The organism is Sinomicrobium soli, from assembly GCF_003285545.1.
GTDB lineage: Bacteria > Bacteroidota > Bacteroidia > Flavobacteriales > Flavobacteriaceae > Sinomicrobium.
Map to the genome: position 1 here is coordinate 115,344 of NZ_QLNV01000003.1, position 115,343 is coordinate 230,686.

Genomic DNA, 115,343 nt, shown 5'->3' on the forward strand with positions numbered 1-115,343 from the left:
CACAAGCATTAAAAGACAGGATAAATACCCTTTTTAAGGAAAAATACAACGGCTCCCCCTTGTTGATACAATCTCCGGGGCGCATTAATATTATAGGAGAACACACCGATTACAACGACGGTTTTGTACTCCCGGGTGCCATCGACCGCTATATTATTTCGGCTATGGCCCGGAACGGCAGTCCGGACGAATGCAGGGTATTCGCAGCAGACATGGACGAGGAGATCCGTTTCAGTCTTGATGACGTCAAACCATCGGAAAAGGGGAGCTGGCAGAATTATGTACTGGGAGTCGTTTCCGAAATAGGAAAACGCGGCGTTCAGCTTCAGGGATTTGATATTGTCTTCGGGGGAAATATCCCCAAGGGCTCCGGTTTGTCTTCTTCTGCCGCCCTGGAAAACGCCATTACTTTCGGGCTCAATGAGCTCTTCGGTATCGGGATGAGCAGAACGGAAATGATGCTCCTCTCCCAGAAGGCTGAGCACAATTTCGTAGGGGTACAATGCGGGATCATGGATCAGTTTGCCAGTATGCAGGGCAAGGGCGAACACGTTCTCCTGCTCGACTGCCGGTCACTCGATTTCTCTCCGGTAGCTATAGATTTCAGCGATTATGAGATACTGCTGATCAACTCCAATGTAAAACACAGCCTGGCAGATTCTGCCTATAACGACCGGCGCGAATCCTGTGAATCCGGTGTCCGTATCCTGCAATCGGCATTTCCGGAAATAAAGGCCCTGAGGGATGCCAGCGAAACCCAGCTCTCGGAAGTAAAAGACCGGCTGGACCCGGACACCTACGAAAAATGCCTCTATGTCATCCAGGAGAACGACAGGGTGCAGGAAGCCGTCAAGGCCATAAAGAACAACGATATCCCGCTTCTGGGCTCCCTGCTCTTCCAGTCGCATGCCGGACTGGAACATCAATACGAAGTAAGCTGCCCGGAACTGGATTTCCTGGTCGAAAAAGCGCGGGAAAACAATGATATCCTCGGGAGCCGCATGATGGGAGGAGGCTTCGGTGGCTGCACTATAAACATCATCCGGAAAGGTGCTGCCGAAGCATTTGTAGCATCGGTAGAGGAAGAATACACACGTAAATTTGACAAGAAACCGAGCATATACAACGTAGCTCTTACCGATGGCACAGGTATATCGGAAACGGTTTTCTATAAAAACTGAAAGCACAATAACACCATGATCCAAAAAGAAGTATTACAGAACCAGTCGCACAAGAGATTTAATATCCTGACGGGAGAATGGATCCTCGTCTCTCCCCACAGGACCAAACGCCCCTGGCAGGGGCAACAGGAGAAAACAGCTGCCGATGTCAGGCCCTCCTACGACAAGGACTGTTATCTCTGCCCGGGAAACACCAGGGCGAACGGCGAGGTAAACCCGGAATATACGGACACCTATTCCTTTACCAATGACTTTGCCGCATTACAGACCGATAATGCTCCCTTCGCCATCAACGACGGACTGTTGCGGGCAGAGAGCGAACAGGGAACCTGCCGGGTCATCTGCTTTTCTCCCGATCATTCCAAAAGCCTGGCAGACATGGATACGGAAGCCATTGTAAAGGTAGTATCCCTCTGGCAGGAAGAATACCATTCGCTCGGCCATAAAAAAGATATCAATTATGTGCAGATCTTTGAAAACAAGGGAGCCGTAATGGGATGCAGCAATCCCCATCCTCACGGACAGATATGGGCCCAAAGCTCTATCCCCAACGAAGTCGGGAAGAAAGACGAGCGTCAGAAAGCCTATTATACGGCCAACGGGAAAAGCCTGCTCGGGGAATATGTCAGACAGGAAAGCAGCAATAAGGAAAGAATAGTATATGAGAATGACGATATGGTGGTCCTGGTACCCTTCTGGGCGGTATGGCCTTTCGAAACCATGATCGTTCCCAAAAAACAACAGGCCCACATCGGGCAGCTATCGGAAACAGAGAGGATATCTTTCGCCGATGCCCTGCATTTTATAACCGCTACCTATGACAAGGTCTTCGACTGCTCCTTTCCCTATTCGGCCGGGATACACCAGGCGCCTACCGACGGAAAGGATTACGATCACTGGCACTGGCACATGAGTTTCTACCCGCCCCTGCTCCGGTCGGCCACAGTCAAGAAATTCATGGTGGGCTACGAGATGTTTGCCATGCCGCAACGGGATATTACGGCCGAAACTGCCGCACAACGACTACGCGAACTCGCATAACCAGATAAAGAAGGCCGGGAAACGGGAAAATCCCGTCCCGGCCTTTTCGTTTCCGGACGCTTGTACCATCGGGACCGTTCAAAGGTCCCGTCACCCCAGCCATTCCTTAAAGTTTTTCACCCGGTCACGACTTACAATAACCTGAAAATCATCAAAGTTGTAAAGATATATCTGTAGTCTCGCATTGGTATAGGCTATAATATCCCTGATCGCTTTTATATGAACGATACACTTCCTGTTGATCCTGAAAAAGGTATCGGGACAAAGCGCTGTTTCAAGAGCGTCCAGGGTGGTGTCCAGCAAATAATTCCTGCTTTCGGCGGTGTAGAGATAAGTACCCTTGTTCTCACTGTAAAAACATTCTATCTCTTCTACAGGTATCATTTTCAGCCGTTGTCCCAGTTTTACCGTAAAGCGCTTTTTATACGAACGCTCCAACGGGTTTACCAGCATGTTCCGGATCGCTTCGAAATCAATACCCGCCTGCGAAAAAGATATACGCTCCCGGTATTTTGCAATAGCCCCGGCCAGTTCTTCGTCATCGATAGGTTTGAGCAGGTAATCGATACTGTTCAGCTTAAAGGCCCTCAGCGCATATTCATCGTATGCCGTGGTAAAAATAACGGGGCAGCTGATCTCTGCCGATTCAAAGATCTCAAAAGACAAGCCGTCTGACAACTGTATATCGAGCAGTATCAGGTCGGGGGAAGGATGGCGGTGAAACCAGTCTACGGCCTCCTCCACACCATGCAACAGGCATTCCACATCTATCCCGAGTTTTTCTACCATGCGCCGCAACCTTCTCGCAGCCGGTTTTTCATCTTCTATAATAACGACCCTCATAAGCCTGTATCCCTGTTAAAAACACTGATATTTTTTCATTCATTGGAAAACACCTGTTCTCAATACCTCACTCCCACCGTTCCTCCCGGTCCTTCTCCATATATTTCCTTATCTGCCGTTCTTCCCATTCCTTTCCCAGGAAAACACGGGGCATAAACACGGACACCCCGTGAACGACCAGGCCTATTCCCCAGTAAAAGGCCGTTGAAAAGGTCCAGAAATTCCAGAAAGCCTCTCCTTTCATTCCCGAGGGCACGGCTATGGATACCAGAATGATCAGGTTGATAATGACATACCACATCAGGTGCCTGTAAAATCCTTTTTCCTTCCGGATACGTTTTCTCGCTCTCTGGTATAATGCCTCTTCAGAATTATGTATATCTTTCATTTTGTCCGCGATTAGATTTTATTCCCACTGGCTTCTTCTCTTTTCCTCCTCCATGTATTCCCTGATCTTCCGCTCTTCCCACCGGCGTCCCAGGAACCCCTTGTCCATAAAGACGCTGATCGCGTGAAAGGTAAGACCTACTCCCCATCCCACAGCGGGAAACCAGAACCATTGGTATTCCCAGGATGTCCTGTAATTTATAAAAACAAGGAACGGGATGATAATACAGTACGAAGCGAGGTTCCAGTAAAACTCCTTTAAGGCTGCCACATGGCGCTTGGCCTCCAGGTATTTCTGATTCATGTTCTGGTCCGGTGTTTCCACAATTGTTATCTGTTTGGTTAATATCGGTATGCTCACCCTGAAACAGGTGTCGTCCTCTTCTACAGACACTTTTCGCCTGGTCAGCAGCTTATACCTTTGACTGATATTGGCCAGCCCTACTCCACTTCCCTTTTTAAGGGTCTGTTTCGGCTGTTTGTTATTCCTGGTCACAAGGCATCCGCCTTCTTCGTATATCTCTATTTTCAGGGGATGCTTTTCGGAAACCCTGTTGTGTTTCACCGCATTTTCCAGTAAGAGCTGAAGCGATAACGGTACTACCTTCGCTTCAGGGTCTGCAGCATATTCCGGCATATCAAAAGAGATACTGTTTTCAAAACGCATTTTCAGCAGCGCCGCATACGTACGGGCAAATCCCAGTTCTTCATTTACAGTAACCAGCTCCTTGTTTTTCTGTTCCAGTACATAGCGGTATATCTTTGACAACGACGTCGTAAACTTCTGTGCGGCTTCCGGTTTTTCATCGATCAGGCTGGTCAGTACGTTAAGGCTGTTGAACAAAAAATGGGGGTCGAGCTGGTTTTTAAGAGCATCGAACCTGGCCGATGCCGTTCCCGCGATTATTTTCTGCTCCTTTACCCTGTTTTCCTGAAAGTTACGATAAAAATAAAACAAATGAAACAACAGGGATATCAGCAGGGATATGATAACTATGGCCGTATAGAACCTCAACTGTTGCAATGCCCACGGATCATAACCGGTATTGTCTTCCATATACCCCTTATGCACCCATCTCAATAAGATGACCACCGGCAGGGTAACCAGGATACTCCCTGCAATACCACCCAGCAGGTGATATCCTTTTCGTTTTCCCCTGTAATATCTCCTGATATGATTTATCCAGAAAAAATTGACCAGGGTAAGCGGAATACCGTATAAGGCGTAATAAAGATAGGATTCGAAAGCATGCCCCGGTAAGGTCACCGCCTGCCCGGACAACCACCTGTAGGCCTGATCTGCCACAAAGATTCCGGCCGTTATCAGCGCCCCTGTTCCTGTTGTTCTTAAAATATGCTTCACTGTTGAGAATTCAGATCTTCCGTCCGTTCCGGACCGCTACTCTAAAAATACGTTTTTCCGGCCAGTCCCGGAATAACACAGTCAAATATCCGAAGGCGGCTGCTCTCTTCATAAAGTATTGTTCCGAATCGTAGAAAAAAAGGGATGATCTGCATTTTACATACCAGACAGACAACGGCAATAGTCTGCCTCCCTAACGATCGTGATCCTTGTCGTTCTCTCCCGACCGCTCCTTGCGCTTCCGGTCGTAGTACTGATCGCGAAAACTCTTGCGCTTGCGATCCTTCCACCTGCGCGAATTACGTCGGCTGTTCCACAACACCAGTAAAAAAAGCACCGCTATGACAACGATATATACGATACTGCTTTGATCTCCGAAATCCATCATCCTGTTTTTTTAATTAAACCACTATCAACCTGAAAAACCAGGAATACAAGATAATGGTGTTATACCCTGGTCAGTGTGTTACCGGATTATCCGGGCAATTCCCGCAATCTTTTCGATAACGTTACCGGGGCCTCATGGCCTTATTACAAAATGTTCCCTGGCCTGCCCGGTCCGGAAAAAAACGACCCCCAGCCAGAAAAGGTCTACCGTTACCCGTGCCCGGGGATGCCCGCAGATGCTGTTCCAGGCATCTTCGGTCCCGCGGCTTTCATATATTCCGTCCAGCACCAGAATATCCTCCGCCCCGAAATCTTCCCTTGAAAAAAGGGTTTCAGGATCTGTTTCAGCGGTAATCCGGTGGTACACCAGCCTTTTTTCACCTTTCGCCCGGTCTGCCAACCCGGGGAAACAGGTATGAAGCAGGGTTTGCAGCTCACGGCTTTCGCCGGTGAGGATTACTTCCCCTATCCTGAAATACTTTATCATCCGGAACAGTATCCGGTGCGTTTTTTTTCCCCTGAATTTCCCTCTTTTATACAATCCCCCGGTAACAAACCCGTAAATAAACGGGGAATGTACCCCGTACTGGTTGGTAGACCTCAGCAAGAATCTCAGGTATTTTCCGATATGCATTTCCTATTCCTTATACGACAGTTCCAGCCATCTGTCGGTCTTTTCCTCTATCCCGGCAATGACCTGTTCGAGCTTTATCGAAAGTTCATCGATCTGCTCTCCTTCCAGGGAGCCTTCCGCAAAAAGCTTCTCGATCCCGGCCTTCTCCTCTTCCAGCCTTCGGATCTCCCTTTCCAGGCGGCCGTATTCCTTTTGTTCGTGATAAGAAAGCCCTTTATTCACATCTTTGCGCCAGGAGGCTTTCTGTTTCTGTTCCCCTTCTGCAGCAATGGTTTCTTCTGCCGGGGGAGTACTGTCTTCATACGCACGGTAATCCGAATAATTCCCCGGAAAGTCTTCGACTTCCCCGTCTCCCCGGAACACGAAAAGGTGGTCGACGATCTTATCCATAAAATACCTGTCGTGGGAAACCACGATGAGACAGCCCGGAAAATCGAGCAGGAACTCCTCCAGTACATTCAGGGTTACGATATCCAGGTCATTGGTAGGCTCGTCCAGGATAAGGAAATTGGGGTTCCGGATCAGTACGGTACACAAATAGAGACGTTTTAATTCGCCTCCGCTCAGTTTTTCCACAAAATCGTATTGTTTCTTACGGTCGAAAAGAAAGCGTTCCAGCAACTGGGCCGCCGAGATCTGCCTTCCCCTGGCCAGCGGAATGTAATCGCCATAGGCACGGATGATATCGATGACCTTCTGCCCGGGTTTTATCTCAATCCCGGCCTGGGTATAGTATCCGAATTTTACCGTTTCCCCGATCACTATCTTTCCTGCATCGGGTGTCACAGCTCCCGTAAGCAGGTTGAGGAAGGTTGACTTTCCGGTACCGTTCCTGCCGATGATCCCCACGCGTTCTCCCTTTTTAAAAACATACTGGAATTTATCGAGAATACGCTTTTCCCCGTATGATTTCCCCACATTGTGAAGTTCCACAATCTTGCTTCCCAGGCGCTCCATATTGATCTCGAGCTGTATGTTGTGCTCCTTACGCCTCTGGTGGGCCTTTTCCCTGATCACATAAAAATCGTCGATACGCGATTTCGATTTGGAGGTTCTGGCCTTGGGTTGTCTCCGCATCCAGTCGAGTTCCTTGACATACAGGTTACGGGCCTTTTCCACCGAAGCTTTTTCCGCCGTTATCCTCGACTCCTTTTTTTCGAGGTAATAGGAATAATTCCCCTTGTACGAATACAATTTACCGTCTTCGAGCTCAATGATCTCGTTGCACACCCGTTCCAGGAAATAGCGGTCGTGCGTCACCATGAAAAGGGTGATGTTCTCACGGGCAAAATAGGCTTCCAGCCACTCTATCATTTCCAGGTCAAGATGATTGGTGGGTTCGTCAAGTATCAGCAGGTCCGGCTCATTGAGCAATACCGTTGCCAGGGCGAGGCGTTTTTTCTGCCCCCCGGAAAGCGAGGATACCTTCTGCGAGAGGTCGTCCAGTTTCAGCCGGGAAAGGATCTGTTTATACCTGGTTTCGAAATCCCAGGCCTGGTGGAGTTCCATCTGCTCGAATGCTTTCTGATAGCCTTCCGTATCTTCGGGATGCTGCAAGGCCTCCTCATAACGCCGTATGACCCGGAGTACCTTGTTTTCGGAAGCAAAAATGGTCTCCTCCACCGTAAGTCCGGTATCCAGGTCGGGTTCCTGGGAGAGAAACCCGGTATATATCCCGTTCCTGGAAATGACCTGCCCGGTATCCGGTTCGTCTTTTCCCGTGATAATATTCAGCAGGGACGTCTTACCCGTACCGTTCTTCGCGATAAAGGCTATTTTCTGATCCTTGTTTATCCCGAAGGAGATACCGGTAAACAATACCCGTTCTCCGAAAGATTTGGAAATATTTTCAACAGATAGATAATTCATTACAGCTCATTAATCGTCCGGAGAAAAGACATCGGAAAAACATTCCCCGGTCTCCTCCCGTCTCAAGTCCTATATTCTGTGTTTTTTAATCTGTCCCCGGGGATTATTGTTCTTCCAGTATCTGGGCCGCATGGTCCTTGGTTTTTACCTTGTCGATCACGCGCTCCACCTTCCCTTCTTCGTCAATGATAAAACTCTTCCGGTGTATCCCGTCGTAGGTCCGCCCCATAAACTTCTTGGGGCCCCACACTCCGAAGGCATTGATCACTTCCCTGTCCTCATCGGCCAGCAACGGAAAGGGAAAATTGTACTTGTTCCTGAAATTGGACTGCCTCCTGGCCGAATCGGCACTTACCCCGAGCAGTTCATATCCCTTTTCCCGCAGTGTCTTATAATGATCCCTCAGGTTACAGGCTTCTGCCGTGCATCCCGGGGTACTGGCCTTGGGATAGAAAAAAACGATCCATTTCTTTCCTTTGTAATCCGAAGGTGATATTGTGTTTCCGTCCTGGTCCTTAACGGCAAAGTCAGGTACCTGGTCTCCTGGTTCCAGTGTTTTCATTTATTAGTTCTTAGTTCTTAGTTGTTAGTTTGGGCATAAATAAATAATGTATTTTAGTTGCCCAAAACTAAGTAAAAATGACCAAAAGCCAAAAAGTGGTATTCGCCATGGAAACGCTTGAGGAAATTTATCCTCAGATCCCCATTCCCCTCGACCATAAAGACCCTTATACCCTGCTCATCGCCGTACTGCTATCGGCCCAGAGCACCGACGTCAGGGTAAACCAGATTACACCGCTGCTCTTCGAAAAAGCAGACAATCCTTATGCCATGGTAAGGCTGAGCCGGGAAGAAATTCAGGACATCATACGCCCTGTAGGCCTGTCTCCCATGAAATCCAGGGGAATCTATGAATTGTCGCAGATCCTTATCGACAAGTACGGGGGTGAAGTCCCCGCCGACATGGCCGCTCTTGAGGCCCTCCCCGCCGTGGGGCACAAGACTGCCAGTGTTGTGGTCTCACAGGCCTTCGGTATCCCGGCTTTTCCGGTAGATACGCATATCCATCGCCTGATGTACCGCTGGGGTTTCAGCAACGGTAAAAACGTAGTACAGACCGAAAGGGATGCGAAAAGACTGTTTCCGGAAAAATGCTGGAACAAACTGCATCTCCAGATCATATGGTACGGAAGGGAATATTCGCCGGCAAGGGGCTGGAACCTGGAAAAAGACATCATAACCAGAACTATAGGCCGGAAATCGGTAATCAGGGACTATTACCGGTCAAAAGAAAAACCGTCTTCAAGGAAATGACACGCGAACATGCCTGTCCTTAAAAACGGTTCGAGGGACTTTTTTATCAGAGCTCATTTAAACTGATCTCAGTTCAGTATGGTGTCGAAATGAATCTCTTCATAATCGACCACCTTCAGGGCCCTGGAATAATTGAGGAGAAAATCGATGGTCTCCTTCCTGGGCTTCATGTTTTTCTGTTCTGCTGCTGAAGACTTTCTGGTGTAAAGGTGTGCCATATTATTACGTTTGATTTTGCGATGTGTAATACAAACGTGGCAAACCCCGGCATATTGCATTAATATGTTGTTAAAACTATGTTATTTTTCTCTACCAGCTTTCGCAGATTGATAATTGCATAACGCATTCTTCCCAATGCCGTATTGATACTGACCCCGGTGATCTCCGAGATCTCCTTAAAACTCATATCCTTATACATCCTCATCACCAGTACTTCCTGCTGGTCTTTCGGCAATTCCAGGATGAGTTTTCGCACATCATCCTCTACCTGGTCCTTAATGATCTGTCCTTCGACATTCAGTGAACCATCCCCTATCACCGAAAAAATATTGAAATCCTCGTTACCTTCAAATTTAGGCATGCGGGTTCCTTTCCTGAAATGATCTATAATAAGGTTGTGCGCGATACGCATTACCCAGGGCAGGAATTTCCCCTCCTCGTTATAGGCTCCTCTTTTAAGGGTACGGATAACCTTAATAAAAGTATCCTGAAAAATGTCTTCCGTGATATCCTTGTCAAAAACCTTGGAAAAAATAAAACTGTAAACTCTTTGGGAATGACGGTTGATAAGTACTTCCAGCGCACTTTCATCGCCGTTAATATAATCTTCTACTAAAACAGAATCCTGAAGAAGTTGCTCCATAATAATCACTTTTTTTATACAATTCAGGCCTTCCGTCAGATGGAAAGCACTTAAATTCTCTTTTTAAACTTAAAATTTAAAAACTCAAAAAGTAATTTTATGGTATACGCGCTACTGTTTTAACGTTTTGCTGGCCAAATATAATAACATTCCTTAAATATATGCAAATATTATATGGTAATTTAATGTTTCAACACGAATAAGCTTAATATAAATAACTAAAATACAGTTAATTACACCCTATATTGTTTAAGCGTCTTTTTTGTGCGAAGCACAAAGAAGGATTCTTCTGACTTCGATTGCAGGTTGCAGGTTTCAAATCATAGTTCATAACTCCGAACTCATAGCATAGCTGTAATTTATAGCTTTAATGACACTGCGTACAAACCATAATACCCTGATCGCAATGATTTTAATGACGCTTCAGGCTAAAATCAAACACAGTACTTTTAAATTCCTCTCATTATCCCTTATCTTTGTATTTTTCCTTATTTCGCTATGACAGACATATTGGCACTCGATCCCAGGCATCACATACTCATAAAGGGGGCAAAACTCCACAATCTCAGGAACATTAATGTCGCCATACCCCGTAACAGGCTGGTTGTCATTACCGGACTTTCCGGTTCGGGAAAATCCAGCCTGGCCTTCGATACCCTGTATGCCGAAGGGCAGCGCAGGTATGTGGAGAGCCTTTCTTCCTATGCACGGCAGTTTCTCGGGAGGCTGGACAAACCCAAGGTAGATTACATCCGGGGGATCGCCCCGGCCATAGCCATAGAACAAAAGGTCAATTCTACCAATCCCCGGTCTACCGTAGGCACAACCACCGAAATATACGATTACCTGAAACTGTTATATGCCCGGATCGGGCACACCTATTCGCCCGTATCGGGGGAAGAGGTAAAAAAGCATACGGTGACCGATGTGGTAGATGCCGTAAACCGGTATGAACCCCGTACCCGGCTGTTGTTGATGGCCCCCGTACACCTTCCGGAAGACCGGACTGCAAAACAGAGCCTGCAGTTACTCGCACAACAGGGATATGCCCGTATCAAATACGGAGACCGGGTACTGCGTATCGACGAGATCGGGGAAGAGATCACCTCCGATTTTTATCTGGTCGTAGACCGCGTGATCACGCAACCGGATGACGAAGATTTTATCAATCGCCTTTCGGATGCCGTAGAAACAGCCTTCTTCGAAGGCAAGGGAAGCTGTATCCTCGAAGAAATGCAAACGGGAACACAGACCGTATTCAGCAACAGGTTCGAGAAAGACGGCCTGCAGTTCATAGAGCCCAATATTCACCTTTTCAGTTTTAACAATCCTTTCGGGGCATGCCCGAAATGTGAGGGATACGGAGATATTATAGGTATAGACGAAGACCTGGTTATTCCCAATTCGGGACTCTCTGTGTATGACAATGCCATTTTTCCCTGGAGGGGGGAAAGCATGGGGTGGTATCGCGACCAGCTGGTCAATAATGCCTACAAGTTCAACTTTCCGATACACAAACCCTGGTTCGAGCTCTCCGATGCCCAGAAGCAACTGGTGTGGGACGGCAACAAATACTTTACGGGGCTCCACGATTTCTTTGCCGAACTGGAAGAAAAGAATTATAAGATACAGAACCGCGTGATGCTGTCCCGCTACCGGGGAAAGACCCGCTGTTCCGAATGTGGCGGAAGGCGGTTGCGCAAAGAGGCCGATTATGTCAGGATCGGGGGAAAGAGTATCTCCGACCTCGTGGATATGCCGTTGCACCACCTCGCCGACTTCTTCCGGGAGCTTTCCCTTACGGATTACGAGCAGAAAGTGGCCGGGCGGCTCCTTAAAGAGATCAATAACCGGCTGGCCTTCCTGGCCAATGTGGGACTGGAATACCTGACACTCAACCGAAAGTCCAATTCGCTTTCCGGAGGGGAATCACAGCGCATCAACCTCGCTACCTCCCTCGGGAGCAGCCTGGTCGGTTCTATGTATATCCTGGACGAGCCCAGTATCGGACTGCATCCGAAGGATACCGAAAAACTGATCTCCGTACTGCAATCGCTCCGGGACCTCGGCAATACGGTTATTGTAGTGGAACACGACGAAGACATCATGAAAGCTGCGGATAACATTATCGATATAGGCCCCGAAGCGGGTACCCTTGGCGGGGAAGTCGTCGCCTGCGGGGATTTTGACGATATCCTGAAAGCACATACCCTTACCGGTGATTATCTGAGCGGGAGGAAAAGTATTGAAGTTCCGTCAAAACGGCGCACTTCCGAAAATTACATTACCATCAGGGGGGCACGGGAGAACAACCTCAAAAACATCGATGTCACCTTTCCCCTCGGTATGCTCACTGTTGTGACCGGGGTATCCGGGAGCGGAAAGAGTTCCCTGGTAAGAAAAATACTGTACCCTGTAGTGCTTAAGGAAACCGGCGGCTACGGTGAAAAGTCCGGAAAGTACACCAGCGTGGAAGGCCGTTACGGCAATCTTAAAGCAGTGGAATTCATAAACCAGAATCCCATTGGCCGGTCGTCCAGATCGAACCCGGTGACCTATATCAAGGCTTATGATGATATCAGGGCGCTTTTTACAGCACAGAAACTGGCCAAAATGAGGGGATACCAGCCCAAACACTTTTCATTTAATGTAGACGGCGGAAGATGTGAGACCTGTAAGGGCGAAGGAGAGGTTACCATAGAAATGCAGTTTATGGCCGATGTGGTCCTGCCCTGTGAGACCTGTAAGGGAAAACGCTTTAAAAAGGAAATTCTCGAAGTGACCTTCGAGGGGAAGAACATCAGCGATGTCCTGAACCTCACCATAGACGATGCCATTGCATTCTTCGGAAAACACAAACAGAAAAAAATCATCAATAAATTGCAGCCCTTACAGGATGTAGGCCTGGGATATGTGGCCCTGGGGCAGTCTTCCTCTACCCTGTCCGGCGGGGAAGCACAGCGCATCAAACTCGCCTCTTTTCTCTCCAAGGGCAATACGGACGAAAAAACGCTGTTTATTTTTGACGAGCCCACCACCGGGCTTCACTTCCACGATATCAGTAAACTGCTGGCCTCTTTTAATGCCCTGATCGCAAAGGGACATTCGGTGGTTGTCGTGGAACACAACCCCGAGCTTATCAAATGTGCCGACTATATCATAGACCTCGGCCCCGGGGGAGGGGAAAAAGGAGGTACTGTGGTGGCAGAGGGAACACCTGAGGAAATCAGTACACAGTCCGGGTCATATACGGGACAGTTTTTAAGAGATAAATTATAGGGGGCAGCCCCGCTATCCCGGCCCAAAGGAACTTCAACAACACAACAGAAAGCCCGGAGATACTTCCCTGCCTGGCAGGCAGAGACTGCGCTCAGGAAGACCTTTAATAATGGGGCATAACCATGTTATTTAACAAGTATTTAACTACTCCTGCCCCATGTCAGGATATTTTTTGGCACGTTCTTTGAACTGTACTTTACCGTTAAACGGTTAGTTAGTTTTTTTCATATTTTGGTTGGTTAGTTAGTTGTAAAACCCTGTACAGATAGCTGTGCGGGGTTTTATTTTTGGTACATCCCCGCCCGGCGAGGGGTTTCCCGGCGACTTTTCAACGGCTTCCCGGCTACCAGCAATAACAGCAGAAACGACACGAGAGACATCAGAAAGATCAGTACCACCATGGGCATGGCCGTTGCGTTGAACAGGATACCCATCAGGGCAGATATCCCTGCCCCTGCTCCCATCCTGAAACTGCCGTTCATTGCGGAGGCAGACCCGATATTACTGGAAAAAGGGTGTAAAGACATGGCCGTAGCATTGGGATTGATAAACCCGAGCAGGAACAATATCAGGAACAGAAGCACGGCAAAAACAGGAAGGGAAAGGTCGAATTTCCACATTCCCACAAGCAGCACCACAGTGACCAGCAGTTGCAGCAGGGAGGTTTTCCGGGTAAGATCTGAGATCTCAAAACGGTTGAGCAACCACCGGTTGCACTGGCTCCCGGCTATAAAACCAAAAGCATTGATCCCGAACATCCAGCCGAAGGTGGTTTCGGATACGCCGTATAATTTCATCAGGATAAACGGGATCCCGGATATATAGGCAAACATGATGGCCATGGCTATACTTCCCGACAGGCCGTATACCACAAAATCGCGGTTCTGCAATACACTCAGGTAATTTCCCGCTATTTTCTGCGGATGCAACGAAACGGTCCTGTCCTGCCCCCTGCTTTCCTTCAGGAAAAAATGAATGACCAGCATAAGCAGCACGGCTACGACAAACAGGAACACGAAAATGGACTGCCACCCGAAATTCCCCGTAAAGAGCCCGCCCAGTGTTGGCGCTATGACAGGAGCTACCCCCATAACAAGAAGGATCGAGGAAAAAGCCTTGGCCACATCTTCACCCGAAAAGTAATCACGGATAATGGCACTGTAAGCCACCATTCCCACACAGCCCCCGAGAGCGAGTACAAGCCGCATTCCCACAAGCCACCATATATTCGGCGAAACCGCACATCCTATCGCCGCAACGGCATAAATGGCCAGTCCGGCCAGTAACGGCTTCTTACGGCCGTAACGATCCAGCAACGGTCCGTAGATAAGCTGCCCGAAAGATATCCCAGCGAAATAAGTGGTCAGTGTCAGGGAAACATGAGCATCATCGGTATTGAGATCTTCCGCTATGGCCGGAAATCCCGGGAGATACATATCTATCGAGAACGGCCCCAAAGCGGCAATAAAGCCCAGTATAACAATCAGAATACGCTGCTGTCGTTTCGTCATAAGCCTCGCAAAAATTAATGTGAATAAAAAAGGAAACGGCAAAAGTAGCGATAATCCCATGCACCGGACTTTCCACACAGCTTTTTAACATCCCTGTTGCAGAAGCGTAAAAAAGAAGGAATGATTTATAGAAAAACAGGACCGTTACTGCCTGCAGGGTTATAAGTTGAAGGTTACATTATAAAATAACATTCGGGAAAGCCCGGAACTTCTTCCCCGCTTGTCCGGCCGGCAGGTTCATCTGAAGAGGGGAGTTTTAAAATGGAGCAACTTACCATAGATACGTCATGGGTAGCGAAGCCCCGTCCCGACCCTTGGTCGGGGGAAGAATCTCCCCCCCGGCCCAAAGGAACTTCAACAGTCGACGACAAACGGACCAATAAAAAAGAGGCCCGTTAAGGCCTCCGTTGCGTTTGTTACGCTTGCATTTTTTTAGCTTTCCGGGCTTCGCGTTTTTCCTTGATCATTTCCATGATAGCCCCGGTAACCCAATACGGTATCGCGAAAGCAGTCAGGAAAACCATCAACCAGAACCCCATAAGGGCTATACCTGCGAATGCCAAAAAGCCTAAATACTGGTCAAATTCAAACATAATTTCCGGAAATTTTCGAATTCAGTACAAAAATACCGTTTTTAATCGAAACGGCGAAAGCTTTTTTACGCAACCACATATAAATCGGCAAAATCATTACCCGGTACGGGGCAAAATACTAACTTTGTAAACAGTGTAAACATTAATATATTTCCATGAAATACAGAATAGAAAAAGATACGATGGGCGAGGTAAAAGTGCCCGCCGATAAATTATGGGGGGCACAGACCGAACGTTCCAGGAACAATTTCAAAATAGGCCCTTCTGCCTCCATGCCCCTGGAGATCATATACGGATTTGCCTATCTTAAAAAGGCAGCGGCATACACCAACTGCGAGCTCGGGGTGCTCCCCGAAGAAAAAAGGGACCTCATTGCCCGGGTATGCGACGAGATCCTGGAGGGCAGGCACGACGGGCAGTTTCCCCTGGTCATCTGGCAGACCGGATCGGGAACCCAGAGCAACATGAATGTCAACGAGGTAATTGCCAACCGGGCACACCAGCTGGCCGGAAAGACCATAGGCGAAGGGGAAAAAACATTGCAGCCGAATGACGATGTAAACAAGTCACAATCTTCCAACGACACCTTTCCCACGGGGATGCATATTGCCATTTACAAAAGGGTCGTGGAAACGACCATTCCGGGGGTTACCCGGTTAAGGGATACCTTGCAACAGAAATCGGAAACTTTCAGAAACGTAGTAAAAATAGGGCGTACCCACCTTATGGATGCCACCCCCCTGACACTCGGGCAGGAATTCTCCGGGTATGTATCACAGCTCGATCACGGGCTTAAAGCGCTCAACAACACCCTCGACCACCTGTCCGAACTCGCGCTCGGGGGTACTGCCGTAGGTACCGGGATCAATACCCCGCAGGGATATGCCGGAAAAGTAGCCGCATACATCGCAAAATTTACCGAACTTCCCTTTAAGTCGGCAGAGAATAAATTTGAGGCCCTGGCCGCTCACGATGCCCTGGTGGAAACTCACGGAGCCCTGAAACAACTGGCAGTGTCCCTGAATAAAATAGCCAATGATATCCGTCTTATGGCTTCCGGGCCCCGTTCGGGTATAGGTGAGATCGTTATCCCGGCCAACGAACCGGGAAGTTCCATCATGCCGGGAAAGGTAAACCCCACCCAGTGCGAAGCCCTCACCATGGTCTGTGCACAGGTTATCGGAAATGACGTTGCCGTTTCGGTAGGAGGTACACAGGGGCATTACGAACTCAATGTCTTTAAACCCGTTATGGCAGCCAGCCTGCTGCAATCGGCCCGGCTCATCGGCGATGCCTGTGTCAGCTTTGAAGAACACTGCGCTTCGGGCATAGAACCCAATCACAACAGGATTACGGAACTGCTGAACAATTCCCTGATGCTGGTCACCGCCCTCAATACCCGAATAGGATATTACAAGGCCGCCGAGATTGCCAATACGGCCCATAAAAACGGTACCACCCTTAAGGAAGAAGCCATTAACCTCGGCTACCTTACCGCTGAAGAATTCGACGAATGGGTAAAACCGGAGGATATGGTAGGGGCCATGAAATGATGTACACCATGTAAAATTTAAATAAGGTGCCTTTGAAAACGCTGATTACCAATATCAGGCAACTGGTACAGGTGCGGGATACCCCTGCCCCGATGATCGCTGGAGCAGCCATGAAAACGCTGCCTGTAATCGAAAATGCCTTTCTCCTTATCGAGGACGACCGCATTGCCGGTTATGGTAGCATGGATGACCTGGACACCCATCGGGCGGACAACATCATCGATGCTTCGGGAAGGGTGGTTCTCCCCAGCTGGTGCGACAGCCATACCCATATCGTATATGCCGGGAACAGAGAACAGGAATTTGCCGATCGCATTAACGGGCTCTCCTACGGGGAAATTGCAGCACGGGGAGGCGGAATCCTGAATTCCGCAAAAAAACTACAGGACACTCCCGGCGATGAATTGTACAAACAGTCGGCCACAAGGCTGGAAGAGGTGATCTCCATGGGTACCGGGGCTGTGGAGATCAAGAGTGGTTACGGACTGGACACGGATGCGGAACTGAAAATGTTACGGGTTGTCAGCAAGCTGGCACAAAACTATGATCTCCCGGTAAAAGCGACTTTTCTGGGAGCCCATGCCATTCCCGCCCGGTATAAAAACGACCGGAAAGCATATCTCGATATCCTCATGGATGAAATGATCCCGGCGGTAGGAGAAAAAAAACTCGCTTCCTATATCGATGTGTTCTGTGAACAGGGATATTTCACCGTGGAAGAAACCGAAAGCATACTCGAAGCCGGGCGGGCTTTCGGGCTGATCCCGAAAATCCATGTCAACCAGTTTCACGCCATCGGGGGGGTACAGGCCGGGATAAAACACCACGCCCTGTCTGTAGACCACCTGGAGGTCATGCGGGATGAAGACATCGAAGCCCTGAAAGGAACGAAGACCATGCCCGTAGCCTTGCCTTCGTGCTCATTTTTCCTGGGTATCCCTTACGCCCCGGCCCGGAAAATGATCGACAGCGGACTCCCCCTGGCACTGGCCACGGATTACAACCCGGGGTCTGCTCCCAGCGGGAATATGAATTTTGTAGTGGCCACCGCCTGTATAAAGATGAGAATGACCCCCGAGGAAGCCATAAATGCCGCCACGGTCAACGGGGCCTATGCTATGGGATTACAGGAAACACACGGAAGTATTTCGATAGGTAAAAAAGCCAATATCATTATCACTAAAAAGATTCCCGGCTACACCTATATCCCTTATGCTTTCGGAAGCCAGCTGATAGATTCGGTACTGATAAACGGAAGTAAATTCGTTCCCTAAGGTTTCGCCCATCGGGACCCAAAAACCAGAAACCGCCGGAAACCAATGATGTGTTTCCGGCGGTTTTTTACTGTTTTATGGTATAAGGGAAGCCTTATTTCAGTTCAAAACTGGACGAGCCAAGCTCCCTGAGTTTGCTGTCAAATACCTTTACCTCATAATTTCCCTGCTGAAAATCTTCACCTTCCTTGTCTACGTAATCACAGACATCCAGGGAGGCATTCTCATAATAAAAGGTAGAAACCTTGCTATAGGTCACACTCACCGCGGCCGGATTTTCCTCTTCAACCACTTCTTCCACCGTATTGTCGACCATATCATCCACTTCAACGGAATCCTGGTTGACAAGCTCATCCTTGGCTTCTGCGATCTTCCTCACAACGGGAGGGGCATAACTGGCCTCCTGCCTGTCTCCCATAACATTACCGTCAGGGCCGGTAACCTGGACATAGAACATCGTATCTCCCGAAGGAGCTATCCGGTTGGCTGCAACGGTATAACACACCTTGAGCTTATCTGCTCTCCTGTGGCGGTTTACAGACACCAGTTTTCCGCTGTTACGCTCCCTGACCGCCTCTACGGAAAATTTTGACAGGCTCAGTGCCGAACCGGCATCCACAACCTTGGCCAGCTGAACGTTCTGGGTGAGTATGGAATCGGCATATTCAGACTGGCGCTGCAGGGTCATCTGCGTGCTGTCGCGCTGCAGGGTCAGCTCCGCATTCGAACGTCGCAGCGAGTCGTTCTGTGCCAGCAGGAACTCTCTCTCCTTGGTAAGCACATTTACCTGTCTCCTGTAGCGGTAGAGCGCCGCGATATCGGCCTTCATGCTTTTTACGGAATCTATATACTGTGCAATCCGATCCCGGGCAGACAGGAGTTCCTGGCTGGTCGAATCACCTTCGGCAATGGCCCGGTCATAATCAGCCTTCAGATTATTGAGGTCCTCCACCACCATGTTCTTCTGGTTGGTAAGGTCGGCCGTTGTCTTTTTCTTATCACTGTACAGGCTCGAAGTATAGATCAAAGTCCCCACCAGGGCTACTCCGAGCAGTGCAGCAAGAACTTTCAAACCGTTATTACTCTTTGATTCAGTCATAATGATTTCGTTTTTAACTGTTAACGCTCAATTTCGGTTTTTGTTATACATTCCCGTAAATATATATACGAATAAATTTAACAATTAGATTTTTATTTTCATATTTGTTTTACCTTTTTAAACCTTATCCATGCAGAATTTTTTAAGCTTGTACACCCTGAAGGACATCGAAAAGATCATTTCGAGAAGAAAGGGAGAAACCAGGTTCGGCGAACGTATCCAATTGCCCAATGAAGGGCAGGACCTGGAAGAACAGCTCAACGAATCTGAGGCCAGGTATGTGCTTTTCGGTATCCCGGAAGACATCGGTATTACCGGGAATTACGGAAGAAAAGGAGCGCGGCACGCCTGGCAGGCTACCCTGTCGCAGCTGCTGAATACCCAGCACAATACGGAAAACAAGGCAAAAAAGGTCCTGTTACTGGGGCAGCTGGATTTTTCTGAGGAAATGAAGTTACTGGACACTGCCGGGACTTCCGGAAATGACCGGATCAAAAAGGCACGTGAGCTCACGGCACTTATAGACACCGAGGTCACCGACCTGGTCTGTAAAATTGTAAGGGCGGGCAAAAAACCGGTGGTTATAGGTGGCGGGCACAATAACTGCTACGGGATCATGAAAGGTTGTGCCCTGGCCCTGGGCCAGCCCGTAAACTGCATCAATATCGACGCACATACCGATCTGCGCAAGCCTGAAGGCCGGCATAGCGGCAACGGCTTTTCCTATGCCTGGCGCGAAGGCCTCCTGCAACGCTATTTCATATTCGGCCTTCATAAGAACTACACCCCGAAAAATATCTTCAGGAAGTTTTTAAAAACGGAAGAAAATATAAAGTACCTGAGTTTCGAAGAGCTGCTGCTGGCTCCCGAAAGTTCATTCGAATACCACATGGAACAGGCTCACCAGTTTGTGCGGAAAGCTCCGTACGGCATAGAGATAGATTGTGATGCCATAAAGAACGTTCCGAGCAGTGCCGCAACTCCTACCGGTTTCACGCCCGAACAGGTCAGGAAGCTCGTCTATTCCTGGAAAAACCATAAAAATGCGCTGTACCTGCATATCTGCGAAGCCGCCCCCCATCCTGAAAATGAAGAAGAAACACGGCTTACGGGCAAACTTATCTCATATCTCATCACCGATTTTATCAGGAAATAATATCCCATAAAAAATCCACCCCGGAAAACGAGGTGGATTTTTCCATACCGGAAACTACCGTTATTATTTACTCAGGTACATCTTTCTGCGCGTATACAGATCGTAGAACTGGTCGTCCTTGAGACTGTCTATAAACAATATGCCCTCCCCGGTACTCTTCATTTCGGGGCCGAGGTTCTTGTTTACATTGGGGAACTTGTTGAAGGAGAATACCGGCTGCTTGATCGCAAACCCTTCCAGTTTGGGATTAAAGTCAAAGTCAGTTACCTTTTTCTCTCCCAGCATGACCTTGGTCGCATAATTCACATAAGGTTCTCCGTACGCTTTTGCAATAAAAGGTACTGTTCTCGAAGCCCTCGGGTTTGCCTCTATGATGTATACCACGTCATTCTTGATGGCAAACTGTATGTTGATCAATCCTACGGTATTCAGCGCCAGGGCGATCTTTTTCGTATGGTCCTTGATCTGTTGCAGGACAAATTCCCCCAGGTTAAACGGCGGCAGGGTCGCATTGGAATCGCCGGAATGTATCCCGCACGGTTCTATGTGCTCCATAATACCGATAATATACACGTTCTCCCCGTCACATATGGCATCGGCCTCGGCCTCTATGGCCCCGTCGAGATAATGGTCGAGCAGGAGCTTGTTATTGGGTATCTTGCGAAGCAGGTCTACCACGTGCTCTTCCAGTTCTTCCCTGTTGATCACGATCTTCATTCCCTGGCCGCCCAGCACGTATGAGGGGCGTACCAGTATCGGGAAGTTCAGCTCATCTGAAAGTTTAAGGGCCTGTTCGGCAGTTTCGGCCACCCCGAATTCCGGGTAGGGAATATTGTTTTCCTTTAACAAGGTGGAGAAACTTCCCCGGTCTTCGGCAAGGTCGAGGGCCTCAAAACTGGTCCCTATGATCCTGATACCGTACTTGTCCAGCTTTTCAGCGAGTTTAAGCGCCGTTTGTCCGCCCAGCTGCACGATGACCCCTTCGGGTTTTTCATGCTGTATAATGTCGTAAATATGTTCCCAGAACACCGGTTCGAAGTACAATTTATCCGCAGTGTCAAAATCGGTAGACACGGTTTCCGGGTTACAGTTGATCATGATGGTCTCATAACCGCATTCCGCAGCGGCCAGTACCCCGTGTACACAGCAGTAATCAAATTCGATCCCCTGCCCTATCCTGTTCGGGCCGGAACCGAGGACCACTATTTTCTTCTTGTCGGTCACCACACTTTCGTTATCCACGTACCGCGTGCCGTCTGCCGTTTCTATTTCGTCTTCGAAAGTGGAATAGTAATACGGGGTTTGTGCCCGGAACTCGGCAGCGCAGGTATCTACCAGCTTGTACACCCGGTTTACCCCCATCTCTTCCCGCTTCTTGTGTACCTCACTTTCCCAGCACTTCAGCATATGGGCTATCTGCCTGTCTGCAAAGCCTTTCTGCTTGGCCTCGAGAAGCAGGTCTTTGGGAAGCGATTCTACAGTGTAGGTAGAAATCTCCTTTTCGAGGAAATACAGTTCTTCATACTGTTTCAGGAACCACATGTCTATCTTGGTGATCTCGTGTATCCTGCTCAGGGGGATGCCCATCTGTATGGCATCGTAGATCACAAATACCCGGTCCCAGCTCGCATAGGTCAGTTTTTCAATGATCTGGTCGTAATTCGTATATCCCTTTCCGTCTGCCCCGAGACCGTTTCTCTTGATCTCGAGGGACTGGGCGGCCTTGTGCAGCGCTTCCTGGAACGAGCGTCCGATCCCCATGACCTCTCCCACAGATTTCATCTGCAGACCCAGTGTCCTGTCGGCTCCTTCGAACTTGTCGAAGTTCCACCTCGGGATCTTCACAATAACATAATCCAGGGTAGGCTCAAACAGTGCCGACGTGGATTTGGTGATCTGGTTGTCCAGTTCGTCCAGGGTATACCCTATAGCCAGTTTAGACGCTATTTTTGCAATGGGATATCCCGTAGCCTTGGAGGCCAGGGCCGACGAGCGCGATACCCTCGGGTTGATCTCGATGGCAATAATATCTTCTTTTTCATCCGGGCTTACTGCAAACTGAACGTTACACCCGCCCGCGAAATCACCGATACTGCGCATCATATGGATCGCCATATCGCGCATCCTCTGAAATGTTCTGTCGGATAAGGTCATTGCCGGGGCCACCGTAATGGAATCTCCCGTATGGATCCCCATAGGGTCCATATTCTCGATGGTACAGATGATAACCACATTGTCATTCTTATCACGCAACAGCTCCAGCTCGTATTCCTTCCAGCCCAGCAATGCCTTGTCGATCATTACCTCGTGGATCGGAGAGACCTCCAGCCCCCTGGTGAGCATTTCGTCAAACTCCTCCTTGTGGTGTACGAAAGAAGCTCCCGCCCCACCCAGCGTAAAAGACGCCCTGATCACCAGCGGAAAACCGAATTCCTGTGCGATCTCCTTTCCTTGCAGGTATGAAGTGGCCGTAGCCTGGGGCGCCATCGGAACACCGATCTTCAACATCAACTCCCTGAATTTCTCACGGTCTTCGGTAATGTTGATGGCATCGATATCCACCCCGATAATTTCAACACCAAAATCTTTCCATATCCCTTTCTCATCCGCTTCTATACACAGGTTCAGTGCAGTTTGCCCGCCCATTGTCGGCAACACCGCATCTATATTCGGATGTGCCCGGAGTATTTCCACGATCGATTTGGTGGTTAGCGGCTTCAGGTATACGTGATCTGCCATGGAAGGGTCGGTCATAATGGTAGCCGGGTTGCTGTTGATCAGCACAGTTTCTATCCCGTCTTCCCTGAGCGACCTGAGTGATTGCGAACCGGAATAGTCAAATTCACACGCCTGGCCTATGATTATAGGTCCCGAACCGATAATAAGGATACATTTGAGATCTTTTCTTTTTGGCATTTCTTTGGTATTGTGTTATTTAAATGAATAAATCCTGATCAGGTATAAAAAAAGGTGTTACTTCTAAAAGCAACACCTTTATATGAATAGCATTTCAACAGCATTATTTTTTATGCCTTGGTTCAGAAGATACCGTCAGTTTCTTTCTTCCTTTTGCCCTTCTCCTGGCAAGCACTTTCCTGCCGTTGGCACTCGCCATTCGCTCTCTAAAACCGTGCTTGTTCCTTCTTTTTCTCTTTGAGGGTTGAAATGTTCTTTTCATTGTTTAATATCTTAAATCTGCTTAAAAATACCTAATTGAATGTGCACGAGATTCCTCCACAAAAGTGCGGCGCAAATATACGAAGAGTTTTTATTTAGACAAACCATTTAAAAAATATTTTTCGGCTGTTTTCAGGATGGTTTCACGTAGCCTGTTACCGGTTTTTCCGGGAAAACATTTTCGGGATCCCGCCCAGGTTACACACCGTCACTACACGTATTTATTTTTTAACGCCTATGTAACCGGGATTTTGTGTCACGGGTAGGTCTGCCGCAAGTTTTTTGCTAACTTTGCAACCTTGTTTATACGGTGCATTAAAAAAATACTATATGTTCAATAAAAACCTAAAATTAGTTATTGCCGCATTTATCATCGCTTATGCTGTATACCAGTTTATCGACGGAAATATCGGAAACGGTATTTTCCTCATCCTGCTATCCGGTATATTCATTTTCCTGTATTTCAGGAACGAGATGATCCTTATGGCCTTCCTGCGCATGCGTAAACAGGATTTTGAAGGAACGGCCAAATGGCTGGGCAGGATCAGAAATCCCGAGGCTGCCCTTACCAGGAAACAACAGGGGTACTACAATTACCTGCATGGTATCATGGCCTCCCAGACCAACCTTACACAGGCGGAGAAATACTTTAAAAAAGCACTTAAACTGGGGCTTTCCATGAGTTATGATATCGCTATGGCAAAACTGAGCCTGGCCGGTATAGCCATGCAGAAACGCAGAAAGCGAGAGGCGACCATTCTTCTGAACGAGGCCAAAAAACTGGACAAACAGAACATGCTGGGCGAACAGATCAAAATGATGCAACAACAGATGAAACGGATATAAAACCACACCACAACCTGCCGGTTTCAATATCATTCCGTCATTCATCGAATCCGTTAATCACCGTACCGAATAATATCCCTTTTCCGGGATTTCGATATAATACTGCTTTCTCGATTTATTGTTCAGTTTTGCTTCCCGGAGCCAGGGATTATGGATTTTCAATATCTTGTAATTTATTCCCTGCTCCCTGGCAAAGGCTGCCAGGTTGTCTATCTCGTAATCCACCGCTACCTTTTTTGTGGGTACCAGCGTATACATATGCTTCGGCTCTATATTAAACCCGTATTTTGCCGGGTCGGACAGGATCTCCTTCAATGCCAGTATCCTGAATATATAACGACTGGTTTCATCTCCGAGCAGAATATCGTAGTAGTCATTGATCTCCTGCCTCTCCTGCTGCCGTGATATCCCGGCCTGCCCGGCATTATAGGCCGCAGCGGCGAGGGTCCAGCTGCCAAACCTGGCCTTTGCCTTTTTGAGATATTCACAGGCTACTTCCGTAGATTTCTCCAGGTGATAGCGTTCGTCCACATTCTGGTTGACCTCCAGCCCGTATTCCTTTCCCGTACCGCTCATGATCTGCCAGAATCCCGTGGCCCTCGCCGGAGACACCACATTCTGCAATCCGCTCTCTATGACGGCCAGGTACTTGAAATCGTCCGGCACCCCGTGTTTTTTCAGTATGGGCTCTATTACCGGAAAATACTTATGCGCCCTTTTTATAAGCAGTAACCCGTTAGACTGCCAATAGGTATTCACCAGGAGTTCCCTGTCCATACGCTCCATGATATCCGGTTCGTCCAGTGGCACGGGCTCCCCGGCAAAACTCACATTTTCCATAAAATCTATGGCATATACATTGTAGTCGTGTACTACCTTGTCACTGGCCTCTTCTTTTCCTTCAACCAGGCCGTCCTTTCCTTCTCCCTGTACCGATCCCAGGAAAATTCCTGCCAGAGCTACAACCCCGACCCCCATTAAACCTTTTTTTATCCATTCCATAACATTACGCTTTAGTCATTAGCAGCCAACCCTTCCTGACTTTCCCCGATACCGGGATGGGAATGAGTTCCATGTTTTAAATATTAACGCATCTTTTACCCGATTCTTGCCTGCCTCCGGGCAGGAGGAAGTAAAAATACGCATTTCAAATGTACAAAATAAGAAGAAAACCGGAATTCAGTTCTCGATAAGCGACGGAAGATGTTCATTGAACCACCTGGAACGGTTAATAATCATGATATGCGTACCGCCTTTCACCCGGATACACTCTTTTATACAACTAATGGGAAATACGGGATCCTTGTCTCCGTGGATGTGGATAATCCCCGGAACGGGAGTAGTCCTTTTCCAGTGCACGATCTCATTAATGGCCCAGTCCACATAATCCTTGTCTTTTACGGCGAGGTATTTTTCATAGCGTTTCAGCCTTTTACTTATCCCTTTCCCGAAAGCATACCTCGCTATAAACTCTACATTGGTCACCAGGGAAGTGGGCAGGAGTTTATGAACTCCCGTATAGTGTGCAAATTTCATTTTTCCCGGAAGTTCGTCCCTGGTCTTGACACTTGATATGATAATAAGCTTTCGCGGATTCACAAAAGGCGCCATTTCCTGGACCAGCATCCCTCCGAACGAAACCCCGATCAGTACGGGGTCCGGGTGACGGATGTTCCTGCTCATGCGCCTTGCGTAATCTTTCAGGCTTTCTCCTTTGAGCGGAGGTATCCATTCCAGCCTGAACACCTCAAAACAGGCGGTCGGAAGCTCTATATGTTCAAATATAAGCGGGCTTGCCGCCATTCCCGGCATAAAATACACTGGTATCTTAACGCGATTCGTCAAAAAGCTTATATAATTGGGTTATAGAATTTTATATATTTTTCGTATCTTTGTAGGCGCAAATCCGGCTCCGCAGGTTTTTTACTTCTGAAAAGAATGCAACAGGGCTGCGATATTTCCTGAATTTGTACCTGATCGGTCTTTACAAATTTAGGCTTTACAAAAGAAATCAATGGTATTTCTTCATCAATTCTTACGCGAGGAAATTAAAACATGAAATGGACATGGATAAACGATAATGATTTGTTCATGTGAGAGCGCAACGGTTCCTGAATGTGCGGATTTTTTTTGCGCATTCCGGTTTATGCGAAAAATTTTAAATATGAAAAATGAGCGGTACATATCTAATGTCCGATCCGGCGTTGCCCCTGTCTTACAGTATCTTTTCCTGCCGCTCTACGGTAGTTCCCAACCCGGAACCCTTAATCTCTCTAATTTAAAAACAACAAAAGATGAGTAATGATGTAGCTGTCAAGGACAATGATTTTTTGCGTCAGTTTGAAATCCGTATCGACGGTAAACTGGCGAAAATTGAGTACTCTTCACAGGAAAAAAAGATCTTCCTGACCAAACTGGTGGTTCCCGAGAACTTCGGCGAACACTTCAAAGACGATTTTATCGCCTCCGTATTACAACTCGTAGAACAAAGGAACCTTCGGGTAGTCCCGACAAGCCCCGAAATAGCGCGGTTTCTCAGAAAACACAAGGAATATAAAGACCTGCTTCCGGTAGGGATAAGGATATAAGTCCCCGTTTTCCCGGATCAGGAAGCGAAGACCACGGCTTCTACGAATTCGAAACGCACCAGGCCGTCTTCATCGATATCTTTCAGGATTACCCGGTGCAGGGTATTTACCAGTTCCGGGTTCCACGGGGCTTTTACCTTAATGTAATTTTCGGTAAAACCGTGAATATACCCGGCCTTGTTCTCCCCTTCGAAAAGCACGGTGCGGGTGGTTCCCAGCTGGCTTTCATAAAAGGCGCGTCGTTTCTTTACCGAAAGTCCGCGAAGCATCTTACTCCGTTTGGCCCGCACTTTGGAGGGCACTACCCCGTCCATTCCGGCAGCAAGGGTATTATCCCGCTCCGAATAGGTAAAGACGTGCAGATAGGAAATATCGAGTTCGCTGAGAAAACGGTATGTTTCCAGGAAGTGTTCGTCGGTTTCTCCCGGAAATCCCACAATAACATCAACCCCGATACAGGCATGCGGCATGACCTTCCTGATCCTTTGCACCCGGTCGGTATATAGTTCACGCAGGTACCGGCGTCTCATCCGCTTCAGTATCTCATTACTTCCCGATTGTAGCGGAATGTGAAAATGAGGGACGAAAGTCCGGCTCCGGGACACAAAATCAATCGTCTCGTTTTTAAGGAGATTGGGCTCGATAGACGATATTCTCAGGCGTTCGATGCCTTCCACCTCATCCAGGGCCTTTACCAGGTCAAGGAAGGTGTGTTCGTGCTTTTTATTCCCGAACTCCCCTTTTCCGTAATCCCCGATATTCACCCCGGTAAGTACTATTTCCCGGATATGCTTACGGGAAATTTCACGGGCGTTGTTCAGCACATTTTCCAGGGTATCGCTACGGGAAATGCCCCGTGCCAGCGGAATGGTACAATAGGTGCACTTATAGTCGCAACCGTCCTGTACCTTGAGAAAGGCCCGGGTCCGGTCGCCTATGGAATAACTGCCCACATAAAAATCGGCTTCCTCGATCTCGCAGGAGTGCACTTCCCCGAAATCATTCTTTGCCAGGTCATTGATATAATCCGTGATCTTGAATTTTTCCGTGGCTCCCAGCACAAGGTCCACACCGTCTACGGCGGCGAGCTCCTCGGGTTTTAACTGGGCATAACAGCCGACAGCGGCGACAAAGGCTTTTTCATTCTTCTTCAATGCCTTCCGCACTACCTGTTTAAACTGCCGGTCGGCATTCTCGGTCACCGAGCAGGTATTGATCACGTAGATATCTGCCGTAGTATCAAAACCGACCCGGTCGAATCCCTTGTCCTGAAAATCTCTTGCGATCGTCGAAGTCTCTGAAAAATTCAGCTTGCATCCCAATGTGTAAAAAGCGACCTTTTTTCTCTGATCCATATTCCTTACCGGTTACCATTCGTCAACGTCCCCGAAGAGACTCATTATTAATACCTTGACATAATTTCGGGAGTGCAAAGTTACTCAAAGTATTTAGAACCAGGTTAAAAAAAATCAGTAGATTCGTAGCTTGTGTTTTAAATCCATCTCCCATGTTAAAAAAAACTACCTTTCTGCTTTTTCTTACCGGTATCTCCCTCCAGGCCCAGCAACAACTGACCGTGGAAAAGATCATGCAGGACCCCCGGTGGATGGGGACCTTTCCCTCCGATGTCCGGTGGGACGATCACGGGGAGGTCCTGTATTTCAAATACAACAGGGACAACGACCCCTCCGATTCGCTCTACCGCATTAATATAAAATCGCCCGGAACCATCGAAAAGGTACATGCCCGTGAAGCCGTGGCCCTGGTCCCGGAAACGGGCAGTTACAATAAAGACCGGACAAAAAAACTTTTTACCGAAGGGAAAAGTCTTTTTATCTACGATCTGCGGAAACGGAAAAGGACGGAACTCATACAAACGGACGAGCATATCGGCAACCCGCAGTTCCTCGCCGATGAAAACAGGATTGTCTTTCAGACAGGGGCCAACCTTTTCACCTACTCCCTCTCCGACGGGCATATAAGGCAGGTAACCCGTATCCGCAAGGGGGAAGCTCCCGGAAAAAAGGACAAAAAAGAGTCGCCCAAAGCACAATGGCTCCGGGAAGAAAACCTGGGGCTGCTCCGGGTGGTCAACGAACGGGAAGAAAAAAAGGAACAAAGCAGGGAATATGCGGAAATGATCGCCGAAAAACCGCCGTATACCTTCTATCCGGGAGACAGGCAGATTACGAACCTGCAACTGTCCCCCGACGAAAAATTTGCCGTTTTTAATCTCCGGACACCCGGTGACTCCCGGAAAACCGTTGTACCCGATTACATCGATACCTCCGGGTATACCACCGACCTCCGTACCCGAGCCAAGGTGGGCGAAGAGACTACAAAAACGGAGATGGCCGTATACAACCTGGAAAAAGACACCGTGTATCCCGTTAAGACAGGGGCATTACCGGGACTGGACGACCTCCCCGACTACACCCGTGACTATCCCGGCAAGGACTGGGGCTCCGCGGAGAGAGCATTAATGATATCGGGGGCCTCTTTTTCCCCGGACGGAAAACACATGGTAGTCAACGTGCGTTCCAAAGACAATAAGGATCGCTGGATCGCCCTGCTGGACCCGGAAAACGGCAACCTGAAAAACCTGGACCGCCAGCGGGACGAGGCCTGGATCGCCGGGCCGGGGATCGGCTGGAGCACGGGAGGCGGCATCCTCGGATGGTTGCCCGACAATAAACATATCTATTTCCAGTCGGAAGAAAGCGGGTATTCCCACCTCTACCTCCTCGATGTGACCACCGGGAGAAAAAAGGCCCTGACATCCGGCGCGTTCGAAGTTTTCGACCCGTTTTTATCGGCCGACGGTACGCACTGGTACCTGACGACCTCGGAGGTAAACCCCGGGGAACGCCATTTCTACAAAATGCCCGTATACGGCGGGCCCATGGAACAACTGACTTCCATGACCGGCAACAACGAAGTAAGCCTTTCCCCCGATGAAAAACACCTGGCCATACGACACTCCTACAGCAACAGGCCCTGGGAATTATACCTGAAAAAAAACAGTGTCCGGGCAAAGGAAACCCGACTCACCTCCGGCCGGTCGGAAGCCTTTGCCGCATATCCCTGGCGCGACCCGGAACTCATACACTTCACTGCCGCCGACGGCACCAAAGTCCCGGCGCGGCTGTACCTTCCCGAAAAAGGGGTAAAGAACAACGCCGCAGTACTGTTCGTTCACGGAGCGGGTTACCTGCAGAACGCCCATAAATGGTGGTCTCTTTACTTCAGGGAATACATGTTTCACAACCTGCTCACCGATCTGGGCTACACTGTCCTGGATATCGACTATCGTGGCAGTGCGGGATACGGACGGGACTGGCGTACCGCCATCTACCGCCACATGGGCGGGAAAGATCTTTCAGACCAGGTAGACGGTGCGCGGTTTCTCATAGCCGAACACGGCATAGACCCCCAGAAAATAGGTATCTACGGCGGCAGCTATGGCGGGTTTATCACCCTGATGGCCATGTTTAAGGAAGGTGACACCTTTACTTCCGGGGCCGCCCTCCGGTCGGTTACCGACTGGGCACACTACAACCACGGATATACTTCAAATATCCTGAACGAGCCTTACAACGATCCCGAAGCATACCGGAGGTCTTCGCCGGTCTACTTTGCAGAAGGGCTGAAAGGACATTTACTGATCGCACACGGCATGGTCGATGTCAATGTACATTTTCAGGATGTCGTACGCCTTACACAGCGTCTTATCGAACTCGGAAAAGACCATTGGGAAATGGCCGTATATCCCGCCGAAGACCACGGGTTCACCGAACCGAGCAGCTGGACCGACGAATACAAACGGATACTGAAAATATTCAACACCACCCTGTTAAAAGAGGAATAGCAGGATTACCCTTCCCGCCATTTCCCGGTTTCCTTGTATACATGTTCCAGGATGCGGGCATCTTCTTCGGTAAAAGCCGCCTCCCGCCTTGCGGCTGCCCTTTGTGCAGAGGCTATGGCTTTTGGCAATACGTATTCCGCAAAACCACCGGCCCCTCCCCAGGAAAAGTCGGGCACAAAATTGGGTGGAAGGCCGCTGCCGTAGATATTGGTGTTGACACCGACAACAGTCCCGGTATTGAACATGGTATTGATACCGCATTTGCTGTGATCTCCCATCATCAACCCGCAAAACTGCAATCCCGTCTTTTTAAATTCCCCCGCAGCATAATCCCACAGCTTAACTTCATCATAATTATTCTTCATGTTGGAGTTATTGGTATCGGCCCCCATATTGCACCATTCTCCCAGAACGGAATTCCCCAGGAACCCGTCGTGCCCCTTGTTGGAGTATGAGAAGAGCACCGAATTGTTGATCTCTCCTCCTACCTTACAGTAAGGCCCTACCGTGGTAGCCCCGTAAATCCTGGCTCCCATCTTGACGATACTGTGGTCGCAAAGCGCAAAACCACCGCGGATATGACACCCTTCCATGACCAGCGTATCCTTCCCTATATAAATGGGGCCGTCGGAAGCATTAAGCGTGGAGAAATACAACTGCGCCCCTTCTTCTATAAAAATATTTTCAGGCGCTATGACCTGCACCCCTTCCGGAACGGGCCTGCTTTTTCTTCCGGCCGTAAGCAGGTCAAAATCTTTGCGAAGGGCCTCCCCGTTCCCGGAAAATATGTCCCAGGTATTTTCCAAATGTATCAGCGCTCCGGTATATTCCTTTTTCCGGTAAGCGGAAAAATCCGGTTCTGGTTTCCTGTCAGAAAAATAGGCTACCGTATGCTGTCTGTAGGTGATCATCTCCCCGGGTTTCAACTGTTTTACGGCATCGGCCAATGCAGGTTCCGGCAAAAAGGAAGCATCTATGCATACATTTTCATCTGCTGCAACCTCCGGAAATTTAACCGACAGATATTCTTCGGTCCGCACCGAAACAGGGCCGTCCAGCAACCTGTCCCATTTTTCCCTTATAGTAAGTATGCCCACCCGTATCTCCGCCACCGGCCTGGTATAGGTAAAAGGCAGCAGCGCATTGCGGGCAGGGCCGTCAAACAAAATATAGTTCATAGTATGTGTGTGAGTTTTGGGTAAAAATAAAAAAACCCCTGATTTCTCAGAGGTCTTGTAAGCTATAAATTTGCGAAATTTATTTTTTGAATTTCGCGTATTTGCTCTTGAACTTGTCGATACGTCCGGCGGTATCCACCAGTTTGGATTTACCGGTATAGTACGGATGAGAGGTTCTTGATATCTCCAGTTTGATCAGGGGATATTCAACACCTTCCACTTCTATGGTCTCTTTTGTGTTTGCGGTAGACTTGGTAATAAAAATATCGTCGTTAGACATATCCTTGAATGCAACCAATCTATAATTTTCCGGGTGTGTACCTTTTTTCATCGCCGTTATATTTATTTCTTTCTCCTAAAATTCGAGGTGCAAATTTAATGATTTTTTGTATATACACAATACTACGATCAAAAATTGTGGTGTAAAAAATTTATTGTCCGGGAAAGATGTAACAAAATACCTTCTTTTTACGACAAACTGATTACTTTTAACCAAAAATAGAACTCATGACAGAAAACGCAGCACCTACCGGAAAATTCGCTCTGAATTACGGGCTTCTCCTCGGGGGAATAAGTATCGTATTCGGGTTGATCCTTTACAGCATGGACCTTCATTACCAGGGAGGATACAGTGTATTGTTAGTCTCTGTAGTGATCATGCTCGGATGCATTATTACAGGGCTCATACAATACAGGAACGCCAACGGCGGATATATGTCTTTTGCACAGGGATTAAAAGTCGGGGTGGGAATCTGCCTGATAGGAGGGGTTATTTCCATGCTCTTTCAGCTTGTACTCAGCAATGTCATAGATCCTGAAATGACCGCCAAACAACTGGAAATGGCACGGGTCCAGATGGAAGAACAGGGCATTGCCTCCGAGCAGATAGACGCCCAGATGGAGATGGCCAAAAAGTTTACCGGACCATTTATTCAGGCTGCTTTCGGCCTGATCGGCAGCATCTTTTTCGGTTTTGTGCTTTCCATGATCCCTGTCCTTGTTCTTAAAAAGAATAAGCCCGAACATATGTAACTGTTGTAATAAAATCACAAAAATCCGTAAGGGTATGGATGGCCGGTTTACCTATAGAAACATTTTTACGTAAATTTGGGGAGTATTTTAATCGTCATTCATGGATATATCCATTGTAATACCCTTACTGAACGAACGGGAATCCTTACGGGAATTACACGACTGGATTGCAGCGGTCATGCAGTCCGGTCGTTTTTCCTATGAAATACTGTTTATCGATGACGGCAGCACTGACGGCTCCTGGGATATTATCTCGGAGCTGTCTGCGGGAAACGATGCGGTAAGGGGTATCCGGTTTTTCCGCAATTACGGCAAGTCCCAGGCCCTGCACGCAGGATTCCGGGTCGCCCGCGGGGCGGTGGTCATCACCATGGATGCCGATTTGCAGGACAACCCGGAGGAGATCCCCGAACTCTACCGCCTGGTCACCGAAGAGGGTTATGACCTTGTTTCGGGCTGGAAGAAAAAAAGGTACGATGATATCCTGACCAAGAACATTCCTTCCAAACTGTTTAACTGGGCCGCCAGAAAGACCTCCGGCGTCAAGCTTCACGATTTCAATTGCGGTCTCAAGGCTTACAGGAACACCGTGATCAAGAATATCGAAGTCTACGGGGAAATGCACCGGTATATTCCGGTACTTGCAAAAAACGCCGGGTTTTCCAGGATAGAAGAAAAAATAGTGCGTCACCAGGCCAGGAAATACGGCCGGACCAAGTTCGGGATAGAGCGGTTTATCAACGGCTTTCTCGACCTGATCACCATCTGGTTCCTCTCCCGCTTCGGCAAGCGCCCCATGCACCTGTTCGGGGCTTTGGGGGTACTGATGTTCCTCATCGGGTTTTTATCCGCCGGCTTTATCGGGGCCGACAAGCTCTACAAACTTTACAGCGGCCAGCCCGCAATACTGGTCACCCAGAACCCGTGGTTCTTTATCGCCCTAGCCACCATGATCATAGGTTCACAGCTATTTCTTGCAGGATTCCTGGGAGAAATCATCCTGCGCACCAAAACAAAGAACGACAGGTATAAAATATTTGACACGATCAACGTTACTACAGGAGAAGAACCTGAAAAAGAAACAGTACGACACCTTTAACCGAATTAACTGAGATAAACGATTTACAAGAAATGCAGATAGAAGAACACATCCTCAGGAAAGCCAATCAATGGCTCACCCCTGCCTTTGACGATGCTACCCGGCAGCACATAAAAGAAATGATCGAAAACAATCCCGAAGAACTCACGGATTCCTTTTACCGCGACCTGGAATTCGGCACCGGGGGAATGCGGGGTATTATGGGCGTGGGCAGCAACCGCATCAACCGGTATACACTCGGAAAAAACACCCAGGGACTGAGCAATTACCTCAGGGAAACATATCCCGGACAACAACTGAAAGTAGCCATAGCCTACGATTGCCGCCACAACAGCGATACCCTTGCCGGGGTGGTGGCCGAGGTTTTTTCGGCCAATGGTGTGCAGGTATACCTCTTTTCTGCCCTGCGCCCTACCCCGGAGCTCTCTTTTGCCGTCAGGCACCTGGAATGTCACTGCGGTATTGTACTGACCGCCTCACACAACCCGCCCGAATACAATGGTTACAAGGTATACTGGACCGACGGAGGACAGATAGTACCCCCGCAGGACGGAGCGATTATCGAAGAGATCAACCGGTTGTCATTTGGCGATATCCGGTTTTCCCCGGATGAAAAACTCATTTCGTATATCGATAAGGAGGTAGATGAAGCCTTTATCGCCGCATCAGTAAAAAACGGAAGCTTCAACGCCAAGGATAAAGATAATTTCAGCATCGTTTTCACTTCCCTGCACGGTACTTCCATTACCATCCTTCCCGAGGTGCTCAAAAGGGCGGGCTACGAAAACGTGTATATTGTTGAAGAACAGGCTGAACCGGACGGAAATTTTCCCACGGTAAAATCGCCCAACCCGGAAGAACCCGAAGCCCTCGCGATAGCGCTGCAAAAAGCGGAAGAAACCGGGGCCGACATGGTTATCGGTACCGATCCCGACAGTGACCGCCTGGGCATAGCGGTAAGGGATACCGGGGGCAAACTCGTATTGCTCAACGGTAACCAGACCATGGTGCTGATGACACGTTTTCTGCTGGAACAGTGGAGAAAGGAAGGTAAACTGACAGATCACACCTTTATAGCATCCACCATAGTGTCTACCCCCATGATGTCGGCCATTGCAGAAGACTACGGCGTAGAGTACAAAATAGGGCTTACCGGGTTCAAATGGATCGCCAAAATGATCAAGGCCCATCCGCAACAGCCGTTTGTAGGGGGCGGAGAAGAAAGCTTCGGGTTTATGGTCGGTGATTTTGTACGGGATAAAGACGCCATAACCTCTTCCCTGCTCGCCTGTGAAATTGCAGCTGCCGCCAAGGCAGAAGGCAGCTCGTTCTACGAGCAGCTCATACAGATGTACGTGGAATACGGTTTCTATAAGGAACACCTGGTCTCCCTGGTTAAAAAAGGAATGAAAGGGGCCGAAGAGATCAAACAGATCATGACCGGGCTGCGCAACAACCCCCTGAAGGAAATCAACGGTTCGCGGGTAATCCGTATCGAGGATTACCAGGGCTCCGTAGCCAAAGACATGCTCAGCGGCGAAGAAGAATCCATAACACTCCCGAAATCCAACGTACTGATCTACCATACCGAAGACGGGAGCAAAATAGCGGCAAGGCCCAGCGGTACCGAACCCAAGATCAAATTCTACATCAGTGTACACACCCGACTGCCATCGGCCGACCTTCTCGACGAAACGGCACGGAAATTGCAGAAACGGATAGATCATATCGTAGCAGAACTCGGTATCAACGGCTAACCGCCGGGGTACCCGGATCATTTTTCCGGCACTTTCCCGGTGCCGGAACATCATATATTAATATTCGAAACCGAATGAATTATTTCAAAAAGATCTTTCGCTTTGCCCGGCCGTACCGCAAATATGCCGTGCTCAATATTATCTGTAATATACTGTACGCCCTGTTTGCCACGCTGTCTATGGTATCGCTGATACCCATGCTTACCGTACTGTTCGGTGAAGAGGAAAAAATAACCGTCCCGCCGGTATACGACGGTATCGGGCATTTAAAATCTTTTCTGGAAGATTATCTCAATTATTACATCACCACCACACAGCAATCCCACGGGGCCGAATATACGCTCGGTATCATGGTCGCGATCATCATCTCCCTGTTCCTCCTTAAAAACCTGTTCAATTACCTGGCCATGTTTTTTATCACTTTTCTTCGGAACGGTGTTTTGAAAGATATCCGAAATGCCATGTATAAGAAGGTAGTGGAACTGCCCGTAGCCTATTTTTCGGAAAAGCGGAAAGGAGATGTCATAGCCCGTATTTCTTCCGATGTACTGGAAATACAGCACTCATTCCTGTCCATACTCGAACTCATAGTGCGGGAACCCCTTACCATTCTGTTTACCATCGTCACCATGTTCTCCCTGAGCACCAAACTCACCTTGTTTGTGTTTATCTTCATTCCCATCTCCGGCGTCATTATTTCCATGATCGGGAAGCGGCTGAAAAAACAATCGGACAAGGCGCAACTGGAACAGGGATATTTCCTTTCCATCATCGAGGAAACCCTGGGCGGACTGAAAGTGATCAAAGGCTTTAACTCGGAAAATTATTTTAACAGGCGGTTCCGGTCTTCCACCAACAGGTTCTACCAGTTGTCCAACAAGATCCTGAACCGGCAAAACCTGGCTTCCCCTGCAAGTGAATTTCTCGGGATTATCGTTATAGCCATCCTGCTGTGGTACGGCGGGCACATGGTCCTGGTGGAGGAAAGCCTGAATGGCCCTGTCTTTATTGCCTATATGGCCCTGGCCTACAATATCCTCACCCCTGCAAAAGCCATTTCCAAAGCCTCTTACGGGGTTAAAAAGGGCAATGCCGCAGCCGAGCGGGTACTGGCTGTCCTGGAAGAAGACAATCCCATAGCCGACGGCCAGGGGGCAGCGGAGAAAAACAGTTTTGACCGGGAGATCCGCATCGACCATATCGATTTTCAATACGAGGAGGAAAAGGTACTCCACGATTTTTCCCTCCACATCCCCAAGGGCAGGACTGTTGCACTGGTGGGACAATCCGGAAGCGGGAAGAGTACCATTGCCAACCTGCTCACCCGTTTTTACGATGTACAGAAAGGGAGTATTACCATAGACGGAACGGATATCAGGGACCTGAAACTACACTCGCTTCGGGGGTTAATGGGGCTGGTAACCCAGGACTCCATCCTGTTCAACGATACCGTAAGGGCCAATGTAGTCATGGGCAAGGAAGATGCCACCGATGCCGAAGTTGAAGCAGCCCTGAAAATAGCCAATGCCCATGAATTCGTTTCCAACCTGCCTAAGGGCATCCATACCAACATAGGGGACAGCGGGAACAAACTGTCGGGCGGACAGAAACAGCGGTTGAGCATTGCCCGTGCGGTACTGAAAAACCCCCCGATCATGATACTGGACGAGGCTACTTCCGCACTCGATACGGAGAGTGAGAAACTCGTTCAGAAAGCCCTGGAAAACATGATGAAAAACAGGACTTCGGTGGTCATCGCACACCGTCTTTCCACCATCCAGAATTCAGATCACATCGTAGTCATGCAACAGGGCAGGATCGTGGAACAGGGCACCCATACCGAGCTGATGCTGAAAGACGGTACATACAGGAAGCTCGTGGAAATGCAATCATTCGAATGACGGATACAAAAAAACATCCGCCTCACGGGGAGACGGATGCAGTTTCATAGTAAGACCCGGACTTTTTTCACTATATATAAGCAAAAAAAGCATTGGTTGGTCAAAAGGTTGCCCCGAATATAGGTATATTTTTTTATGATTTATTAATAATGGTAATAAAAAAATAACTAAAAATTAACTCAGGCCACTCTTTTTGTTAATACGACATTTTAAAGTGTAATCATAATTTCACCGTTTTCTATTTTATCAACCCGAATGTCCGAATCAGAACTATTACAGCAACTCAAAAGCCAGGACACCCGTGAGCGGGCGTTCCGGGAACTGGTGTCCCGGTATTCGGAGCGTTTGTACTGGCATATCAGGCGTACCGTGATCAATCACGACGATACCGACGATGTCTTACAGAATACCTTTATCAAAATATACCGGAATATCGAAGGATTCAAGGGAGAGAGCAGTCTCTTTTCATGGATGTACCGCATTGCGATCAACGAATCCATTTCCTTTCTGAACAGCAAATCCAGGCGGCAGGGCCTGAACAATACCGAATTACAACAGTCGCTGGTAGCCAACCTCCATGCTGATCCTTATTTTAACGGGGACGAGGCCGCGTTAAAGTTACAACACGCCATTGCCACACTGCCCGAAAAGCAGAAAACGGTCTTTAATATGAAATATTTCGAAGCCCTGTCTTATGAAGAGATTTCGGAAATACTGGAGACCTCTGTCGGGGCATTAAAAGCATCGTATCATCATGCCGTAAAAAAAATTGAGCAGTTTTTAAGTGAGGATTAAACCTTCTACGATAAAAACAGTCAAACAGTTATCGTTCCAAGAAACGGCGGAACAGCCGGAAGTCGGAAGCCCGGAGCCGGAAGTAAAAGTACTGCGGGCTCCGGCCCCAGAAACAAACAATATGAATATGGGAAATACAAATAACAATAATGGCTTTAAGGTTCCGGAAGGCTATTTCGGGCAACTGGAAGATCGCCTGTTGGCATCGGTCTCCGGAAGCCGCCGTATCTCCCGGGAAGAAGGCTTCTCCGTTCCGGACCATTACCTGGAGAGCCTGGAAAAACGTATTGCGGAACGGGTCAGTACCGATACTGCCACTACCCCGATGCACCGGAACCCGGTAGTGCGGCTGATCTATACCGTTTCGTCGGTAGCGGCACTCGTTGCCATATTGCTTTCTGTGGTATTCGGCACGATCTCCCGGACCGGAAGCGGTCCCGACACTGCGTTTACCGGCATACTCCCTGAGGAGATCGAATATTATATTCAAAACGGTTTTTTATCTGTTGACATCCAGGACATAGGAGACCTCTATGACAGCAGTGAGCTGGAAACCGTAAGCTTTTCCTCCCTGGATGAGGCATTTATCATGGAATACCTGGAAGAGCATGCGGATATGGATATTTATATGGGTCTTGAGGATGAATAACAATGGATTTTTATATCACATACACACTATAATTACACGAATATGAACACATTCAGGAACCTGGCACTCACTATCCTTCTTCTCTTTTGCATTGCAGGTATGGCCCAGGAAAAAAGCAAGAAAGAGCGTTTCATGGCACTCAAGGTAGCCTATATTACGGAAAAGCTTTCGCTGACTTCGGAAGAAGCTGAAAAATTCTGGCCTGTTTACAATAACTATTACGAAAAGATATTGGATCTCAGGTACAGGGAATACAAGGATGTCAGGAAAAAAATAAAGGACAATGACATAGGGAATATGTCTGAACAGGAAGCTAACAAGCTGCTGTCTGCACTGGAAGCCATAGAGTATGAGAATTACCAGGAAGATATAAAGCTCACCAAAAAACTCAAGGGCATTATCCCGGCAGGTAAAATACTCCTGCTCAAAAAAGCCGAAAAAGATTTCAGCAGGGAACTGCTCCACAAGCTTAAACGGGATAAGTCAAAATAACGTCCGGACCTGAAAAAGCCCTCACGAAAACGAAAGGGCTTTTTTTTGATATTCTCATTTCACTGTTATCCGCTGTTTACCGCTGCGCACTATAGGTCGTAAAATGCCATATAAACTGGTACTCCTTTCCGTTAAATGTTCCGGGCACCTGTTCCTTATACGACGTTTCCACTACATAGGTCTCTTTCCAGGGTGTTGTAAAGGATACCTTCCCTTCCTTGTCGGTATGAAGGGTTTTCTCCCATCCTCCGGGTAAAAATACCTTGAGTTCATTTTCAGCCAGGGGCTTGCCGTCATACATGAGCCGGAGTACTATTTCTCCCTCCTCTTTTTCCGGAATGATCTCCAGTTTGGACAGGGAAGCCGCCCCGGGAACATTTTCTGCCTGTTTTCCCACATGTACAGAGGCTACGGAGGCGTACTCCGTTTTGAAAATTCCCAGGTCATACTCGGTATAATCGACCACGTCTACCTTGTCATTGGTGAGCACCACACGATAAATCCCGGCTGTTCCGGGAACAAAAGAGGCCGTATAATGATTATCTGCCGCTTTTTTCTCCAGTTCTGTCGTGCTTCCGTCGGGGGCTACCAGATGCAGGACAAAATCGGCAGCAAAAGAAAAATGTCCGTCCACATCTTCGCGCTGCCCGTAGGCATATTCACCGAAAAACACTTTTACCTCATGAGAGGTACCCGGTGTTCCCTCCGGTTTTGTTTCGAGCCACAGGAAATGTGCATTTGCCTGCTGAAGGCCCAGGATGGCTATGAGAGCCAGGATAGTTTTTTTCATTTTTCAAGGTTTAAAAGATTAAAATATTTCCGGGAAATACCGGAAATAACACAAGAGCCTTTCTGCTTTTCCGGACTCCGAACAAGGTTTTTTACCATTCGTCATACTACCGGTGCCTTATCTTTCGGCACTGCCCTCCCCTGCTTTACGGGACGGCCGGGCACTTTCTGTTTTTTCAGTTTCAGGGCTATAATAAGGGTAGTTACCGAGAGCAGTATCCAGAACACATCCACAAAGAATATGTCATAATGCCCCGCCCTGAGGGTCACCCATATCCAGTTGCCCGATACCAGTCCGTTAGCCACCGGCACCAGGAACCCTATCAGCGATCCGCTGATAAGGGTGTATTTATTGGTAAAATAATTATCCCTCTTTACCGTAAACAACACCGTCAATACGAGCCAGCTATAGAAAAATATCCGGTATATCTGTGTTACCCTCGAAGGATCAAAATCATGTACCAGCACCTTCACGGCTACAAAAGTAAACGCTGTTGCGGGGTACATGCTCAGGCATACGGCGATATATATCCACACCAACCACGCATTAAAGCGCCGCTTGCTTTCGGAAACACTCTTTCTGTCACGGGCCACCAGCCAGATCATGACCCCGGAGATAATCACAAAACAGGACACAATACCCAACACGAAATAAACAATGCGCAATCCCCGTCCGCCAAAATCCCCGAAATGCAACTTGTTGAGTACATTCGTTGCCGCATCCACATAGTTAAAATCCTTAAACGGATCCTTCGTATATACCACCTCCCCGGTACCTGCCCTGAAGACCATCTTTCCCTTTCCGGTAAAACTGCTCGTATTCCGGGCCAGTCCCTCTACAGCGATATGCATATTGGTATCGCCGTAATTCATTACAGTCACCCATCTTATATCAAAATCGGGCCATGTCTCGTGAACCTTATCCACATAAGCATCCACATCCGGGACCCCGTTCCCTGCCCTGCCCTGCAACTCATACCCGGAGGCTCCATAGCCAAAATCCTCATACATTTTTGCCGTATCATTATTATACACCAGGGAAACCACCGGGGGAGCCATGACACTGGCCCCTATCATGAGATAGGTTCCGGTAAGTGCAAAGACAAACTGGTAAGGCAATCCCAGTATTCCCAGTGCGGTATGTGCATCGGTCCACATCGCTTTCAGTTTGGCCCGTGGCCTGAACAGGTAAAAATTGGAAACGATCTTGTTCCAGTGTACCAGCACCCCGGTAATTACGGCAAACAAAAAGAAAAAAGCGACCAGGCCGGCCAGCAGATATCCGGAAGTACCGTAAAAGTTGAGCTGGGCAAAAAAGTGAAGCCGGTACAGCAGTTCTCCTATGGAATAGGAACTGTAATAATCATAGCTTTCGGCATTCTCCTTGTCCATATAGAAGAACGTCCCGGCCCTGGCCTCTTCAGGAGCCAGCGTATCCTTACTTGCCGTGATATTCACCGATACCCTTTTCTCCTCGTAGTACTGGTTAAAGCTTATATCTCTTCCGTAGAGGGGGGTTCTCTCCCTTATACTGTCGAGCAGGACATTGAGACCGGCATCGTTCAATGCTGCACTGCTTACGGTTTCATTGCGCTCCCAACTGATGATCTCATCCCGGAAAAAGGAAAAAGAACCTGCAAAAAAAATAACGTACAATGCGGCACTTATAACGATGCCACTAATGGTATGGGTGTTGAAAAGAACATTGTATATTCTGTTATCCATCAGGATCGGTCTTGGTTTTTACTCACTAAGTGAGATTTAAAATGCTCCGACGCTTGCGTCGAAATGTTTTTTCGGGACTTCCGGTTTATGCCTCGCGAACCTGCTCCGAGGTCATGGACTATTTTCGGATCAGGACAGGTCCGGTTTCCTCTTACACAAGAGGATTATACGTTTTTCCGAGGTAGATGAACACCGCGAAAAAGAGGGTCAGCAAAAGATATATTCCCCATACCTTCCATCCGTTCTTCGCCAGGAACGCCAATATTAAAAGTGCTCCCCACAACAAGAACCCGGCATAGCGCAGTGTCATGATCACATTGACGTGATCCAGCCAGAACGCCAGTGCTATATGTACCGAGGTCGTTACCATATATCCTCCTATAAAACCAGCAGTAATTTTCGCAAAACGCTGCCAGGGCGACCGCGTCAGGTATTTTTTATTGGCCGGCATAAGGCAGGATTAATTCGACGACAAAAGAAAGAATCGCAATAACCAGGACTCCCCGGTAATTTATAAACTTCAGGGGAGATACTATAACAACAAGGCTTCCCAGGGTCATCAGTATAACAAAAAAAGCAAATATCCCCGCCCCGGTACCATAATACAGGACAGAGAGCGACAGCCCTGCAAAAAGCATACACGATCCGGCTATTTTACTTTCCGCGGTATGCACCTGCAGCCACTTCTCTATTCGCAGGGACTTGCTCAACACTGCCCGCCTCGAAGTATTGTAAAATGCATAAAACCCTAAAAAAGTAATGACGACAATCAGGGTAGTCATATTCTGATACATTTTATTTTGACTAATTCTAAACAGCGACAAATATAATAACGGAATACGGATCAACCAATTTTATTTAAATTAAATTTAAATACAGATGTCTGAGCTATGATTTTATTGAAATTCTCCCAGGCCCTGTAGCAAAGTCTTACCTGTTATCCGATCGGGGAAATTGCTTTAACTGTTAGACGTTGAAATATCACCTCTCCGGTTACGATTAAAACGGCGGGTATCAGATTTACCTACAGGCTGTGATTTCAGAAACGTTCACAGAGCTGGGTGTCTTTGTATGTCCTTGTAAAATAATCCGTAAGACGGTTTTGGAATCATGAGCTCAACCTGTAACTCGTAACCTGCTACCAGCAACCAAAGAGATAGTCCCCCTCAAAAAAAATTAAAAAAATCGTCTGAACTGTAACAATCATTCCCGACCTTCATCTTTATATTGAAAAACAAATCCTTTTTGAGCCTACAGGATAAACATACGGAACAGTTACTCGAGCAGTGCAAACACGGAAATACCAAGGCACAGATCGCCATTTACAACCGCTATTACAGGGCCATGTACAATACTGCCCTCAGGATCGTAAAAGACGAGGCGGAAGCCGAAGATATCATGCAGGAGTCTTTCCTGAAGGCATTTACCAAACTGGACACCTTCCGGGGCGAGGTGACTTTCGGGGCCTGGCTGAAGCGGATCGTGGTCAATGACAGTATTTACAGCTTCCGGAAACAACAGCAAAACCGGAAGGTCCCGATGAATGAAGCATTGCATAAGGTCGAAGATAACGACGGTATTGCTCCCGACCATGAGTTTACAGATATCAAGGCTCAAAAAGTTCTGGAAACCATGAAGACATTAAAGGACAATTACAGAGTTTCTTTGACCTTATATTTAATCGAAGGGTATGACTATGACGAAATAAGCGATATCATGCAGATCAGTTATGCCAACTGCAGGACAACGATCAGCAGGGCCAGGGAAAGCCTGAGAAAAAAACTGGTTTCCGTGATGGAAACGGAATAAAACGAACACGATGAAAAAAGATCCGATAGACGAACTATTCGATAAACCCGAGGGGCATTTCGATACCGAAGCCCCCCGTGCAGACCACCGCGATCGCTTCCTGGAAAAACTTTCGGCCTGCGCAGGCACGAAAACCAGGACGGGACCTCCGAAAAATTTATGGAGGACCTTATCGGTTGCAGCGTCTCTTGTCGTATTGCTCGGGCTGGGCTGGATCGTATTCCGGATCCCGCCGCCTTCCCCGGTCGATATGGCCCCCGAAACGGAAGAAATACAAACCAATCCGGAACTGAAAAGAACACAGTATTATTTCTCCTCTCTTATCCGGGAAGAGCTGCAGAAAATAAGGGAAAATGCAGATACCGAAGAAACGAGGACCATCATGGAGGATGCCCTGGAACGACTGGCCCTCATGGAGAATGACTACAACAAACTGGAACAAGAATTACAGCGCAACGGATACAGTAAAAAACTGCTCCATGCCATGATCACCAATTTTCAGACGAGGATCACCCTCTTGCAAAACGTCATGGAGCAGATCGAGGAAACAAAAGCATTAAAACAAGTAACACAGGAAAGTCATGAAGAAAACAGGATATAGGATCGGGACCCTTATGCTCGCTATTGCCTTCCCGGTAATAGCACTCGCCCACGGGCCGGGAACAAAGTGGAACGGACGTTACAGCAAGGAAAAGAAAATCGAGAAATCGTTTGATGTGAATGCCAGTGCGCTGTTAAAGGTAAATAATTCCTACGGGAATATTTATATCACCTCCTGGGAACAAAACCGTATAGAGATCGAAGTTCATATCAGGACCAACGGGAACAACGAGGAAAAGGTACAGCAAAAACTCGACGAGATCGACGTGGAGTTCGAAGCCGGCAAAAGCATGGTTTCCGCCAGAACCGTATTTGGCAGTAAAAAATGGAGATGGAGCTCGGGCGGCAATGTCAGCATGGAAATAAACTACACCGTCAAACTCCCTGCGACCAATAATGTAGACCTGAGCAATGATTACGGAAGCATCCGCCTCGACCGCCTGAAAGGCAAGGCCAGAATAAGCTGTGACTACGGGAAACTGGACCTGGGCGAACTGTATGCGGACAACAATGAATTGTCTTTCGATTACACCACCAAGTCCACCATCTCTTATATGAAAGGGGGGACCATCAGTGCCGACTATTCCGGTTTTATCCTCGAAAAAACGGAACACCTCAACCTGAGTGCGGACTATACCTCATCGGAGATCCATGAGATCGGCAAGCTCGAATACTCCTGTGATTACGGCAGCCTGAACGTGGAAAAGGCAAAAAGCATCCGGGGAAGCGGGGACTACCTGTCTACCAGGATCGGGACGGTACACGGGGACCTCGGAATTACTTCTGATTACGGTTCCATAAAAATATCGGAACTGGCTGCGGATGCCGGCAATGTCAATATCCGGTCCGATTATACCGGGATCAGGATAGGATTTGATCAGAATTACAGTTTTGACTTCGAAATAAAACTGGATTATGCCGGGTTTAAAGGAGAAGACAGTTTCGAATACGACATAAAACGGGAAACAGGCACGGAGAAGTACTACAAGGGTTCTTACGGTAATTCCCCGGCCAGAACATTAACCATCACTTCAGATTACGGGGGAGTTACCCTATACCGGAACTAAACCGTGACCTGCATTAAATCACAGATCAAAAATGAAAAAAATCATCACACTTTGCATCGCCATGTCATTTGTGTCAGCTACAAATGCACAATGGTTTGGGAACAAGAAAATAACCGGGAACGGAAAGGTTGTCAAAACCGACCGGGAAACGGCAAATTACGACGAAATAGGTGTTGCCGGCATGTTTGACGTTGTCCTGGTATCCGGCGGGGAAGGCCATATTACCATAGAAGCCGAAGAAAACCTCCTGGAATACATAGAAACCGAGGTAAAGGGAAGTACCCTGAAGATCAAAACCACCAGGGGTATCAACCTGAGGCCGCGAAAAAAGATACTGGTCACCATTCCGTTCGAAGAAATTTCAGCAGTATCGCTGGCCGGCTCCGGAAGCATTACCGGGAAATCCCCGGTCAGGGCTTCCGGTTTCAGTACCAGCCTGGCAGGATCGGGCGACATAGACCTCACCGTGGAAGCCGACAGGGTCGAGAGCAATATCGCGGGTTCGGGAGATATAAAGCTCAGGGGAAAAGCAAAAAATTACAAGGGTCAGGTTTCCGGTTCCGGGGATATTCACGCCTTTGAACTCACCACCGACGAAGCCGACCTGTCGGTATCGGGCTCCGGCGATATCCGGGTGTACTGCGCACAGCAACTCACCGCAAGGATATCCGGTTCGGGAAGCGTGCTGTACAAGGGCAACCCTAAAGAAGATTCGAAGGTATCCGGTTCCGGAAAAATAAAAAAAGAAGGGTGAAATCCGACGCGTTACAGGTCCCCGATATTGCGGGGACTTGTATTATAACACACCCCCCGGGGGTCATATCCCGCGGTATTCCGGCAGCTTCCTGTAGATCATCCAGGAGATCAATCCGACCACTATCCCTACAGAGAGCGTTATCCACAACGCTTTATGATCTGTCATCAGGGCCAGGATTATAAATATGATCGCAGTTACGGCCATAGTCCTGGCCAGCACGCGGAGTCCGAAACTGTTCTGTGCCTCACTGCTCTTTAAATCTTCGGCAGCCTGCTTTTCATCTGCGGTTTTACGGTGAACGGACTTGTAACGGAGGTAATCATCCGATACTTTTCCCCTGCTCCCCGCCCAGATCTCATAGGCTCCGAGAAGTATCACCGGAATAAGGGCCCCTGCCAGCATTTCTTCGGCCCGGCTCAACGAAATACCGGTAAAGAGGGGATGAAAAAATTTAAGATAAACATTCAGGGAAAGCCCTAAGATCGTGCACCACAAAACGGACTTTCCCGTATGATGTTTCGAAAACAAGGCCCAGACAGGCGGGCCGTAGAGCGAACACCCGGTAACGGCGCCCACACTCAGTACAATCTCCACAATTCCCCCGGCAGAAGGCACCAGCAAGGCTACACCGATCGTCATGAGCCCGAAAACAACAACGGCCAGTTTCGCGATCACCATCAGGTGCGCGGGCCTGGTATCCGGGCGTACCGACCGGTACAGGTCGTTGGTAAATACTGCGGCGGCCAGGTTCAGGGTCGTATTGACAGAACTCGCCGTGGCAAAGACCATCCCTCCCAGCATCAGGCCGATCAGCCCCCGGGGAAGCACTTCCTTGCACATCATCAGGTAGGCCCCTTCACTTTCCAGTCCCGACAAACCCGGGTTTACCAGGCGGTATATCACGGGAGGTAACATCCAGATCAGGGGACTGACCAGGTATAGTGCGGCAAAGAGATATCCTACCTTTTTTGCCGATGCAGGGCTGTCTACACTGGTATAGCGCTGTACATAAGCCCAGTTCCCGCCTATAAATATGCCGTTATAGACTCCGAAGGCCAGTAAGAACAGCCAGGAATATTCTTCATTCACCGGCATAAAGAAACCTTCCGGTGCATCCCGGAACAGGGTATCTATCCCCCCTATACTGTCAAAAGCCAGGGGTACCACAATAAGTACGGCCCCCGTAAGTACGATAAACTGTACCACATCAGTGATCATGACCCCCCATAAGCCCCCTACCACCGTATAGATAATGATCAGGGCCCCCAATGCCAGAATACAGGCTTCTATCGGAAACCCGGTAGACACATTGATGATCTTGGCTACCGGGTACAGAAAGGCCCCGGTATACATTAAAGAGATCAGCAGGATAAGGTAACTGTAGAATTTCTGTATGGTGATCCCCAGCCTTTCAGATACGAATTGAGCTGCTGTCAGGGCCCGCGACCGCTGCCAGGCAGGAGCGATAAACATCCCGACAAAAAATCCGCCCAGGCACATGGTGAGCTGAATGGCTACCGATACAAAACCGTACTCATAGGCTATGGAGCCCCATACGACAAAGGTCCCTGCAGAAAAAAAGCTCATAAACAAGGACAGCGAACTGATCTGCCACGGTACGGCGCCCCCGGCGGCAAAATACGACTTCATCGAATTGCCCGTTTTTCCGAAAGACAGCCCTGCCGCTACTATAATACCTGTAAAGACAAGCATTACGATATAATCCAGAATTCCCATAGCTATCTCTTTAACGGTAACAACGAACCCCGAACAGTGCAGCGGGAACATTGGCCGAAGGATGTTCCAGCACGATAGTCAGCTCCCCCGTCGTTACCGGATCTTCCAAAAATACATTATTTATCGTCTGGTAATTCCCCTCTTTTTTATACAATACATTCCCCCGGTCGTCAAGGATATGGTAATTCCTGACACAAAACGGCATCACATCTTCCGGGTGCCCCATCAGGACGCTTTCCATGGGATGATCGTAATCGGTATCGAAAAACAGGTCGATCCTGCTTATCCTTTCAGGGTTCTCCCAGCGGATACGGACGGTCGGGCGCTTATCGTTCAGATCGGCCACCCAGGCATTGGGTGACGTAGTAGGCCTGTAAACCCCGTTCCGGATATTCTCCTTATCAAAAGGCTGCAGCGGCGGATCGATGCTCAGGGCTAAATTGTGCCCTTCCGGGCGCCGCTGGGGGCACCAGAACTCAAAAGTATCCATCCCTATGTCTTCCGGAGGGGTCTGTTTCCCGAAGTTCGACACCGCCTTATTCACCAGGTTAAATGCAGATAACACCCCGGTAAGCCTGAGGGAGGAACGGAACAGTTTGATATCCGGGTTTTCACGCAGGATCAGAAAGGCATAGGCTTCCTCTTCCATCACTGCAGAAAATTCAAGCTTAAGCGTTCTCCGCCCCTGCTTTGTTTCCACCGATTTCTTTTCCAGGATGACATCGGGGGTAAAATTACCTGTCCTGGAACTGGTCCTCAACTCGACCTCCACGGTAGTGTTTTTCAGAACGGCCAGGTCAAAAGTCAGGGAAGGTACTCTTCCCTGTTTCAGGGGAAGCAGCTGGGCCACGGAAATATCCAGGGGCAGTACAAGATCTGCATTCAGGGTATCCAGGCAAAAGGTACCGGAGACCTCCAGGGTAGCCTGCCGTACCAGGTCGAGCTCATCATGCAGGGCAAGCCCGGGAATATGCTGCCCGCTTTTCAGCAATTCCTGCTGCAGATCACCGATAAAGCCCTTGCTTATAATATCCCGGGGATCCAGATATCTTTTCGCAGTACAGATGTCATTTCCGGCCGCTTTATGTACAGGCCCCTCTCCTCCTCCGGGATAATATCGGTGCTGTTCCATTTCCGCAAATTCTACTTCTGCCGGTGCCTTTTCCCGGGCAATATAGGCCGCCATGCCTATGGCCTGCCCGATATAGGCTGCCGTGGCCATGACCCGGGTAGAAGCAAAAGCCACATGGGTGGTACTGATAATGCGCCCTGCCAGGAAAAGATTTTTAATATTTCTGCTGTACAGGCAGCGGTAAGGTATCTGGTATATCCCTTTGGAATGCCACTGGTTGCAGCCCGGTTTTTCGCTGAACACACCGTCTGCAGGGTGCAGGTCGATAGACCATCCGCCATAGGCCACGGCATCATCGTGCGCCTTTTGCTCCACAATATCCTGCTGGCGTAATATATAATCCCCTTCAAACCTGCGGCTCTCCCGCTTTCCCGGGATCATCCCCACCCATTCCAGGGTCATGGTCTCCGCTTCCGGGTACTCCCCCGAATTCTTGATATAATCCCACGCGCCGTACACGATCTTCCACAGTTCCCACTTGATCTTTTCGGTATCGTGTATCGTATCCATCCGCCCCCCGTATTCCAGCCACCAGAGTTTACATCCGTACTCTTTGGCATTAAAACTCCTGAACCGGGGGATTTCCCTGCGTACATCCATTGCAAAATCCGGGGCTTTATACTTTACCGGCCTTCCGGTATCCTTGCTGTAAAAATACAGGCTGTGCCCCAGCAATTCCCCGTATTCCTCGGTAGGGGCAAATTTCTCTCCGAATTCCTCCTGCCTTTCCGCTCCCATCCGGAATGCCGATCCGGAAAGAAAACCCACAATACCGTCGCCCGAAGCATCACAGAACAGCGGAGCATGGACCACATATTCGGTAGAATTCTGGCTGCAGAACCCTTTTACCGACCCGATCCTGTCTGCTTCCGGTTTATACACTTCATAAACAGCAGTGTTTAACAGCAGCGTTATGTTGGGTTCACTCTTTACCTTATCGAGGAGGATCATATCCAGGATCAGGGGGTTCCCTTCCCTGTTCCGGTACATGTTTTCCACCAGGATCTCATCGATAACCCCGCCCTCACGGCTCCACCTGTTGTTATTGCCGAGATGGGAAGTGGCCCCGAGGATCCACAGGCGCACTTCACTGGATGAATTTCCCCCCAGTACCGGCCTGTCCTGGATCAATACTACCCTGATCCCCTTTCGCGCCGCCGTAATGGCCGTACACACCCCGGAAAGTCCCCCACCTATAACCGCCAGCTCCGTATGATGAATTTCGCTCTTTAACGCTCTCTTTAATTCATAACCTTTTTTTATCATAATCCTGTCTTCTTTACCTTTTTTCCCGATATTAAACATTGACCTTTTTAACTCAAACCGACAAAACTATACTGGTCTGGTCTGGTTTAAAATCAAAGAAAAGAAAAACCATTAGCATAAACAAATATTTTTTCTTGTTATCTATTCTCAATCATTATTTCACAGAAAAGAGATCAGTATATCTCAATGTTTTTTAGATATTTTACAACATAATCAGGTATTTTCTTACATAAATTTGAAACACTGCGAAAGTAATCAGTGCAGAAAGAGACTACCCCAAAGCCTTTCTTATCCTAAAAAACAGACCCGTGGTTGATTACCTAATAAGACATGACGTGATTCAAAAAAGAGAATTCTGTCACGCTAACCTTTATCTTTAATTATCTATAACTATTTATCTGCTATAGAAGATTTATCAGTTTCTACAGCTTCATGAAACATTAATTGCATTTCCCATGATAAATACTATCTGGATATATTTAACTGCACGAGCCCTTATCTTCTTAATATTTTACAAGCCAATACTTCTTTAATCACTCCGGACAAATTCTAAAATAGAAAGAACATAAAAAACCCTCGATAAAACCCTGAAATTTTGCTTTCCCTTAAACTTCATATACTTCTATTTCGTTCTTCATAGAGTCTGATATAGTAATTGTCCAATTCTACAGAATCATTATACTTCTTACGTATTGCTTTTAATTTTTCTTTCATCCTTTTAACCACGTCTAAATATTCGGGATCCTCAAATACATTATACATTTCCTCCGGATCTCTTTTCCTATCATATAATTCCCATTCATCAATATCATAATAAAAATGGATGAGTTTATAATTCTTGGTGGCAATACCATAATGCCTTTTCACTGCATGAGTTGTAGGATATTGATAATAATGGTAGTAAACTGCATCACGATCCCATTTTTCTTTTTCCCCTTTCAGTAATGGCAACAAACTCTTTCCCTGCATATCTTCAGGGGCCTTGATTCCTGATATTTCCAAAAAAGTTTGAGCAAAATCGAGATTTTGTACCATTTCATCTTCGGTAATACCAGGTGTAATTTTATTAGGCCATTTGATTAATAAAGGTGTTTTAAACGATTCCTCATACATAAACCTTTTATCGAACCAACCATGCTCCCCAAGATAGAATCCTTGATCCGAAGTATAAACTATTATAGTATTTTTATCCAATTTATTTTTCTCGATATAATCCAGTAAACGCCCTACATTTTCATCAATTCCTGCTATAGTTCCCAGATAATCTTGCATATAACGTTGATATTTCCATTTTAGCAAATCCTCATCATCCATTGTAGAATATAATTTCTCAAACTCCTCTGAAACAGGATAGTAAACACTATCCCAGCTCATTTTTTGAATTTGATCCATTCTGGATAAACCTGAATTTATTTTTCTTTCCTTAATTCCCAGTTTTTTGATGATCTTCAGATCAACTTTATTATCATAATTAAGATTCATATCCTTCAGAATACTCATTTTTGCAGTTTTAGCAGCAGTTCCCCTATTACTGTAATGGTCCAAGAGGGTTTGGGGTAAGGAAAATTTCTTCTTAGCATACTCCTTATAATGTCTTTTAGAAGGTAACCATGGCCTATGTGGAGCTTTTTGCAAACACATTAAGAAAAATGGTCTGTCAGCTTTTCGTCGATTATTGAGCCAATCAATGGTAAGATCCGTTATAATATCAGTTACGTAGCCGTGAATAATGGTGTCTCCTTTATTAGTAATAAATTCAGGATTGTAATAACTCCCTTGCCCAGGTAAAATTTTAAACTCGTCAAAACCTTTAGGGTTATTTCCAAAATGTAGTTTTCCAAACATAGCGGTTTGATACCCCTTTTTCTGTAATAGTTGGGGAAAAGTAATGTTCGTTGTATCAAACTTACTGATATTATCTATTTTTCCATTAATGTGACTATGTTTTCCGGTTAAAATCACTGCACGGGAAGGCGCACATATCGAATTGGTAACTGTTGCATTGGTGAATAAAATCCCTTCTTTAGCAATACGATCAATATTCGGAGTTTGGATCAGTTTACTACCATAAGCACTGATAGCCTGATATGCATGGTCATCGGACATTATAAAGATAATGTTGGGCTTTTTAGGGGGTTGTTCAATAGTCTTACTTTTTTCCATGTTATCACATCCGATAATTATCGACGTAATTAGAAAAAAAAGAAGTATACTGACGCATGGGTGATTTTTGACTTTCATCTTATTTTTTTTCAATGAACTATTCATTCAACCAATAATTCCGGATAATCCGTAATAATACCATCCACCCCCATCAATTTCAGCATATCAATTTCTTCTTTGGTATTAGGAGTCCAGGCCACTACCTTCATTCCTCTTTCATGACATTTATCTACTTCTTCCCGGGTCAGATATTTAAAATTCGGACTGTAGATATCAGGTTCAAATCCCAATAATTCCAGATTATCCTCCAGTGTGAAGTCTTTCCTTCTGCTTCCCACCAGATATGAAGTTCTTATATAGGGATAATTCTCTTTTAGCACCTGCAAGGTCCGGACATCGGCAGACTGTATAATAACGTAAGGCATGATTCCCTTTCTTGTGATTACATCCATTAACAATTGTACAAATACCTCCGGAGTCGGGTTTAAAGTATTATCTCCGCTTACTGAAGATTTAGTTTCAATATTGTAAAAAACCTGCGCTCTACCCTTTTTTTCAATGAAACACTGTACCGAATCGATTACGTCTTCCAATAACGGTATGGAAACTGCCATTTTACGTTGGCTCGGAAAAAGATGATGGGCTTTCAATCCTACATCATATTGCTTCAATTCATCATACGTCATTTGCATGATGGGATAATTCTCTTTTTCTTCTTCTCTTAGATCTTCTCCATTTGGTTTCCGCGTAAACCACGGATTCAAATAATCATCATGACTCAATACAAGTTTTCCATCTGCTGTCACTTTTACATCCATCTCCAGCGTTGTTATTCCATCTATCGAAAGACTATAAAGCATGGAAGGAATTGTATTTTCCGGCATCACCCCTCGGCCTCCACGATGACTTTCTCGATCAAAGGCTGGAAATTCTGCTGGTTTCGGGTTCATAGAACATGACACCAATGATATTATGATTCCACAAAAAAGGAAAGTTTTCTGAAAATTGATCTTATTATTTTCCCTCATGATAGTTAAACTGTTTCCTGGTTTATCATATTTGCTGGGTCCCTACTAAATATCCATCTCAATGACCCGAAGGCCATAGGCTGGCAATTCCACCTTAAAATTCCCCCCATTATCCATAAACTTTTTTATTCGATTTCCTTCTTCGTCATAAAGTATGGTGTCTCCTTTATTTGATTCCTTATAAGGTGTGATCTTTTCCCGTTCCACAAGAATATCCGTAACCTGTTTTCCGGTACTGTTATTAAGCAATATAACATACAGCTTCTTTGACCTGGAGTTGATCGCTCCTACAAAATCAATACGGGAGTTGCTCATGGTGATCATTTTTTGCTTCAAGAACAATTCGGCCGGCTTTCCGAAAATATTCCCCATTTCAAAACCATAAGTTTTATGGGGTCCTACTTTAGGAGTAATAAACCCAGCGGGGAAATCGATTTTCCCTTTAGAACGCAATTTTACTTCCGATAATAAATAATCGGTTATCCAGCCAATCTGCCACCATGCATGATGAGGATAACGTCCGACACCTGCATCCATTGATTTCCAGTAATAGGATTGTACTCTCGTTTCGGGATTGACAAAAGCATCCCGTCCCCAGACAGCAGCCCGGGCCATATTAATAAACAGTGAGTCCCGGGTAAGTTGATATAGCCTGACAAACATTCCGGCGTGACTTGCCAATAAGATAGGGCCATTATCATTGGCAGATCCCAATAGCCCATTTTGTTCTACTCTCAATCCTGCCTGGCTGATCTCCCAGTCCTCCCTCTCAATACCATTGACATTTTTTTCAGTCCGATCAGGGACAGGATGTGTGTAAATATAAGTCGTATAAAAACGGGCAGCTTTTATAGCTGCATCCCTATAACGTTCATCTTCCGTCAATTCATAAAGATCGAGAAGCGCCTGTACACTTTGGGCAGTGGCAAAATCAGGAGCAAACCTGAAATCTCCACACACTCCTAAAAAATGACCTTTGTCAACAGCATTTCTGATAAACCAGTCCGCTCCGTTTCGGGCTGCCCGAAGATACTTTTCATCACCCAATATTCTGCTCGCCACCACCAGTCCGTAAAAAGTAGGTCTTAAATCCTTTACATCAGTAAAAACCGGATTTTCTGTCTCCCGGTCATATGCTACTTCCCAACGCCCGTCAGGATGCTGCCAATCCAGCAACTTATCCGCCCCAAGGCGTAATTGTTGCCTTAACAAGGTGTCTTCCGGATTAAAAAGAAGCATATTACCTATATCGAGCATAACGTAATATGTAAGACCTATGGGTTCTACATAGTTGCCCCATTCTTCTACAAAACGTTTGCTTTTCCATAAATAATACTGCCCTTTGGCTGCTCCCTGAAAAAAACCGGATTCGTCTTCCTGCTGAGCAATCTTAAAGTTTCTTGCATAGGGCAGACGCCCTTTCTTAAGTGAGCTGTCGGTCATATTCGACAACATCCACATCGCCCCATAATCCGAATTCTTCATGGCATCATCGTCCTTATCATAAACACTGCTCAAATAATCCTGTGCTCCTATTTTCAGGTTTTGATAAGATTGGATATTCCACATAGATATGGAATCATCCTTCACATATCGGGATAGGGCCAAAAGCCTGTCAGACAGGGACTCTTCAGTATCCTTCAATTTCAGGAAATCCGGAAAACGATAAATATCATTGATTGCATGCTTGTAAACAGGGTACCAATCTGTTGCCTGAAGTGTATACCGAAAATGGAAGGAAAGGGTATCTCCTTCTTTGAGGTATGACCCCTGTTCTCCCAAAACCGGGTGATATACTACCGGGGTCAACTCCCTGTCCCGGTTCATGATCGACAATCCAAGGTTCCAATCGTTGTGTGTCCTGTAATCGTATTTCCAAGGATTACGCCCCTGTCCCGGTTCCGGGATTACAGATATGGTATATCCCTCGTTCGAACTGATCAGGGGAGAAAGGGTACTTGCTGCACGCTCTCTTAAAAGTACAGGTAACTCGGGTATACCCTGTCCATATCCGTAAGAAAGGACAAGATCAGGTTCCAGGGTATTTCCCTGAAAATAACCGGGAACCATTCCCCAACTCAGGTTATCTTCAGAAATTGTAGTCAGAGTGGGGCTTGCTATCGAAAAATAACCGTCTTTTTTTGCGGTTAACTGATAATGTACCAGAATATCATTCTTATGACGAGGATCAAGTTCCCAGATTGCTTTTATAAAAGCCCGGTCGGTATCATGAGAGAACATTATCTTATTATTTCTCTGCTCCGAAAGGGATGGGAAAAATGCTGTTGCCGTACCCTCCTTATTTAAGGGAACAGCGGACAAGCTGTTTTTCCAGCGATCAAAAAAATGCCCGTATATACTATCAGGGAACGTCCGTGCCCTTTCGTTAACTTCCGTTAATAAAGGGTCTCCTTCGGGTCGGTCTTTGGCGTACAGATAAAGATATTCACCTGAAGGATGTTCCAGCACAATATCATTTTCATCCTCTTTTACCCGAATGGCATGTAACGTAAATCCCGCCGGGGTTTTCTTCCACTGCAAATTCAAATTTTCATTGTAAAGAAAGAGATCCTGAGTAAAAGATTTTTGAATACTTATTATCCCTATAATGACAAGACAAAGCGTTAAGTTTTTTTGCATATCCCTATTTAAGTTTTCAATACAGGTAAATTAAAATAAATATGTTTTACTTTATTTTAATACACCGTATGCACTGACCTTCTGTCGCAGGCCTGTTTGACCTGTTTATACCAGGATTATTATATAAAACAAGACGCCTGATTCCCCTGTCCCCCTGTGTTCCACTGGGTGTTGAAGTCCAGAAATAAGCATGGCTTTTTTCTCTGTTATAACTTCCATCAGGATATCTGGCACCATTAGGCAACGCCCGGAATCCAAATTGATCTTTGGCCTCATTACCACCTTCCAACCACCCGTCAGTACTCATCAAAAGCGGCGCCACATTTCCTCTCCAACCAGCTTCATCCAGTTCATCCTGGTTCATTCCAATGGTTTCCTCTAATATTTTCCAATCATCGTCAGTCGGCACTTTCCACCCTTCCGGGCAAATTCCTTTCGGATTGTCTACAACCTTCCAGTTGTAAAGCAGCCCGTACCTGTCAATAACATCCTGCTCCGAATCCATTCCCTCGATATTTTCATACGGGTAAACAGTATATGCTCCTTCCGTTGCATCAGACCATTCACTATTATTTAATCCGGTAACAATAGGATCTCCATTATTGTAATGGGTAACTTTCAAATTTTCGGCAAACCACTCCTGATCCCCGATAACAACGGTTTCATACTCATTACCATCGTAATCTTTGACTTTTTCGATTACGATCTCTTCAACTTTATGGTTTAATGTCAACGCTACGGATTCTTCGTCTGCTATATTATATAGCGTTCCTACACCGGATTCTATATCCTGGAGAGATTTGTCATTATAAAAAACAGCAAGATCGCCAAAATTTATTCTCCCGTCCCGGTCAGTATCCAGGTGGGCCCCTAAATATATTTGATCCTTTTTCTCAAAGAATTTAAAGGGAATATCCATCCCCTTATCAATATTCTCCTTTGTCAATTCATAACGAAATGAAAAATCAGGGTTCAGACCAACTCTGTTTTTGCCACTTATTTCGGAATAATACAAATCTATATTCAGCATGTCATCGATGTCGGGCTGATTTAACGAATCAAAACTCACGATAACATTAAACGATTGCTTTACTTCATGGCCGGTATAGCCTCTGTCATTATCTTCTTCACTACATGCGCTTATGAGCAAAGCCGAAAACAAGAATAGTGTTAATCGGTAAAATATGGTTTTGGTGGTCCTTCTCATATTAGTTCATTTTATATTTATATTTAAAAAGTACGAGTAGCTGGTTAAGGATTAAAAGACACTTACTTTCCTGGTCTTCTTTATCGGATATTCAAGAGAGTACGACATCATGATTCCCGATACCCAATCCTTTTCCTTAATAAAAATGATAAATCTTCCGATCCTTAGATACCATCAACCCGGTGTCGTTATATCAATCGTATGAAAAATACAAAACAGATTTTACGGGATGATGATCTGAAGGTACAGGTTCCTGTAACCGTGTGGAAGATCCTTCACTAAAATTAATAATAATACTATAATCCCCTATAGACACCTGTTCCCCGGGATATACAAAAATATAATCCAACCGTCGTGAGCCATTTTCACCCGGTTTTACCGAAGAAGTCGCCCTGTTTACAGTGGTACTATAATCTTCATTTGTGCGTGTTGGTGCTTCCTGAAACGTATCTGCAAAACCATTTTCACTCAATACCTTGGGAGCCGATTTAATTCCTTCCACTACCGTATCAAAATAATTATTGAGGTCGCCCAGTACGACTGCGGGTAATCCGGACTCCTTAACTTCTTGTTTCACATATTCGGCCAAATTACGCGCCCCTATCTGGCGGATTCTCTGTCCGTCTTTCTTAGGCAGGTTGGTGGAGGCAGGTACATGTACATTGTATACTAATATCTCCTTTCCGGTTTCAATTTCCCGGAGTCTTACATGTGCGATATAACGCGCCGTATTACGTCCTGTGACTTCCGATCCGAAAATATCAATATCATCGTTGTAGCTGACCAATTCAAACTTACCGGGTTTCCAGCTTATCAGCCTTGCTGACACCTCTCTTTCTGAAATATGGCTATCATAATTTTCACCGATCATCTCCTTTATCTCAGGTGCTACCGTAGTCGTCTCCTGAAAAGCAATAATATCCGGATTATTATTCGCCTGCAATATCATCGCCTTAAGCGCTTCCTTGCGCAGGTGCCAGGCGTATTCCGGTTCTACATTCGGGTCAGCTTCTACACCGAGGACATTATAAGTGGTAATAGAAGCCTCAAAGGAGGCAGTATTAATTTGATTGATCGCTGACCAATCTGTCCAACCCGATTTCAACTGTGCCCTCACCTGGAAAAAATAACTACTCCCTTTTTCCAGGTTTTCGATATCGACGAAGGTTTTCCCGGTTTTTATTAACTCTGCATCTGTCATATTTTCCGCATCGGAATATCGAACCTCATATTCGGTTGCACCGGACAAGGTTTCCCAATTCAAAACCAACCTGTCCATATAACTGTTCTGGGCAGTAAAATCCGGAGCTGCCATTTTAGCCGTTCCTTCTTCGTCTTCACTTTTCGAACTGCACGCTAAAATCATAACAAACAACAGCGAACAGATCAACAGGTATATTTTTTTCATTTTATTCATATTCAGTAATTAATTTTAATTCATCAAGTTTCAATCGAAAATACTGCAGGGCAAAGCCCCGCTGCCGGCTATCAATACCCTTCATTTTGCGTCAGATTCGGATTCAGACGTCGTTCATCTGCCGGAATCGGCCATAAATACTGACGTTGAGGAAAAGACGTACTCGTCAATTGCTGACAAAGTCCCGCTGCCCTCAACGGTTCAAAATCAGCGCTGCCATTTTCATCCAGTTGCGGGGTCATTCCCCAGAACCACAATTCCGATTCTATCACGTTTTTCACCAGAGGGGAATTATTATCCACTATATCCGGATTATTGTTCGCTGTAATGGCCGCCAGACCGTAGGCCGCTCCTCCATCCATTATTTTATCCGCAATCTTCCAGCGAATCAGATCCATATACCGCAGTGACTCATCTGCCAATTCGGCACGTCTTTCATTTCGTATAATATATCGCAACCTGTCCTGGTCAGTTGTAGTTACCACAGGGTTTGAAAAAGTTGAATTCGCATAGGCCCTGTCCCTCACCTCATTGATGGCTTCCAAAACACTGGCGTCAATTTCATTTAATTCAATTTTAGCTTCTGCATACATCAGCAACACATCGGCATAACGCATTGTTATTATGTTATTATCTGCCTGTAGATCATCCCAATCAGAATCGACTCCCTTTTTCCAGACAAGTCCGTTAAAGCTACAGTAGTTTTGATTGGATTTAGTATCATTATTCGTTTGTTCTTTACCACTCGCATAGTTAAAAATCCTGGTGGCATAAGGATGCGGATTATATTCCAGATCCATAAACCTGCTACCGTCATCCGGAGAGTTACCATCCCCATCCTCTAAGGAGCCGATAGGAACTATAGTAGCCAACAATCTGGGATCCCTGTTTTTAAAAGGATTCCGGGGATCAAATAAGGGAGATTGGTCAATGGGTAGTCCGTCAATACATTCAAACGAAGCCAATAGGTCCCACGACGGAACCGCACTCCCGTATCCTCCGTTATTTCTCGGTATTTTGTAACGCACTTCCCGGGTCGGGATCGTTTGTTGAAATTCTACACCTCTCGGAAGCTGAAAAATGATCTCGGGCGATGCTTTTGTTTTCGATAAAAAAAGTTCCCCGAAATCCGGGTGTAAGCTATAGGTCCCCAGATCGATACACAAAGCTGCAGCTGCAGCTGCCGTGGAGAAATCTCCCATATACAAAGCAGCTCTCGCTTTATAGGCCAAAGCAGCACCCTTAGTCGCATATTCCAGATTTGAATGATCCTCCGGAAGGTGCTGAGCCGCAAAATCAAAATACTCATAGATTTTTTCCAGGATTTCATATTTATCTGTTCTGGCAATCTCGAAAGACTCGTCTACCGTAATTAAATCTTCATAAAACGGAACATCTCCGAAATGGGTAATCAAATACGTCCAATACACCCCCAGTAAAAATTTCGCTTCTCCTTCATAGTGTCCGGACTGTACTTCAGACAGAACCCCATCCTGCTCCTGGACTTCTTTTACTACTGTCAGCATTCTTATAATACCTTTGTACAAATTATTCCAGTCGTCTTTACCCCTTGTAAATTCGGAGCTCACCGTACCAGATTTTATAACGGACAGGGATGTTCTCATCATGGTATCGTCATCCCATCCTCCTTCGGAGCCTCCGTCTCTTCCGTCTCGCGGAAAGAATACCGGCCGGTAACCTTCATTCAGGGATTGCCTGAAATGTTCTTCTGTTTGATACCACGACCCGGTGCTTGCAGCATCTTCAGGAACCAGGTCCAGTTCATTACAGGATATTGAAAGTGTTAATATCCCAAAACAGACTATCAATTTATCTATTATTCTTCTCATAATTATCATTCTTTTCAAATGCTCAGTTGCAAACCAATTAAAAAAGATTTTGTAATAAGGTAGCTGTTTCCACCCCCTTGTTCGGGATCTATTCCATCGGGTAAGCTATCGAAAGTGAACAAATCATTTCCCGACAAATAGATACGTAACTTTCTTATATTAATTTTTGAAGTTACATTTTCAGGAATGGTATATCCTAAAGTGAGATTCTTTATCCTCAAATAGGAACCGTCTCTTAACCAGAAATCTGAAAAGGCATTGTTGTTGTCCCGATTGTTATTTCCAATACGGGGATACCGGGCCGACAGGTTTTCTTCGGGTGTATTGTAAAAACTCCAGTAATTTCCGTCTATAAGTTCAGGAGGAGACTTCCAGTTACCCTGAAATGCCGTGGCATACGTTGACGGGTTGAGGTAAAAGCTATGTTTGGCAACCCCTTGAAAAACCAGTCCGAAATCAAAACCTTTATAACCTAAACTGATATTACCTCCATACTGATACCTCGGCAGGGAACCGTCGAGAACGGTTTGATCCAATTCGTTAATTTCACCGTCAGGAACTCCGTCAGGGCCACTTATATCCTTATACCTCACATCTCCGGGGGCAACCACACTACTGGTCACCGCAGAGTTATCCACCTCTTCCTGGGTCTGGTAAATACCATCTGACTGATAACCGTACCAGGATTGGAATTCGATCCCCTCTTCTGACAAGGTGTTTCCACTAAACAAACGTTTACCTGCAACATCTCCAACGACTGATTTGGCATCAAAAACGTTTGCCGATACAGAATAACTTAAATCGCCTATTTTATCACTCCATGATGCGGCCAGTTCCCAACCCCTGGTATTCATACCACCAACATTTACAGTCGGATCTTCGAAGCCGCTTAAGGCAGGAATACTTAATCCCAATAACATATCCCTGGTTTCCTTATCAAAATAATCCGCTTTAAACGACAGCCTGTTGTCCAGGGTCGTGAAGTCTACTCCTATATTAAATGAGGTCGTAGTTTCCCAGGTAATATCTGATACTGCCAGATAACGTTGTGCGGCCCGCCTCACAGATAAAACATCTTCTCCATTGGCAATTAAAACATTGCCGAACTGCAGGGTTGAAAGATATAAATAGTTTCCCAGCCGGTCATTTCCCAAGCTACCGTAGGAAGCTCTGATCTTTAAGAAATCAATAAAAGAAGCGGATTCCATAAATTTTTCTTCAGAAAGTACCCATCCCAATGCTATGGAAGGAAATGTTCCCCATCTGTAATCGGCACCAAATCTCGAAGATGCGTCCCGGCGTACCGTTCCCTGCAGGTAATATTTTTTATCAAAATCATACGATATCCTGCCAAAATAGGATCGGTAGGCCAATTCCGAGATTCCCGAGCCATTATCGAAAACCTTATCTATCGGAGCCTGACTCAAAAAAGGATAATCATTACTGATAAACTCTTCTCCTGTTACCCGGATAGCTTCTACCTTATTGGTGTATTCCTCAAATCCGAATACAGAGTTGATACTGTGATCTCCAAAAGTCTTCTTATAATCCAGTACTGCCTGTGTGGTCAGTGATTTTTCAATAACCCTGTTCTCATCCAGACTTCGGTTTGTCGGGCTATGACTTGTCAGATAGTTCGGCTCCTGTGTCATCTCCTTATCATCCGCCCCCCAGTAGGGTATTGAATTGACAAACCTCTTATAATTTCTAAATTCATAGTTTGGTGAAGCATTAATAGAAATCTTCATACCCTCCAAAGGTTTCACATACAGTTCAAACTTTCCACTAACTATGGTATTGGAATTTTCCCGTGAACCGCCATAAAGTAATTTGGCGTAAGGATTAGTCCCTGTTTTTCCATCCGCGACCCTTCCATCTGCCCATACAGCCGGATAAATTGTACCCGCAGTAATTGCCGGTTCAGTAGGATCAAAAACGGGTTCGTCTGCATCAACCTGGCTGAATGCCATATTTAAAACTGCTCCGAACTTATCGGTAATCTTCAGATCGTTATTCAACCGGCCAGTATACCGCTTCCAGTCCCTGTTTTTATATAGTGCATCCTGACTTTCGTAACCGAAACTGGCATTGGTTTTCAATCTCTCCGTCCCCCCGGATAAAGTCAGGACATGACGCTGGGTATGAGACTGTTTTCTCAAAATAAGGGACCTCCAATCAGTATCCGGGTAATTGTCTGGGTTTTGTTTATGAAGTTCCGCATAATTTGCTATAACTTCCGGATCATAAGTGCTGAACTCATTCTGCTCATTATTATTGTCGTTCCAGATAGCTTCATTAAACATTTCCATATATCGTACGGCTCCTACATTTCTCCTTATTTCCGTAGGCTTGTTAATGGCATATTCGGAATTATAATTTGCACTGAAAACTCCTGTTTTGGCTCTTTTTGTCGTAATTATTATAACCCCTGCTGCTGCCCGGGAACCGTATATAGCTGCAGAAGCTGCATCTTTGAGCACAGAAATGGACTCTACATCTTTTGGGTTTACCACATTGATATCCTTGACCGGAACATCGTCTACCAAAATTAACGGACTACTATCTCCCTGTAAGGTAGTAATCCCCCGAATCCTGATGCTATTGCCGGATCCTGGTTCAGAATTACTCCGGGTGACACTTACTCCCGCAGCTGCACCTTGTAAGGCATTCGAGATGTTAGTGACGCTCCTCGAGGCAATATCTTCTCCACCAATCACGGAAACAGAGCCGGTCAGATCCCTTTTAGCCTGGGTTCCATAACCGACAACAACAACCTCATCAAGATTCTCCAGGTCTCTTTCCATTTTAATATTTATGACACTCTGGTTATCTACCGGTATTTCTTTTGTCTTATACCCCATATAACTGAAGACCAGGGTTGAATTTACCGGAACATCCAAAACATAATTCCCATCAAAGTCCGTTATGGTCCCCACTTTTTCATTACCTAAAATAATCACATTTACCCCGGGGATGGGAATATCATCAGAATCTGTCACGGTACCTCTTACCTGTCGTTGATCCTGCTTATTCTCTCCGAAGGAATTATAACTTTCAAGTGTTGTTTCCAGGTATTTCCCGTTGTAACTAAATGAATAAGCTACAAATGGAAATACCATTAAAGTACAGACCAGATATCTCACTTTAATTAAAAAAGGTTTGGTTTTTAGTTTTTTCATAAACGATCAGGTTTTAAAGTTGTTCCATCAATCAAAAACAAAACAGTATTGAAAACAAACAATTAGTCTGGTTTGGTTTGGTTGTAAATATACTATTTTTTAATTAAAATCCTAATGACAGACTCAACACTTCATCTAAACTTAACACTTGCGCCCTTGAAATAATATCACGAAATAAAAGAATAACACAATCTTAAAACATTCTTCATACGACTGGCGGGAAGGGGACTTTAAAAAGGATTACAGATTTATTTCTAAGAGATCAAGTATCTGAAACAACTCGGGATAAATTGCCATTACTCTTTTGTGTCATCAATCAACAAACAAGAAATTATCATTGAAAAAGCTACACAACACTCTTTCATAATATTAGTCTGGTTTGGGTTGGTCTATTTTCATTGCAATTATAAATGAATAAATTGTAATTGCCAAATTATTACCCGTAAAAATTGTGATATTGTTAATTATTCTGGTTTGGTCTGATCATTTTCTTGTTTGGAACACTCAAAAACAATAGATTTGCAAATCATTGACTAATCCATAAATCTTACTCATTTGAAAGAAGTGCCGGACTCCATATCGAATAATACGGGCAATCTTCACCGCCTGAAGTACATGCAGCTGGTCGACTATATCATGACATTGATCGAGGAGGAAAAGCTGAATATCAACGACCGCCTGCCCTCGCTCAACCAGCTCACCCATACCCTGAAGATCAGTAAGGAGACGGCGCTCAAGGGGCTTAACTACCTCTCCGAAAAGGGAATCATAGAGTCGGAATACCGCAAGGGTTACTACCTCAAACGCATAAAACAGCACCTGCCTTACCGGGTATGCCTTATCCTGGATAAAATGAATATCCTCCGTGACAGGGTATACCAGTCCTTTCTGGAGACGATAAAGGACCATGCCGATGTAGAGGTCTTCTTTCACCACCACAATTTCAGGGTATTCGAAAAGCTTATCGAGGAGAACCTGAACAATTATACGCATTTTGTTATCGTTACCTTTTTCAGGGAAAACCCTGCGGATGTACTCAACAAAATCCCTCCGCATAAAAGGATTGTCATCGACCACCTGGAGAGAGGGCTGGAAGGGGAATACAGCTGTATATACCAGGATCACCGGTCAGACATCAGCGACGCGCTCTCGGAATTACTGCCCCAGCTGGAAAAGTATAAACGGCTGGTACTGGTAGCCCCCCCGGAGGCTTTCCATGCAAAAGATCTTATCGAAGGTTTCGAATCCTTTGCGACACGGTACGATAAAGAGCATACGGTTATTCACGGGGTGGACGAAAAGCTTGTGAAAAAGGGCGATGCCTTTATTACCTTCGACCGCTACGACAAGGATGATGTGGATATTATCAGGATGGTGAGAAAAAAGAACTGGCAGCTCGGTAAAGACATCGGTCTTATTTCCTATAATGACACCGCAGTCAAGGAAGTGCTGGAAAACGGCATTACCGTGATCAGTTCCGATTTTCACAAAATGGGCAGGGAAGCAGCCAATGCCATCCTCAATCGCACCGCCGTTACCCTCCGGGACCCGGCCAGGGTTATTGTACGGAATTCCCTGTAATATCTGTTCTTACTTTACCAGCCTTTTTTCCAGGTCTTCCAGTGAAACTCCCTTGGTTTCGGGCATCAGGAAAATACTAAACAACAACTGCAATACCATCATAAAGGCAAAAAAGGCAAATATCGGCCAGGGATTGTCCCTGAACATATCGATAAACACCGGTCCCAGTAATGTGATCAATGCCGCAAAGACCCAGTGCACCCCACTGCCGAAGGCCTGCCCGTATGCCCGTACCCTGTTGGGAAAGATCTCGGAGATAAACACCCAGATCACGGCCCCCTGCCCTATGGCGTGTGACGCTATGAACAGCAATATGAAAATGAGCAGGACCACGGAGCTCGCCGCACTGTAAAACGACCATGCTACCATCACCAGGCTCACAATATATCCCAGCGAGCCTATGATCAGGAGTTGCCGGCGGCCCAGCTGATCTATGAGGCGTACCCCGATCAGGGTAAATACCAGGTTTACCACCCCTATGGAAATCGCATTCATCAGGGAATCCCTGGAAGCCAGGCCGGCCATTTCCAGGATTTCGGGCGCGTAGTAAAGAATAAAATTGATCCCTGATAACTGGTTAAAAAAGGCGATAAGAAATGCCAGCAATAACGGCAGGGAGAATTTCCGGGAAAATACATTTCCCCCTTTTTCCGGCGCCATATCATTGCGGATGTCGGCCAGGGCCCTCTCTGCTCCCGCCCGGTCGTAAATTTTCTGAAGTATGGTTCTTGCGCCCTCTTCATCCTTTTTATGCAGCATTAACCACCTCGGGCTGTTGGGCACCCGGATTACCATGATACTGTACAATGCGGCGGGTATGGCCTCCACGCCAAGCATGAACCGCCAGTCATTATCCCCTCCTACTCCCCCGAGCAGATAGTTGGAGATATAGGCGATCAGTATTCCCAGTACCAGGTTAAACTGGTATAAAGCCACGAGTTTACCCCTGTTCCGGGCATTGGAGATTTCGGAGATATAGGTGGGCGCCGCCACTGAGGAAGCCCCTACCCCGAGTCCGCCGATAAACCGGAAAAAGGAAAACGAATACGGGTCGGGAGCCAGTCCCGAACCCAGGGCAGATACCAGGTAGAGCACCCCGATCCAGAACAGGGTTTTCTTCCGTCCGTAGCGGTCACAGGGAATCCCCCCGAAAAGGGCACCGATAACCGTACCCCACAGGGCCATACTCATGATAAAGGTACCGTGGAACCAGGCCGAAGTATTCCAGAGTTCCTTTATGGGGAGATTGGCCCCTGATATGACAACGGTATCAAAACCGAACAGGAAACCGGACAGGGCTACCGTCACCGACCAGTTGCGTATATTATTCATATCGATGGATTATGGTTTTTAATAGCAGGAAAATGCTCAGAGCTCCTTCAGTTCTTCCAGGCTGAGGTCTTTAACGGAATTGATGATCTTATTGGGCTGAAAGGCATAGTGTTTCAGGTCTGTTTTTTTCGAGACTCCCGAAAGTGTCAGTATGGTCTTATACCCCAGCTGTACCCCGCCGAGGATATCCGTATCCATAGTATCCCCTATGATAATGGTTTCCTGGGCGGTGAGACCGAGTGTTTTCCTGGCGGCACGCATCATGACGGGGCTGGGTTTCCCGACAGAAAACGCCTTTTTCCCCGTAGCTTCCTCGATCATGGCCACAACGGCCTTTATCCCGAGATTATTCCACCCCTCCTTTTTAGGTGAAGGATCGAGGTTGGTGGCTATGAATTTGGCCCCGGAAAGGATCATGTCTACGGCATTATTGACCATTTCCAGCGTAAAATTCCTCCCCTCGCCTACAACCACATAATCGGGATTCTGGTTTACCATGACATATCCCTGCTGGTGCAGGCTGGTAATCAGTCCGCCCTCTCCCAGTACATAGACCGTACCGTTGGGTTTCATAAAAGACAGGAACCAGGCTGTTGCCATGGCACTGGTGTACACATTCTCTTCCTTGATCCTGATCCCCATCTTGGCCACCTTGTTTACGGTATCCAGCGGAGAACGCTGACTGTTATTGGTCATAAACAGAAACGGTATCTTCTGTTCCTGCAAGGCAGCTATAAATGTATCGGCGCCTTCTATCATGGTGTCTCCACTGTATATGACACCATCCATATCTATTAAAAATCCTTTTTTCATTTCTTTCTTTTTTATTTCTTTATTCAGACCGGTCAAGAGCTAAGATAGGAAAAACCCCTGCCACCGGCATGACGCATCCTGTTGCTATTGTTATATTTTTAACTTTTCCCGGTTTTATTTACCCGCACCAGCAATACGATGCCCACGATAAACAGTCCGCCGAGAAAAAGCACCGAATTCCTCATGCTTCCCGTAAGCTGGGCGATAAATCCGTACAGGAACATCCCTATAACGATCCCTATCTTTTCGGCCACATCGTAAAAGCTGAAAAACGAGGCCGTATCTCTGGTCTCCGGAAGGAACCTGGAATAGGTAGAGCGCGACAGGCTCTGTATCCCTCCCATGACCAGCCCTACAAATGACGCAGCGATATAAAACTGCACGGGAGAAACGACAAAATAGGCATAAATACAGATCAGGCTCCACAGCACGTTTATAATTGTAAGGGTCTTTATGTTCCCCAGCCGTACGGTAACCTTCGAGGTAGCCCAGGCCCCGGCCGCGGCCACAATCTGAATAAGCAGGATACTGACGATAAGCCCCACTGTCCTTTCATCGGCCCCTCCCCACTCCAGTTCTTCTTCCCCGAAATACGTAGCAGCCAGCATTACGGTCTGTACGGCCATACTGTACACAAAAAAGGCCAGCAGGTATCGTTTGAGTTTCGGCGAATCTCCCAGGCGCCGCCATACCTGCCGCAATTCCCGGAATCCGTTGAACAATACATCTTTCCTGAGCTTCCCGTTGGAATCGTTGCCCCTCGGAAGGTAATAAAAGGAGTACTGGCTAAAGCCCATCCACCAGATACCGGTAAGCACAAACGACCACCGGGTAGGAGCTGCCGCAGTGTCAAACCCGAACCATTCGTGTTTCATGATCATGGCCAGGCACAGCAATAACAGCAGTACACTACCTATATACCCCATAGAATACCCCCGGGCACTTATCGCGTCCTGCTGCTCCGGAAAAGCAATATCCGGCAGATATGAATTATAGAATACCAGGCTCGCCCAGAACCCGATCAATGCCAGGAAGTAACAGCTCAACCCTATATAAATATGTTCCAGGGAAAACCAGTACAGTCCTATGCAGGAAAAAGCCCCGAGATAGCAGAAGAATTTGAGAAAAGCCTTCTTGTTGCCCGTGTAATCGGCAATACCCGAAAGAAACGGGGAGATCACGGAAACCACCAGGAATGCAGCTGCCGTAACATAACTGATAAGGGGTGCCCGGGCAATGCTTCCCCCGAAAACACTTATTTTTTCTATATCTGCCTCCCTGAAAAGCGCCCCGTAAAATATGGGAAATACGGCCGATGCAATAACCAGGCTATATACAGAATTGGCCCAATCGTAAAAGGCCCAGGCATGAAGCAGTTTCCTGCTGCCTTTGGCAAGTGTTTTTGTCATTCCTTTGGTTGATATAAATATGATGGCCCGCACAAGGTAACACCCCATACGGGAAACAGCCCGAAGATAAAAATTAATTCCGAACCGGGTGTTATATCTGTATTAAAGTGAATATAACAGGTCCGAAACTTCCATCTATAAATAATGTCACTTTTCAACAAAACGATTCAAAAACTACCGTTATAGCATCAAATAAATGATAATGAACAGTTTTGAATAAAAATTGAGATGTTTTAAACATCTTTTTACAGAATAAAATATGCTACTTTGACCGGGAAAATATGATAACAAACCGGTATTATTTAATGTAAAACCACAAAAATATACCGGAAATATTACGCAATAAACAAAACTGTATATGGTAGAAAACTAAATCCCGTGAAACCAGTCATTGACGAACCGAGCTCAGAAAAGTACAGAGACACCACTCTCTTTCACTTTTTTTTATCAAATCTTTACGCAATCGATTGCGTAAAAATCAACCTGAAAAAGCTGAAAAACCGGATCCGGGTAAAGCCGTGAGGAAACAGGATCATGACAGCTTTTCATACCGACCACTTAAAAAAAATGAAAACAACATGAAAAAAAACCGAGGTAATCTTCTGCGATTACTTAAAGAGTTACCGGACCATATCCCCTTCACCCTGACGACAGGTACACCTGGTGTAAATCAATATCTTCTTGTAGATAATCCCGGTAACGATAACGGAACCCGGGCCCGGGTGACATCGATCGTGAATACCAGATCCCGACCTCGACGAACAGAAGTCGTTCCGGTATTTCAGGATTGTCCCTACATCCGGCCATGATGCGCAGCAACAGCCCGGACTGGCTGAAGCCGGTACATATTTTTGCTAAATCCTTTTAACCCAACTCTTAAAAATCGATCTATTAAATCAAAACTGACATGAAGAAAAACGAAGGTAATCTTTTACGATTATTAAAAGGCTTGCCAAAAAATGCAGTTATTATCACCTTGTTCTGCATGATGGCAAATTACGGTTTTGGCCAGGAAGGAACCATAAATGGTACTGTCCTGGATGCCGAAGGAGTTCCCCTTATCGGGGTCAACGTCCTGGAAAAAGGGACCCAAACGGGTACTACCACAGACTTTGATGGCAATTTTAGTCTGAAAGTGAGTAAAACGCCCACAGTACTTGTATTCAGCTATATCGGTTTCTCTACGACGGAAAGGGAGGTCACCAACAACCAGCAGTCCGTATCGGTCACCATGCAGGAAGATGTAGGCAGGCTCGATGAAGTTGTAGTCATCGGTTATGGTACAATGAAGAAAAAAGACCTTACCGGTTCCGTAGTCCAGATCCGGCCCGACAAAATGGCCAACGAAAACCCAAAGACTGTTCAGGACATCCTGCGGGGTGCTCCGGGTTTGCGCATTGGTTACAATGCTTCGGCCAAGGGCGGGGGAAACATACAGATACGCGGGCAGCGTTCGGTATACGACGAAGGAGGGCACAATAATCCCCTTCTTATCCTCGACGGGATGATCTTTTACGGGGAACTCTCGGAGATCAACCCTGACGATATCGAACAGATAGATGTGCTCAAGGATGCTTCGGCAGCGGCCATCTACGGATCAAAGGCGGCAAGCGGGGTGATCATCATCAATACCAAAAAGGGAAAACAAGGCAAACCCGTGGTCAACATCACCACCAATATCGGTATAACGACACCGAGCACATACCGCAAACGGTTCGGTACCGATGCGTACCTGCAGCACCGCCAAGACTGGTATACCAAGAACACCTACGGGGTAAACGCCGAAACGGGAGCCTACGAAGCCTATCAGAGTGGAACATACGCCAACCGGCCCGGTTATTTTATGCAGCCGGACCAGTTACCTTCGAACATCTCCCTAGAGGCATGGAGAGGATATACCGAAAATGACAACGACGAATCCGACCTGAGCATCTGGGCCAAAAGGTTAGGCTTCCAGGGAAATGCCCTGGAAAATCTCCTTGCGGGGAAAACCGTCAACTGGGGAGACCATACCTTTCGCACGGGTATTGACCAGGATTTTAATGCCAGTGTAAGCGGTGCCAGTGAAAAGACCAACTATTACCTGTCTATGGGCTACCTGAAGAACCAGGGTGCCGTGGTCGACGACGAATACAGGGCAGTCCGGGCCAATATGAAGATCAATACCGAGGTGACCGACTGGTTCGAGATCGGAGCCAATGTCAATTTCCAGGATCGCTCCGACGGTAAAGTAGGGCTGGACATGGATTACCAGATGCGTAACAGCCCCTTTGCCGATTATGCAGATGAAGAAGGCAAGCCGGTACAATTTCCCCTGAGTTCGGAGTACAGCCAGAGAGGATATAATTACGATTTCCAAAAACAATACCTGGAGCTTGAAAAGGGGTATACCGTACTTAACAGTATAATCCAGGCCAAAATCAAACTGCCTTTTAACATTACATACTCTTTCAACGCTTCTCCCCGGTACCAGTTTTTCTACGACCGGTATTTTATGTCGGCGAAGCTACCGGGATCGGACCCCAAGACTCGTGGAGCCAACCGCGAACAATCCAAGCGTTTTGACTGGTCTTTGAACAACACCATTACCTGGGACCATACCTTCCTGGACAAACACCACGTTATCCTCACCCTGGTGCAGGAAGCAGAGGAACGCCAATTCTGGAAAGACCGCATTGAGGCACGGAATATCCAGCCTTCTGATGCGCTCGGGTTCCACAATACCAAAAACGGCAGCAAGGAAGACAGTTTCTTTGACAGTTATGATTCCAATCAGACCGCAGACGGACTGTTGGCACGGTTGTTCTATTCCTATGACGATCGCTATATGCTTACGACGTCCATACGAAGAGACGGGTATTCCGCCTTCGGGACTTCTAATCCCTATGCCACCTTTCCATCTGTGGCCACAGCCTGGACATTTACCAATGAAGAGTTCTTTAAATGGGGCCATATCATGAATTATGGAAAATTACGGGTTTCCTATGGTGAAAACGGAAATCGGTCCCTTGAGAACCCTTACCTGGCATTGGCCAATCTCTCGGAGGGTTCCGGTAATATGCAAGGATATATAGATGCCTCAGGGAAGCTTGTGCTATACCGGTATCTCATGATGGATCGTATGGCCAATCCGAACCTGCAATGGGAAAAAACGGCGTCCTGGAACGTCGGGCTCGATTTCGGGTTTCTCAACGGGCGTATATCCGGAAGTATCGAATATTACAACATGGATACCCATGATATGATCATGAATCAGCGCCTGCCGAGTTTTACAGGATTTTCAAATATCACGACCAACCTGGGAGAAGTGAATAACAGCGGGGTTGAAGTGGCCCTGAATACCAATAATATCAGCAAGGAAAATTTCGAATGGTCTACCACCTTTAGTTTTTCCTATAACAAGAACAAGATCAAGCACCTTTACTACCAGTATGAAGATGTTGTGGATAGCGAAGGAAATATTACCGGAAGAAAAGAAATGGACGATATATCGAACGGCTGGTTTATCGGAAAACCCATCAGTGCTATCTGGGACTACCGGGTTACAGGGATATGGCAGACAGATGAGATAGAGGAAGCCGCAAGATACGGTCAGCTTCCGGGTGATCCCAAAGTGGCCAACAATTACACAGCCGATGATGTCGTCAACGACGACGGTTCCGTGACCCCCGTGTATAATGACAGGGACAAGGAATTCCTCGGTGAAACCGCACCGCCGGTACATTGGTCCTTACGGAATGATTTTGTATTCTGGAAAGACCTCAGTTTTTCCTTCAATATCTATTCATATATGGGCCATAAAAGCCTGTCGGGTAATTACCTGAACAATGATGATCTCGGCGGGCGTATGGCCTATGCCCTGCAGAATGTGCGCGCAAAAGAATACTGGACCCCTGATAATCCTACCAACGAATTCGGACGTATAGAAGCCGCAGGGCCTACCGGAGCTGCCGGAGCACAGAAACTGTACGACCGCTCCTTTATCCGCCTGGAGAATATTTCGGTAGGTTATACCCTGCCGGAGGACTGGACCTCCTCCTGGGGTATCAACCGCGTGAAGGTATACGGCTCCGTTCGCAATCCGGCGGTCTGGGCCAAAGATTGGGATTATGGCGACCCCGAGACCTGGCATGGAAATGACAACCCTTCAGGCTGGGCTACCACAGTATATACTCTGGGACTGAATTTTACTTTTTAACCGCTTAAAATGAATACGATGACACAGATCACTCAAAAATTAAATTATATCTATAAAGGCCTTGCCTTATTGATAGGCGGGACCTTAATGCTCAGCAGCTGCTCAAAAGATTTTTTAGAGCCTAAACCACTATCTTTTTATGATCCCACGGCTACGTTCAATACGGAAGAAGGACTGATATCCGCTATGGCTATATGTGACCGTCACCTGAAACTGTACTGGGCCACCGATCACAACGAAATGCTTACCCTCGGTACGGAATATATCTTTTCCGAACTGATGGTAGCCTCTGCTACGGATAAACGCAACATGATGAGCGACGTAGCCCATCAGCTCACACCCACCAGTGAAACTTCATATCAGAATCTTGGAAGGACTAACAGCATCTGGTATTTATGGGAGGAGACCTATAAGGGTATTATGAACGCCAATACCATTATCCAGTTTGTAGACCAGGTAGAAGAACTGGACGAACCGACCCGGAATATGTATAAGGGCAGGGCCTATTTTCATCGTGCTTTCCGCTATATGGCACTGGTATTCCAGTTTGGTGATGTGCCACTGATAACCAAAATCCTGGATATCCCCAAACAAAATTACCGAAGTACAAAACGCGATGCCATACTGGAAATGATTACCCGGGATATGGAAAAAGCTGTGGAATGGGTACCCGATCAGCAGGATATGGGACTTACAGGTATGGTGAATAAAGGCGCCTGCCGTATGCTGCTGGCCAAATGCTACCTGGCCCTGGGCGAATATGCCAAGGCCAAGGAACAAACCGATATATTGATAGAGCAGTCCGGATATTCCCTGATGCAAGACAGTTTCGGCACTTTCAACGACGGCGGCGAACCACAGACCTGGCCTATTACGAGGAATGTGATCTGGGACCTTCACCGACCCGAGAACAAACTCAGTCCGGGTAACCAGGAGGTAATCATGGGAATGCCCAACCGGGGAGCAGGGGCAGAATCATTTACCAAGATGCTTACCATGCGAATCCTCTATCCCTTTGTTTTCGACCAACGACTGAAAACAAAAGATGGCAAGCAGGCACTGCTGAATATAAGGCGTAACCATGACGACTATAACCCGAATTACGATTATATGAGAGCTTTCGGAAGGGGTATTGCTACCTTCCGCCCTACCAGTTTCCATACCGATGGCGTCTGGAAAGTAAACGGTATCATGGATGAAACCGACCTGCGACATAATTCGGAAGTGGGCAACTGGATACGTATGGAAGATTATAAGGTGAACAACAAGGAATCGGCAGAATTCGGAAACCCTGTAACACTGTACAATCCGGATAACGGAGACCTGCTGTGCAGTGATTCCATCCGTCGCTGGTTTGATGTACCCCATTACAAACTGTTCCTCGATGATCCGGTAAACGAGGCCAATATCACCGGTTCGGACGGCCTCAGGGGAGCAACCAACGGAGGAAATGCCGACTGGTATCTCTATCGCGTAGCAGAAGCCTATCTCCTCCGGGCGGAAGCCAAATACTATATAAACCCGGGCGATGGTACTATTGCCGACGACCTGAATGCCTTGAGACGCCGTGCACAGTGCAGCGAACTGTACCAGGGCGCCGTTACCATAGGCGATATCATGAACGAACGTGCCCGCGAATTGTACTGGGAAGAATGGCGCAACGTGGAACTCACCCGCGTATCTCTCTGCCTGGCCCGTAGCGGGGCGCCCGATGAATGGGGCAATGTGTACAATCTGAATGATTTCGACAAGCAGAGCGGTACGGATTCACAGGGTGGCAGTTACTGGTACCAGCGTATCATACATTACAGCATGTATAACAAAGGCCCCATACAGATCGATGCCACCGGGATCAGCAACATCAACTATACCATGGATAAAAAGAACATCTACTGGCCTATTCCCTATGCGGCAATTACAGCCAACAATAAGGGTAACCTAAGCCAGAATTTCGGTTACGACGGCTATGATCCGGCTACACCGAAATGGGATAACTGGGAAGATGCTGTTGAGGATGAAGATAAAATATCAGAATAAATTTCATATTGAATAACTAAAAATAGCATTATGTACAAAAAAATATTGATTATATTCCTATGTTTTCCTCTCCGGTTTTTGTCCGCCCAGACAGATACACTGGAAGACTTTCCGGAAGGATACACTCCCGAAGAAGTAGGAAAACTCGTTGCATACCGTTTCGTATATGCCAAACATGCCCTCCACGCAGGAAAATGGATCAGCTACCCGGAGACATTTTACTGGAACGGCGCCCTGAGGTTTGCTCAACTTACGGATGACCGGGCACTTCTCCGGTCCATGCAAGACCGGTTTGAACTCTTGCTGACGACAGAAAAAGAACTGTTACCCATCAGGAACCACGTAGACCTGAATATGTTTGGCAGCCTGCCCTTAACACTTTACCAGATTACCGGGGACCAGCGTTACAAAGAACTGGGCCTGCCGTATGCAGATACACAATGGGAGGTTCCGGAAAATGCGAAACCAGGCGAAAAAGAATGGGCTGAAAAAGGATATACCTGGCAGACGCGGCTATGGATCGACGACATGTATATGATTACCATCGTACAGGCCAATGCCTATAAAGTGACCGGTGATCTGAAATACATCGACCGGGCAGCGAAAGAAATGGTCTTGTACCTGGATGAGCTTCAGCGGCCGAACGGGCTCTTCTATCACGCCCCCGATGTGCCCTACTACTGGGCACGGGGCAATGGCTGGATGGCTGCCGGGGTCACAGAACTGCTCCGCTATCTCCCGGAAGACCACAAAGACCGGCCACGGATCATGGAAGGCTACCGGAAAATGATGAAAAGCCTGAAAGATTACCAGACTGCCGACGGAATGTGGAACCAGCTGATCGACGAACCGGATTACTGGGCCGAAACCTCCGGGTCGGCCATGTTTGCCTATGCCTTTATCACCGGGGTAAAACAAGGATGGCTGGACGCCGGGACCTATGCTCCCGCAGCCCGGAAAGCATGGATGGCGCTGGTATCCTATATCGATACCAAAGGAGCCGTGTCTGAAGTCTGTGTCGGGACCAATAAAAAAAATGACAAACAGTATTATTACGACCGTCCGAGAAGAACCGGCGACTATCACGGGCAGGCCCCGTACCTCTGGTGTGTAGCTGCTCTTCTGGAAAAATAATCAACTCCTGTATCAATTGACGTAATGACGTAAAAAACTCAAAAGAGAACTGTTACAAACACACCGGAAAACCAATAAGCACTCCGGACTTGCTCAATATAACATATTGCGCAAGTGCCGGAGTGTTTAAAATCCCGCTAAGTGGGCAAATTCCCGGATATAATTTATAACTTTACAAATATTTCAGATTTTTCTATTAATTTAACCAATAATATCAGATAAATTATGATCTTATCATCACTTCACCCGGTGTTTCCCGGTCTATGGCCTGCATATGAGCATACCGCTTCCTGTAAAATGCGACCTGTTAACCCTTAAATCCTTTCCGGGAATCATTATGATAAAACACAAACTGAATAGTTTAGCACCAGTCCATTTCGTTAACGTTACCGAAGTATCTTTCGAAAGGATTACAAACAAGTATTCGTCCCTGTCGGGAGAAGTGAGGAAAAAGAAAACACCGGACTATATTTTAAATTCAAATTAAATGAAACGCTTAAGCAAGAACACATCAATTATTGCACTGTGCCTGGCATCACTATCCATTACAGGCTGTGCAGACCAGAAGAAGGACGATACGCCCTGGCAACCGCTTTTTGACGGTGAAACCCTTTCGGGATGGACCCAGAAAAACGGTGAGGCCAAATACGAGGCCATCGACGGTATGATCGTGGGGACCACAAAACACGATACACCCAATTCCTTTCTCACTACGGATAAAATGTACGGAGATTTTATCCTGGAACTGGATTACAAGGTAGATCCTTCCATGAATTCCGGGATACAGATCAGGAGCAACAGTATTCCCGCATACAGGAACGGCCGGGTGCACGGCTACCAGGTGGAAATAGACCCCTCCGACCGTGCCTGGAGCGGCGGGATCTACGACGAGGCCAGAAGGGGATGGCTGTATCCGCTCAGCCTGAATACTGCCGCCCAGGGAGCTTTCAAGCAAAACGACTGGAACCACTACAGGGTAGAAGCCATAGGCGACACCATTCAGACGTGGGTAAATGGCGTGGCCGCTGCAAACCTGATAGACGGCAAGACACGGGAAGGTTTTATCGCCCTGCAGGTACACAGCATAGGAAAAAACGATGAAGCCGGTAAACAGATCATGTGGAAAAATGTCCGGATACTCACCGACGATCTCGAAAAATACAATATGGAAAGCGATGCCCCCGTATTCAATACCGGAAACCAGCTGACAGAAGCCGAAAAAGAAGATGGCTGGAAATTGCTATGGGACGGAAAAACCACCGACGGCTGGAGGGGCGCCAAACTCGACAGGTTCCCGGAAAAAGGCTGGAAAATAGAAGATGGGCTTCTTGTTGTCCTGGCTTCGGACGGAAAAGAATCTGCTGCCGGCGGAGATATCGTAACGACAGAAAATTACGGGGATTTCGAATTAAAGGTCGACTTTAAAATCACCAAAGGGGCCAACAGCGGTATTAAATATTACGTAGATGCCGGACTCAATAAAGGAGAAGGCTCTGCCATAGGGCTGGAATACCAGATCCTGGACGATGACAACCACCCCGATGCCAAACTGGGCAACCACGAAGGCAGCAGGACCGTGGCCTCATTGTACGACCTTATCAAGGCAGACCCCGAAAAACCCATACATCCCGTGGGAGAGTGGAATACCGCTCACATTATTTCCAAAGACCACCATGTGGAACACTGGCTGAACGGGGTCAAGGTACTGGAATACGAGCGGGGCAGTGAGGAATTCAGGAAACTGGTCTCGGAGAGCAAATACGAGAAATGGCCCGGTTTCGGAGAACTGGAAACAGGACAGATCCTTCTGCAGGACCACGGAAACCTGGTGTATTTCAGAAACGTAAAAATCAAACCCTTAAACTGATTGTAATGACATCGAGAAGAAGTTTTATATCCAAAACCTTACTGGGTGGTGCTGCCGTAGCCCTAAGCCACCCCCTTATGAGCATGCCTGCGGCCAGTTACCGGAGAATCATGGGCGCCAATGACCGGCTTAATATAGCTATCGCCGGCCTCGGGAGAAGGGTCGGGGCCTACTATGAGCCCATTGCCAAAAAGGAAGCCAATGTACATTTGAGGTATCTCTGCGATGTGATGAAAAGCCAGCGGGAAAAGGCGCTCCGGGAAATCTCGGAACGGATCGATTACCAGCCGGAAACGGAAAACGACATCAGGAAGGTCCTGGACGATAAAGACGTGGATATCCTGGTCAATGCAACTCCCGACCACTGGCATACCCCGGGTTCGGTAATGGCCATGAAGGCAGGAAAACACGTGTACGTAGAAAAACCCTGCAGCCATAATATGGACGAAAACGAATTGCTGGTAGAGGCAGCCGGAAAGTACGGCAAAGTGGTGCAGATGGGCAACCAGCAACGCTCTTCCCTGCATACCACCAAGGTAATTACGGATATTCATAACGGGCTGATCGGCACCCCGTACAAGGCCGTGGCCTTTTACACCAATACCAGGGGCGAGGTCCCTGTACAACAACCGGCCCCGGTACCGGAAGGGCTCGACTGGGATTTGTGGCAGGGGCCTGCCACGAGAAGGGAATACACCCATAATACCTGGGATTACAACTGGCACTGGTACGGCTGGAACTACGGGACGGCAGAAGCCGGGAACAATGCCACCCATGAACTGGACGTAGCCCGGTGGGCCTTGGGGGTAGATTACCCGGAATACGCCGAAGTGGAAGGTGCCAAACGACATTTTGAGAATGACGGATGGGAAATGTACGACACCATGCTGGCCACCTTTAAGTTCAAGGGCAATAAGATCATTCAGTGGGACGGAAAGAGCCGTAACGGTTACGACACTTACGGTGCCGGAAGGGGTACCATTATCTACGGCAGTGAGGGTTCGGTATTTATGGACCGCGGGAAATACCGGCGGTACGACCGCGTCGGGAAACTGGTGGACAGCTTTGACAGCAACAGTGACGAAGCAGGTACAGCACTCGGTGGCGGGGGCAGCCTCACCACCGCACATATGCTCAACTTCTTCGATACCATCCGTGGAAAAGCCAAACTCACCGCCCCTATTGACGATGCCAGTATCAGTATGGCCATGGTACACTATACCAATATTGCCTACCGTACCGGCAGGAGCTTTGAGATCGATCCGGAATCCGGAAAGATCAGGGACAGAAAGGCCATGAAGTTATGGGGCAGGGAATATGCCCCGGGATGGGAGGTAAAGCTCTGATCAGGTTTATCAGGATATAAAAAACAGGGGGCTATGCACGCACGCACAGCCCCCTGTTTTTTTATTATCCGTAAAAATCGCTATCTCCGGATCCTAACTAATTAAGATATCACGCCCATAAAATCGGCAAAGGTTAAAATTCTGGTATTTTTGATTTGATTTAAAACCAATAGATCACCATCTCCTGTAATAAGGTAATGAGCTTTAGAGTCTATAGCCAGATTTAGCAAAAAATTGTCCTTTTCATCCCGACATATCCGAACATCTGATTTCACTTTGATCAATTTCCCGAATTGGTCAAAACAGTCCAGAATCCTTTTCACATCATTTGTCGAAAAATACTTTCTGAATTTTGGACGAGTAATCACTTTAACAAATTCCTCGATAAGTTCATCAGAAAAAACTAAAACTATTTTTCCTTCATTCAACAAAGAATCTAAAGCATTTAATTTTTTAGAAATCAGAAAGCTAATCCACAGATTGGTATCCAGGATTACCTTTTTACTTTCCATACCTTGATTTTCGTACGGATTCCACTTCTTTTGCAATTTCATCAAGAGAAATCTCTTCTTCAGATTTGCTCCTCATTTTTTTCAAAACAGACGAAAAATCCGGACCGGTTTTCTCTTTACTGATTTTTATTAAATTCAAGTCGGCCAAATCCTTCAGAATATTTTTAGCCTTCGGGTTTAGTATGTCAATTCTTACTGTTTCCATTTTATCCGAATTTTATATAAAATTATGAATATTTTCAAACTTGCGGACATATTTACCTTTCATCTCCGGCCCCGTTTACAATAAACACTTATTTTTTCAGACCCTATAATGATTTTGGGAAAATGTACAAAACCCAAAAACTAACAGGTTCATCAGCAGACTACTGAAAACTCGTCACTCCGAACTTTCTGGCTTCTGCCCTTGCCCCGGGGACCAGCTGGGTCAGGTTTTTGATCCGGCTGTCACTGGAAGGGTGGGTGCTCAATATTTCCGGAGGTGCCTGTCCGCCCGAATTGGCTTTCATCCGCTGCCACAGTTTCGGGGCTTCTCCCGGGTCGTAGCCCGCGATGGCCATGATCTGTACACCGATAGCATCAGCCTCGGTTTCGTGTTTCCTGCTAAACGGCAGCATGACCCCTACCTGGGTGCCCAACCCGTATGCCTGTGAGATAGCCTGCTGTGCCATACTGCTTTGCCCGCTGGTGGCCACCGCCACTCCAACAGCACCTATCTGTTGCAGGGTACCGGCACTCATACGCTGTGCACCGTGATCGGCCAGGGCATGCGCTACCTCATGTCCCATTACCACCGCCAGTCCGGTTTCGGTTTGTGATATGGGTAATAAGCCCGTATATACCACGATCTTCCCTCCCGGCATACACCAGGCATTGACCTGATCGTCCCGGACCAGGTTATACTCCCACTGGTAATCCTTCAGGTACCCCTCATAACCATTGGCATTGAGCCATCGCTCGGCTGCCCTGGCAATGCGCTGCCCTACTTTTTTCACCATCTGGGCATCGGCAGTACCCGTAACAACCTTGTTCTCTTTCAGAAATTCATCATACTGCTGAAACGCTGTGGGAAACAGCGAACTGTTCGGCGTAAAATTAAGTGTACTCTTCCCCGTAAACGGGTTGGTTTTGCAGGACAAGGCAAAAAACAACAACCCCAATGATAAACCTATTTTTCTCATAACCGTTATTATATACATATTAAAAGTACAAAAATAACAGGAAACGGCTAAGCACAAAAAACAGATTCCCGATTTTATACGGCCGGGCAAGTATTTCCTCGCCCCGTACGCATATCCCGGATCAGTACGCCGCTGTAAAACGTTGTTTATGGTGTTTCGGGTGCTCCAGTTCGTCTGCAATAACGACTCCTACATCTTCTCCCGACAAAACACTTCTTCCGTCCTTGTCAAACACCGGGTTTTCCAGGCCGAGACGGTATTTACCGGTACGGCCGGCAGTTACGCCCTGATGCATTTCGAGCGCCGGGCTGAAAAAGGCCCAGTCTAAGGTATCTTCCCTTTTTATCTCTTCAAGAAACTTACGGGCCGCATCCGCTCCGGGTCTGATCTCCTCCGGAAATTCAGGAGTATCCACCACCTGTAATCCCGGTTTCAGGTACAGGCTACCTCCTCCTCCTATGACAATAAAGCGCTTTACCGCTGATTTTTTTACCGCTTCTACAACAGCTCCCGATCCCTTGAGAAAATCATCGTGCAGATTGGGGTTCGTCCAGCCCGGGTTAAAAGCACTTACCACCGCATCGTGACCGGCAAGAATTTCCGCCAGTTTGTCCGTATCGTATACATCGGCCTTTACAAGGCGGATCTTCTCTCCCACTACTTCTGATTTTTCCGGTGTCCTCGCTATGGCCGTCACCTCATGACCTCTCCGGGAGAGTTCTTTTAAAATATTGGCTCCCACAAATCCGGTTGCTCCGATCAATGCTATTTTCATTTTATATAGATTTTAAGGTTAAACTTTTTATACTGTATCATAAAGACATACAGTTTTGAGTAAATTTTTTTAATTGAACTTTTTAAAAAACTCTTCCAGGGTCATCTCCGAAAGTTTTTCTACGACATAATCATCCATATCTGTATAAAGGATCTGCAAATGCGAATTTACCTGTCTGCCTATCGGGCATTTCGGATTTGGCGTATTGGGCTTTCCCAATACCGGCACTTGCCGCACTGCTTTATACACCTCCGACAGCCATATTGCCGATGCCGGTTTTGCCAGTGTACTTCCTCCCCCTTTTCCCTCTTTACTCTCAACCAGCCCGCATGCCTTGAGGTTCCCAATCTCCTTGCGGATCATCGCAGCGTTTACATTGACACTACCGGCAATAAAATCGGATGACAAATAACTCCCCGGCATCGAAGCGAGCAGGGTTAATATATGTAAAGAAGTGGCAAAACGTACATTATTCATACTGTAACAAAAACAATTACAGTACAAAAGTATATATTTTCATTTACATACGGTACGATACTTTCATTTTTTTCAGATTTCCATACAATTGGCCGGGATGCATCGAAGGCACCGGGCAGACCGGCAACCTGTACCATCAGGATGAAGTAGCTTCGAGAAGCTGCAGTATTTTCTGCTCTACCGCTTCGCTGTCCCAGATATCCTCTATCCCTTTGGTCTTCATCACCTCGTCCATAACAGCCCTCTGCCGGTCGCCCTCGGCAAGGGCTTCGGCATAAGGCCGTTCGGAAAAAGTGACCCTGCTGTACAGGGGCAGCCACTGGTCCGGATACTTTTCAGCAAACCTGCTTTCGATCTTTTTCCGCAGGATAAAGGACGGGTCTGCGGTTTTGGTACTCATTTCCATAAAATTCCGGAAACTGAGTTCCGCTATGGCATCGGCATCGGGCTTACGGGTGGCCTGATAACTCCGGAACACCGTTGCCCAGTCGTCTCCATGCACATTCATAAGATTGTTCAGCACGCGAATGTCCTCAAACCCGGCATTCATTCCCTGTCCGTAAAACGGTACTATGGCATGTGCGGCATCGCCTATGAGGGCTACCTTGTCTTCATAAGTCCACGGAAAACACTTTACGGTAACCAGGGTACTGGTGGGATTCCTGAAAAAATCCTCTAACAGGTCCGGCATGACCTCAATAACATCCGGGAAGTAGGCCTGGAAAAATTGCCGGACCTTACTTTCGGTATTCAGCACTTCAAAGGAATTCTTTCCTTCAAAAGGCATAAAAAGCGTACAGGTAAAACTACCGTCCAGGTTGGGCAGGGCAATCAGCATAAACATTCCTCGCGGCCAGATATGCAGGGAATGTTTGTCCAGCCGGTGGCTACCATCGGCATTGGCCGGTATGGAGAGCTCCTTATATCCGGTTTGCAGGAATTCCTGGGAGTAATTGAACCTCCCCTGCCGCTGCATTTTATGTCTTACCCTCGAAAATGCCCCGTCTGCCCCGAATACCATGTCATAGGCAAGCGCCTCACGGGCCTCGTTTTCTGCCTGCCCGGTATGGATGGTTGCCGTAGGGAGGTCTACATCCCATACCTTGGATTCGAACAGGAAGCGCGTACCCGCCTCTTCGGCCAGATCGATCATTTTCTTGTTAAGCACTCCCCTGGAAATGGAATAAATGGCTTCTCCCTCCTTACCATAAGGCTGAAAATACACCGGTTTCCCTACCACGTGTATGGCTCTTTTATCCATTCTAATGGCCAGTTTCCTGACCGCCTCTGCAACACCGGCTTCTTTCAGGGCATTCCAGCCCCGTAACGACATGGCCAGATTTATCGACCTGCCTGAAAACTCAATGGTCCGTATATCCGGTCTCCGGTCATAAACATCTACTTCATGTCCCCTGTTCCTCAGGTAAATAGCCAGCAACGACCCTACCAGCCCGCTGCCTACGATAGCTATTCTTTTTGATTCCTGCATTTAATTGTTTTTTCGCGTGTTTTTTACCGGGTTCGGAAACAGCCCCCCTTAAAGTGTAGGGTATTCACCGGCCGCCAGTATTCGTTTTTTTTATCGGTTTTCCCTTGCAGACAGGTATTTTATGCCATTCGTCAAAATCTGTCCGAACTCGTACATGTCCTCAAAAGAACAGTAAAACGGAGCCGGTGCCAGTCGTATCACGTTGGGTTCCCTCCAATCGGTGACCACCCCGTTTTTCATCAGGTAATCGAACAACGGCCGGCCCTGCCCGTGCAAGAATACGGAAAGCTGGCAACCGCGTTCTTCCGGATTCCCGGGAGTTATGATCTCAAATGTGCTGTCCGGTATTGCGGCGTCTACCTGTTCCAGTATAAATTCGAGATAAGTGGTCAGCGTATCCCGCTTCGCTATAAGGGCATCCATTCCCACTTCTTCGAACATCTCTACGGAAGCCAGGTAAGGTGCCAGGGACAACACCGGCAGATTACTTACCTGCCAGCCGTCTGCCCCGCGCACCGGGTCGAACTGTGGTTCCATCAGAAAACGACGTTCCTTATTGTGCCCCCACCACCCGGCAAACCTCGGTATACCGGTATCTTCATGGTGTTTCTCATGTACAAAAACCCCCGAGGCATTCCCGGGGCCGCTGTTCATGTATTTATAACTGCACCAGGCTGCAAAATCCACATCCCAGTCGTGCAGCTCCAGTTTCACATTTCCCGCGGCATGTGCCAGGTCCCATCCCACTACGGCCCCTGCCTGATGTCCGGCACGGGTAATGTTCTTCATATCAAAAACCTGCCCGGTATAGTAATTGACCCCTCCCATAAGTACCAGGGCAAGTTCATCACCGGTTTCGTCTATTTTAGCCAGGATATCTTCAGTACGTATATTGTGCTCCCCTTCTCTCGGGGCTATTTCCACAATAGCATCGGCCGGGTCATAACCGTGAAATTTCACCTGGCTCTGCAGCATATACTGATCGCTCGGAAAGGCCTTTGCCTCACACAGTATCTTGTACCTTGCCTTATGAGGGCGATAAAATGAAACCATGAGCAGGTGCAGGTTTACGGTGAGTGTGTTCATCACCGTAACTTCCGAAGGACGCGCCCCCACTACCCGGCTCAACGGGCCGGCAAACCGCTCCTGGTAATCCCACCAGGGTTTCCCGGCATGAAAATGGCCTTCTACGGCCATCTCTCCCCAGTCGTTCATGACCTCTTCGACAAACTTCCGGGTTCTTTTGGGCTGCAACCCGAGGGAATTCCCGGTAAAATAGATCACCGGTTTTCCGTTTACGAGAGGAAAAATAAATTCTTCTTTATACTTTTTCAAAGGATCCCGAGCGTCTGTTTCCGCTGCAAACGCTCTCGTATTCTGGAAGTGCATTCTTTTTTGTTTCGGTAAAAGTACGGATTTCTTCTCAATTAAAGGAACATGAGGACTATCGGAAATAAAAACTTCTTCATCACTCCATCCCGGGTTCTGCACTATATTTGTAACAAAACAATACTTTATGCATTTTATCTCCGAAAATCTCGAACGTTACGTAGAAGACCATTCCGAACAGGAACCGGAACTGCTCCGGCAACTCAGCCGGGAAACCCACCAGAAGGTATTGCGGCCCCGTATGCTGAGCGGACATTTCCAGGGGAGGCTTTTAAGCCTGTTGTCCAAACTCGTGACACCGGAATACATTCTCGAGATAGGCACCTACACCGGGTATTCCGCACTGTGCCTCGCAGAAGGGTTGCAAAAAACGGGTACACTGCACACCATCGACATCAATGAGGAACTGTACGGATTTCAGCGGAAGTATTTCGACCTCAGCGGATACGGCGACCGGATCATACAGCATACCGGTGACGCCCTGGAGCTTATCCCCGGACTGGAAAACGGGATCGACCTCGTCTTTATCGATGCGGACAAGCCCAATTACTCCAGGTATTTCGACCTTATCGTACCGAAGATGAAAAAGGGAGGTCTTATACTGTCGGACAACGTATTGTGGAGTGGAAAAGTACTGGAAGAAGTAAGCGACAATGACATGAGCACTGTGGCTTTAATCGAATACAACAGTAAGCTCAGGGAAGATCCGCGTGTCGAAACCGTATTACTTCCGGTTCGCGACGGTCTCACGGTAAGCCGCGTAATCGACTAACTGCCGGCCCATAAAAAAGTATACGGCAAGGGCGATGCCCGTACCTGCCAGCCATCCCGTAAAAACATCCAGCGGATAGTGTACCGCAAAATAGATCCTGCTCAACCCGAAAACAAGAGGCCACAGGCATAAAATACAGACCCATTTCAGTTTTTTACGCATAAAAAGTATAAAGAGTGTGGTAATTGCGGCGGCATTGGAAGCATGTCCGGAAAAAAAGCTGTACCCCGGGGCGAGAACAACCACCCTGAGCTGCTTTAACATGACCGGGTCGTTTACAGGCCTGAGCCGCTGTACGGTTTCCTTGACGATCTCGGTCGTTAACAAGGTAAATGCCAGTGTAAACAACACAACCGCCACTACGGCCAGTCTCCTTTTCCCGGAAAAACTCCTTGCAACACCGTACAAGAGCCCGAGGTAAAGGGGAGTCCATGCCACTATACTGGTGGCCAGGGACCAGGCTCCGTCCCATTGCGGACTTCCCAGCCGGTTTACCGATACCAGAATATCCCTGTCCCACTCCGGCCACGGCATACCAATCATTAAAGCTGCCTTTTGACCGACCCGGTAAGATCGTCTATATCGTCTTTGACCTTATTGATCTCATTGTTGATATCATCGGTAAAACCGGTATCTATTCCCTGTTTTTCCGCACTTTTCTGTATCTCGCTCTTGATATCATTGGTAGCATTGCGCAGTTGCTGCATCCCCTTGCCCAGTCCCCTTGCAATTTCCGGGATCTTATCGGCACCAAAGACCATCACTACGATAAAAAGGATAAAAAGTATTTCCGGGCCGCTGATAAATAAAAACATAGGTTATAGAATAATAAATACAAATATACGGAAGTTTCCGGGTGCATGACAAGAATTCGGAGATCAATTATTTCCGGACGCCTACTTTACAGGTCACAGCCACCGGCCTGACAAACTGTAACCTGTAACAAAACTAAGAGACTACCAACTAAGAACTAACAACTACACCAGAGGTTTCCTCGACATCTCATCCGGTTGTTCCACGCCGATCAGTTTCAGAATGGTAGGGGCTATATCGCCCAGTATACCGTTTTCCACATGGGTTACGTCGTTGTCTACTACGATTACCGGAACGGGATTGGTAGTATGAGCGGTATTCGGGCTGCCATCGGGGTTGATCATGGTATCACAATTGCCGTGGTCTGCTATGATAATGGAAGCATACCCGTTTTCCAGGGCCGTACTTACCACATCCCGGGCACACTCGTCTACTGCTTCACAAGCCTTTACGGCAGCCTCCATTACCCCGGTATGCCCTACCATGTCCGGGTTGGCAAAATTGAGGCATATAAAGTCTGCCTCTCCTTTTTTCAGTTCCGGAATAATGGCGTCGCGAATATCATAGGCACTCATCTCTGGTTGCAGGTCGTATGTCGCTACTTTGGGAGAAGGGCACAGGATACGCTTTTCCCCTAAAAAAGGCTCTTCCCTTCCGCCGTTAAAGAAGAAAGTCACATGAGGATACTTTTCCGTTTCGGCAATCCTGATCTGCTTCTTGCCTGCCTGCGACAAAACCTCTCCGAGTGTCTTTTTGATATTCTCCTTGTCATAAATAATGTGAATATCCTCAAAGGTCTCGTCGTAATTGGTCATCGTCACAAAATAGAGGTCCAGTTTGTGCATATTCTGTTCGTGAAAGTCCTGCTGGCTCAGGGCCTGGGTCAGTTGTCTTCCCCTGTCGGTCCTGAAGTTAAAGAAGATCACGACATCTCCGGGCTGAATGGTAGCCACGGGCTGCCCTTCCCCGTTATCGGCGATAATGGGTTTTATAAATTCATCGGTCACTCCCTCGTCATAACTTTCCTGTACCGCTCCCACCAGGTCGGTGGTCAGGTATCCTTCACCGTTGACCAGGGCATCATAAGCGAGCTTGACCCTTTCCCAGCGCTTATCCCTGTCCATGGCATAATACCTTCCGGTTACCGAGGCCAGAACAGCATGTTTCTTCCGGCAATACTCCCCGATATCAGCCACAAAGCCCTTCCCGCTTCTGGGGTCCACATCACGGCCGTCCGTAAAGGCATGTACGTAGACCTGCTCCAGTCCGTAACTGTCTGAAGCATCCAGCAACCCCTTGAGGTGATTGATATGCGAATGTACTCCTCCATCGCTTAAAAGTCCCAGAAAGTGTACGTTTTTCCCGGTTTCCCTGGCATGCGCAAAGGCCTCCCGGAGCACCTGTTCTTCAGAAAGCGTGCCTTTTTCCACCGCCAGGTTTATCCTGGCCAGATCCTGGTATACGATCCTGCCTGCACCGAGGTTCATGTGCCCTACCTCGCTGTTTCCCATCTGCCCTTCGGGAAGGCCCACATTCATTCCGTCCGTCAGCAGATTGGCATTCGGATATTTCTTGTACAGAGAGTCTATAAAAGGAGTATTGGCATTATCTATCGCCGATATTTTAGGATCGGGAGACTTGCCCCATCCGTCGAGGATCATCAGTAAAACTTTCTTGTTCATGTCTTGAATTTCTATATATGGAATTTTGAAGTGTTTACAACGTATTTTCCGGCTCGTCTTACAAAAGTACGAATACTATTGCTAAATCAAATGCATAAGGCTATCAAGAAACGGAATAAATGATCACAGGCCCTTTTATGCAGTACAGCGCAGGACACCGGCAAAAACAAGAGACTATATTTCAAACAGTTAACCGCCCCCCTCTTGTTTCCCGCCTGACAATTGTTAATTTTTTGTTATAAAAAAATATTGCTGTAACATTCCTGCAAGGTTCCCGTCTTTATTACAAAGCGCTTTAAAAAAACGAAAAACAATCATCAGAAAATTTTTAATCCATCAAAATCAATACATCATGAAAAAGACAATTTCAATCCTCGCTGTTTTAGCCCTTACATTTTCATTTTCTCCTGCTTCGGCTTCTGACGGAACAGTACACGGAAACCATAAAACAAGTGTAAAAAAACTCCCCGATGTAAGTCCTTTTTGCCTGGCCATATCAAAGGGAGACCTGACCACTGTTAAAAAACTTATCGAACTGGGATACGATGTCAATGAAAAATCGGAGGGACTTACCCCCCTGATGTACGCCGCCCGTTACAATAAGGTAGAGATTATCAAGGTCCTGATCGCCAACGGCGCCAAACTTAAAACAAAAAACGAAAAAGGCTTTACCGCCCTTAAGTACGCAGAGCTTTCCAATGCCACGGAAGCGGTGACCTTACTGGAAGAGGCCTTAAAAAAATGAGACTCATAATCTCATGTTTTACATATTTTGATTAGTTAGAAACCCCGCCACCAGGTGGGGTTTTGTATTTTACAGGGGAATCCTCACCATAGCCTAAGGTAAAAGGACGGGGTTTATATCCAGTATGTTCTCTTCGGTATACCTGTCGATAAAACCATCGGTAAAATAAAGCGCCCCGGCCACTTTTTCACGGGTGATGATGGCTTTTACATCCAGTTCCCGGTATGCCCTGAGCATAGGTACGGACAGCGGTGCATAGCTGTAATGCCAGGGCTCGTAATAAAACCCCCTGCGCCCTGGCCTGTCGGTATAGGCCAGGTAATAACCATAGGCAGCAGCATTTTTATCCATCCAGTTTTTCAGGTCGCTGAAGGCTCCGTTCCCTTCGTAGTTTGCAGTATTCAGAAGGTCATTTCCCGAAAATGACACCCGTTCATCTATAATATCGATATCCGTTGCCCAGTGGTGCCGGGACGTTCCCGGTATGGTTGAATACTCGATGATCCTGTCTATGGCTTTTGAGGGCTCCATGCCGTTTTCCGTATAGGCCTGGTATTTTCGTTCCCAGATCGCCTTCTGTCTCCGGAACGTGCGGTAACCGGATACGATCTTTATCCCTATACCCTCACCGGCCGCGGCCTTCCTCATCTCCTCAAAAGCACGGCTTGCCTCAAGTCTGAGCTGTATCCCGTCCCCGAAAAGTCCGGGCGTGCCCTTACCGATAAGTTCTTCGTAAGAATATTCCCCGCGGCCGGCAGCCATTACTGGAAAACTCCCCGCCGCCACTGCGGCCAGGGTTACCGATTTCATAAAGTTTCTTCTTTTCATACCTTATCTCCAATATTCCGTCGCCGGATCATTACAGGAACCTGCTCATCAGGTAGTGGGGCCCCGCCGTCTCTATCAGAAACTCTTCCCCGGTTATCGCATACCCTATATGTTCGTAAAACCCTATGGCTACTTTTCTGGCATTCATCCATATAAAACTGCCCGATCTCCGCATTACTTCCTCCTCGGCAGCCCTCACCAGCCTGTATCCCAGTCTCTCCCCACGGTATTCCGGCATGACAGCCATGCCCCTCAGCTGAAACTGTCTGTGAACATCAAATACGGGATTATTCCGCTCCAGGAGGGTGACTACACCCGCCAGCCGGTCCCCGTCAAAAACACCCAGGTGGAATGTTCCGGGATCGTCATCTCCCTCGAATATACACGACGACAGCGGCAATCCCTCCCTGAGCACGGGGTGCCGTACTTCGTAGGTCCGGGCGGCATCTATGAATTTTACCTGATAATGGCTTGCGTCCTTCATGTTTCTGAAATTTCCAAAATATAAAATTAACCCATTTTTCGATCCCGGCACCTGTTTTTACCACAAATTACATAAGTTGTTGTGTACAAAAAGGATACCTGCTCACGCCCGGGACCTTCCCTCAAACCGGGCATTTTTTTAATCAAAAAAAGTTTTTTTTCTTGGAGTTAATTACTCCGATTACTTATATTTGCTCCGCATTTGACAAAACGCTCTTATCAAATACACCTACCGGTAATACGGTAAACAAGCGGGAGTAGCTCAGTTGGTAGAGCGTCAGCCTTCCAAGCTGAATGTCGCGAGTTCGAACCTCGTCTCCCGCTCTTTTTCCTTTTCTTCCCGATCACTCTTATTTTACATTATAAAACAGTCAGGGCATTTTGCCTGCTCCATTTAACATTTGGGCCCGGGAAATGCCGGAATAAAGGCGTATCTTTGTTTACAAATCTCTTCCCTATGGAAACGCTGGACGCCGCCCGCCTGCAAATGGCTGTTTCAATGATCTTTCATATCGTTTTTGCCTGTATCGGTATGGTCATGCCCTTTTTTATGGTAGTTTCGCACTACAAGTGGTTAAAGACCAGGGACAAGGCCTACCTGTCCCTGACCAAGGCGTGGCAGAAAGGGGTGGCCATCTTTTTTGTCACCGGTGCGGTATCAGGCACCATCCTTTCCTTTGAACTCGGCCTGTTATGGCCAAAATTCATGCTCTATGCCGGTCCCATTATCGGGATGCCGTTTTCGCTGGAAGGAGCCGCCTTTTTTGTGGAAGCCATTGCCCTGGGGTTTTACCTCTACGGATGGAAAAAGATAAAAAGCGAATGGTTTCACTGGTTTACAGGATTGATCATAGGAATTTCCGGGGTGGCATCGGGCATACTGGTAGTCTCTGCCAACGGGTGGATGAATGCCCCTGCCGGCTTTGAGTATATCAACGGTGAATTCACCAGCATAGACCCGGTAAAAGCACTTTTTAACGACGCCTGGTTCTCACAGGCACTTCACATGGTACTGGCGGCCTTTACGGCTACCGGGTTTGCCGTAGCAGGGATACATGCCTGGCAGGTATGGAAACGCAGAAACACGGCCATTCACCGGAAAGCCTTTACCATAGCCATTACCTTCGGGGCCGTTGCGGCTATCCTTCAGCCAGTAAGCGGCGATATTTCTGCCAAGGACATCGCCGTAAGACAGCCCGTAAAACTGGCCGCCATGGAAGCGCATTACGAAACCGCAAAGGGAGTTCCCCTGTATATCGGTGGTATAGTGAACGAGGATAAACGGGAGGTGACCCATAAAATCGAACTTCCGAAGATGCTCTCTTTCCTCGCTTTCGGAGATTTTGACGCCGAGGTCAAAGGGCTCAATGATTTCCCGGACGATCACCTGCCCCCCGTAGCCATCACTCATTACGCTTTCCAGGTTATGGTGGGGCTGGGCACACTGCTGGCCGCACTGGCCATACTGTTCTTTATAAGCCGTAAGAAGAGAGCGCTATCGGAAAAACGCTGGTTCTGGGTGCTCTTTGCCCTGGCTGCGCCGCTGGGCTTCATTGCCGTGGAAGCCGGGTGGATCGTTACCGAAGTAGGCAGGCAGCCCTGGGTGATATACAATATCATGAAAACAGCCGACTCGGTGACGCCCATGAAGGGAATAGAATTCAGCCTCTTTATCTTTATATTGCTCTACCTGGTCCTCGCCATTGCGGTAAGCTGGCTGATGGGCAGGCAGATCACCGTGTTTAACCGACAAAACCGGAACTCATGACCGCCGTAGTACTCTTTTTCCTGTTCGTATCCGTATACCTCTACCTCGTATTCGGAGGTGCCGATTACGGGGTAGGCATACTGGAACTGCTCTCCTCCCGAAAAAACAAAAAACTGACCAGGAATGTCGCCTACCAGATCATAGGCCCCGTATGGGAGGCCAACCACGTATGGCTGATCATAGTTATTGTCATCATGTGGATCGCCTTTCCCCGTTACTACTATATCATCACCACACAGTTGCACATTCCCCTCACCCTGATGCTTTTTGGTGTTGTCATACGCGGTACAGCCTTTATTTTCAGGCATTACGACGCAGTGGTAGATGGTTCTCAGAAAATATACAACAAACTGTTCCAGTATTCGAGTATCATTACGCCTTTCCTGTTAGGTATCAGTGCAGGAGCCCTGATCTCGGGACAGCTCGTTCCGGTGGAAGACCTGGAACAGCATTCTTTTGCCGAAGCCTATATCCATCCCTGGTTTAACATCACCTCATTCCTGATGGGCATCTTTGTGGTCTCGCTGGTCTCCTTTTCATCGGCGGTATTCCTCGTGGGAGAAACTTCGGGGAACGAGCAGAAACTTTTTATTGCAAGGGCCCGGAAGGCCAACCTTGCGGTGGCCCTGAGCAGTGTACTGGTATTCGGTTACGGAATATATGCCGAAGAGGTTTTTATAGATCACTTTTTCGATAATTCCCTGAGCATAGTGCTCGTATTACTCGCATCCGCACTACTGGTCCCCATCTGGATCTATCTCGGAAAGGAAAAAAAGGTAATGGTCAGGATACTGGTAGCCATCCAGGTATTGATCATACTCGGGGCCTGGGCACAATCCAATTTTCCCTACCTGGTATTTACCCGCGAAGGGGCGGTAAGCATTTATGATCATATGGCCACGGATACCGTAATTAACTCCATTGCCTATGCCTTACTCGCCGGCTCGGTACTCATTCTTCCGGGGCTGTTCCACCTGTTTAAGGCGTTCGGGCTTTTTAAGGTACTGCAACCTGCCGAAGGTGACCGGGGCAACCGGGGAAAAACCGTCTAAACGATCTCAGCACTTAATCCGGCATCCAGCAACATGGAACAACGGGGTTTAAGATCTTCATACGGACCTGTCTTTACCGTGCATTTGCCCTTGTAGTGGACAATAATGGAACACTGCTCAGCCTGCTCCGGGGTATGCTCACAGACATCGATAAGCATCTCGATAACATAATCAAAAGTATTGACATCATCGTTGTAAAGCACAATTTCGTTCTGACGCTTTACATCTTCCAGCACCAACACCTCTTCTTCGCTCTCTTCCTGGAAAGAAAACCTGAAAGGCCCCGGCTTCCGGTAATAAACAGCCGTGTTTTTTTCTGAGTCCATAGTTTCTGTAGTAGATATGGTTAACAACAAAATTACGTAAACCGCTCTTATACAAAGTTAAACAAAAATTAAATCAAAAAAGCAACCCTTCCGGCGTTTATCTTTTTCACTGCTGCGGTCAGGATAAAGACCTGTATTTAAGGGCTACCCAATGATTCCGCTCCAAAGCACGCTCCTGTTTCATGGAATATTCCCTGCACAATGCATCAATAACCGGGATATCGTCTTTATAAAAACCGCTGAGCAGGAGCACTCCCCCCGGACGCAGGCATCCGGCATACCGGGGAATATCTTCCAGAAGGATATTCCTGTTGATATTGGCAATGATCACATCATAAGCCTTCCCTCCCAGCAGGCCGGCATCTCCTTCCAGCACCGTAATTTCCCTGCTGTGGTTCCGCTCCGCATTTTCCAGTGAGTTGAGGTAACACCAGTTATCAATATCTATGGCGTCGATATTCACGGCACCGAGTTTTTCTGCCAGAATGGCCAGAACCCCCGTCCCGCATCCCATATCGAGAACTTTTTTGCCGTTCAGCTCCGTTCCCAGCAAATGTTGTATCATCATATGGGTTGTTTCGTGATGCCCTGTCCCGAAGCTCATCTTGGGTTCTATCACAATATCGTATTCGGTACCGGGTGTGTCGTGGAAAGGGGCCCTTACCGTACACCGCCCGTCGACAGTAATAGGATGAAAGTTTTTCTCCCATTCTTCATTCCAGTTGACCTGTGCGATCTCTTCGGTTTCATAGCTGATATCGAACTCCCCGCTGTGCAATACATAGATTTCGTCAAGGCATGCCGGGTCCCAGTGATCCTTGAGAATATAGGCATTAAGCCCATCCTCGTTTTCCACAAAACTCTCAAACCCGGCTGCTCCCAGTTCTGCTATGAGAATATCCGTGCCCGGCTGCAGCGGCCGCACCTTAAAATAACAGCCTACATATTGCATATTCATCTTCCCTTAACACATTAACCCATTTCCAAATTGACAAATTATCACATTGACAAATTATCACATTGACACATTATCAAATTAACCTACACCGCCTCTATAATGGCAATAAAATCCTTGGCTTTAAGCGATGCTCCGCCGATAAGCCCCCCGTCTACATCGGGTTGAGAGAATATTTCCCTGGCGTTATCCGGTTTTACACTTCCGCCATAAAGTATAGACACCTTGTCTGCCACCTTATCGCTGTACTGCTGTGCAATAGTCTTCCTGATAAAGGCGTGCATTTCCTGTGCCTGCTCCGGAGTGGCCGTTTCTCCCGTACCTATGGCCCAGACCGGTTCATATGCCAGTACAATACGTTTCCACGCCTGTGGCCCAAGGTGGAATAATGCCTTTTTCAACTGGTTTTCTACCACTTCAAAATGCTTTTCCGACTTGCGGTCTTCCAGTTCCTCGCCGAAACAGAATACGATAGTCATTTCATTCTTAAGCGCAGTATCCACTTTTTTGGCAAGTGTTTCATCGGTTTCGTTAAAATAGGCCCTTCGTTCCGAATGCCCCAGGATTACCGTATTTATTCCTACACTTTTCAGCATTTCGGCAGAAACCTCCCCCGTATAGGCGCCGTTATCCGCATAATGCATATTCTGGGCAATAACCTCTACAGGGCTCTGGCTCAAGGTATCAAATGCGACCCTGAGGCTGGTAAAGGAGGGGGCTACCATCACCTCGGCTTCGGTTTCGGGCATTTTTTTAAGCAGTTTGGACAACAATTCGTCGGTCTGCCCGAGGTCATTATTCATTTTCCAGTTTCCGGCAACAATCTTTTTTCTCATTGTATGGTTTGGTTTAAGGTATTTATTAATGATTCATCATCCGTCTCGATGGCTTTGTACAGGACTATCTTTCCTTCCGGACTTACCACCAGGTATCGCGGTATCCAGTCCAGTTCGATATCTTTACAAAAAGCACTGCCTTTCCAGCCTGCCTTGATAAAATAGTGCTCCCCGTAATCCAGCCGGTGTTTCTCCCTTCCTTTATGCCATCCCTCTACGCTCCGGTCGAGAGACAGGAACAGAAAAGTGACGTCCGTATACCGGTCTTTCAGCTTGCGAAGGCCGGGAATACTCTCCAGGCAATCCTTACACCAGGACGCCCAGACATCTATAAAGAGAGTCTTCCCCTTATGGGTTTCAAGAACTTGGGCAAAAGATATATCTTTTCCTTCGGTGGTGAGAAAGACATCGTTCAGGGCTTCTTTTGAAAATTCCTGCGACCTGACAACAGGGCACAACAGAAGAAAGGCCACGGTAAAAAAGGCCATAAATATTCTTTTCATAGCGATCAGTTTAGCATTGTGGTGACATTATGCCCCCGTATATATAAAAATGAAAACTCTACAAATTTAAAATAATATTTCAGAGCACAACGTCATTTAATCAGTTTCCAGTTCGCCGGCATCGTTATAATGCAGTTTCTGCACCACGGTACCCCGGTGCAGCCTCACCATCCCCGGGTTCGACCTGATGATGGTCTTAAGTGTCGTTTCATCGGTAAAATAAAAATCGAAATCCAGGTCGTATTTCTCCCTGACCGCCGTAGTACGGGCTTCTCCCGAAGCCGACATTCCGATAACCTTATACCCCGCCGCAATGGCCCGGTCGGTGGCCTCTTTTACTGCCGGAAACCCTTCCTCGTCAGATTTGCCCATATTGTAGGCAATGACCATGACAAGCTTGTCTTCCTCCAGCATTTCAACGGTGTGGTCTTCCCCGTCCTTCTCTATGGTAAAATCGTGAATGGGCGGCACATATCCTTCCCGGATCTCCCGGGTGTCTACCCCTATAAAATCCCCGTCCACCTCGGGATAATCGCCTTCCGTCTTTACGATCTTCTCTTCCCCGTCTGTTTCAAACTTCCAGGAATACTCATATAGCGGCTTGGGGGCATCTTCGGGTACAATCATTCCTTTGGTGATGTTGGCGCCCACCTTATAAGGCCTGAAATCGATTACGGGCAGGTGGTTCAACACATGGTGTGCAAAAAAAACACATCCCAGAAGGGCCGCTGCCATAACAAACATCCCCGTCCTTTCCGACATCAGCGGGGTAATATACCGCCTGCCTGCAAAAAGCAGCAGGATAAGCAGCAACAGCACCATATCCTTACCGAAGGATTCCCAGGGGGTAAGCTTGATGGCATCTCCGAAACACCCGCAATCGGTGACCTTGTTGAAATAGGCGGAATAAAAGGTCAGAAAGGTAAAGAACACGATCATGAGCAACAGGCTCCATACCGTAAACTTCGGTTTATATCCCACAAGCAGCATCACTCCCAGCAACACTTCCACCACAACCAGGAAAACCGCAATTCCCAGGGCGTAGGGAGCCAGAAAAGGCAGGTTGAGCACATCCGCACCGAAATACTCCTCCAGCTTAAAGGAGAACCCCATCGGATCGTTGATCTTGATTCCTCCGCTGATCACAAACAATACGCCTACGATAAAGCGGGATATATGTACTGTGTATTTCATGTCAATAAATTTATTTTAGACCGCTGTTGGTTGCAGGTTACAGGTTATAGGTTGCAGGTACAGCCGTTGGCATCGTATAACTCCAAAACTTCAAGCTTCAAGCTTCATCATCTTGATCAGGGCAAAGACCGAATAATTGATCATATCCTGGTAATTGGCTGCAACCCCTTCACTCACGGTGGTCTTCCCTTCATTGTCTTCGATCTGCTTTACCCGGAGGATCTTCTGGAGGATGAGGTCGGTCAGTGAACTTATTCTCAGGTCGCGCCAGGCTTCTCCGTAGTCGTGATTTTTGGCTTCCATCAGGTTTTTGGTCTCCGCAATTTTACTGTCATATAGTGCCGTAGCCTCCTCCGGTCCCAGGTCGGGGTGGTCGGCCACGCCTTTCTCGAGCTGTATCAGGGCCATGACCGAATAATTGACGATCCCGATAAACTCGGGGGTTTCCCCTTCGTCTACTTTTCGCATTCTTTTCTCCTGGAGACTGCGTATTCTCTGCGCTTTTATAAAGATCTGGTCGGTAAGCGACGGCAATCTCAATATCCGCCAGGCACTGCCGTAATCTTTCATCTTATGGGTAAACAGTTCCCTGCAGGTGGCGATCACCTCATCGTACTGCTCGGAAGTATGCTGCATATCGGTCTGTGTATTTGGTGTAAATTTCGATTAATTTTTTGAAATGCTCAACCTTACAGGGAAAATTTCGTGCCCCCTCCCCGGAAAGCTGGAATATTGTCCTTAATTTTACCCGAAGACAACGTATAGCCCGTTCTGCTATGAATACAACGATGACGATCAACTGCAAAGGGAAACTTATCGACCTCAGTACTCCCAGGGTCATGGGCATTCTCAATATTACTCCCGATTCGTTTTTTGACGGGGGACGGTACAAAGAGGAGACCGCCATACTGAAGCATACCGAAAGCATGTTGAAAGAAGGCGCTGATTTTATCGATGTCGGGGCATACAGTTCCCGTCCGGGAGCCGACCAGGTTGCGGAAGACGAGGAATTACGGCGTATCGTTCCGGTGGTGTCAATGCTGGTCAGGCATTTTCCGGGTATTCTCATTTCCGCAGACACCTTCAGGGCCTCCGTAGCCCGTGCCTGCATATCGGAAGGGGCTGCCATGATCAACGATATCGCTTCGGGAAACCTCGACCCGGACATGTTTGCCACCGTAGCAGCCCTGCGTGTTCCCTATATCATGATGCACATGAAGGGAAACCCGCAGAACATGCAGCAGGACCCGCAATACGATGATATCGCACGTGAAGTGCTGTACTACTTTTCCGAAAAAACCGCAAAGGCCAGGGAAGCCGGTATCAGTGATATTATTATCGACCCGGGGTTCGGTTTTGCCAAGACCCTCGGGCATAACTACGAATTGCTGGACCGTATGGAACTGCTGCAACAGACCGGACTCCCCGTACTGGCAGGGGTCAGCAGGAAATCCATGATCTACCGCCTGCTGGGCATTTCCCCGGAAGAAGCCCTGCCGGGCACTACGGTTCTGAACACCATAGCACTGCTCAAAGGAGCCGTCATCCTCAGGGTACACGATGTCAGGGAAGCCGTCCAGAGTATTAAAATAGTAACACAGTTACATTCCTGAGGGTCGCAAAACCGATCTGCATAATATCTATTATTAAGTTGAGCTTATTTTTTATAAAAAACCGTCAGAAGTCGTATCTTAGCCCCTTATGAATACAAATATACAAGAACTGGAACCTGTACTGGAAACGCCTTCCGGAGTGGTGATCATACCGCATAAAAACCCGGATGGTGATGCCATGGGGGCCTCACTGGCCATGTATCACTACCTGAAACTTCTGGGGCATAATGCTACGGTAATATCGCCCAATGAATATCCCGATTTTCTCAAATGGATGCCCGGTAATGACGAAGTGGTCAAATTCGAAACGAAAAGGAAGACGGCAAAACGCCTTATAGACCAGGCCGAACTGATCTTTACCCTCGATTTCAATGCCCTGGGACGGGTGGAAGACATGAAGCCTGTGCTGGAAAAGAGCAAGGCCACCTTTGTGATGATCGACCACCACGAACAGCCCGAAGACTACGCCACGTATATCTATTCCGATCCGCAAATGGGGTCTACCTGTGAGATGATCTATCATTTTATAGACAGCATGGGGCACAGGAACAAGATCGGCAGGGACATTGCCACCTGCCTGTATACCGGAATCATGACCGATACGGGATCCTTCCGGTTTCCGTCAACTACCAGCCTTACCCACCGGGTTATTGCCGATCTTATAGACCGGGGTGCGCGGAACTCCGATATCCACAACGCAGTATACGACACCAACGGCCTGAGCCGTCTTCACCTGCTGGGATGCGCCCTGAAAAACCTGGTGCTGCTCGAAGAGTTCAACACCGTGTATATCACCCTTTCCCGGAACGAACTGGAACAATACGGCTTCAGGAAAGGAGATACCGAAGGTTTTGTCAATTACGGACTATCGCTGAACAAGGTGCGTTTCTCGGTGATCTTCATAGAAGATACCCAGGAAGACTTTATCAAGATATCCCTGCGTTCCACAGGTGATTTCTCGGTAAACGAGTTTGCGCGGGAGCATTTTAACGGTGGCGGACATATCAATGCTGCCGGCGGAAGGAGTGATCTGCCCATGGAAAAAACCGTGGCGAGGTTCACCGGCCTGCTCGGCGATTACAAAGCAGCACTCACCTCATGAAATACATTGACATCAGGCATATCACCATCGTCAGCAATATCGTTCTCGGACTGCTCATATCCGTATGCTGCACCTCCTGTAAGGAACCGGAGCCGAGGCGCCCCGTACAGGTAAAGACCGGAGCGTTTTTCAGGAAATCGGTAGAACGCAACCAGGCCCTGCTGTCCGAAGAACAGGAATACATACGGAAACTCATGGCCGAAGATACGGTACATCAGTATATTGCCTCCTCCAACGGATACTGGTATTATTATACCCAAAAGGACAGTACGGCCACCTATACCCCGAAAACCGGCGATGTTATCGTTATCAGTTACGATATCAGGCTGCTGGACAACAGTGTGGTCTACAGCAGGGAGGAAATAGGGGATGTAACCCTGGAAGTAGACAGGGAGCACCTTTTTCCCGGCCTGAGAACGGCTGTAAAGCTGCTTAAAAAGGGAGAGACGGCAACCTTTCTGTTCCCCTCTTCCCTGGGATACGGCTACCACGGGGACGAAGAGCGTATCGGGATCAATATTCCCATAAAGAGTACGGTGACCCTGACCGATATCCTCGAAAAGGCTCCGGACAGCATACCGGCGGCACCGGCGGCGGAACATATCGAATAATCAAAACCAAAAACATACGTAAATGAAGAAAATAAACCTGACTTTTTTACTGCTGGCAGTAGTTGTGCTGGGATGTAAAAGCACCAAGCACCCGGATCTCGGTGACGGAATTTTTGCCGATATAGAGACGAACAAGGGAGAAATGGTATTACAGCTGCATTACCAGGAAACCCCGGTAACCGTAGCCAATTTCGTATCCCTGGCCGAAGGAACCAATCCCTTTGTTGCCGACAGCCTTAAAGACAAAAAGTATTATGACGGGGTGATTTTTCACCGGGTCATAAAGGATTTCATGATACAGGGAGGAGACCCTTCCGGGACCGGCATGGGAGGCCCAGGGTATAAATTCGAAGACGAGATCGTCGACAGCCTGGAGCACGATGCCAAGGGAATACTCTCCATGGCCAATGCAGGCCCCGCGACCAATGGCAGCCAGTTCTTTATCACCCACGCCCCTACTCCCCACCTCAACGGCCGCCATACCGTATTCGGGAAAATCGTAAAAGGGCTGGAGGTTGTAGACAGTATTGCCAATGTAAAAACTTCGCCGGGTGATAACAAACCTATGGAAGATGTAGTCATGGAAAAGGTGACCATCATAAGGAACGGCAAGGATGCGAAAAAATTTGACGCCGTTGAAGTGATGAACGGATACTTCGACGAGGTCAATAAAAGAGAAGAAAAAATAAAAGCGGTGGCCGATGCCATGGCTGAAGAATTCGGAACGCAAAAAAATGAAGCCGAAGAACTTCCCAGCGGCCTGAAAATACTTTTCCTGAACAAGGCCGAAAACGGCGAAAAACCGCAGGAAGGAAGTTATGTAAAGGTCAACTATGCCGGCTACCTGGATACCGGAAAGCTGTTTGACTCCAATGTAGAAGACATCGCCGAAAAATTCGGGACGGTAGATGCGGTCAGGAAACAGCGGGGCGGATATGACCCCATACCCATGCTGTATGGCCCGGATTCCCCTCTTATTGCAGGGTTCAGGGAAGGATTGCTACAGATGAATATCGGAGACAAGGTACGGCTCTTTATCCCGTCACACCTCGGCTACGGAGAGGCCGGTGCCGGTGGGGTTATCCCTCCCGATGCCGACCTCGTCTTTGACCTGGAGATCATCGGGACAGCGGAGTAGTATAGCGCGATCGATAAAAAAACCATGACCTGACAGGTTTTTGAAACCTGTCAGGTCTTTTCATTCACCAAATACCCTATTAGCTTAATAACTATTGAATTACTCTATCCTTCCGCATTCGATCACTTCCCCCCTGTCAAGGACCAGTTTTCTATCCACGCATTCCGGGATTTCATCGGTGTAATGAGAAACAAATATCATGGTCGTGCCCAGGGTTTCGCAAAGCCGGTTGAGCAGTGCCCTGAAATACGCGACCTGCTGTTCGTCCAATCCCTGCAGGGGTTCGTCGAGGATAAGGAGTGAAGGACATTTCACCAGGGCCCTGGCCAGCAATATACAACGCTGCTCTCCCAGGGAAGCATGGGCAAAATTACTCTGCTGCAAACGCTCAAGCCCGAGGACATGCATCCATTGCCGCGCCAGGCCCGACTGGTATTCCGAAGGTGTGCTCACCACCCCCACTTCGTCCCTGAACCCGGAGACAATGACATCCAGGCAACTCAGGCTGCTGTATACCTCCCGGTTACCATTATCAATCCCCGGAACGGTATTTAATATTCCCTTTCCCCTCAGAAAATACAGATGGAGCTCTGCCGAAACAAAACCTATCTTTCTTTTGATATCCCAGATACTCTCCCCCGTTCCCCTCCTGCGATCGAACAGGGTCAGCTTATTGTTGTACCCTTGCGGATTATCGGCCGTGATAAGACTTAAAAGTGTTGTTTTTCCCGCCCCGTTATGCCCTACCAGTGCCCAGCGCTCACCACTGCGCACTTGCCAGGTGATCTTTTTCAGGATATGCTGTCCTCCCAGGTAAACGTCGACATCTTCCATACCTACAACAATATCGTGCTGCCCGGTTCCGGACGGGCGTAACCGCTCAAACCACGTACTGTCTTTCAATGTTATCTGCTTTTCCGCAGGTACGGTATAGCTCTCCCTGTCGGTATATTGTTTTACGCGCCCCTTATCGAGTTCCAGCACCTTGTCCATATCGGCCGGCACCTGCCCGGCACCGCAAATAATGATAAGCACCACAGTTCCGGAAAGTTCTTCCAGCAGGGTATCGAGATGTTCCCTGGATACGGCATCCAATCCTACGAAAGGTTGATCCAGGATCAGCACATCAGGCGTTTTCAGAAGCGCGGCGGCCAGCTGGGTACGCTTCCGCTCTCCGTTACTCAGCTGGAGCAGTTTCCGCTCCAGGATATGACCTATACGTGTACTGTCAATCGCCTTGTCAAGTACCTCACCGGAAACCCCGCTTTCCCTGGCAATACGCTTCAGGTAATCGTAAACTCCCGGCATACCCGAAGTATCCCGGGCCTCGTACCGCTGACTGTAATGGGTGTGCCCGCGACCGGAAACTGCGAGGAACTGGTCCTGCTGTTCCACCATTTCCACTCTCGATGTCGCGGGGCCGAATTTTCCGGAAGAGGGCTGTACCTTACCTGCAAGTATCCTGCAAAGTGTTGTTTTCCCCGAACCCGACTCCCCTACTACAGCCAGGGAAGCGCCTTCGGGCAACCGGAAACTTATACCGTCAAGCACAGAAAAGCCCCGGCGGGTCAGGGAGACCCGGTCACAATATATCATGGCAAAATTATTTTTAAACAAGTTCTTATTACAACAGCAAATAAATAAAAAAAACCGGACACTGCTGACAAAGGGTTGTCACACACTCCCTGTTTCTTTGCATTATAAACCTTAAATATCTGATATCATGAAAGACAGCATCATCAAACAACACAATGTTATTTCTTCCGAAATGCTTTATTCCCACTGGCAGGGACACCGCAGCCTGACCAGAAGGGTCATAGAAGCCTTCCCGGAAAAGGACCTGTACCAGTTCAGTATAGGGGGTATGCGCCCCTTTTCCGAACTGGCGATGGAAATGATCAAGATTGCACTCCCGGGGATCGAAGGTATTGTTTCCGGAAAATGGGAAGACATGGAAAGCATGCCTACCCCGGAAACCAAGAAAGAGATCCTGGAATTATGGGATAAGGTTACGGAACGCATCGACGCGCTGTGGCCACAGATACCGGACGGGCGCTTCGAGGTAGTGGAAGCGGCTTTCGGCCTGTACGAATATCCTATCTATGCTTCACTGCTGTATTTTATAGATAATGAAATACACCATCGCGGACAGGGATACGTGTATCTCAGGGCCCTCGGACTGACCCCTCCTCCGTTCTGGGAGCGTGAAGAGCAGGGCGGGTTGATGTAAAACTTTTATACAAAGGGGAGAGCTGGTTTCTCAGGCTACTCCCCAAACCTTTTCACTCTTACCTGCTTTTGCCTTACTGCTATCCCGAATACGGGCAGGGAGGTAATCTCTCCGGCTTTCACCTCGAAATCGCGGACCATCTCCTCACATGAAGTATTTGCGGGAAGAGAATTTCCGATCAGTTTCACCCGGTAGTTCCCGGTAGGCAAAAAGGCCATGAAACTCCCGGATTCGTCGGTAGCCACGCGTTGTATATAACGGTCTCCCCGGTATATATCGAAGGTGATCCCCTGTCCCCTCAGCCTGAAATCCACAGCGGTCCTGGCATCGAGGTCATAACGTATTCTTCCAGCAACAGTACCGTTGCGGTGCAAAGGCACCTCCGTATAGGTATAGTGTTCATTAACCTCCACCACTTTTTGCGGGCTGAACCAGCCCTGTGATGTGACAGGGACAACGGTAATGGCCCCGTAAGGGACCTTCCTGTAATATATTCTTCCTTCCTTATCGGTCAGGAAAGAAGTTTTTCCGAGGGAGAGCATATAATTTTCGGCCACCTCGTCGCCTTCGTCAAAAACATTATTCACATTCTTGTCGTAATATACGAAGACTACAACACTGCTCTTTTTATAAGGCGAAGGCTTTCTCCTTTCAAGGTGCAGCACCACCCCTCCCTCTATGGTCAGCATATTATCATTTCCTGCCATCAGGGGCATCATCCCGGTATCGTAACGGAACCAGGACGAATTCAGGTACAGGCTGTATGCCGGACGGGGGGCGTAATTCAGGTTGAGAAAAGCCGAGGGGGTCTTCCCGGTCCTGAAGTCGTCTATATACCCCAGTCCCGACCGCAGGGAAAGCCTGTCTTCGAACAGGTTCTTCCCGGCGACGAGGGAGAGGATCATGCGGCGGAAGTTCCTGTCATCGTCATAAAATGCCGTGGAAGCGTGTTCGGAAAGAAAATACCCGCCGTACTGATAGGAAGCGTTGAAACTGACCCCCTGGTAATTATATATGCCCGAAAATTTCAGCTGGGCCTTTAACGCGTCCTTATCCGGATAGTTTGCGAGCCCCGTCTCGGCTCCCATGACCACGGAGTGTTTCCCGTTTACACTTACCCAGTTAAGACTTTCCACCAGGCGATGTACATCCATACGAAGTTTTTGATCCGGATCGCCAATACCAAACAGGGCATTATACCCGTTACTGCTTTCCGACTGGTACTGGTAACTGATCCCGAAGCCCAGGCCCTGTGTATTTGCAGGAAAGCGTATCCCGGCATCAAAACGGGCGTTATTCGAAAAGACATTCATTCCGTAAGTGTAGGATTTCGGGAAGTAATTGGAAACATAGGCATTTGCGGAAAACACCTTTTCGCCTGTGAGCCTTCCGGATATATGCTGCTGCAACATCAGCATTCCCCTCCTGTTTCCCGGAAAATAGGGAGTGCTATAGAAATAGTTCCCCGAGAGCCTTATATTGCCAATACTCCCGGTATACTGTGTTTCGACCGCTCCCGACGGTTTATCCTTATCTGCCTCGTAGTACTGGCTCATGGCCCCGAAAACCCTGAAAGTGGACGTCCATCCCTTTCCCGGTATCCTGACCATCTCCGTACCCAACACATTATGCCTGGCCTCTTCCAGGCGGTCTTCCTTGAAGATATAGGTTGCAGAAAGCCGTTTTAAAGGGCCGGAACTACCCAAAACTCCCCTGGCATACACCCCGTATCCTTCCCGTAAAAAGGCGTGCTGCTCTATAAGGTTAAAATTCTGATCTATAAAACCCGCCTGAAACACATCGTTATTACTGCTGTCTTTCAGGGAAAACTCAGCTCCTCGTCCGAACATATACAGTTCCAGGGGCCGGCTGATATTCCCCGCCTTTATTTCGCTCCTGTTCAGGCGGTACGAAACCGAGGTTCCCGTAACTACGGGATCCCGCTGGCCCCCTCCCTGATATATATTGCCCCTGAAAGACAAAAATCCCGCGGGAAGATCGACACTTCCGTTTCCCATAAGCTGGTACATCTCCCTGTTATAACCGGAATTCCTGTAACTTAATGTGAGGTTATTGTAGCCTGTGAAAGTTTCGAAATTACCGGCATCACCTGCATTATACCACCTGTTCGACGCAGTGTTCGTCACGGTAACGGAGAGATGCCCGAAAAGTTCCTTTTCACCTCCTCTCATTCCCGAAACATTAACGGTAAACCGGGGTTTGGAGAGCAAAGTTCTATCGGGAATAAAACTGAAGGAAAAGATGGTATCCCTCAACACGCCTACCACTCCAGTCTTCTCAAAAAAGTTATCTTCTCCCATAAGTTCCGGAATGCTAAAAACAACATTTACCTGCTGCCCTGTATTCCCCTGGTTACTCACCGTTACTTCTACCGACACAGAATCTCCCGGAGTATTGTTGTATATCTCCGGGGTTTGTGCCGATAATCGCAGCATATTCCGTTCTTCTACAGCCTGCTGAATATCATCTTTGGCAACAAGCTTACCATCGCTGTCCAGAAGAAAAAAAACAATTTGAACGGTTCCGGCTCTCGCAGTTCCTCCAGCATGTATCTTAACAGGAAAATACCTTTTCTCCCCTGCCTTTACGGATACATCGGGCAAGTTTCCCGAAATATTCCTGAAACCTTCGGGTACCTCGATCTTCACGGCCCCGTTGAAGTCAGAGGTGGTCGTATTATGAAGCAATACGGTCACATCGATAATATCTCCCTTCCCGGTATCAGGGGCACGCTCTGCTTCCATCAGTATTCCGTGTGCGTCCTGGGCATACGAACAGAGGCCGGAACACAAGACCCCCAAAATAAAAATCATATTTCCGGGAATTACTGAAAGCATGGTGCAAAAGCTTGGCTTGTTAAAGAGGGACTATCTCGTACTGGAGCGTTGTGGAATACGAATCCGGTCTGGCCTTTACGAGAGTCTCATCATCAGGTTTTGTGGTGTAGAGGATATCCAGGTAAACAAAATTCCGCTCCGTTGTCCCGCCCCGGGCTATGACCTGTTTTACGGCACTCAGGTGTACCGGGAAAACAGTGATATTTCCGTCGGGCGGACGCAGGGACAATGTTGTACTGTTAAGCGGAAGGCTGTTTCCCAAGGCAGATAACAGGGAAGGTTGCAGCGACTTTACGGTAACCTGGTACCCGGTATTTGCCCGGAGTACAAGCCCGTTCGGGTATTCGCTGGTCTTGCCGTTGACATAATCGGATAAGGAATTCAGATCCAGCGTGGCATTCACGGCACGGGGTGACACCTTTAGCGAAAGCTGTTGCCCATCGGGAGGGGTCCCCGAAAGTTCGCCTATCTGTATCCGGTACACGTGTTCGGTAATTCCTATTACATTGTTGTACTGGTCGTAAGCCTTAAACTCCAGGGGTACATAAAAATTCGTCCAGTTGCCCAGGCTCCCGAGATAACTTCCTCCTTCCACGACAAAATTATATCTCATTTGCAGATCGTAATAACCGTTAGGACTGGAGGGTTTATTATAGAGAGGTACCGCAGACTGTGGCACCAAAAAAACTTCCTGGCCCTGTATCAGTTTAACATCAACCGGCATACCGATCTGGGCTACAGAAGGGACCGGCCCCGGTTCCATTTGTCCCAGGGTTGCCGAGGGCTGCAGACTGAGTTTCCCTTCCGGAAACACATGAGAACCTCCTGTCACCGCCTGCTTCAGCCTTACCGAAATTTTCCAGAGCGGCTCATCCAGGGAGCCGTTGGCCTCAAAGCGAAGGGTATATGCGTCGGAAGCCGTATTACCGGCATAAGAGGTTACCTGCATGTAATTATTGCTCCACGAAGAAAACCGGAGTCGCTGGGTCATCCCGCTCCACGGGTTCAAAAGCAAAATCACCACAGGTAGTATCTTATTCATAGGTAAAGGTTAGCTCTGCCATTTCCAGCAGATTATCATCTCCGTAATCCATAATCACCGAAGCTACATACTTTCCGTCCGAAAGTCCTTCGGGTAAGGGGATCACCATTTCGCGCCTGTATCCCGGCAGGGTGTAGAATACGACATGCGGCAAGGTTTCCTTTTTCCCGTTTCCCGTATTGACCAGGTCGGTATAGGCAATGCCATCGGTCCAGATATTGCCTTTATTCTCAAAAAAGAGATGTATGTTCCTGTTCTCCTTATCGTATTGCATATCGCAGATCTCAAGCTTTCTCTCTCCGGGCACATTTTTCCTGTAATACAGCTTGACCCCCGATCGAACGCTGACTTTAATCTTCCCTCCCTTTTCGTCCACATCATCTACGGGATTCATCTGGGTAACATACAGCATTGCCGTTCGCACCGGAATACTGTCGGTAACGGATTGCGGCGGACTGATACTGACATCGATCTCCCTTTTTTCACCGGGTTCCAGGGAAAAGTATGTGTCTTCGCGACGAATACCTATCCAGCCGGCACACGACAGGGACAGGCTGTCGGCAGGATACATCATATTCTCCCCCCTGAGATCATAGTCCCAGTCGCCAAGGCTTACCGCCAGCTCCAGCCTGTTTTTCGAACTCGCATTGGTGATCACTATACTCCCCGTTTTACTCTGCCCAGGCGCACTCTCGAAATAAAGCCGCGGCGGAGATACGGATATCCCCGTCTGCCCCGTCACTGCCGAGGTTAACAGTGTAAAAAGAAGGAACTGGAAAAATATTTTTTCTTTCACGTGAATAAACTCAAATTAAACTACTTGCAGACAAATGGGTTGAAGGTTATAACTGATAAATGGCTATTTCAAAGAGATTCACAGAGAGAATTCTCTACTTTGTATTTCGGGTTTATGGCTGGCAGGCGGGTTTATAATTCAACATTCCCCCCTACAAAAACTCCCCATCTCCAAACGCCACAAAGGCTTTATCCGCATCAGGATCACAACACTGTGAAACCAAAAAAGTGAGGCTGGAAAACGGCCTCACTTGATAAAAGTACTTTTCAACACAGACCTTCTGTTATTGTGCTACGATCGTATAGGTTACCGAAGTCGTATATACCGTCGGGTTCTGTCCTGCCACGTAATAATCGAGGTAAGCATTGGAATCACCTCCACGGTAGGTAATGTTAAAGTTTTTGTCTACTCCCCCGGAATTCGAGCTTATGATCGCCTGGTTATCAGCAGACAGCTGTCGTGCCGAATACTGTGCTTCCCCGGCAGGGTTGGAGCCGGCAGCAGCCTCAATTCTTACCGTATTGGCATTGAGATTGGCTTCTCCCCCGGTCAGGTGTGAACCACTGCTCTTTACCTTTACCTGAAAACCTCCCGTACTGTAAACGGTCAGGTGATCCTGTTTGGTTTCCGCAACACCGTTCTGATAATCCTCCTTGCTGTAATACTCCAGGTTGACCTCTTTCTGGGAAGGGTTTACCACCAGCGACTGTATGGGGTGCAGCTTGACATTCAGGGTAACATTGTCAGTGCTGTTTTCCTGTGCCTGTACACCGGCACCGAACAAAACTACTACAGCAGTAAAAAAGATCTTTTTCATTGTAACGTTTTTTAATGATTGTTTGAAATGAAACATTTATATATGTTTTTAAATATTTTATTACTTTTCTTTGTCCATTAATAAAGAAAAAAATATTTTCGTGAATTATCCTTTTTCTTCAGGATTCTCAGAAAAGCGGTACAAATCTCGGTCTTTTCAGCGTAAAAAATTTGTAGTTTTTTACAATATCCTTGTGCTTTTTTACCTCCTTAAAAACCGCTAATTCATTGAAAAATAAAGCAGTATAGTCGTTCAACGGCAAAAGATGTCATTTCGTCTAAAAAATGCCTTTTTCACAGTAATAATTTTTTTTTACCATTGTGAAATGTTATTATTATTGCATGAATTTTCTTTACCCCCCTTTCGCCCTGAGAATAAATCACAAAAAGAACCCCGGCTTATGAAGGTTGCCAAAGTGACCCGACAACTTATTGAAAATGGTTTCAGTACCTGCACGCTCAAATCGATACTTAAAGAACTGGATGGTGAACTTGTGGGAAACACCTTGAAATACTTTTGTATTCTAAGGGCTACCAGGGCATTTTCGGTATATATAGACCTGAGACTCTACCATATCCCGCAGGATCATCTCGTCTTTCTCCGCCCTGGAAGAGACCTGCAGTTTATAGACCCGGAGCACCAGGATATATATGCCCTGACCTTTACCTCCGATTTTCACGAAAGAGCAGCCATTGATATTCACCTTCTCCACTCCGGTCTTTTTTTCGACAAAGAACCGCATATAGTACCGTCCATAGGTTCGGAGGCAGATTTCAACAAACTTATAGTAGACCGGATGGCCCTCTTCACCTCTAAGGAAAAAGCATTCTACAATACGGTGGTCCACAATTGTATAGAAGCACTGATACTGGACGGGCTGTTGCACATAAAAACAGATAAAGGGGCCCGAAAATCCTTTTCCGAGATCAGTACCATAGACCATTTCAAGGTATTGCTGGAAAGGCATTACAAGGAAGATCGCCGGGTCGAATTCTATTCGGAGCTCCTGGAAATATCTCCCAGGAAACTCTCGGGGATATGCGAGCGTATTCTCGGAAAAAATGCCAAAAAAATCATTACGGAACGCGTGCTTAAAGAAACTGTAAAACTCCTGAACAATTCAGATATGAATATTGCGGAAATCACTTACGACCTGGGATTCAGCGACGAAGGATACTTCAGCAATTTTGTCAAGAAGCATACCGGAAAATCGCCGAAAACAATCAGGGAAACCAACAGTAAAAGCACTTCTTCCAAGCTCATTCTCTGACTGCTCTCTACCTCCCCCGAATCACATGTGTACCAACCTCAAAATTTATTATCTTTACCCCTGGAAATACAAACACACGGCAACCCCGGGCTTTTGTGTTTTTCAAAACGCAGATCACTATGCATGCACCTTTATTTTTCCTGGGAAATATCCCCTGGTGGGGATGGATCCTGATCTTTCTCGCCCTGGTAGCCATTCGCGATATATTTATCCAGAGAGCCCATACCATAAGCCACAATTTCCCCATCGTGGGGCACCTGCGTTATTTTCTGGAAAGCATAGGCCCCGAGCTCCGGCAGTACCTGGTTGCCAACAACCGTGAAGAACTGCCCTTTAACCGTACCGAGAGAGGGTGGATATACGCTTCGGCAAAGAATGAAAACAACTATGAGGGGTTCGGTACCGACCAGGACATCTATGCCCAGCAGTACATTTTTGTGAACAATGCACTTATCCCCTATAAACTCAGGGAAGACCATCCGAATTATTCCGACAAGTACTTCCTGCCCTGCGCCAAGGTAATGGGGCAGTATCACAACAGGAAAAAATTATTTCGCCCCGGATCAGTGGTCAACATTTCGGCCATGAGTTTCGGTTCTCTCTCGGCACGTGCCGTAGAATCGCTGAACCGCGGGGCAAAAAAGACGGGGGCCTATCACAATACCGGTGAAGGCGGGCTATCTCCTTATCACGCTCACGGGGCCGATATCATTTTCCAGATCGGTACGGGATATTTCGGCGTTCGGGACGAGCACGGGAACTTTTCCATGCCAAAGCTCAAACGGCTGGTCGAGGAGAAATCTTTTGTCCGGGCTATAGAAATAAAACTGTCGCAGGGGGCAAAACCCGGAAAAGGCGGAGTTCTTCCCGCCAAAAAGATCACTTCGGAAATTTCGGAGATCAGGCATGTACCTATGGGTAAGGATGTCATTTCCCCGGCCTCGCATACCGCTTTTTCAACGATAGAGGAACTCGTAGGCTTTGTAGAAAAAATAGCCGGGGAAACCGGGCTTCCGGTAGGGATAAAGGCAGCCATAGGTAAACTGGACCAATGGCATGAACTGGCACGATTGATGAAAGAGACCGGAAAAGGTCCCGATTTTATCACCATAGACGGGGGCGAAGGCGGGACAGGCGCTGCACCTCCCAGCTTTGCAGACCATGTATCCCTGCCCTGGGTGTACGGCTTCAGTGATGTTTACAGGATATTCAAGGAAATGGATATTGCCGACAGGATAGTGTTTATCGCCAGTGGAAAACTCGGTTTTCCGGCAAAAGCAGCTATGGCCTTTGCCATGGGAGCCGATTGTATTAACGTAGCCCGGGAGGCCATGATGAGTATAGGCTGTATCCAGGCGCAGGCCTGCCATACCAACAGATGTCCCAGCGGGGTGGCTACCCAGAACAAATGGTTGCAGAGAGGTATTGATGTTCCGCTGAAATCGGACCGCCTGGCACAGTATTTCGACACTTTCAGAAAGGAACTGCTCGAAATAACCCATGCCTGCGGTTATGAACATCCCTGCCAGTTTACCATGTATGATGTGGACGTCAGTGTGGGAGACCGCAACCTTACCCAGACCCTTGCGGCAACCTATAAATACAACAAGGTAAAAGTACCTTTCGAAAACATGCAGCAACTCAAAGACTGCCCATATCTCGGTGGCAGGGACCGTGAGATACATTGAAGCCCCCCTCAATAACCTAATAACTCAATAACTTAATCCCTGCCCCCTCATATCTTCCCCGTTCTCCCGAGGATATACAGCAGGACAATAGGCAGGGCCAGCAAGCCTGTCATCAGGGGGTCCTGAACGGCCAGGCCGGGGTAAAAGGCCAGGGTAAGCACATATCCTCCCACGGCACCGCCAAAATGTGCCGTATGCCCTATATTGCCCACCCTGTTTTTCATTCCGTAAATGGAATACAGCAGGTACCCTATCCCGAAGAGATAGGCAGGAATGGGAATGGGAATAAAAAAGAAATAAAGGCTCATTCCGGGATTGAGCAGTATGGCCGAATAAATCACTCCCGTTACCGCACCGCTGGCCCCGACAGCACTGTATTCGTCTTCATTCCGGTGAAACTGGAAAGAGAGCAGGTTGCCCGCCAGCAGGCTTCCCAGGTATATGACCAGGAACTGTACGTTGCTGAAGTGGAACATGACCACCGGAGCAAAGAAATAAAAGGTAAGCATGTTAAAAAGCAGGTGGGTAAAATCGACGTGGAGGAACCCCGAAGTAAACATGCGTAATTTTTCACCTTTCTTTATGGCCCGTATGTGGAATTTGTAGCGTTCGAAAAACGACAGGTCGTTAAACCCTTTTATCGACACCAGTACATTGGCAGCGATCACAGCAATCATAACCAAGTTCAGATCATTCATCAGATATCCTGTTTGAAACCTTATGTGCCCAAATATAATTATATTTGCCGGAAATTCTACGAGATTGTCATGCAGCTTCTGGTTTTCATAATGGCCTATCCCCTTCTGTGGTGCATTTCCCTGCTCCCCTTCCGGTTGCTATACCTCCTGTCCGACCTGTTATACTTCGTGGTATACAGGGTTGTAGGCTATCGCAGGAAAACCGTGAGAAGCAATATCGAACTCGCACTCCCGGAACTTTCCCCCGCCGAAAGGCTGGCCATAGAGAAAAAGTTTTACCATCACCTGACAGACCTTTTCCTGGAAATGATAAAAACCTTGTCCGTATCTGTCGAAACGATTGAAAAGCGATTTGTATATACCAATATGGAGGTCCTGCGCAATATCGAGGATCAAAAAAGTATCATCCTCATGTTTCCCCATTACGCAGGCTGGGAATGGACCGTGTCACTCAACGCCCGGGTATCTTCGGAAGGATATGCCGTATACAAGCGTATCCGGAACCCTTATTTTGATCGTATGGTAAAAAAAATACGGGGAAAGTTCGGCACTATACTCATCGAAACCCGTGAAGTCATAAGGGTAATCCGCCGAAACCAGCACAAAAATATTCCTTCGATATACGCTTTTCTCAGCGACCAGTCACCACTGATGAGCAAGGCCATATACTGGCAGGATTTCATGGGAATTAAGGTACCGGTACATGTCGGGGCCGAAATACTGGCCAAACGCACCGGCCTGGCGGTAATCTACCTGCGTATGGAAAAACTTAAAAGGGGGTATTACCAGGCTACTTTCGTACCATTGAGCACAGCACCGGAAACCATACCCGATTACGGCATTACCGACCTCTTTCTTCAGGAAGTGGAAAAACAGATCCGCAAAGCTCCCGAATACTATTTCTGGACCCACAAAAGGTGGAAACACAGGAATAAGGCTCCGCAACAATAGCCCGGTAACAGAAATTTAAAAGGTGATCTCGTTCCAGGAACCCGCATAAACCGGGGCTACCTTGTTCAGGGAATTCTTAAGACTGACCACATCAACTTTGGGACCGCCGGAAAATACATTGATGATCTCTTCTTTTTTAGCATCGAAGAATACCTGGAGCAAAAAGGAATTGGGCCTGGTCGAGTTGACGCGTTCCAGGAACTTGAAGGATCTGGCCATGGATTCCTTGCCCGCTGCCGGATCGTCGGTCATGCGGTCGAGCCCCATGCGGTGGTATTCGTACAGTGCGGTGCGATAGCTCTTGAAAGGATTGGACAACAGGTTGTCGATAAGCCCCCACCTGCTCTTGTTCCCGTCTGCCTGTTTCCATCCCGAAAAATTGCTGCTCTGTGCCAGGTTAACGATATTCCGGGCCTGTCCGTAGAATTCGGTCCCTCCCTCCGGGGCAAAGGTATCGGCGTCCAGCCCGAGAATGACATATACGTAATAGGTCACCACCGAAACCAGGTTCGACTCAAAGGTATTGGGATTAAAATAAAGGGGCTGGAACTCCATATACTGAAAATCGAACCGGGTGTCCCTGAAATTGAAAACGGGAGACTCATAGGCTGTATTGTAAACCGGTCTCGACGACTGTACCTGTATGGTAGCGCCGAAACGATCAGACTCGTAACCGGTTATTGTCAGATACATACTGCAGTTCACCCTTTCCTGCCGGGCGTACTCCCGACTGGTCCACTTCGTCTTGTTCACATAATCATTAAGGGCCTTTTCAAGAGTTTCAAAAACCTGTTTATTCGTCTGTGCCACCTGGTCGGCATCCACGACAACCCTGCAATTGAGCTCCTGGGCATAAAGCAGGGCACATACGGGGAATAACATACACCAACATAGTAAGACCACATTTTTTCTCATACGAATAACCTTAGGTTTCTTAT

General features: G+C 47.4%; 99 protein-coding genes and 1 tRNA gene (1 of these 100 only partly in view). 40 read left to right on the forward strand and 60 right to left on the reverse strand.

Going from position 1 to position 115,343, the window contains the following annotated elements; all coding sequences use genetic code 11:
* Both galK and DN748_RS04395 read left to right on the forward strand, forming a co-directional pair.
* Window positions 1-1,181, forward strand: the 3' portion of a protein-coding gene (gene galK / locus DN748_RS04390; protein WP_112370561.1) for a galactokinase. It extends 7 nt beyond the left edge of the window; 1,181 of the gene's 1,188 nt are visible here — the last part of the coding sequence; its start codon lies beyond the left edge, outside the window; its stop codon occupies window positions 1,179-1,181.
* Between the two features lie 15 nt (window positions 1,182-1,196).
* Window positions 1,197-2,222 (forward strand): UDP-glucose--hexose-1-phosphate uridylyltransferase, encoded by a 1,026-nt coding sequence (locus tag DN748_RS04395; RefSeq protein WP_112370562.1) that lies wholly within the window; start codon window positions 1,197-1,199, stop codon window positions 2,220-2,222.
* Window positions 2,223-2,312: 90 nt separating this feature from the next.
* Here DN748_RS04395 and DN748_RS04400 read toward each other — a convergent pair whose 3' ends face one another.
* The 7 genes from DN748_RS04400 to bcp all read right to left on the reverse strand — a co-directional run bounded on the left by DN748_RS04400 (window position 2,313) and on the right by bcp (window position 8,267).
* The gene (locus DN748_RS04400) at window positions 2,313-3,065 is read right to left on the reverse strand and encodes a LytR/AlgR family response regulator transcription factor (RefSeq protein ID WP_112370563.1); all 753 of its coding nucleotides are present in this window, start codon (window positions 3,063-3,065) and stop codon (window positions 2,313-2,315) included.
* A gap of 67 nt (window positions 3,066-3,132) precedes the next feature.
* On the reverse strand, window positions 3,133-3,453 hold the full coding sequence (locus DN748_RS04405; protein WP_112370564.1) for a 2TM domain-containing protein: 321 nt from the start codon (window positions 3,451-3,453) through the stop codon (window positions 3,133-3,135).
* A gap of 18 nt (window positions 3,454-3,471) precedes the next feature.
* The gene (locus DN748_RS04410) at window positions 3,472-4,815 is read right to left on the reverse strand and encodes a 2TM domain-containing protein (protein WP_236636789.1); all 1,344 of its coding nucleotides are present in this window, start codon (window positions 4,813-4,815) and stop codon (window positions 3,472-3,474) included.
* A 193-nt stretch (window positions 4,816-5,008) separates the two neighbouring features.
* Window positions 5,009-5,203, reverse strand: a complete 195-nt coding sequence (locus DN748_RS04415) for a hypothetical protein (protein ID WP_112370565.1) — start codon at window positions 5,201-5,203, stop codon at window positions 5,009-5,011.
* Between the two features lie 132 nt (window positions 5,204-5,335).
* Window positions 5,336-5,836, reverse strand: coding sequence for a hypothetical protein (locus DN748_RS04420; protein ID WP_112370566.1), 501 nt, complete (start codon window positions 5,834-5,836; stop codon window positions 5,336-5,338).
* 3 nt (window positions 5,837-5,839) lie between these two features.
* Window positions 5,840-7,705 carry an ABC-F family ATP-binding cassette domain-containing protein gene (locus DN748_RS04425; RefSeq protein ID WP_112370567.1) on the reverse strand — a complete coding sequence of 622 codons (1,866 nt, stop codon included), beginning with the start codon at window positions 7,703-7,705 and terminating at the stop codon, window positions 5,840-5,842.
* Window positions 7,706-7,808: 103 nt separating this feature from the next.
* A complete protein-coding gene (bcp, locus tag DN748_RS04430; protein WP_112370568.1) occupies window positions 7,809-8,267 on the reverse strand; it encodes a thioredoxin-dependent thiol peroxidase in 459 nt (152 codons plus the stop codon).
* A gap of 77 nt (window positions 8,268-8,344) precedes the next feature.
* On the opposite strand from bcp, the gene DN748_RS04435 reads away from it, so the two are divergent.
* Window positions 8,345-9,019 (forward strand): endonuclease III domain-containing protein, encoded by a 675-nt coding sequence (locus DN748_RS04435; RefSeq protein ID WP_112370569.1) that lies wholly within the window; start codon window positions 8,345-8,347, stop codon window positions 9,017-9,019.
* A gap of 68 nt (window positions 9,020-9,087) precedes the next feature.
* Here the strand turns inward: DN748_RS04435 and DN748_RS19205 are convergent, their stop codons facing one another.
* Both DN748_RS19205 and DN748_RS04440 read right to left on the reverse strand, forming a co-directional pair.
* Window positions 9,088-9,237 (reverse strand): hypothetical protein, encoded by a 150-nt coding sequence (locus DN748_RS19205; protein ID WP_201741422.1) that lies wholly within the window; start codon window positions 9,235-9,237, stop codon window positions 9,088-9,090.
* Window positions 9,238-9,296: 59 nt separating this feature from the next.
* A complete protein-coding gene (locus DN748_RS04440) occupies window positions 9,297-9,881 on the reverse strand; it encodes an RNA polymerase sigma factor (RefSeq protein ID WP_112370570.1) in 585 nt (194 codons plus the stop codon).
* Between the two features lie 498 nt (window positions 9,882-10,379).
* Between DN748_RS04440 and uvrA the strand changes: the two genes are divergently transcribed.
* A complete protein-coding gene (gene uvrA, locus DN748_RS04445; RefSeq protein ID WP_112370571.1) occupies window positions 10,380-13,160 on the forward strand; it encodes an excinuclease ABC subunit UvrA in 2,781 nt (926 codons plus the stop codon).
* A 281-nt stretch (window positions 13,161-13,441) separates the two neighbouring features.
* Here the strand turns inward: uvrA and DN748_RS04450 are convergent, their stop codons facing one another.
* Together DN748_RS04450 and DN748_RS19210 are read right to left on the reverse strand one after the other, a co-directional pair.
* Window positions 13,442-14,671, reverse strand: a complete 1,230-nt coding sequence (locus DN748_RS04450; protein ID WP_112370809.1) for a multidrug effflux MFS transporter — start codon at window positions 14,669-14,671, stop codon at window positions 13,442-13,444.
* A gap of 416 nt (window positions 14,672-15,087) precedes the next feature.
* The gene (locus tag DN748_RS19210; RefSeq protein ID WP_201741423.1) at window positions 15,088-15,264 is read right to left on the reverse strand and encodes a hypothetical protein; all 177 of its coding nucleotides are present in this window, start codon (window positions 15,262-15,264) and stop codon (window positions 15,088-15,090) included.
* 155 nt (window positions 15,265-15,419) lie between these two features.
* Here DN748_RS19210 and fumC point away from each other — a divergent pair, with 155 nt between their 5' ends.
* Both fumC and hutI read left to right on the forward strand, forming a co-directional pair.
* On the forward strand, window positions 15,420-16,817 hold the full coding sequence (gene fumC / locus DN748_RS04455) for a class II fumarate hydratase (protein ID WP_112370572.1): 1,398 nt from the start codon (window positions 15,420-15,422) through the stop codon (window positions 16,815-16,817).
* A gap of 32 nt (window positions 16,818-16,849) precedes the next feature.
* Window positions 16,850-18,091, forward strand: a complete 1,242-nt coding sequence (gene hutI / locus DN748_RS04460) for an imidazolonepropionase (RefSeq protein WP_112370573.1) — start codon at window positions 16,850-16,852, stop codon at window positions 18,089-18,091.
* 94 nt (window positions 18,092-18,185) lie between these two features.
* Here hutI and DN748_RS04465 read toward each other — a convergent pair whose 3' ends face one another.
* Window positions 18,186-19,190 carry a hypothetical protein gene (locus tag DN748_RS04465; RefSeq protein WP_112370574.1) on the reverse strand — a complete coding sequence of 335 codons (1,005 nt, stop codon included), beginning with the start codon at window positions 19,188-19,190 and terminating at the stop codon, window positions 18,186-18,188.
* A 130-nt stretch (window positions 19,191-19,320) separates the two neighbouring features.
* Here DN748_RS04465 and DN748_RS04470 point away from each other — a divergent pair, with 130 nt between their 5' ends.
* Entirely contained in the window at window positions 19,321-20,346 is a 1,026-nt protein-coding gene (locus DN748_RS04470) for a formimidoylglutamase (protein WP_112370575.1), read from the forward strand.
* Window positions 20,347-20,409: 63 nt separating this feature from the next.
* Here DN748_RS04470 and carB read toward each other — a convergent pair whose 3' ends face one another.
* Both carB and rpmH read right to left on the reverse strand, forming a co-directional pair.
* Complete coding sequence (gene carB, locus DN748_RS04475; RefSeq protein ID WP_112370576.1) at window positions 20,410-23,262, reverse strand: carbamoyl-phosphate synthase large subunit; 2,853 nt, start codon at window positions 23,260-23,262, stop codon at window positions 20,410-20,412.
* A gap of 103 nt (window positions 23,263-23,365) precedes the next feature.
* On the reverse strand, window positions 23,366-23,524 hold the full coding sequence (gene rpmH / locus DN748_RS04480) for a 50S ribosomal protein L34 (protein ID WP_054557421.1): 159 nt from the start codon (window positions 23,522-23,524) through the stop codon (window positions 23,366-23,368).
* Window positions 23,525-23,853: 329 nt separating this feature from the next.
* Between rpmH and DN748_RS04485 the strand changes: the two genes are divergently transcribed.
* Entirely contained in the window at window positions 23,854-24,369 is a 516-nt protein-coding gene (locus DN748_RS04485) for a DUF2892 domain-containing protein (RefSeq protein ID WP_112370577.1), read from the forward strand.
* A 57-nt stretch (window positions 24,370-24,426) separates the two neighbouring features.
* Here DN748_RS04485 and DN748_RS04490 read toward each other — a convergent pair whose 3' ends face one another.
* Both DN748_RS04490 and DN748_RS04495 read right to left on the reverse strand, forming a co-directional pair.
* The gene (locus DN748_RS04490; protein WP_112370578.1) at window positions 24,427-25,371 is read right to left on the reverse strand and encodes a lytic transglycosylase domain-containing protein; all 945 of its coding nucleotides are present in this window, start codon (window positions 25,369-25,371) and stop codon (window positions 24,427-24,429) included.
* Window positions 25,372-25,548: 177 nt separating this feature from the next.
* Window positions 25,549-26,214 carry an alpha/beta fold hydrolase gene (locus DN748_RS04495; protein WP_317047404.1) on the reverse strand — a complete coding sequence of 222 codons (666 nt, stop codon included), beginning with the start codon at window positions 26,212-26,214 and terminating at the stop codon, window positions 25,549-25,551.
* Between the two features lie 449 nt (window positions 26,215-26,663).
* Here DN748_RS04495 and DN748_RS04500 point away from each other — a divergent pair, with 449 nt between their 5' ends.
* Window positions 26,664-26,957, forward strand: coding sequence for a GNAT family N-acetyltransferase (locus DN748_RS04500; RefSeq protein ID WP_112370580.1), 294 nt, complete (start codon window positions 26,664-26,666; stop codon window positions 26,955-26,957).
* A 17-nt stretch (window positions 26,958-26,974) separates the two neighbouring features.
* Here DN748_RS04500 and mtaB read toward each other — a convergent pair whose 3' ends face one another.
* The gene (mtaB, locus tag DN748_RS04505) at window positions 26,975-28,312 is read right to left on the reverse strand and encodes a tRNA (N(6)-L-threonylcarbamoyladenosine(37)-C(2))-methylthiotransferase MtaB (RefSeq protein ID WP_112370581.1); all 1,338 of its coding nucleotides are present in this window, start codon (window positions 28,310-28,312) and stop codon (window positions 26,975-26,977) included.
* Window positions 28,313-28,464: 152 nt separating this feature from the next.
* Here mtaB and DN748_RS04510 point away from each other — a divergent pair, with 152 nt between their 5' ends.
* Complete coding sequence (locus DN748_RS04510; RefSeq protein WP_112370582.1) at window positions 28,465-30,825, forward strand: S9 family peptidase; 2,361 nt, start codon at window positions 28,465-28,467, stop codon at window positions 30,823-30,825.
* Window positions 30,826-30,830: 5 nt separating this feature from the next.
* Here DN748_RS04510 and DN748_RS04515 read toward each other — a convergent pair whose 3' ends face one another.
* Window positions 30,831-32,003 (reverse strand): GlmU family protein, encoded by a 1,173-nt coding sequence (locus DN748_RS04515; RefSeq protein WP_112370583.1) that lies wholly within the window; start codon window positions 32,001-32,003, stop codon window positions 30,831-30,833.
* A gap of 79 nt (window positions 32,004-32,082) precedes the next feature.
* Window positions 32,083-32,334 (reverse strand): type B 50S ribosomal protein L31, encoded by a 252-nt coding sequence (locus tag DN748_RS04520; RefSeq protein WP_112370584.1) that lies wholly within the window; start codon window positions 32,332-32,334, stop codon window positions 32,083-32,085.
* A gap of 176 nt (window positions 32,335-32,510) precedes the next feature.
* Between DN748_RS04520 and DN748_RS04525 the strand changes: the two genes are divergently transcribed.
* From DN748_RS04525 to DN748_RS04555, 7 genes are all read left to right on the forward strand, one after another.
* On the forward strand, window positions 32,511-33,035 hold the full coding sequence (locus DN748_RS04525) for a DUF4199 domain-containing protein (RefSeq protein ID WP_112370585.1): 525 nt from the start codon (window positions 32,511-32,513) through the stop codon (window positions 33,033-33,035).
* A 100-nt stretch (window positions 33,036-33,135) separates the two neighbouring features.
* A complete protein-coding gene (locus DN748_RS04530; RefSeq protein ID WP_112370586.1) occupies window positions 33,136-34,134 on the forward strand; it encodes a glycosyltransferase family 2 protein in 999 nt (332 codons plus the stop codon).
* 32 nt (window positions 34,135-34,166) lie between these two features.
* Window positions 34,167-35,891, forward strand: coding sequence for a phospho-sugar mutase (locus DN748_RS04535; RefSeq protein WP_112370587.1), 1,725 nt, complete (start codon window positions 34,167-34,169; stop codon window positions 35,889-35,891).
* Between the two features lie 74 nt (window positions 35,892-35,965).
* A complete protein-coding gene (locus DN748_RS04540) occupies window positions 35,966-37,792 on the forward strand; it encodes an ABC transporter ATP-binding protein (protein ID WP_112370588.1) in 1,827 nt (608 codons plus the stop codon).
* A gap of 255 nt (window positions 37,793-38,047) precedes the next feature.
* Window positions 38,048-38,587, forward strand: coding sequence for an RNA polymerase sigma factor (locus DN748_RS04545; RefSeq protein ID WP_112370589.1), 540 nt, complete (start codon window positions 38,048-38,050; stop codon window positions 38,585-38,587).
* A gap of 127 nt (window positions 38,588-38,714) precedes the next feature.
* Window positions 38,715-39,236 carry a hypothetical protein gene (locus DN748_RS04550; RefSeq protein ID WP_146746556.1) on the forward strand — a complete coding sequence of 174 codons (522 nt, stop codon included), beginning with the start codon at window positions 38,715-38,717 and terminating at the stop codon, window positions 39,234-39,236.
* A gap of 42 nt (window positions 39,237-39,278) precedes the next feature.
* Window positions 39,279-39,728: a hypothetical protein gene (locus DN748_RS04555; protein WP_112370591.1), complete on the forward strand. Its 450-nt coding sequence runs from the start codon at window positions 39,279-39,281 to the stop codon at window positions 39,726-39,728.
* A gap of 76 nt (window positions 39,729-39,804) precedes the next feature.
* On the opposite strand, the gene DN748_RS04560 is transcribed toward DN748_RS04555, so the two are convergent.
* From DN748_RS04560 to DN748_RS04575, 4 genes are all read right to left on the reverse strand, one after another.
* Complete coding sequence (locus DN748_RS04560; protein ID WP_112370592.1) at window positions 39,805-40,518, reverse strand: DUF4198 domain-containing protein; 714 nt, start codon at window positions 40,516-40,518, stop codon at window positions 39,805-39,807.
* Between the two features lie 101 nt (window positions 40,519-40,619).
* Entirely contained in the window at window positions 40,620-42,242 is a 1,623-nt protein-coding gene (locus DN748_RS04565; protein WP_112370593.1) for a PepSY-associated TM helix domain-containing protein, read from the reverse strand.
* A gap of 151 nt (window positions 42,243-42,393) precedes the next feature.
* Complete coding sequence (locus DN748_RS04570) at window positions 42,394-42,693, reverse strand: hypothetical protein (RefSeq protein WP_112370594.1); 300 nt, start codon at window positions 42,691-42,693, stop codon at window positions 42,394-42,396.
* On the reverse strand, window positions 42,680-43,024 hold the full coding sequence (locus tag DN748_RS04575; RefSeq protein WP_146746557.1) for a hypothetical protein: 345 nt from the start codon (window positions 43,022-43,024) through the stop codon (window positions 42,680-42,682). The genes DN748_RS04570 and DN748_RS04575 overlap by 14 nt, the downstream gene beginning before the upstream one ends.
* A 463-nt stretch (window positions 43,025-43,487) precedes the next feature.
* On the opposite strand from DN748_RS04575, the gene DN748_RS04580 reads away from it, so the two are divergent.
* From DN748_RS04580 to DN748_RS04595, 4 genes are read left to right on the forward strand one after another with little or no spacing between them, the layout of a single operon-like run.
* Window positions 43,488-44,051 carry an RNA polymerase sigma factor gene (locus DN748_RS04580; protein WP_112370596.1) on the forward strand — a complete coding sequence of 188 codons (564 nt, stop codon included), beginning with the start codon at window positions 43,488-43,490 and terminating at the stop codon, window positions 44,049-44,051.
* A gap of 10 nt (window positions 44,052-44,061) precedes the next feature.
* Window positions 44,062-44,652, forward strand: coding sequence for a hypothetical protein (locus DN748_RS04585; RefSeq protein WP_112370597.1), 591 nt, complete (start codon window positions 44,062-44,064; stop codon window positions 44,650-44,652).
* On the forward strand, window positions 44,633-45,718 hold the full coding sequence (locus DN748_RS04590) for a DUF4097 family beta strand repeat-containing protein (RefSeq protein WP_112370598.1): 1,086 nt from the start codon (window positions 44,633-44,635) through the stop codon (window positions 45,716-45,718). The genes DN748_RS04585 and DN748_RS04590 overlap by 20 nt, the downstream gene beginning before the upstream one ends.
* 31 nt (window positions 45,719-45,749) lie before the next feature.
* Window positions 45,750-46,472, forward strand: a complete 723-nt coding sequence (locus DN748_RS04595) for a head GIN domain-containing protein (protein ID WP_112370599.1) — start codon at window positions 45,750-45,752, stop codon at window positions 46,470-46,472.
* Between the two features lie 63 nt (window positions 46,473-46,535).
* On the opposite strand, the gene DN748_RS04600 is transcribed toward DN748_RS04595, so the two are convergent.
* The 9 genes from DN748_RS04600 to DN748_RS04640 all read right to left on the reverse strand — a co-directional run bounded on the left by DN748_RS04600 (window position 46,536) and on the right by DN748_RS04640 (window position 64,094).
* On the reverse strand, window positions 46,536-48,212 hold the full coding sequence (locus DN748_RS04600; RefSeq protein WP_201741424.1) for a sodium:solute symporter family protein: 1,677 nt from the start codon (window positions 48,210-48,212) through the stop codon (window positions 46,536-46,538).
* A gap of 10 nt (window positions 48,213-48,222) precedes the next feature.
* Window positions 48,223-50,610 carry an FAD-dependent oxidoreductase gene (locus tag DN748_RS04605; protein WP_112370811.1) on the reverse strand — a complete coding sequence of 796 codons (2,388 nt, stop codon included), beginning with the start codon at window positions 50,608-50,610 and terminating at the stop codon, window positions 48,223-48,225.
* 612 nt (window positions 50,611-51,222) lie between these two features.
* Window positions 51,223-52,773, reverse strand: coding sequence for a sulfatase family protein (locus DN748_RS04610; protein WP_236636790.1), 1,551 nt, complete (start codon window positions 52,771-52,773; stop codon window positions 51,223-51,225).
* Between the two features lie 101 nt (window positions 52,774-52,874).
* Window positions 52,875-53,723, reverse strand: coding sequence for a glycerophosphodiester phosphodiesterase family protein (locus DN748_RS04615; protein WP_112370812.1), 849 nt, complete (start codon window positions 53,721-53,723; stop codon window positions 52,875-52,877).
* 123 nt (window positions 53,724-53,846) lie between these two features.
* The gene (locus DN748_RS04620) at window positions 53,847-55,628 is read right to left on the reverse strand and encodes a hypothetical protein (RefSeq protein WP_201741425.1); all 1,782 of its coding nucleotides are present in this window, start codon (window positions 55,626-55,628) and stop codon (window positions 53,847-53,849) included.
* Between the two features lie 859 nt (window positions 55,629-56,487).
* The gene (locus DN748_RS04625; RefSeq protein WP_112370602.1) at window positions 56,488-57,648 is read right to left on the reverse strand and encodes a fibrobacter succinogenes major paralogous domain-containing protein; all 1,161 of its coding nucleotides are present in this window, start codon (window positions 57,646-57,648) and stop codon (window positions 56,488-56,490) included.
* Window positions 57,649-57,841: 193 nt separating this feature from the next.
* On the reverse strand, window positions 57,842-59,056 hold the full coding sequence (locus tag DN748_RS04630; RefSeq protein WP_161554466.1) for an endonuclease/exonuclease/phosphatase family protein: 1,215 nt from the start codon (window positions 59,054-59,056) through the stop codon (window positions 57,842-57,844).
* 80 nt (window positions 59,057-59,136) lie between these two features.
* A complete protein-coding gene (locus DN748_RS04635) occupies window positions 59,137-60,915 on the reverse strand; it encodes a RagB/SusD family nutrient uptake outer membrane protein (RefSeq protein WP_161554467.1) in 1,779 nt (592 codons plus the stop codon).
* A 14-nt stretch (window positions 60,916-60,929) separates the two neighbouring features.
* Window positions 60,930-64,094 (reverse strand): SusC/RagA family TonB-linked outer membrane protein, encoded by a 3,165-nt coding sequence (locus DN748_RS04640; RefSeq protein WP_112370605.1) that lies wholly within the window; start codon window positions 64,092-64,094, stop codon window positions 60,930-60,932.
* Between the two features lie 564 nt (window positions 64,095-64,658).
* Between DN748_RS04640 and DN748_RS04645 the strand changes: the two genes are divergently transcribed.
* Window positions 64,659-65,675, forward strand: a complete 1,017-nt coding sequence (locus DN748_RS04645) for a GntR family transcriptional regulator (RefSeq protein WP_236636795.1) — start codon at window positions 64,659-64,661, stop codon at window positions 65,673-65,675.
* Window positions 65,676-65,684: 9 nt separating this feature from the next.
* On the opposite strand, the gene DN748_RS04650 is transcribed toward DN748_RS04645, so the two are convergent.
* From DN748_RS04650 to DN748_RS04660, 3 genes are all read right to left on the reverse strand, one after another.
* Window positions 65,685-67,007, reverse strand: coding sequence for a sugar porter family MFS transporter (locus DN748_RS04650; RefSeq protein ID WP_112370606.1), 1,323 nt, complete (start codon window positions 67,005-67,007; stop codon window positions 65,685-65,687).
* Between the two features lie 36 nt (window positions 67,008-67,043).
* Window positions 67,044-67,820: an HAD-IIA family hydrolase gene (locus DN748_RS04655; protein WP_112370607.1), complete on the reverse strand. Its 777-nt coding sequence runs from the start codon at window positions 67,818-67,820 to the stop codon at window positions 67,044-67,046.
* Window positions 67,821-67,918: 98 nt separating this feature from the next.
* Window positions 67,919-69,229 carry an MFS transporter gene (locus DN748_RS04660; RefSeq protein WP_112370814.1) on the reverse strand — a complete coding sequence of 437 codons (1,311 nt, stop codon included), beginning with the start codon at window positions 69,227-69,229 and terminating at the stop codon, window positions 67,919-67,921.
* A gap of 907 nt (window positions 69,230-70,136) precedes the next feature.
* On the opposite strand from DN748_RS04660, the gene DN748_RS04665 reads away from it, so the two are divergent.
* The 5 genes from DN748_RS04665 (at window position 70,137) to DN748_RS04690 (ending at window position 79,811) form a co-directional block, all read left to right on the forward strand.
* Window positions 70,137-73,427 (forward strand): SusC/RagA family TonB-linked outer membrane protein, encoded by a 3,291-nt coding sequence (locus DN748_RS04665; protein WP_201741427.1) that lies wholly within the window; start codon window positions 70,137-70,139, stop codon window positions 73,425-73,427.
* A 9-nt stretch (window positions 73,428-73,436) separates the two neighbouring features.
* Complete coding sequence (locus DN748_RS04670; protein ID WP_236636791.1) at window positions 73,437-75,464, forward strand: RagB/SusD family nutrient uptake outer membrane protein; 2,028 nt, start codon at window positions 73,437-73,439, stop codon at window positions 75,462-75,464.
* A gap of 30 nt (window positions 75,465-75,494) precedes the next feature.
* The gene (locus tag DN748_RS04675) at window positions 75,495-76,598 is read left to right on the forward strand and encodes a glycoside hydrolase family 88/105 protein (RefSeq protein WP_112370610.1); all 1,104 of its coding nucleotides are present in this window, start codon (window positions 75,495-75,497) and stop codon (window positions 76,596-76,598) included.
* Between the two features lie 487 nt (window positions 76,599-77,085).
* Window positions 77,086-78,465: a 3-keto-disaccharide hydrolase gene (locus DN748_RS04685; RefSeq protein WP_112370612.1), complete on the forward strand. Its 1,380-nt coding sequence runs from the start codon at window positions 77,086-77,088 to the stop codon at window positions 78,463-78,465.
* A gap of 5 nt (window positions 78,466-78,470) precedes the next feature.
* Window positions 78,471-79,811, forward strand: coding sequence for a Gfo/Idh/MocA family protein (locus tag DN748_RS04690; RefSeq protein ID WP_112370613.1), 1,341 nt, complete (start codon window positions 78,471-78,473; stop codon window positions 79,809-79,811).
* A gap of 101 nt (window positions 79,812-79,912) precedes the next feature.
* On the opposite strand, the gene DN748_RS04695 is transcribed toward DN748_RS04690, so the two are convergent.
* The 7 genes from DN748_RS04695 to kynU all read right to left on the reverse strand — a co-directional run bounded on the left by DN748_RS04695 (window position 79,913) and on the right by kynU (window position 85,634).
* Entirely contained in the window at window positions 79,913-80,323 is a 411-nt protein-coding gene (locus DN748_RS04695; RefSeq protein ID WP_112370614.1) for a putative toxin-antitoxin system toxin component, PIN family, read from the reverse strand.
* Window positions 80,313-80,528: a hypothetical protein gene (locus DN748_RS04700; protein ID WP_112370615.1), complete on the reverse strand. Its 216-nt coding sequence runs from the start codon at window positions 80,526-80,528 to the stop codon at window positions 80,313-80,315. The genes DN748_RS04695 and DN748_RS04700 overlap by 11 nt, the downstream gene beginning before the upstream one ends.
* Window positions 80,529-80,688: 160 nt before the next feature.
* Window positions 80,689-81,504 (reverse strand): M48 family metallopeptidase, encoded by an 816-nt coding sequence (locus DN748_RS04705; RefSeq protein ID WP_112370616.1) that lies wholly within the window; start codon window positions 81,502-81,504, stop codon window positions 80,689-80,691.
* Between the two features lie 121 nt (window positions 81,505-81,625).
* Entirely contained in the window at window positions 81,626-82,279 is a 654-nt protein-coding gene (locus DN748_RS04710; RefSeq protein ID WP_112370617.1) for an NAD(P)-dependent oxidoreductase, read from the reverse strand.
* Window positions 82,280-82,348: 69 nt separating this feature from the next.
* Window positions 82,349-82,756 carry an Rrf2 family transcriptional regulator gene (locus DN748_RS04715; protein ID WP_112370618.1) on the reverse strand — a complete coding sequence of 136 codons (408 nt, stop codon included), beginning with the start codon at window positions 82,754-82,756 and terminating at the stop codon, window positions 82,349-82,351.
* 136 nt (window positions 82,757-82,892) lie between these two features.
* Entirely contained in the window at window positions 82,893-84,245 is a 1,353-nt protein-coding gene (locus DN748_RS04720) for an FAD-dependent oxidoreductase (protein ID WP_112370619.1), read from the reverse strand.
* 90 nt (window positions 84,246-84,335) lie between these two features.
* Entirely contained in the window at window positions 84,336-85,634 is a 1,299-nt protein-coding gene (gene kynU / locus DN748_RS04725) for a kynureninase (RefSeq protein ID WP_112370620.1), read from the reverse strand.
* Window positions 85,635-85,761: 127 nt separating this feature from the next.
* Here kynU and DN748_RS04730 point away from each other — a divergent pair, with 127 nt between their 5' ends.
* Window positions 85,762-86,406, forward strand: a complete 645-nt coding sequence (locus tag DN748_RS04730) for an O-methyltransferase (RefSeq protein ID WP_112370621.1) — start codon at window positions 85,762-85,764, stop codon at window positions 86,404-86,406.
* On the opposite strand, the gene DN748_RS04735 is transcribed toward DN748_RS04730, so the two are convergent.
* The 3 genes from DN748_RS04735 to gpmI form a co-directional block, all read right to left on the reverse strand.
* Window positions 86,359-86,949: a phosphatase PAP2 family protein gene (locus tag DN748_RS04735; RefSeq protein ID WP_112370622.1), complete on the reverse strand. Its 591-nt coding sequence runs from the start codon at window positions 86,947-86,949 to the stop codon at window positions 86,359-86,361. The two genes, DN748_RS04730 and DN748_RS04735, sit on opposite strands and share 48 nt — an antisense overlap.
* A complete protein-coding gene (locus tag DN748_RS04740; RefSeq protein WP_112370623.1) occupies window positions 86,949-87,221 on the reverse strand; it encodes a Sec-independent protein translocase subunit TatA/TatB in 273 nt (90 codons plus the stop codon). Before DN748_RS04740 ends, DN748_RS04735 begins: the two co-directional genes overlap by 1 nt.
* Window positions 87,222-87,383: 162 nt before the next feature.
* Window positions 87,384-88,901: a 2,3-bisphosphoglycerate-independent phosphoglycerate mutase gene (gene gpmI, locus DN748_RS04745; protein WP_112370624.1), complete on the reverse strand. Its 1,518-nt coding sequence runs from the start codon at window positions 88,899-88,901 to the stop codon at window positions 87,384-87,386.
* A 352-nt stretch (window positions 88,902-89,253) separates the two neighbouring features.
* Here gpmI and DN748_RS04750 point away from each other — a divergent pair, with 352 nt between their 5' ends.
* Window positions 89,254-89,646, forward strand: a complete 393-nt coding sequence (locus tag DN748_RS04750; protein ID WP_112370625.1) for an ankyrin repeat domain-containing protein — start codon at window positions 89,254-89,256, stop codon at window positions 89,644-89,646.
* Between the two features lie 93 nt (window positions 89,647-89,739).
* Here the strand turns inward: DN748_RS04750 and DN748_RS04755 are convergent, their stop codons facing one another.
* Together DN748_RS04755 and DN748_RS04760 are read right to left on the reverse strand one after the other, a co-directional pair.
* Window positions 89,740-90,474, reverse strand: a complete 735-nt coding sequence (locus DN748_RS04755; RefSeq protein ID WP_112370626.1) for a M15 family metallopeptidase — start codon at window positions 90,472-90,474, stop codon at window positions 89,740-89,742.
* Window positions 90,475-90,505: 31 nt separating this feature from the next.
* On the reverse strand, window positions 90,506-90,958 hold the full coding sequence (locus tag DN748_RS04760) for a GNAT family N-acetyltransferase (protein ID WP_112370627.1): 453 nt from the start codon (window positions 90,956-90,958) through the stop codon (window positions 90,506-90,508).
* Between the two features lie 250 nt (window positions 90,959-91,208).
* Between DN748_RS04760 and DN748_RS04765 the strand changes: the two genes are divergently transcribed.
* The 3 genes from DN748_RS04765 (at window position 91,209) to DN748_RS04775 (ending at window position 93,777) form a co-directional block, all read left to right on the forward strand.
* Window positions 91,209-91,281: transfer RNA gene (locus DN748_RS04765), tRNA-Gly, on the forward strand.
* 133 nt (window positions 91,282-91,414) lie between these two features.
* Window positions 91,415-92,725: a cytochrome ubiquinol oxidase subunit I gene (locus tag DN748_RS04770; protein WP_112370628.1), complete on the forward strand. Its 1,311-nt coding sequence runs from the start codon at window positions 91,415-91,417 to the stop codon at window positions 92,723-92,725.
* Window positions 92,722-93,777: a cytochrome d ubiquinol oxidase subunit II gene (locus tag DN748_RS04775; RefSeq protein WP_112370629.1), complete on the forward strand. Its 1,056-nt coding sequence runs from the start codon at window positions 92,722-92,724 to the stop codon at window positions 93,775-93,777. Before DN748_RS04770 ends, DN748_RS04775 begins: the two co-directional genes overlap by 4 nt.
* Here DN748_RS04775 and DN748_RS04780 read toward each other — a convergent pair.
* From DN748_RS04780 to DN748_RS04805, 6 genes are all read right to left on the reverse strand, one after another.
* On the reverse strand, window positions 93,774-94,103 hold the full coding sequence (locus DN748_RS04780) for an ATP-dependent Clp protease adaptor ClpS (protein WP_112370630.1): 330 nt from the start codon (window positions 94,101-94,103) through the stop codon (window positions 93,774-93,776). The genes DN748_RS04775 and DN748_RS04780 overlap by 4 nt on opposite strands.
* A 118-nt stretch (window positions 94,104-94,221) precedes the next feature.
* Window positions 94,222-95,061, reverse strand: a complete 840-nt coding sequence (gene prmA / locus DN748_RS04785; RefSeq protein ID WP_112370631.1) for a 50S ribosomal protein L11 methyltransferase — start codon at window positions 95,059-95,061, stop codon at window positions 94,222-94,224.
* Between the two features lie 83 nt (window positions 95,062-95,144).
* Window positions 95,145-95,894 (reverse strand): triose-phosphate isomerase, encoded by a 750-nt coding sequence (gene tpiA / locus DN748_RS04790; RefSeq protein WP_112370632.1) that lies wholly within the window; start codon window positions 95,892-95,894, stop codon window positions 95,145-95,147.
* A complete protein-coding gene (locus DN748_RS04795; RefSeq protein WP_112370633.1) occupies window positions 95,891-96,397 on the reverse strand; it encodes a TlpA family protein disulfide reductase in 507 nt (168 codons plus the stop codon). Before DN748_RS04795 ends, tpiA begins: the two co-directional genes overlap by 4 nt.
* A 96-nt stretch (window positions 96,398-96,493) precedes the next feature.
* Window positions 96,494-97,591, reverse strand: a complete 1,098-nt coding sequence (locus DN748_RS04800; RefSeq protein ID WP_112370634.1) for a BT_3928 family protein — start codon at window positions 97,589-97,591, stop codon at window positions 96,494-96,496.
* A gap of 90 nt (window positions 97,592-97,681) precedes the next feature.
* Window positions 97,682-98,227: a DUF1599 domain-containing protein gene (locus DN748_RS04805; protein ID WP_112370635.1), complete on the reverse strand. Its 546-nt coding sequence runs from the start codon at window positions 98,225-98,227 to the stop codon at window positions 97,682-97,684.
* A gap of 152 nt (window positions 98,228-98,379) precedes the next feature.
* Between DN748_RS04805 and folP the strand changes: the two genes are divergently transcribed.
* The 4 genes from folP (at window position 98,380) to DN748_RS04825 (ending at window position 102,055) form a co-directional block, all read left to right on the forward strand.
* Window positions 98,380-99,204 (forward strand): dihydropteroate synthase, encoded by an 825-nt coding sequence (folP, locus tag DN748_RS04810; RefSeq protein WP_112370636.1) that lies wholly within the window; start codon window positions 98,380-98,382, stop codon window positions 99,202-99,204.
* An 88-nt stretch (window positions 99,205-99,292) separates the two neighbouring features.
* A complete protein-coding gene (locus DN748_RS04815) occupies window positions 99,293-100,306 on the forward strand; it encodes a DHH family phosphoesterase (RefSeq protein ID WP_112370637.1) in 1,014 nt (337 codons plus the stop codon).
* The gene (gldI, locus tag DN748_RS04820) at window positions 100,303-100,917 is read left to right on the forward strand and encodes a gliding motility-associated peptidyl-prolyl isomerase GldI (protein ID WP_112370638.1); all 615 of its coding nucleotides are present in this window, start codon (window positions 100,303-100,305) and stop codon (window positions 100,915-100,917) included. Before DN748_RS04815 ends, gldI begins: the two co-directional genes overlap by 4 nt.
* A gap of 22 nt (window positions 100,918-100,939) precedes the next feature.
* Entirely contained in the window at window positions 100,940-102,055 is a 1,116-nt protein-coding gene (locus tag DN748_RS04825) for a peptidylprolyl isomerase (RefSeq protein WP_112370639.1), read from the forward strand.
* A 99-nt stretch (window positions 102,056-102,154) separates the two neighbouring features.
* Here DN748_RS04825 and DN748_RS04830 read toward each other — a convergent pair whose 3' ends face one another.
* On the reverse strand, window positions 102,155-103,651 hold the full coding sequence (locus DN748_RS04830) for an ATP-binding cassette domain-containing protein (RefSeq protein ID WP_112370640.1): 1,497 nt from the start codon (window positions 103,649-103,651) through the stop codon (window positions 102,155-102,157).
* A 127-nt stretch (window positions 103,652-103,778) separates the two neighbouring features.
* Here DN748_RS04830 and DN748_RS04835 point away from each other — a divergent pair, with 127 nt between their 5' ends.
* Complete coding sequence (locus DN748_RS04835; protein ID WP_201741428.1) at window positions 103,779-104,285, forward strand: DinB family protein; 507 nt, start codon at window positions 103,779-103,781, stop codon at window positions 104,283-104,285.
* A gap of 35 nt (window positions 104,286-104,320) precedes the next feature.
* On the opposite strand, the gene DN748_RS04840 is transcribed toward DN748_RS04835, so the two are convergent.
* From DN748_RS04840 to DN748_RS04860, 4 genes are all read right to left on the reverse strand, one after another.
* Window positions 104,321-107,119, reverse strand: coding sequence for a COG1470 family protein (locus DN748_RS04840; RefSeq protein ID WP_146746558.1), 2,799 nt, complete (start codon window positions 107,117-107,119; stop codon window positions 104,321-104,323).
* A 43-nt stretch (window positions 107,120-107,162) separates the two neighbouring features.
* Window positions 107,163-108,185, reverse strand: coding sequence for a hypothetical protein (locus DN748_RS04845; RefSeq protein ID WP_112370642.1), 1,023 nt, complete (start codon window positions 108,183-108,185; stop codon window positions 107,163-107,165).
* Window positions 108,178-108,981: a fimbrial biogenesis chaperone gene (locus tag DN748_RS04850; RefSeq protein WP_112370643.1), complete on the reverse strand. Its 804-nt coding sequence runs from the start codon at window positions 108,979-108,981 to the stop codon at window positions 108,178-108,180. The genes DN748_RS04845 and DN748_RS04850 overlap by 8 nt, the downstream gene beginning before the upstream one ends.
* A gap of 283 nt (window positions 108,982-109,264) precedes the next feature.
* A complete protein-coding gene (locus DN748_RS04860; RefSeq protein WP_112370645.1) occupies window positions 109,265-109,798 on the reverse strand; it encodes a hypothetical protein in 534 nt (177 codons plus the stop codon).
* A gap of 400 nt (window positions 109,799-110,198) precedes the next feature.
* On the opposite strand from DN748_RS04860, the gene DN748_RS04865 reads away from it, so the two are divergent.
* Entirely contained in the window at window positions 110,199-111,068 is an 870-nt protein-coding gene (locus DN748_RS04865) for a helix-turn-helix domain-containing protein (RefSeq protein WP_161554468.1), read from the forward strand.
* A gap of 119 nt (window positions 111,069-111,187) precedes the next feature.
* Window positions 111,188-112,756 (forward strand): FMN-binding glutamate synthase family protein, encoded by a 1,569-nt coding sequence (locus tag DN748_RS04870; protein WP_112370647.1) that lies wholly within the window; start codon window positions 111,188-111,190, stop codon window positions 112,754-112,756.
* Window positions 112,757-112,803: 47 nt separating this feature from the next.
* On the opposite strand, the gene DN748_RS04875 is transcribed toward DN748_RS04870, so the two are convergent.
* A complete protein-coding gene (locus DN748_RS04875) occupies window positions 112,804-113,454 on the reverse strand; it encodes a rhomboid family intramembrane serine protease (RefSeq protein ID WP_112370648.1) in 651 nt (216 codons plus the stop codon).
* Between the two features lie 69 nt (window positions 113,455-113,523).
* Here DN748_RS04875 and DN748_RS04880 point away from each other — a divergent pair, with 69 nt between their 5' ends.
* Window positions 113,524-114,405 (forward strand): lysophospholipid acyltransferase family protein, encoded by an 882-nt coding sequence (locus tag DN748_RS04880; RefSeq protein WP_112370816.1) that lies wholly within the window; start codon window positions 113,524-113,526, stop codon window positions 114,403-114,405.
* Between the two features lie 15 nt (window positions 114,406-114,420).
* Here DN748_RS04880 and porD read toward each other — a convergent pair whose 3' ends face one another.
* On the reverse strand, window positions 114,421-115,320 hold the full coding sequence (gene porD, locus DN748_RS04885; RefSeq protein ID WP_112370649.1) for a type IX secretion system protein PorD: 900 nt from the start codon (window positions 115,318-115,320) through the stop codon (window positions 114,421-114,423).
* Between the last annotated feature and the right edge of the window lie 23 nt (window positions 115,321-115,343).

Coding starts and splice junctions, on each gene's coding strand:
- DN748_RS04830 (WP_112370640.1), bottom strand. CDS start 103,651: ATGATATATTGTGACCGGGTCTCCCTGACCCGCCGGGGCTTTTCTGTG.
- DN748_RS04395 (WP_112370562.1), top strand. CDS start 1,197: ATGATCCAAAAAGAAGTATTACAGAACCAGTCGCACAAGAGATTTAAT.
- DN748_RS04700 (WP_112370615.1), bottom strand. CDS start 80,528: ATGGAAACAGTAAGAATTGACATACTAAACCCGAAGGCTAAAAATATT.
- DN748_RS04685 (WP_112370612.1), top strand. CDS start 77,086: ATGAAACGCTTAAGCAAGAACACATCAATTATTGCACTGTGCCTGGCA.
- DN748_RS04800 (WP_112370634.1), bottom strand. CDS start 97,591: ATGAAATACACAGTACATATATCCCGCTTTATCGTAGGCGTATTGTTT.
- DN748_RS04675 (WP_112370610.1), top strand. CDS start 75,495: ATGTACAAAAAAATATTGATTATATTCCTATGTTTTCCTCTCCGGTTT.
- DN748_RS04565 (WP_112370593.1), bottom strand. CDS start 42,242: ATGGATAACAGAATATACAATGTTCTTTTCAACACCCATACCATTAGT.
- tpiA (WP_112370632.1), bottom strand. CDS start 95,894: ATGAGAAAAAAGATTGTTGCCGGAAACTGGAAAATGAATAATGACCTC.
- DN748_RS04490 (WP_112370578.1), bottom strand. CDS start 25,371: ATGGAATGGATAAAAAAAGGTTTAATGGGGGTCGGGGTTGTAGCTCTG.
- DN748_RS04595 (WP_112370599.1), top strand. CDS start 45,750: ATGAAAAAAATCATCACACTTTGCATCGCCATGTCATTTGTGTCAGCT.
- DN748_RS04880 (WP_112370816.1), top strand. CDS start 113,524: ATGCAGCTTCTGGTTTTCATAATGGCCTATCCCCTTCTGTGGTGCATT.
- DN748_RS04775 (WP_112370629.1), top strand. CDS start 92,722: ATGACCGCCGTAGTACTCTTTTTCCTGTTCGTATCCGTATACCTCTAC.
- DN748_RS04865 (WP_161554468.1), top strand. CDS start 110,199: ATGAAGGTTGCCAAAGTGACCCGACAACTTATTGAAAATGGTTTCAGT.
- DN748_RS04605 (WP_112370811.1), bottom strand. CDS start 50,610: ATGATAAAAAAAGGTTATGAATTAAAGAGAGCGTTAAAGAGCGAAATT.
- prmA (WP_112370631.1), bottom strand. CDS start 95,061: ATGAATATGCAATATGTAGGCTGTTATTTTAAGGTGCGGCCGCTGCAG.
- fumC (WP_112370572.1), top strand. CDS start 15,420: ATGAAATACAGAATAGAAAAAGATACGATGGGCGAGGTAAAAGTGCCC.
- DN748_RS04590 (WP_112370598.1), top strand. CDS start 44,633: ATGAAGAAAACAGGATATAGGATCGGGACCCTTATGCTCGCTATTGCC.
- DN748_RS04510 (WP_112370582.1), top strand. CDS start 28,465: ATGTTAAAAAAAACTACCTTTCTGCTTTTTCTTACCGGTATCTCCCTC.
- DN748_RS04615 (WP_112370812.1), bottom strand. CDS start 53,723: ATGAACCCGAAACCAGCAGAATTTCCAGCCTTTGATCGAGAAAGTCAT.
- DN748_RS04525 (WP_112370585.1), top strand. CDS start 32,511: ATGACAGAAAACGCAGCACCTACCGGAAAATTCGCTCTGAATTACGGG.
- DN748_RS04630 (WP_161554466.1), bottom strand. CDS start 59,056: ATGAAAAAAATATACCTGTTGATCTGTTCGCTGTTGTTTGTTATGATT.
- DN748_RS04555 (WP_112370591.1), top strand. CDS start 39,279: ATGAACACATTCAGGAACCTGGCACTCACTATCCTTCTTCTCTTTTGC.
- DN748_RS04660 (WP_112370814.1), bottom strand. CDS start 69,229: ATGACAAAAACACTTGCCAAAGGCAGCAGGAAACTGCTTCATGCCTGG.
- DN748_RS04435 (WP_112370569.1), top strand. CDS start 8,345: ATGACCAAAAGCCAAAAAGTGGTATTCGCCATGGAAACGCTTGAGGAA.
- DN748_RS19210 (WP_201741423.1), bottom strand. CDS start 15,264: ATGTTTGAATTTGACCAGTATTTAGGCTTTTTGGCATTCGCAGGTATA.
- DN748_RS04705 (WP_112370616.1), bottom strand. CDS start 81,504: ATGAGAAAAATAGGTTTATCATTGGGGTTGTTGTTTTTTGCCTTGTCC.
- DN748_RS04740 (WP_112370623.1), bottom strand. CDS start 87,221: ATGTTTTTATTTATCAGCGGCCCGGAAATACTTTTTATCCTTTTTATC.
- DN748_RS04600 (WP_201741424.1), bottom strand. CDS start 48,212: ATGGGAATTCTGGATTATATCGTAATGCTTGTCTTTACAGGTATTATA.
- DN748_RS04560 (WP_112370592.1), bottom strand. CDS start 40,518: ATGAAAAAAACTATCCTGGCTCTCATAGCCATCCTGGGCCTTCAGCAG.
- DN748_RS04585 (WP_112370597.1), top strand. CDS start 44,062: ATGAAAAAAGATCCGATAGACGAACTATTCGATAAACCCGAGGGGCAT.
- DN748_RS04440 (WP_112370570.1), bottom strand. CDS start 9,881: ATGGAGCAACTTCTTCAGGATTCTGTTTTAGTAGAAGATTATATTAAC.
- DN748_RS04730 (WP_112370621.1), top strand. CDS start 85,762: ATGCATTTTATCTCCGAAAATCTCGAACGTTACGTAGAAGACCATTCC.
- DN748_RS04755 (WP_112370626.1), bottom strand. CDS start 90,474: ATGAAAAGAAGAAACTTTATGAAATCGGTAACCCTGGCCGCAGTGGCG.
- DN748_RS04795 (WP_112370633.1), bottom strand. CDS start 96,397: ATGAAAAGAATATTTATGGCCTTTTTTACCGTGGCCTTTCTTCTGTTG.
- DN748_RS04485 (WP_112370577.1), top strand. CDS start 23,854: ATGTTCAATAAAAACCTAAAATTAGTTATTGCCGCATTTATCATCGCT.
- DN748_RS04665 (WP_201741427.1), top strand. CDS start 70,137: ATGAAGAAAAACGAAGGTAATCTTTTACGATTATTAAAAGGCTTGCCA.
- bcp (WP_112370568.1), bottom strand. CDS start 8,267: ATGAAAACACTGGAACCAGGAGACCAGGTACCTGACTTTGCCGTTAAG.
- DN748_RS04610 (WP_236636790.1), bottom strand. CDS start 52,773: ATGGAAAAAAGTAAGACTATTGAACAACCCCCTAAAAAGCCCAACATT.
- DN748_RS04840 (WP_146746558.1), bottom strand. CDS start 107,119: ATGATTTTTATTTTGGGGGTCTTGTGTTCCGGCCTCTGTTCGTATGCC.
- DN748_RS04415 (WP_112370565.1), bottom strand. CDS start 5,203: ATGATGGATTTCGGAGATCAAAGCAGTATCGTATATATCGTTGTCATA.
- DN748_RS04825 (WP_112370639.1), top strand. CDS start 100,940: ATGAAGAAAATAAACCTGACTTTTTTACTGCTGGCAGTAGTTGTGCTG.
- DN748_RS19205 (WP_201741422.1), bottom strand. CDS start 9,237: ATGGCACACCTTTACACCAGAAAGTCTTCAGCAGCAGAACAGAAAAAC.
- DN748_RS04760 (WP_112370627.1), bottom strand. CDS start 90,958: ATGAAGGACGCAAGCCATTATCAGGTAAAATTCATAGATGCCGCCCGG.
- DN748_RS04515 (WP_112370583.1), bottom strand. CDS start 32,003: ATGAACTATATTTTGTTTGACGGCCCTGCCCGCAATGCGCTGCTGCCT.
- rpmH (WP_054557421.1), bottom strand. CDS start 23,524: ATGAAAAGAACATTTCAACCCTCAAAGAGAAAAAGAAGGAACAAGCAC.
- DN748_RS04750 (WP_112370625.1), top strand. CDS start 89,254: ATGAAAAAGACAATTTCAATCCTCGCTGTTTTAGCCCTTACATTTTCA.
- DN748_RS04635 (WP_161554467.1), bottom strand. CDS start 60,915: ATGAGAAGAATAATAGATAAATTGATAGTCTGTTTTGGGATATTAACA.
- kynU (WP_112370620.1), bottom strand. CDS start 85,634: ATGCACTTCCAGAATACGAGAGCGTTTGCAGCGGAAACAGACGCTCGG.
- DN748_RS04710 (WP_112370617.1), bottom strand. CDS start 82,279: ATGAAAATAGCATTGATCGGAGCAACCGGATTTGTGGGAGCCAATATT.
- DN748_RS04870 (WP_112370647.1), top strand. CDS start 111,188: ATGCATGCACCTTTATTTTTCCTGGGAAATATCCCCTGGTGGGGATGG.
- DN748_RS04815 (WP_112370637.1), top strand. CDS start 99,293: ATGAATACAAATATACAAGAACTGGAACCTGTACTGGAAACGCCTTCC.
- DN748_RS04845 (WP_112370642.1), bottom strand. CDS start 108,185: ATGAATAAGATACTACCTGTGGTGATTTTGCTTTTGAACCCGTGGAGC.
- mtaB (WP_112370581.1), bottom strand. CDS start 28,312: ATGGATCAGAGAAAAAAGGTCGCTTTTTACACATTGGGATGCAAGCTG.
- DN748_RS04450 (WP_112370809.1), bottom strand. CDS start 14,671: ATGACGAAACGACAGCAGCGTATTCTGATTGTTATACTGGGCTTTATT.
- DN748_RS04770 (WP_112370628.1), top strand. CDS start 91,415: ATGGAAACGCTGGACGCCGCCCGCCTGCAAATGGCTGTTTCAATGATC.
- DN748_RS04530 (WP_112370586.1), top strand. CDS start 33,136: ATGGATATATCCATTGTAATACCCTTACTGAACGAACGGGAATCCTTA.
- DN748_RS04575 (WP_146746557.1), bottom strand. CDS start 43,024: ATGACTACCCTGATTGTCGTCATTACTTTTTTAGGGTTTTATGCATTT.
- DN748_RS04735 (WP_112370622.1), bottom strand. CDS start 86,949: ATGATTGGTATGCCGTGGCCGGAGTGGGACAGGGATATTCTGGTATCG.
- DN748_RS04465 (WP_112370574.1), bottom strand. CDS start 19,190: ATGACTGAATCAAAGAGTAATAACGGTTTGAAAGTTCTTGCTGCACTG.
- DN748_RS04400 (WP_112370563.1), bottom strand. CDS start 3,065: ATGAGGGTCGTTATTATAGAAGATGAAAAACCGGCTGCGAGAAGGTTG.
- DN748_RS04550 (WP_146746556.1), top strand. CDS start 38,715: ATGGGAAATACAAATAACAATAATGGCTTTAAGGTTCCGGAAGGCTAT.
- DN748_RS04570 (WP_112370594.1), bottom strand. CDS start 42,693: ATGCCGGCCAATAAAAAATACCTGACGCGGTCGCCCTGGCAGCGTTTT.
- DN748_RS04625 (WP_112370602.1), bottom strand. CDS start 57,648: ATGAGAAGGACCACCAAAACCATATTTTACCGATTAACACTATTCTTG.
- DN748_RS04470 (WP_112370575.1), top strand. CDS start 19,321: ATGCAGAATTTTTTAAGCTTGTACACCCTGAAGGACATCGAAAAGATC.
- DN748_RS04715 (WP_112370618.1), bottom strand. CDS start 82,756: ATGAATAATGTACGTTTTGCCACTTCTTTACATATATTAACCCTGCTC.
- DN748_RS04520 (WP_112370584.1), bottom strand. CDS start 32,334: ATGAAAAAAGGTACACACCCGGAAAATTATAGATTGGTTGCATTCAAG.
- uvrA (WP_112370571.1), top strand. CDS start 10,380: ATGACAGACATATTGGCACTCGATCCCAGGCATCACATACTCATAAAG.
- DN748_RS04875 (WP_112370648.1), bottom strand. CDS start 113,454: ATGAATGATCTGAACTTGGTTATGATTGCTGTGATCGCTGCCAATGTA.
- DN748_RS04655 (WP_112370607.1), bottom strand. CDS start 67,820: ATGAAAAAAGGATTTTTAATAGATATGGATGGTGTCATATACAGTGGA.
- DN748_RS04805 (WP_112370635.1), bottom strand. CDS start 98,227: ATGCAGCATACTTCCGAGCAGTACGATGAGGTGATCGCCACCTGCAGG.
- DN748_RS04500 (WP_112370580.1), top strand. CDS start 26,664: ATGAGTAATGATGTAGCTGTCAAGGACAATGATTTTTTGCGTCAGTTT.
- DN748_RS04535 (WP_112370587.1), top strand. CDS start 34,167: ATGCAGATAGAAGAACACATCCTCAGGAAAGCCAATCAATGGCTCACC.
- DN748_RS04620 (WP_201741425.1), bottom strand. CDS start 55,628: ATGAACCGGGACAGGGAGTTGACCCCGGTAGTATATCACCCGGTTTTG.
- DN748_RS04650 (WP_112370606.1), bottom strand. CDS start 67,007: ATGAATAATATACGCAACTGGTCGGTGACGGTAGCCCTGTCCGGTTTC.
- DN748_RS04540 (WP_112370588.1), top strand. CDS start 35,966: ATGAATTATTTCAAAAAGATCTTTCGCTTTGCCCGGCCGTACCGCAAA.
- DN748_RS04780 (WP_112370630.1), bottom strand. CDS start 94,103: ATGGACTCAGAAAAAAACACGGCTGTTTATTACCGGAAGCCGGGGCCT.
- carB (WP_112370576.1), bottom strand. CDS start 23,262: ATGCCAAAAAGAAAAGATCTCAAATGTATCCTTATTATCGGTTCGGGA.
- porD (WP_112370649.1), bottom strand. CDS start 115,320: ATGAGAAAAAATGTGGTCTTACTATGTTGGTGTATGTTATTCCCCGTA.
- gpmI (WP_112370624.1), bottom strand. CDS start 88,901: ATGAACAAGAAAGTTTTACTGATGATCCTCGACGGATGGGGCAAGTCT.
- folP (WP_112370636.1), top strand. CDS start 98,380: ATGACGATCAACTGCAAAGGGAAACTTATCGACCTCAGTACTCCCAGG.
- DN748_RS04835 (WP_201741428.1), top strand. CDS start 103,779: ATGAAAGACAGCATCATCAAACAACACAATGTTATTTCTTCCGAAATG.
- DN748_RS04420 (WP_112370566.1), bottom strand. CDS start 5,836: ATGCATATCGGAAAATACCTGAGATTCTTGCTGAGGTCTACCAACCAG.
- DN748_RS04720 (WP_112370619.1), bottom strand. CDS start 84,245: ATGCAGGAATCAAAAAGAATAGCTATCGTAGGCAGCGGGCTGGTAGGG.
- DN748_RS04860 (WP_112370645.1), bottom strand. CDS start 109,798: ATGAAAAAGATCTTTTTTACTGCTGTAGTAGTTTTGTTCGGTGCCGGT.
- DN748_RS04405 (WP_112370564.1), bottom strand. CDS start 3,453: ATGAAAGATATACATAATTCTGAAGAGGCATTATACCAGAGAGCGAGA.
- DN748_RS04690 (WP_112370613.1), top strand. CDS start 78,471: ATGACATCGAGAAGAAGTTTTATATCCAAAACCTTACTGGGTGGTGCT.
- DN748_RS04640 (WP_112370605.1), bottom strand. CDS start 64,094: ATGAAAAAACTAAAAACCAAACCTTTTTTAATTAAAGTGAGATATCTG.
- DN748_RS04545 (WP_112370589.1), top strand. CDS start 38,048: ATGTCCGAATCAGAACTATTACAGCAACTCAAAAGCCAGGACACCCGT.
- gldI (WP_112370638.1), top strand. CDS start 100,303: ATGAAATACATTGACATCAGGCATATCACCATCGTCAGCAATATCGTT.
- DN748_RS04425 (WP_112370567.1), bottom strand. CDS start 7,705: ATGAATTATCTATCTGTTGAAAATATTTCCAAATCTTTCGGAGAACGG.
- DN748_RS04695 (WP_112370614.1), bottom strand. CDS start 80,323: ATGGAAAGTAAAAAGGTAATCCTGGATACCAATCTGTGGATTAGCTTT.
- DN748_RS04670 (WP_236636791.1), top strand. CDS start 73,437: ATGAATACGATGACACAGATCACTCAAAAATTAAATTATATCTATAAA.